General features: G+C 48.8%; 100 protein-coding genes and 1 tRNA gene (2 of these 101 only partly in view). 42 read left to right on the top strand and 59 right to left on the bottom strand.

The window, feature by feature from the left end; translation table 11 throughout:
- Nucleotides 1-540: the 3' portion of a bifunctional hydroxymethylpyrimidine kinase/phosphomethylpyrimidine kinase gene (gene thiD, locus HQN60_RS14230; protein WP_173534285.1), read on the top strand. It extends 258 nt beyond the left edge of the window; the window shows 540 of its 798 coding nt (coding positions 259-798); its start codon lies off the left edge, out of view; it ends in the stop codon at nucleotides 538-540.
- Between the two features lie 377 nt (nucleotides 541-917).
- Here thiD and HQN60_RS14225 read toward each other — a convergent pair whose 3' ends face one another.
- On the bottom strand, nucleotides 918-1106 hold the full coding sequence (locus HQN60_RS14225; protein ID WP_173534284.1) for a hypothetical protein: 189 nt from the start codon (nucleotides 1104-1106) through the stop codon (nucleotides 918-920).
- 302 nt (nucleotides 1107-1408) lie between these two features.
- Between HQN60_RS14225 and HQN60_RS14220 the strand changes: the two genes are divergently transcribed.
- Together HQN60_RS14220 and HQN60_RS14215 are read left to right on the top strand one after the other, a co-directional pair.
- Nucleotides 1409-2005: a PEP-CTERM sorting domain-containing protein gene (locus HQN60_RS14220; protein ID WP_173534283.1), complete on the top strand. Its 597-nt coding sequence runs from the start codon at nucleotides 1409-1411 to the stop codon at nucleotides 2003-2005.
- 122 nt (nucleotides 2006-2127) lie between these two features.
- Nucleotides 2128-2343, top strand: coding sequence for a bifunctional hydroxymethylpyrimidine kinase/phosphomethylpyrimidine kinase (locus HQN60_RS14215; RefSeq protein ID WP_173534282.1), 216 nt, complete (start codon nucleotides 2128-2130; stop codon nucleotides 2341-2343).
- A gap of 81 nt (nucleotides 2344-2424) precedes the next feature.
- Here the strand turns inward: HQN60_RS14215 and HQN60_RS14210 are convergent, their stop codons facing one another.
- The 6 genes from HQN60_RS14210 to radC form a co-directional block, all read right to left on the bottom strand.
- Nucleotides 2425-2763, bottom strand: a complete 339-nt coding sequence (locus HQN60_RS14210; RefSeq protein WP_173534281.1) for a hypothetical protein — start codon at nucleotides 2761-2763, stop codon at nucleotides 2425-2427.
- Between the two features lie 6 nt (nucleotides 2764-2769).
- On the bottom strand, nucleotides 2770-4272 hold the full coding sequence (locus HQN60_RS14205; protein ID WP_173534280.1) for a serine hydrolase domain-containing protein: 1503 nt from the start codon (nucleotides 4270-4272) through the stop codon (nucleotides 2770-2772).
- 46 nt (nucleotides 4273-4318) lie between these two features.
- Nucleotides 4319-5854: a serine hydrolase domain-containing protein gene (locus HQN60_RS14200; RefSeq protein WP_173534279.1), complete on the bottom strand. Its 1536-nt coding sequence runs from the start codon at nucleotides 5852-5854 to the stop codon at nucleotides 4319-4321.
- Between the two features lie 64 nt (nucleotides 5855-5918).
- A complete protein-coding gene (locus HQN60_RS14195) occupies nucleotides 5919-6923 on the bottom strand; it encodes an AraC family transcriptional regulator (protein WP_173534278.1) in 1005 nt (334 codons plus the stop codon).
- Between the two features lie 80 nt (nucleotides 6924-7003).
- Nucleotides 7004-8245: a branched-chain amino acid ABC transporter substrate-binding protein gene (locus HQN60_RS14190; protein WP_173534277.1), complete on the bottom strand. Its 1242-nt coding sequence runs from the start codon at nucleotides 8243-8245 to the stop codon at nucleotides 7004-7006.
- 385 nt (nucleotides 8246-8630) lie between these two features.
- Nucleotides 8631-9305 (bottom strand): RadC family protein, encoded by a 675-nt coding sequence (radC, locus tag HQN60_RS14185; protein WP_173534276.1) that lies wholly within the window; start codon nucleotides 9303-9305, stop codon nucleotides 8631-8633.
- Nucleotides 9306-9355: 50 nt separating this feature from the next.
- On the opposite strand from radC, the gene coaBC reads away from it, so the two are divergent.
- The gene (gene coaBC, locus HQN60_RS14180; protein WP_173534275.1) at nucleotides 9356-10549 is read left to right on the top strand and encodes a bifunctional phosphopantothenoylcysteine decarboxylase/phosphopantothenate--cysteine ligase CoaBC; all 1194 of its coding nucleotides are present in this window, start codon (nucleotides 9356-9358) and stop codon (nucleotides 10547-10549) included.
- 145 nt (nucleotides 10550-10694) lie between these two features.
- A complete protein-coding gene (gene dut, locus HQN60_RS14175; RefSeq protein ID WP_173534274.1) occupies nucleotides 10695-11144 on the top strand; it encodes a dUTP diphosphatase in 450 nt (149 codons plus the stop codon).
- Between the two features lie 68 nt (nucleotides 11145-11212).
- On the opposite strand, the gene HQN60_RS14170 is transcribed toward dut, so the two are convergent.
- A complete protein-coding gene (locus tag HQN60_RS14170) occupies nucleotides 11213-11965 on the bottom strand; it encodes a CHAD domain-containing protein (RefSeq protein WP_173534273.1) in 753 nt (250 codons plus the stop codon).
- Nucleotides 11958-12635, bottom strand: a complete 678-nt coding sequence (locus HQN60_RS14165; protein ID WP_173534272.1) for an HAD family hydrolase — start codon at nucleotides 12633-12635, stop codon at nucleotides 11958-11960. Before HQN60_RS14165 ends, HQN60_RS14170 begins: the two co-directional genes overlap by 8 nt.
- Before the next feature lie 57 nt (nucleotides 12636-12692).
- On the opposite strand from HQN60_RS14165, the gene HQN60_RS14160 reads away from it, so the two are divergent.
- The 10 genes from HQN60_RS14160 (at nucleotide 12693) to HQN60_RS14115 (ending at nucleotide 29823) form a co-directional block, all read left to right on the top strand.
- On the top strand, nucleotides 12693-13091 hold the full coding sequence (locus HQN60_RS14160; protein ID WP_254456637.1) for a YchJ family protein: 399 nt from the start codon (nucleotides 12693-12695) through the stop codon (nucleotides 13089-13091).
- Nucleotides 13091-14419: a leucine-rich repeat-containing protein kinase family protein gene (locus HQN60_RS14155; RefSeq protein ID WP_173534271.1), complete on the top strand. Its 1329-nt coding sequence runs from the start codon at nucleotides 13091-13093 to the stop codon at nucleotides 14417-14419. The genes HQN60_RS14160 and HQN60_RS14155 overlap by 1 nt, the downstream gene beginning before the upstream one ends.
- Nucleotides 14420-14528: 109 nt before the next feature.
- Nucleotides 14529-15173 carry a TetR/AcrR family transcriptional regulator gene (locus HQN60_RS14150; RefSeq protein WP_173534270.1) on the top strand — a complete coding sequence of 215 codons (645 nt, stop codon included), beginning with the start codon at nucleotides 14529-14531 and terminating at the stop codon, nucleotides 15171-15173.
- A gap of 19 nt (nucleotides 15174-15192) precedes the next feature.
- Nucleotides 15193-17649 carry an acyl-CoA dehydrogenase gene (locus HQN60_RS14145; RefSeq protein ID WP_173534269.1) on the top strand — a complete coding sequence of 819 codons (2457 nt, stop codon included), beginning with the start codon at nucleotides 15193-15195 and terminating at the stop codon, nucleotides 17647-17649.
- A 65-nt stretch (nucleotides 17650-17714) separates the two neighbouring features.
- Nucleotides 17715-19037, top strand: a complete 1323-nt coding sequence (locus tag HQN60_RS14140) for an OmpP1/FadL family transporter (protein ID WP_173534268.1) — start codon at nucleotides 17715-17717, stop codon at nucleotides 19035-19037.
- Between the two features lie 106 nt (nucleotides 19038-19143).
- A complete protein-coding gene (locus HQN60_RS14135) occupies nucleotides 19144-21516 on the top strand; it encodes a 3-hydroxyacyl-CoA dehydrogenase/enoyl-CoA hydratase family protein (RefSeq protein WP_254456636.1) in 2373 nt (790 codons plus the stop codon).
- 174 nt (nucleotides 21517-21690) lie between these two features.
- On the top strand, nucleotides 21691-22893 hold the full coding sequence (locus HQN60_RS14130) for an acetyl-CoA C-acyltransferase (RefSeq protein WP_173534266.1): 1203 nt from the start codon (nucleotides 21691-21693) through the stop codon (nucleotides 22891-22893).
- A 71-nt stretch (nucleotides 22894-22964) separates the two neighbouring features.
- Nucleotides 22965-23531 (top strand): chalcone isomerase family protein, encoded by a 567-nt coding sequence (locus HQN60_RS14125; RefSeq protein ID WP_173534265.1) that lies wholly within the window; start codon nucleotides 22965-22967, stop codon nucleotides 23529-23531.
- Nucleotides 23532-24151: 620 nt separating this feature from the next.
- Nucleotides 24152-25969, top strand: coding sequence for an autotransporter assembly complex protein TamA (locus HQN60_RS14120; RefSeq protein ID WP_173534264.1), 1818 nt, complete (start codon nucleotides 24152-24154; stop codon nucleotides 25967-25969).
- A complete protein-coding gene (locus HQN60_RS14115; RefSeq protein WP_173534263.1) occupies nucleotides 25966-29823 on the top strand; it encodes a translocation/assembly module TamB domain-containing protein in 3858 nt (1285 codons plus the stop codon). The genes HQN60_RS14120 and HQN60_RS14115 overlap by 4 nt, the downstream gene beginning before the upstream one ends.
- A gap of 59 nt (nucleotides 29824-29882) precedes the next feature.
- On the opposite strand, the gene HQN60_RS14110 is transcribed toward HQN60_RS14115, so the two are convergent.
- Both HQN60_RS14110 and HQN60_RS14105 read right to left on the bottom strand, forming a co-directional pair.
- Nucleotides 29883-30947: a type II asparaginase gene (locus HQN60_RS14110; RefSeq protein ID WP_173534262.1), complete on the bottom strand. Its 1065-nt coding sequence runs from the start codon at nucleotides 30945-30947 to the stop codon at nucleotides 29883-29885.
- Nucleotides 30948-31090: 143 nt separating this feature from the next.
- Entirely contained in the window at nucleotides 31091-31777 is a 687-nt protein-coding gene (locus HQN60_RS14105) for a ComF family protein (RefSeq protein WP_173534261.1), read from the bottom strand.
- A gap of 100 nt (nucleotides 31778-31877) precedes the next feature.
- Between HQN60_RS14105 and bioB the strand changes: the two genes are divergently transcribed.
- A complete protein-coding gene (bioB, locus tag HQN60_RS14100) occupies nucleotides 31878-32873 on the top strand; it encodes a biotin synthase BioB (RefSeq protein WP_173534260.1) in 996 nt (331 codons plus the stop codon).
- Nucleotides 32874-33295: 422 nt separating this feature from the next.
- On the opposite strand, the gene HQN60_RS14095 is transcribed toward bioB, so the two are convergent.
- The 5 genes from HQN60_RS14095 to HQN60_RS14075 all read right to left on the bottom strand — a co-directional run bounded on the left by HQN60_RS14095 (nucleotide 33296) and on the right by HQN60_RS14075 (nucleotide 37245).
- Nucleotides 33296-33601 (bottom strand): metal-sensitive transcriptional regulator, encoded by a 306-nt coding sequence (locus tag HQN60_RS14095; protein ID WP_173534259.1) that lies wholly within the window; start codon nucleotides 33599-33601, stop codon nucleotides 33296-33298.
- Nucleotides 33585-33794 (bottom strand): heavy-metal-associated domain-containing protein, encoded by a 210-nt coding sequence (locus HQN60_RS14090; RefSeq protein WP_173534258.1) that lies wholly within the window; start codon nucleotides 33792-33794, stop codon nucleotides 33585-33587. The genes HQN60_RS14095 and HQN60_RS14090 overlap by 17 nt, the downstream gene beginning before the upstream one ends.
- A 9-nt stretch (nucleotides 33795-33803) precedes the next feature.
- Entirely contained in the window at nucleotides 33804-36158 is a 2355-nt protein-coding gene (locus tag HQN60_RS14085; protein WP_173534257.1) for a heavy metal translocating P-type ATPase, read from the bottom strand.
- Nucleotides 36159-36431: 273 nt separating this feature from the next.
- Nucleotides 36432-36746, bottom strand: coding sequence for an RnfH family protein (locus HQN60_RS14080; RefSeq protein ID WP_173534256.1), 315 nt, complete (start codon nucleotides 36744-36746; stop codon nucleotides 36432-36434).
- Nucleotides 36747-36816: 70 nt separating this feature from the next.
- Complete coding sequence (locus tag HQN60_RS14075) at nucleotides 36817-37245, bottom strand: type II toxin-antitoxin system RatA family toxin (RefSeq protein ID WP_173534255.1); 429 nt, start codon at nucleotides 37243-37245, stop codon at nucleotides 36817-36819.
- Between the two features lie 48 nt (nucleotides 37246-37293).
- Between HQN60_RS14075 and dnaB the strand changes: the two genes are divergently transcribed.
- From dnaB to HQN60_RS14055, 4 genes are all read left to right on the top strand, one after another.
- On the top strand, nucleotides 37294-38742 hold the full coding sequence (gene dnaB, locus HQN60_RS14070) for a replicative DNA helicase (RefSeq protein WP_373281531.1): 1449 nt from the start codon (nucleotides 37294-37296) through the stop codon (nucleotides 38740-38742).
- Nucleotides 38743-38860: 118 nt separating this feature from the next.
- Entirely contained in the window at nucleotides 38861-39223 is a 363-nt protein-coding gene (locus HQN60_RS14065) for a cupin domain-containing protein (protein ID WP_173534254.1), read from the top strand.
- A 6-nt stretch (nucleotides 39224-39229) separates the two neighbouring features.
- On the top strand, nucleotides 39230-41926 hold the full coding sequence (locus HQN60_RS14060) for a DNA translocase FtsK (RefSeq protein ID WP_173534253.1): 2697 nt from the start codon (nucleotides 39230-39232) through the stop codon (nucleotides 41924-41926).
- 67 nt (nucleotides 41927-41993) lie between these two features.
- Nucleotides 41994-42311 (top strand): DUF805 domain-containing protein, encoded by a 318-nt coding sequence (locus HQN60_RS14055; protein WP_173534252.1) that lies wholly within the window; start codon nucleotides 41994-41996, stop codon nucleotides 42309-42311.
- 59 nt (nucleotides 42312-42370) lie between these two features.
- On the opposite strand, the gene HQN60_RS14050 is transcribed toward HQN60_RS14055, so the two are convergent.
- Complete coding sequence (locus tag HQN60_RS14050) at nucleotides 42371-43339, bottom strand: imelysin family protein (protein ID WP_173534251.1); 969 nt, start codon at nucleotides 43337-43339, stop codon at nucleotides 42371-42373.
- 184 nt (nucleotides 43340-43523) lie between these two features.
- Here HQN60_RS14050 and HQN60_RS14045 point away from each other — a divergent pair, with 184 nt between their 5' ends.
- The 3 genes from HQN60_RS14045 (at nucleotide 43524) to HQN60_RS14035 (ending at nucleotide 46481) form a co-directional block, all read left to right on the top strand.
- A complete protein-coding gene (locus HQN60_RS14045) occupies nucleotides 43524-43895 on the top strand; it encodes a hypothetical protein (RefSeq protein ID WP_173534250.1) in 372 nt (123 codons plus the stop codon).
- Between the two features lie 95 nt (nucleotides 43896-43990).
- Entirely contained in the window at nucleotides 43991-45709 is a 1719-nt protein-coding gene (locus HQN60_RS14040; protein ID WP_173534249.1) for a proline--tRNA ligase, read from the top strand.
- Between the two features lie 154 nt (nucleotides 45710-45863).
- On the top strand, nucleotides 45864-46481 hold the full coding sequence (locus HQN60_RS14035) for a lytic transglycosylase domain-containing protein (protein ID WP_254456635.1): 618 nt from the start codon (nucleotides 45864-45866) through the stop codon (nucleotides 46479-46481).
- Between the two features lie 128 nt (nucleotides 46482-46609).
- Here HQN60_RS14035 and HQN60_RS14030 read toward each other — a convergent pair whose 3' ends face one another.
- The 3 genes from HQN60_RS14030 to HQN60_RS14020 form a co-directional block, all read right to left on the bottom strand.
- The gene (locus HQN60_RS14030; protein WP_173534248.1) at nucleotides 46610-47281 is read right to left on the bottom strand and encodes a Crp/Fnr family transcriptional regulator; all 672 of its coding nucleotides are present in this window, start codon (nucleotides 47279-47281) and stop codon (nucleotides 46610-46612) included.
- Nucleotides 47282-47290: 9 nt separating this feature from the next.
- Entirely contained in the window at nucleotides 47291-48058 is a 768-nt protein-coding gene (gene xth / locus HQN60_RS14025) for an exodeoxyribonuclease III (protein WP_173534247.1), read from the bottom strand.
- 227 nt (nucleotides 48059-48285) lie between these two features.
- Nucleotides 48286-49059, bottom strand: a complete 774-nt coding sequence (locus tag HQN60_RS14020) for a carbonic anhydrase (RefSeq protein WP_173534246.1) — start codon at nucleotides 49057-49059, stop codon at nucleotides 48286-48288.
- 239 nt (nucleotides 49060-49298) lie between these two features.
- On the opposite strand from HQN60_RS14020, the gene HQN60_RS14015 reads away from it, so the two are divergent.
- The 8 genes from HQN60_RS14015 (at nucleotide 49299) to HQN60_RS13980 (ending at nucleotide 55085) form a co-directional block, all read left to right on the top strand.
- A complete protein-coding gene (locus HQN60_RS14015; RefSeq protein ID WP_173534245.1) occupies nucleotides 49299-49808 on the top strand; it encodes a hypothetical protein in 510 nt (169 codons plus the stop codon).
- A complete protein-coding gene (gene ung / locus HQN60_RS14010) occupies nucleotides 49805-50485 on the top strand; it encodes a uracil-DNA glycosylase (RefSeq protein WP_173534244.1) in 681 nt (226 codons plus the stop codon). The genes HQN60_RS14015 and ung overlap by 4 nt, the downstream gene beginning before the upstream one ends.
- Nucleotides 50482-51354, top strand: coding sequence for an ROK family protein (locus HQN60_RS14005; RefSeq protein ID WP_173534243.1), 873 nt, complete (start codon nucleotides 50482-50484; stop codon nucleotides 51352-51354). Before ung ends, HQN60_RS14005 begins: the two co-directional genes overlap by 4 nt.
- Before the next feature lie 19 nt (nucleotides 51355-51373).
- A complete protein-coding gene (locus HQN60_RS14000; RefSeq protein WP_173534242.1) occupies nucleotides 51374-53080 on the top strand; it encodes a glycoside hydrolase family 9 protein in 1707 nt (568 codons plus the stop codon).
- A 1-nt stretch (nucleotide 53081) separates the two neighbouring features.
- Nucleotides 53082-54083: an ADP-glyceromanno-heptose 6-epimerase gene (rfaD, locus tag HQN60_RS13995; RefSeq protein WP_173534241.1), complete on the top strand. Its 1002-nt coding sequence runs from the start codon at nucleotides 53082-53084 to the stop codon at nucleotides 54081-54083.
- 129 nt (nucleotides 54084-54212) lie between these two features.
- Nucleotides 54213-54641 carry a DUF4124 domain-containing protein gene (locus HQN60_RS13990; RefSeq protein WP_173534240.1) on the top strand — a complete coding sequence of 143 codons (429 nt, stop codon included), beginning with the start codon at nucleotides 54213-54215 and terminating at the stop codon, nucleotides 54639-54641.
- Nucleotides 54642-54689: 48 nt separating this feature from the next.
- A complete protein-coding gene (locus HQN60_RS13985; protein WP_173534239.1) occupies nucleotides 54690-54845 on the top strand; it encodes a hypothetical protein in 156 nt (51 codons plus the stop codon).
- 39 nt (nucleotides 54846-54884) lie between these two features.
- Complete coding sequence (locus HQN60_RS13980; protein WP_173534238.1) at nucleotides 54885-55085, top strand: hypothetical protein; 201 nt, start codon at nucleotides 54885-54887, stop codon at nucleotides 55083-55085.
- Here the strand turns inward: HQN60_RS13980 and HQN60_RS13975 are convergent.
- The 22 genes from HQN60_RS13975 to HQN60_RS13870 form a co-directional block, all read right to left on the bottom strand.
- Nucleotides 55067-55570 carry a YgjP-like metallopeptidase domain-containing protein gene (locus HQN60_RS13975; RefSeq protein WP_173534237.1) on the bottom strand — a complete coding sequence of 168 codons (504 nt, stop codon included), beginning with the start codon at nucleotides 55568-55570 and terminating at the stop codon, nucleotides 55067-55069. The genes HQN60_RS13980 and HQN60_RS13975 overlap by 19 nt on opposite strands.
- A gap of 274 nt (nucleotides 55571-55844) precedes the next feature.
- Complete coding sequence (locus HQN60_RS13970) at nucleotides 55845-56465, bottom strand: class I SAM-dependent methyltransferase (RefSeq protein WP_173534236.1); 621 nt, start codon at nucleotides 56463-56465, stop codon at nucleotides 55845-55847.
- Nucleotides 56466-56474: 9 nt separating this feature from the next.
- Nucleotides 56475-57203 (bottom strand): glycosyltransferase family 25 protein, encoded by a 729-nt coding sequence (locus tag HQN60_RS13965; RefSeq protein WP_173534235.1) that lies wholly within the window; start codon nucleotides 57201-57203, stop codon nucleotides 56475-56477.
- Complete coding sequence (locus tag HQN60_RS13960) at nucleotides 57190-59328, bottom strand: GumC family protein (RefSeq protein ID WP_173534234.1); 2139 nt, start codon at nucleotides 59326-59328, stop codon at nucleotides 57190-57192. Before HQN60_RS13960 ends, HQN60_RS13965 begins: the two co-directional genes overlap by 14 nt.
- Nucleotides 59329-59349: 21 nt before the next feature.
- Nucleotides 59350-60567, bottom strand: coding sequence for a nucleotidyltransferase family protein (locus tag HQN60_RS13955; protein WP_173534233.1), 1218 nt, complete (start codon nucleotides 60565-60567; stop codon nucleotides 59350-59352).
- A complete protein-coding gene (locus HQN60_RS13950; protein WP_173534232.1) occupies nucleotides 60564-60905 on the bottom strand; it encodes an STAS domain-containing protein in 342 nt (113 codons plus the stop codon). The genes HQN60_RS13955 and HQN60_RS13950 overlap by 4 nt, the downstream gene beginning before the upstream one ends.
- Nucleotides 60906-61016: 111 nt before the next feature.
- On the bottom strand, nucleotides 61017-61763 hold the full coding sequence (locus tag HQN60_RS13945; protein WP_173534231.1) for a PilZ domain-containing protein: 747 nt from the start codon (nucleotides 61761-61763) through the stop codon (nucleotides 61017-61019).
- A gap of 12 nt (nucleotides 61764-61775) precedes the next feature.
- The gene (locus HQN60_RS13940) at nucleotides 61776-62285 is read right to left on the bottom strand and encodes a serine O-acetyltransferase (protein WP_173534230.1); all 510 of its coding nucleotides are present in this window, start codon (nucleotides 62283-62285) and stop codon (nucleotides 61776-61778) included.
- Between the two features lie 12 nt (nucleotides 62286-62297).
- Nucleotides 62298-63296, bottom strand: a complete 999-nt coding sequence (locus HQN60_RS13935) for a glycosyltransferase family 2 protein (protein WP_173534229.1) — start codon at nucleotides 63294-63296, stop codon at nucleotides 62298-62300.
- The gene (locus tag HQN60_RS13930) at nucleotides 63293-64474 is read right to left on the bottom strand and encodes a glycosyltransferase family 2 protein (RefSeq protein ID WP_173534228.1); all 1182 of its coding nucleotides are present in this window, start codon (nucleotides 64472-64474) and stop codon (nucleotides 63293-63295) included. Before HQN60_RS13930 ends, HQN60_RS13935 begins: the two co-directional genes overlap by 4 nt.
- Nucleotides 64464-65096: an acyltransferase gene (locus HQN60_RS13925; protein WP_173534227.1), complete on the bottom strand. Its 633-nt coding sequence runs from the start codon at nucleotides 65094-65096 to the stop codon at nucleotides 64464-64466. The genes HQN60_RS13930 and HQN60_RS13925 overlap by 11 nt, the downstream gene beginning before the upstream one ends.
- On the bottom strand, nucleotides 65089-66324 hold the full coding sequence (locus tag HQN60_RS13920; protein ID WP_173534226.1) for a glycosyltransferase family 4 protein: 1236 nt from the start codon (nucleotides 66322-66324) through the stop codon (nucleotides 65089-65091). The genes HQN60_RS13925 and HQN60_RS13920 overlap by 8 nt, the downstream gene beginning before the upstream one ends.
- Nucleotides 66325-66465: 141 nt before the next feature.
- Nucleotides 66466-66984, bottom strand: a complete 519-nt coding sequence (locus HQN60_RS13915) for a hypothetical protein (protein WP_173534225.1) — start codon at nucleotides 66982-66984, stop codon at nucleotides 66466-66468.
- Nucleotides 66985-66995: 11 nt separating this feature from the next.
- On the bottom strand, nucleotides 66996-68723 hold the full coding sequence (locus HQN60_RS13910) for an LruC domain-containing protein (protein WP_173534224.1): 1728 nt from the start codon (nucleotides 68721-68723) through the stop codon (nucleotides 66996-66998).
- A gap of 89 nt (nucleotides 68724-68812) precedes the next feature.
- Complete coding sequence (locus tag HQN60_RS13905; RefSeq protein ID WP_173534223.1) at nucleotides 68813-70183, bottom strand: O-antigen ligase family protein; 1371 nt, start codon at nucleotides 70181-70183, stop codon at nucleotides 68813-68815.
- 2 nt (nucleotides 70184-70185) lie between these two features.
- Nucleotides 70186-72312 (bottom strand): hypothetical protein, encoded by a 2127-nt coding sequence (locus HQN60_RS13900; protein ID WP_173534222.1) that lies wholly within the window; start codon nucleotides 72310-72312, stop codon nucleotides 70186-70188.
- A 28-nt stretch (nucleotides 72313-72340) separates the two neighbouring features.
- Nucleotides 72341-73651, bottom strand: a complete 1311-nt coding sequence (locus HQN60_RS13895; protein ID WP_173534221.1) for a glycosyltransferase — start codon at nucleotides 73649-73651, stop codon at nucleotides 72341-72343.
- Entirely contained in the window at nucleotides 73621-74229 is a 609-nt protein-coding gene (locus HQN60_RS16390) for an acyltransferase (protein ID WP_173534220.1), read from the bottom strand. Before HQN60_RS16390 ends, HQN60_RS13895 begins: the two co-directional genes overlap by 31 nt.
- Nucleotides 74226-75215, bottom strand: coding sequence for a glycosyltransferase family 2 protein (locus HQN60_RS13885; RefSeq protein ID WP_173534219.1), 990 nt, complete (start codon nucleotides 75213-75215; stop codon nucleotides 74226-74228). Before HQN60_RS13885 ends, HQN60_RS16390 begins: the two co-directional genes overlap by 4 nt.
- Nucleotides 75190-76245 (bottom strand): glycosyltransferase family 4 protein, encoded by a 1056-nt coding sequence (locus HQN60_RS13880; RefSeq protein WP_173534218.1) that lies wholly within the window; start codon nucleotides 76243-76245, stop codon nucleotides 75190-75192. Before HQN60_RS13880 ends, HQN60_RS13885 begins: the two co-directional genes overlap by 26 nt.
- Nucleotides 76246-76272: 27 nt before the next feature.
- Entirely contained in the window at nucleotides 76273-78702 is a 2430-nt protein-coding gene (locus tag HQN60_RS13875) for a WecB/TagA/CpsF family glycosyltransferase (RefSeq protein WP_173534217.1), read from the bottom strand.
- A gap of 13 nt (nucleotides 78703-78715) precedes the next feature.
- A complete protein-coding gene (locus HQN60_RS13870; RefSeq protein ID WP_173534216.1) occupies nucleotides 78716-79429 on the bottom strand; it encodes a sugar transferase in 714 nt (237 codons plus the stop codon).
- Between the two features lie 94 nt (nucleotides 79430-79523).
- Between HQN60_RS13870 and HQN60_RS13865 the strand changes: the two genes are divergently transcribed.
- Genes HQN60_RS13865 through HQN60_RS13855 form a run of 3 tightly spaced genes read left to right on the top strand, consistent with a single transcriptional unit; the run spans nucleotide 79524 to nucleotide 81672 of the window.
- Complete coding sequence (locus HQN60_RS13865; protein WP_173534215.1) at nucleotides 79524-80972, top strand: ATP-binding response regulator; 1449 nt, start codon at nucleotides 79524-79526, stop codon at nucleotides 80970-80972.
- Nucleotides 80973-81368 (top strand): response regulator transcription factor, encoded by a 396-nt coding sequence (locus HQN60_RS13860; protein WP_173534214.1) that lies wholly within the window; start codon nucleotides 80973-80975, stop codon nucleotides 81366-81368. It begins immediately after the preceding gene.
- A complete protein-coding gene (locus tag HQN60_RS13855) occupies nucleotides 81355-81672 on the top strand; it encodes an Hpt domain-containing protein (RefSeq protein ID WP_173534213.1) in 318 nt (105 codons plus the stop codon). Before HQN60_RS13860 ends, HQN60_RS13855 begins: the two co-directional genes overlap by 14 nt.
- On the opposite strand, the gene HQN60_RS13850 is transcribed toward HQN60_RS13855, so the two are convergent.
- From HQN60_RS13850 to HQN60_RS13830, 5 genes are read right to left on the bottom strand one after another with little or no spacing between them, the layout of a single operon-like run.
- Nucleotides 81669-82361: a response regulator transcription factor gene (locus HQN60_RS13850; RefSeq protein ID WP_173534212.1), complete on the bottom strand. Its 693-nt coding sequence runs from the start codon at nucleotides 82359-82361 to the stop codon at nucleotides 81669-81671. The genes HQN60_RS13855 and HQN60_RS13850 overlap by 4 nt on opposite strands.
- 29 nt (nucleotides 82362-82390) lie before the next feature.
- The gene (locus HQN60_RS13845; RefSeq protein ID WP_173534211.1) at nucleotides 82391-84418 is read right to left on the bottom strand and encodes a SpoIIE family protein phosphatase; all 2028 of its coding nucleotides are present in this window, start codon (nucleotides 84416-84418) and stop codon (nucleotides 82391-82393) included.
- A gap of 2 nt (nucleotides 84419-84420) precedes the next feature.
- Nucleotides 84421-84966 carry a heme NO-binding domain-containing protein gene (locus tag HQN60_RS13840; RefSeq protein WP_173534210.1) on the bottom strand — a complete coding sequence of 182 codons (546 nt, stop codon included), beginning with the start codon at nucleotides 84964-84966 and terminating at the stop codon, nucleotides 84421-84423.
- A gap of 12 nt (nucleotides 84967-84978) precedes the next feature.
- A complete protein-coding gene (locus HQN60_RS13835) occupies nucleotides 84979-85965 on the bottom strand; it encodes an SLBB domain-containing protein (RefSeq protein ID WP_173534209.1) in 987 nt (328 codons plus the stop codon).
- Nucleotides 85958-87469 carry a lipopolysaccharide biosynthesis protein gene (locus tag HQN60_RS13830; RefSeq protein ID WP_173534208.1) on the bottom strand — a complete coding sequence of 504 codons (1512 nt, stop codon included), beginning with the start codon at nucleotides 87467-87469 and terminating at the stop codon, nucleotides 85958-85960. Before HQN60_RS13830 ends, HQN60_RS13835 begins: the two co-directional genes overlap by 8 nt.
- A gap of 283 nt (nucleotides 87470-87752) precedes the next feature.
- Between HQN60_RS13830 and HQN60_RS13825 the strand changes: the two genes are divergently transcribed.
- Both HQN60_RS13825 and HQN60_RS13820 read left to right on the top strand, forming a co-directional pair.
- On the top strand, nucleotides 87753-88565 hold the full coding sequence (locus HQN60_RS13825) for an alpha/beta fold hydrolase (RefSeq protein ID WP_173534207.1): 813 nt from the start codon (nucleotides 87753-87755) through the stop codon (nucleotides 88563-88565).
- Nucleotides 88546-89859 (top strand): sensor domain-containing diguanylate cyclase, encoded by a 1314-nt coding sequence (locus HQN60_RS13820; RefSeq protein ID WP_173534206.1) that lies wholly within the window; start codon nucleotides 88546-88548, stop codon nucleotides 89857-89859. Before HQN60_RS13825 ends, HQN60_RS13820 begins: the two co-directional genes overlap by 20 nt.
- Nucleotides 89860-90090: 231 nt before the next feature.
- On the opposite strand, the gene HQN60_RS13815 is transcribed toward HQN60_RS13820, so the two are convergent.
- The 5 genes from HQN60_RS13815 to phbB form a co-directional block, all read right to left on the bottom strand.
- Nucleotides 90091-90161: transfer RNA gene (locus tag HQN60_RS13815), tRNA-Gly, on the bottom strand.
- A 138-nt stretch (nucleotides 90162-90299) separates the two neighbouring features.
- Nucleotides 90300-91694, bottom strand: a complete 1395-nt coding sequence (locus HQN60_RS13810) for an efflux transporter outer membrane subunit (protein ID WP_173534205.1) — start codon at nucleotides 91692-91694, stop codon at nucleotides 90300-90302.
- Nucleotides 91687-94815: an efflux RND transporter permease subunit gene (locus HQN60_RS13805; RefSeq protein WP_173534204.1), complete on the bottom strand. Its 3129-nt coding sequence runs from the start codon at nucleotides 94813-94815 to the stop codon at nucleotides 91687-91689. Before HQN60_RS13805 ends, HQN60_RS13810 begins: the two co-directional genes overlap by 8 nt.
- An 11-nt stretch (nucleotides 94816-94826) precedes the next feature.
- A complete protein-coding gene (locus HQN60_RS13800; RefSeq protein ID WP_173534203.1) occupies nucleotides 94827-95984 on the bottom strand; it encodes an efflux RND transporter periplasmic adaptor subunit in 1158 nt (385 codons plus the stop codon).
- Nucleotides 95985-96262: 278 nt separating this feature from the next.
- On the bottom strand, nucleotides 96263-96997 hold the full coding sequence (gene phbB / locus HQN60_RS13795) for an acetoacetyl-CoA reductase (RefSeq protein WP_173534202.1): 735 nt from the start codon (nucleotides 96995-96997) through the stop codon (nucleotides 96263-96265).
- 581 nt (nucleotides 96998-97578) lie between these two features.
- Between phbB and pyrG the strand changes: the two genes are divergently transcribed.
- The 5 genes from pyrG to HQN60_RS13770 all read left to right on the top strand — a co-directional run bounded on the left by pyrG (nucleotide 97579) and on the right by HQN60_RS13770 (nucleotide 103624).
- Nucleotides 97579-99234 (top strand): CTP synthase, encoded by a 1656-nt coding sequence (gene pyrG / locus HQN60_RS13790; RefSeq protein WP_173534201.1) that lies wholly within the window; start codon nucleotides 97579-97581, stop codon nucleotides 99232-99234.
- Nucleotides 99235-99411: 177 nt separating this feature from the next.
- On the top strand, nucleotides 99412-100251 hold the full coding sequence (kdsA, locus tag HQN60_RS13785) for a 3-deoxy-8-phosphooctulonate synthase (protein ID WP_173534200.1): 840 nt from the start codon (nucleotides 99412-99414) through the stop codon (nucleotides 100249-100251).
- A 57-nt stretch (nucleotides 100252-100308) separates the two neighbouring features.
- Nucleotides 100309-101604, top strand: a complete 1296-nt coding sequence (gene eno / locus HQN60_RS13780; protein ID WP_173534199.1) for a phosphopyruvate hydratase — start codon at nucleotides 100309-100311, stop codon at nucleotides 101602-101604.
- Between the two features lie 97 nt (nucleotides 101605-101701).
- Entirely contained in the window at nucleotides 101702-102067 is a 366-nt protein-coding gene (ftsB, locus tag HQN60_RS13775; protein WP_173534198.1) for a cell division protein FtsB, read from the top strand.
- 93 nt (nucleotides 102068-102160) lie between these two features.
- Nucleotides 102161-103624, top strand: coding sequence for an aminotransferase-like domain-containing protein (locus HQN60_RS13770; RefSeq protein WP_173534197.1), 1464 nt, complete (start codon nucleotides 102161-102163; stop codon nucleotides 103622-103624).
- A gap of 22 nt (nucleotides 103625-103646) precedes the next feature.
- Here the strand turns inward: HQN60_RS13770 and HQN60_RS13765 are convergent, their stop codons facing one another.
- The 4 genes from HQN60_RS13765 to HQN60_RS13750 all read right to left on the bottom strand — a co-directional run bounded on the left by HQN60_RS13765 (nucleotide 103647) and on the right by HQN60_RS13750 (nucleotide 107570).
- A complete protein-coding gene (locus tag HQN60_RS13765; RefSeq protein WP_173534196.1) occupies nucleotides 103647-103898 on the bottom strand; it encodes a hypothetical protein in 252 nt (83 codons plus the stop codon).
- A 189-nt stretch (nucleotides 103899-104087) separates the two neighbouring features.
- Nucleotides 104088-104354: a DUF2917 domain-containing protein gene (locus tag HQN60_RS13760; protein WP_173534195.1), complete on the bottom strand. Its 267-nt coding sequence runs from the start codon at nucleotides 104352-104354 to the stop codon at nucleotides 104088-104090.
- Nucleotides 104355-104480: 126 nt separating this feature from the next.
- Nucleotides 104481-106331, bottom strand: coding sequence for an FAD-dependent 5-carboxymethylaminomethyl-2-thiouridine(34) oxidoreductase MnmC1 (gene mnmC1 / locus HQN60_RS13755; protein ID WP_173534194.1), 1851 nt, complete (start codon nucleotides 106329-106331; stop codon nucleotides 104481-104483).
- Between the two features lie 12 nt (nucleotides 106332-106343).
- The gene (locus tag HQN60_RS13750) at nucleotides 106344-107570 is read right to left on the bottom strand and encodes an MFS transporter (protein WP_173534193.1); all 1227 of its coding nucleotides are present in this window, start codon (nucleotides 107568-107570) and stop codon (nucleotides 106344-106346) included.
- Between the two features lie 170 nt (nucleotides 107571-107740).
- On the opposite strand from HQN60_RS13750, the gene HQN60_RS13745 reads away from it, so the two are divergent.
- Nucleotides 107741-108058 carry an HU family DNA-binding protein gene (locus HQN60_RS13745; RefSeq protein ID WP_173534192.1) on the top strand — a complete coding sequence of 106 codons (318 nt, stop codon included), beginning with the start codon at nucleotides 107741-107743 and terminating at the stop codon, nucleotides 108056-108058.
- Between the two features lie 106 nt (nucleotides 108059-108164).
- Here HQN60_RS13745 and lysS read toward each other — a convergent pair whose 3' ends face one another.
- The 3 genes from lysS to HQN60_RS13730 form a co-directional block, all read right to left on the bottom strand.
- Nucleotides 108165-109685: a lysine--tRNA ligase gene (gene lysS / locus HQN60_RS13740; RefSeq protein ID WP_173534191.1), complete on the bottom strand. Its 1521-nt coding sequence runs from the start codon at nucleotides 109683-109685 to the stop codon at nucleotides 108165-108167.
- Between the two features lie 69 nt (nucleotides 109686-109754).
- A complete protein-coding gene (gene prfB / locus HQN60_RS13735) occupies nucleotides 109755-110858 on the bottom strand; it encodes a peptide chain release factor 2 (protein ID WP_173534190.1) in 1104 nt (367 codons plus the stop codon).
- A 79-nt stretch (nucleotides 110859-110937) separates the two neighbouring features.
- A protein-coding gene (locus tag HQN60_RS13730) for an NAD-glutamate dehydrogenase (protein WP_173534189.1) crosses the window boundary here: on the bottom strand, nucleotides 110938-115343 show its 3' portion. 322 nt of this gene lie beyond the right edge of the window; the window shows 4406 of its 4728 coding nt (coding positions 323-4728); its start codon lies off the right edge, out of view — the gene reads right to left on this strand; it ends in the stop codon at nucleotides 110938-110940.

Below are 115343 nucleotides of genomic sequence, written 5' to 3'. Positions count from 1 at the left end.
GCGGTGGTGGCTGAGCGTTTGGCGCATTATCAACCGCCAATCATTGTGCTCGATACGGTGATGATTGCGAAGGGCGGTCATGCGCTGCTCGATCCGGCGGCGGTGAATGCGCTGCGCGAGCAATTATTGCCGATGGCCAGCATCATTACGCCGAATTTACCGGAAGCGGCGGCATTGCTTGCTTGTGCGGAAGCGCAATCAGAAGCGCAAATGCGGCAACAAGGTCGCGAATTAATCGCCGCAGGCGCGCAAGCCGTATTGATGAAGGGCGGACATTTAGGCGGCGAATCTTGCCCTGATTGGTTGATTACCCCTAATGATGAAGTCTGCTTCCCTGCCGCGCGCATTGCCACACGGCATACGCATGGCACCGGCTGCACCTTGTCAGCGGCGCTCACCGCGCTGCGCCCGCAATGTGCTGATTGGGTAGAAACCGTCGCCAAAGCTAAAGCATGGTTATTGCTAGCGATTAGCGAGGCCGAACGCCTCGAAGTGGGCCACGGCATTGGTCCGGTGCATCATTTTCATCAGTGGTGGTAAAAAGCGCATGCGTTGTTTTGCATCCTCGCTTGGATGCGAGCTTGAACGCCGGCGCATGATTAAAACCGCTGCTGATTGATCGCTGCCAGCTGGCTGCGAAAGCGCTGTTGGTCTGCAGTCCCTGCTGCGGTCAACAGGGATTTCGCCGGCCAGCCCTCGGGTGAATGTCGTTTGGATGTGGCTATGAAAAAGAATGGCCCTAAAGCAGGCCCAGAATGTTGATGTAAGTCGTCGATTGAAGTGGGCCAGAAAATAAACGCGGCACACAGTGCGCTGCAGCAAAAACCCACAAAATCACCCAGTGCATGGTTAAAGATGAAAATCTTCGCCATGTATTGCTCTCTATGCGTTCCCAGCCGCCATGCTTGGCCGTATACCTAACCGCATAAAGCCCCCATTGCTGCTTGATCGTGCATATATAGCTCAAGTCGAGTCGCTAGGGCGTCGCCGTAATTTTCTTTCAAATAGGTATGCAGCGCATGACTGCACAGCAGGTAAAGAAACCCGCCATCCAGCGTGCCAACGACTAGAAACGGCAAGCTGTAATGGAGGGAAAATTCACGCACTGCGTGAATCCTGCTGGTTAAGGTTGAGTTAGGCAGCCCGTGGCTTGGCCAGTTGTTGATTGAGCGCCGCCCAGCTTGGGAAGATCTCGACGGCGAGATCGACCTTATTACTTGTCGCGACCAAGTCCATAACAATGCCATCCAATTAAATTTAAACCCCGGCAATCTTTCATTAAAATAACAAATACTTTCCTTAAAAATACAAATAACAAACACAAGCATAAGTTAAAGTATGTGTGCAGCATTTTCCCGAGTAGACTTTACTTGCCGCAAGGCATTCAAAACAAAACATAGGGATAATTATGAAACTCAAGCACTTAGCACTTGCAATCACTGCAGCACTCGCCGTATCAAGCGCACAAGCTGCCATCGTTGATATTGATTTTACGAATTATGCTTATGGAACTGTATTTAGCACGCAGATTCCATATGTATCATTTAGCTTACAAGGTACAGGTTCAACGGCTGGCTCTCCCGTGATTAACGGCACATCTTGGTCAGGAAAAGGTCTAAGCAACAGCGCCTCTGGCGAATACCCTACGGCATCAATTTTGGATATCAAATTTGATGGCTTAGCGAATAACGTCAAGTTTAAATTTGACAACTATGGTTCGTCTTCTTCAGGTCGAGGCCATACGTTTTACACCGCATTCAATCAATTAGGCACAGCAATTGAAACTGGATTTGTGGGTGCCGGTGGTAGCTTTTCGCTCGCCGCGACTGGCATTGCTGGACTTCAATTCAACAATGGTACAACCGGCTCTAATAACTGGTTATTTGCCGTGAATACATTGCAAGCCAATGTCGCCCCAGTCCCAGAGCCAGAAACCTACGCTTTGATGGGGATGGGTTTGTTGGGTTTGATGGCGGCGCGGCGTCGTAAAGCTAAACAAGCTTAATTCGATTGATTTAAGCAGCATGAAAATGGCACCTTGGGTGCCATTTTTTATGATTTAAGCCAACGCAAAAAATCACGACAACTGAAACCTCGGCCAACACGGCGGCACTAGCGCCCAGATCCATGATGCTTTCCTGCGGCGCACATTGCCACACGGCTACGCATGGCACCGGCTGCACCTTGTCGGCAGCGCTCACTGCGCTACGCTCGCAATGCGCTGATTGGCCGGAGACGGTGGCTAAAGCCAAGTCATGGCTGTTGCTCGCGATTGCTGAGGCCGAACGCCTCGAAGTCGGCCATGGCATCGGCCCTGTGCATCACTTTCATCAGTGGTGGTAGTTGGTGAGTGAGTGCGAAGTAGACGGATTGCCGCACAAACGATGCTCGTGCGGTAATCAAATTATTGCTCATTCATGTTAATTAAGACTTAGGCCAGAATAAAAATGCCGCGCAGAGTGCAGCGCAGCAAAACACCACAAAATAGCCGAGTGCATGATTGCAAATAAATAGCCTGCGCCATGTATTGCTCTCTATGCGTTTCCAGTTGCCTGTTTTAGCTGCATACCGTATGCCATCCAGAAAACCACCCATTGCCTCTGCGTCGTGCATATACAGCTCTAGGCGAGGCGGCAGGGCATCGCTGTAGTTTTCTTTCAAATAAGTGTAGAGCGCATGCGAGCACGCCAGATACACCAAACCACCTAGCAGACCACTGAGTACTAAAAATGGCATGATGTAATCGAGAAAAAGTTCGCGCATTTGATTTTAATCCTTTGTGATTGTGACTAAATGGCCTGTGGCTTGGCCGCTCGATGATTCATTGTCGGCATAGCTCAATTCGAGATTGTTTTTATTGAACTTGAATGAGTAATGCCAAGAAGTTGCCCCTTCTGCGTATAGGGTTTTGATCTCTAGCGTATTGGTATTTTTCCATCGCGCCTTGGCATATAAATTTAGATTGAAAAAATGCGCATCGGCTTGGCGACGATATGCGCCATCCAGACCAACCGGCCAACTGGTTTTGCCGTTGATTGAATCCACCTCCCAAATTAAGCTACCTGCATCTTGTGGGTCAAGTTTGAGGCTAATGGCTTCGATTCCCCACGGCTTGCTCGCGAAACGCCATGTTTTACCGTACCAATGGTTACCGAATTCACGGGTGTTTTTTGCGTTGCTAGCAGGCAAGGCGATGGCTTGTATTGTTGCAGCCAATTGAGCTTGAGCGGCACTATTTTCAGATCGTGGTGCGCTATTTTTTATCACTTGGCTGATGAGGTTGAGTGCGAAATCATCCGTGTTTTGGTCAGCCATTTTACTAGTGATGACGATGACGGATTGTTGTTGCGGGTCAATGCGAATAAATTGCCCGTGTCGCCCCGACGCTTGAACGTGTTTTTGACTTAAATCCACCCAGAAACCACGGCGATAGCCTGCGCTTTGCGCTGATCTTGTATCTTCAAATAGATTTTTTATCCACCCGGCTGGCAATAGTCGCTGGCCTTGCCAAACGCCATCTTGCAGCCAAAATTGTCCTAGCTTGGCTAAATCATGCGGTGCAAGAGCCAAGCTAGCTTCGCCAATGGTGTGACCAGAAGGATCTTTTTGCCAATAAAAGTTTTGAATGCCAAGCGGCTTAAAGAGTTGCAGGGCGGCAACTTCTTGCATCGGCATATTCCACGCCTGTTCAATCACTGCGGACAGCAAATTCATATTGCCACCGTTGTAATTAAAGGTTCGGCCTGGTTCATCGTCCATGGCTTGCTGCAAAACGTATTGATTCCAATCGGCGCTGTTGACCATCTGATAAATACTGGACTGAGAATTGTAAGGTATTTCATACCAAGCAATCCCCGAGTGCATGTCGACCAGATTACCGAGCGTAATCGCGGCCTTGCGTGGGTCAATATCACCTTTCAGTTGCTCGGCAAAAAAAGGCCGCATCGGCTGATCCAGCTCTTTAAGTTTGCCTTGCTCAATTGAAATCCCCAGCATCGTTGAAGTCACACTTTTGGTGACTGAACGCAGGTCGTGCAGGGTATTGGGCTGATAAGGATAGAAATAGCTGTCTAGTACGATATACCCATTGCGCATGATTAAGATGCTATCAATGGGTGTGCCTGATTTTTGAATCTCTTTCAGTGCCATATTCAGCTGAGCCGAGTCGATCCCCTGCGCCTCGGGCGAGCTGGTGGGTAAATCATTGGTGCTGTTGGCAGAAGTCAAACCACTCGCCATTAGCAGTAGCAAACTACAAAATTTTAAGCGCATGCTGATACCCTTGTTGATTTGGCTGGTGATGAATTAGAGCAAATGCTTAGCGGAGAATGCCTTGGCTGGCGATTGAGTCGTTCATATTCAGTAGGGTGGCTTTATTGCCTTTGAATTTGATTTTGGAACTGAATTCCCACGTTTCATCTAAATCTATCGACTCTACTTGTAACGTCTGTTTGTCCAGCCATTGCGCTCGCGCGGCGCGCATTGATTCTGGCCCAGATTTTTGCCAACGATTGTCGATGGGTGTTACGGGGCTGTATCGCCAAGCATCATTCAAACTGGCTTGAATAATGAAGGGCTTGTTACTGGGGTTGCGTGGCGACACCGTGATGGTGGCAATATCATTATTGAATTCAAGTTGTAGCTGGCTTACCCAAAATTCAGGGTTAGCAAGATCAATTTTGCGTTGATGGAGCGTTTTTTCCAGTGGTGAGCGCAGTTTTGACGTGGCTGTTGGGGTGGCTAGCTGCTTGATTTTTTCTTGTAATGCGGTATGGGCGATGGGGTTTTCAGCGCGCTGATCTTTAAGCTTTAAATAGTATTCGCGCAGCGCACTGAGGCCAAAATCGGATTGTTCTTGGTTGCGTGAGGTCATCACCACAGTGATGTCATCTTGCGGAAAAACGGCAATAAATTGCCCTGCATAACCCGATGCGCTATACCATTCTCGGTTTTTTCCTACCCACCATTGTGCGCCATAGTAATGAGAGCCTGAGCTGATACTTAACATTGGCGCTGTGGCGTATTGCACCCAGCTAGCGGGCACGATTTGTTGATCTAGCCAAACGCCATTTTGCCGATACAGTTCCCCGAGTTTTAGCATGTCGAGCGGCATGATATAAAGCCCACGCCCACCAGCAAGATGGTCTTGTTGGTCGCTATTGATCCAGCGTGTATTGCTAATACCGAGTGGTTTAAACAAACGTTGTTCGGCGTAATCGACCAATGAACTACCCAATGCCGCTTCACCCAAAACACCAAGCAAATCCGAACCACCGCTGTTGTAGTTAAAATTATTGACCTGATCGGGTTCAATCGAGCGATTGAGTACAAACTTCACGATATCGATATCGGGTTGTCGTTTTAGCTCATCAAAATCACCAAAATCATCACCACGCCACTCTTGCCACAACAATCCTGTCTTCATCCCCAGCAATTGTTCAACAGTAATCAGTTTGGCATTGGGCAAGTCGGCGTATTGCGGCAAAATATCGGCGACGGTATCGGTTAGTTTGAGCTTGCCGTCGCTAATCAACATGCCAATCAAGGTCGCCATAAAGCTTTTGGTGACTGAGTTGACTTGATGCGGAATGCCTGCGTGAAATGGCGCAACATAGGCTTCGAGTACCACCTTGCCATGGCGGGCGATAATGATGCTTTCCATGGCAAAGCCGGGTGTTTGCAGGTAGTTGAGCATTTTGCTGAGCTGCGTGGAATCTAACCCCACTGATTCGGGTGTGGCGCGCTGGACTAATGCCGTGGCTTGTGTGGTGGGTGAGCTGGGTAAGTCGCTAGTTGCGGCTTGACTTAAGCTCAGGCTCAGCGCGATGGCGACGCTAATCAGACGATATTGCATACAGTATCCTTGGGTATTGGCTTGAGCCTGTTATTGATTAAGGTTTGTAGTTAAATACATCGTATTATTTCGCTCGCCGTTGCTTTACGGGTACACAAAGCTGATAAGTAAATTGGGTTGTCGCCAGCAGCGTCTCTTGTGGGTCTTTAATTGGCCCAAGCGTATGGCCGGGGCGTGTTTCGTCCAATTCCCATTTACTGTGTGGCAAGTAATAGCCAAATACGTACTCGGCCAGAATCATTGAGTCGGCGACGGTGCCGCAAAAGTCGACGACTAAATACTGCCCCGCGGCAATGTCGGCGACGAGGATATTGCGTTCGGTTTGAAACGTCGCATCAACCAGCAAGCCAACGGCGTAGGCGCAGCGCTGATGGTCGGTGACGTTGGGATTGTCCAGCATCCGCGATACGCAGCGACTATTGGTGTTCGTTAAGCCATGGGCTTGTCCCCAGCGGGCAACACGTTGCCAAAGGGTAAACATTTGTTCTAGCTCAACGCCATTTTGCCAAAAATACACCCAACGATAGCTCGGCATTTTTTCGAATTTAAGTGCTGAAATTTGCTTTGGTAATGCGCCGTTTCTGGCCGCTGCCAGTGCGACTGATCGTTGTGTGTCAGGTATTGATTCTATGGGTTTATCGGTATGGGATACTTTGCAATTCTTGCTATCTTGCAAGATCTTTTCATTATTTCTGTGAGATTGCTGACGCCAGTTATAACTTAAACCGTCTAAAGTCCATTGCTCGCCTTTACGCCAGTCACTGGCCGTCATACCAAAGTGCGTGCGAAATGCCCGAGAAAATAAGGCTTGTGATTTAAAGCCACAATCAAGTGCAATTTGCTGCATGGGGAAGGGGGGATTAATCAGCAGCAAATTGGCGGCGCGCTCTATGCGAATCCGGCGTAGATAGTTGTTGGGGGTCTCTTGCTGAATCGCGGTAAATACACGGTGAAAATGATAGGGTGAAAAATGCGCGGCTTGGGCTAAATCAGCGAGGACGATATGTTGATCGAAGTGGCGGTAAATGTACTCGATGGCTAAATGAATGCGCTTAACGTAGTCGTCCATATTTGGCGATGGCGGTTGTCTGTTTGGGGTGAACAATAAAAAAGGGAAGCGGATGCTTCCCTTTTTTTAAGTGCGGCTAATTATTTAGCCGGAGCTGGCGCCGATGCCGTAGCCGATGCGGCTGTCGCTGGGGCACCACCTACCACTTCAACGATTTCCCATTTGCCATTTTTAACCACATAAACCCCGATGGCACCATTTTTAACGTCGCCTTTTTCGTCAAAAGTGATGGTGCTCGTCAAACCTGGGTATTCCATGGTTTTTAGGACTGGCAAGTATTTTGCTGGGTTGGCAGAGCCCGCTTTTTGCATTGCAGCGACCATCATTTTGGTTGCGTCATAGCAATATGGTGCATAGAGCTGAACTTCTACGCCAAATTTATTTTTGAATTTTTCTTTAAATTCTTTACCGCCTGGCATGTCTTCCAAAGATTTGCCTGGGCTAGATGCGTAAGTGCCTTCGGCATCGGTACCGGCCAATTTGATAAATTCGCCAGTTTGGGTGCCGTCAGCACTCATTACGGTAGCTGGAATGCCGAGTTTTTTGGTTTGTTTTTTCAATGGTGCGGCTTGTGCATCCATACCACCGTAGAAAATCAAATCTGGTTTCGCGCCTTTGATATTGGTCAGAATGGCGTTGAAGTCAGTTTCTTGGTTGGTGGTGAATTCACGTTTTACGATTTCAGCACCAGCGGCTTTAGCGGCTTTTTCAAATTCATCAGCTAAGCCTTGGCCGTAGGCAGTACGATCGTCAATGATGGCGATTTTTTTGGCTTTGAGTTTTTTAACTGCAAACTCACCCAATACCACACCTTGCTGTGCATCATTGGCCATCACGCGAAATGCGGTTGGGAAACCTTGTGCGGTGTAGGCAACGGCTGTGGATGATGGCGAAATTTGTACGATGCCGGCGTCGTTATAAATTTTTGACGCTGGAATGGTCGTGCCTGAGTTCAAGTGGCCGATCACGCCGCTGACTTTTTGGTCAACAAAGCGCTGAGCGACGGTGGTGGCGGTTTTCGGGTCGGCTTGGTCGTCTTCTGACACCAATTCAATTTTCATTTTTTTGCCAGCAATATCCACACCGCCAGCGGCGTTGATTTCGTCGATGGCCATTTGCACGCCATGTTCGTTGTCTTTACCTAAGTGGGCGATATTGCCGGTCATTGGCGAGGCTTGACCAATTTTGATGATGTCGGTTTCCACTTCAACCGTAACGGGTGCAGATGCTGGGGCGCTGGCCGTGTCGGCCGGTTGTTGTTTGCCGCAGGCAGTAATCGACAAAATAGCGGCAGCGATGAGGCTGAGGCGAGCGATGGTCATCGTGAATCTCCGAGATTGGGTGTTGTTATTAATTACGGTTGTTTGGGTACTATTGCCATTTAAAGGCAATCAATCTTGCTTTCGCAATCAGCGACTAGAAATCAGTGTTTTCCTGTATCTCGACCGCAACAGTTCTTACATATTGTAGGGGTGACAGTTGCTAGGAGCGAGTCAATCATTGCTGGTTTGTTTGTTAATTGAAAGAAATACGCCAGATAGCTACGTTCTGCGGTGTTTTGAGGCGTGTTGCGGGTGATGGATTTTCGGGTTTGGGGACGTGCAGTTTAGGCTCGGGAGTGGTGTTTATTTTTAAAATGGTTGTTTGAATGCATGTTGCATTTTTGCTACGAAGCCCGTTACCGGTGGTTGGGGTTTAGCGTCGGCGCTATAAATGGCCCAGTTCGGCCAAAGACACTACGCGGTGGGCGGCGACGATAAAGTGATCGAGTAGTTTGATGTCCAGCAGCGCCAAAGCGTGTTGCAATTGGCTGGTGAGTAAAATGTCAGCCGGTGAGGGCTCAGCGTGGCCTGAAGGATGATTGTGCGCGACGATCAGCGCAGCGGCATTGAGCTCTAACGCGCGCCGCGCCAGCTCTCGGGGGTAAACGCGGGTTTCGGTGAGCGTGCCTTTAAATAAAATCTCGGCGGCAATCAGTTTGTGGCTGTTGTCTAAAAATAAGCCATGAAATTCTTCATGATTGAGGCCGCGCAGCCGCAGCTTTAAAAAATCCCGCACTGCACTGGGGCTACTCAGCGTATCGCGCGCTTTGAGTTCTTCACATAGCGCACGGCGGCTCATTTCGAGTACCGCTTGTAATTGGGCATATTTGGCATCGCCAATGCCGTTAATGTGCGCAAAATCATCGAGCTTGGCTTGAAATAAAGCTTGTAATGAGCCGAAATGCTGTAGCAAATCACGTGCTAAATCGACGGCGCTTTTACCGGCAATCCCCACGCGTAAAAAAATCGCCAGTAATTCAGCGTCATTAAGTGCCACTGCGCCATGGCGAAGTAATTTTTCCCGTGGACGAGAATCTGCAGGCCAATCGGTGATAGACATCGGCGTTTCTTGGTAAACTTCGGATATTCGCTATAGCAGAGGCTTACACTGTGAGTCATAAAAAAATTGTATTGGGCATTACCGGCGGCGTTGCCGCGTATAAATCGGCAGAATTAACGCGGCTGTTGGTCAAGGCCGGTTATCAAATCCATGTGGTTATGACCGAGGCGGCAACGCATTTTGTTGGCGCTGTGACGTTTCAAGCATTGTCAGGCCATCCAGTGTTTGTGGATCAGTGGGATGCGCGTATGCCCAATAATATGGCGCATATTGATTTAACCCGTGGCGCGGCTGCGGTATTGATTGCGCCGGCATCGGCCGATATGTTGGCCAAAATCGCGCAAGGGCATTGTGATGATTTATTGTCGACCTTGGTCGCGGCGCGGACTTGCCCATTGCTCGTTGCACCGGCAATGAATAAGCAAATGTGGGAAAACGCCCCCAATCAGCGCAATGTGGCGCAATTGCGTGCCGATGGCGTGGCCATCTTGGGGCCGGGCTCCGGTGAGCAAGCGTGTGGCGAGGTCGGTGATGGCCGGATGCTGGAAGCGGCGCAAATTTTTGAATTACTCGAAGCCAGTCTGCAGCCGAAACGTTTACTCGGTAAACGGGTGCTGCTCACTGCAGGGCCTACGTTTGAGCGAATTGATGCGGTGCGCGGTATTACCAATAGCAGCTCAGGCAAAATGGGCTACGCGATTGCGCGCGCAGCGGCGGAAGCGGGCGCTGAGGTGGTGTTGGTGTCGGGTGAAACGGCGTTGCCAACACCGATAGGGACGCGGCGTATTAATGTCTTGAGTGCGCAGCAAATGCTCACTGCGGTTGAGGCCGAAGTGGCTGCGGCGGATATCTTTATCGCGGTGGCCGCCGTGGCTGATTACTACGTGCTCAATCCATCTGAGCAAAAAATCAAAAAAGACGCGCATATTTTAACGCTAGAGCTCGCGCCCAATCCGGATATCTTGGCCAATATGACCGCCAAAGAAAATCCACCATTTTGCGTCGGTTTTGCCGCTGAATCTGAAAATCTATTGGAATACGCCGAAGCCAAACGTAAACGAAAAAAACTGCCGTTGTTGGCGGCCAATTTAGTGCAGACGGCGATGGGGCATGATGATAATGAAATTGTGTTGCTGGATGACAGCGGTGAAACGCGTTTAGCGCGCGCACCTAAAATCGACATTGCACGCAAACTTATCGCGCATATCACCCGTTTGTACGACGCAGCGCAATTAGAAAAATAAAAATGGGTTTACCCGCTTAAAATTGACTCAGCTAGGTGCTGGCGACTGATTGAGTTCAATCGACTAAGGGTTTGCTGGCTTTGGCAAGTCAGATGTCAACAGACTCTAGGTCATTGTTTAATTTAAATGTTTTTAGGAAATACTTATGACCACGATCGATGTAAAAATTTTAGACGAACGCTTAAAAGATAATTTGCCGGCCTATGCCACAGCAGGTGCCGCAGGATTGGATTTGCGCGCTTGTTTGACTGCGCCGATCGAATTAGCGCCCGGCGCAACCACCTTGGTGCCCACGGGTATGGCCTTGCACTTGGATAATCCCGGCTTGGCGGCGATGATTTTGCCGCGTTCAGGCTTGGGGCATAAGCATGGCATCGTGTTAGGCAATTTGGTCGGTCTGATTGATTCTGATTACCAAGGGCAAATCTTTGTTTCGGTATGGAATCGAGGCAATACCACGTTTACGATCCAACCTTTAGAGCGCATTGCGCAATTGGTGATCGTGCCGGTAGTGCAAGTAGGCTTTAATATCGTCGATGAATTTGCCGCGAGTGATCGCGGAGAAGGCGGTTTTGGTAGTACTGGTAAGCATTAAGCGAATGCAATGCGAAGAGTAAATCTCTTCGCCTTATGGGTATCTATTTGTAGCCGTGATATTTAATGCTATTGATGGATATACCCCAGTTGAACGTTGAGCTTTTTCCAATCGCGCTGTGCATTGAGCCAGTGCGATTTTTTTACGCGTTTTTTTCCTAGCCACAGCGCTAAAACGCTGGCGTCGTGCAATTCACCCAATGAAGTTTGTGCCGTTTTGAGTGCGGGTGATAGTGCATGAAAGCGAGTCGGCAACCACGTTGTCGCTAGCGTATTTAAGTAACGCAAATGTTTGATATGCGCGCGACGTTGATGCCATTGTGCCATTGATGCTGAGGAACTTGTTTTGCGGCTTAGCGCTTGGATTTGCTGGCGGGCTTGCCGTACCACCTGATGTTTTAACTGCGTTTTACTGGTTTTTTGGATGCGCCGCTGGCAATGCTGCAAGGTGCTCATGGCTAAAGTAGCGACGTCACTGGTACGGAGTGCGGCTTTTAAGATCGTAATGCCTTCGACGTAAGCTTTGCTGAGTGAATTAAATTGTGCGGCATTGATGTCTTTACCCAGTAAAGTCAGCATCACCTCCGCATCGCGTGTTGGGCTGCTGAGTTTGGCGAGCGCTTGCCATGCTTGTAAAATCGCCGCGTCGAGTTTTTTGTTGGATTTTAAAACAATCGGCAGCAAGCAGCGTAAACGGCGTAAGGCGACTCTAAATTGATGCAGTGCTTCGCTGTTCTTGTCTTTGATGATTTTATTTTTGGCGCGATCCAATACGATCAGTTGCTTAGCGATTGAGTGTAAAAAATCTTTCTTTTTAGGCATGACCTTGCTCCAAGATGGATCGCGCAGCGCTGAGTGAATCAACTATTTCAATCTCTAACGCTTGTGTTTGCTCGGTTGCAGGAAGTAAATCGGGCACCATAATGACTCGACATCCAGCAGCATGGCCAGCTTGTGCGCCGAAATTCGAGTCTTCAAAAACCACGCAATTGGCCGCATGCACGCCCAGTTGTGCGATCACTTTAAGGTAAATGTCGGGGGCCGGTTTGGGATGAATGATTTCATCGCCGCAAACGGCAAGTTGAAAATAAGGCCATAAACCGCTAATGGTGAGGTGGTGATTGGCCATGGCGCGTTTCGTTGAGGTGGCAACCGCGCAGGGAATGGCGCTGTGGGTTAAAAAGTCGAGTAATTCGATCACGCCGGGACGTAAATTGATCGTTTCATGGCTGCGGGCGAGGTAGATTTCGTGCGTTGTTGCGCGCAATTGAGCGACTGGAAAATGCGGCCCGAGTGCCGCGTGCAAATACGCTTCGGTTTTTGATGAGTGCATGCCAATCATGCCCAGTGGAATCTCGGCGGCAATGGCGTGGCCTAATTGTTCGGCGGCATCATGCCAGCAGCTTAAGGCCATTCGCTCACTATCAATCAATAAACCGTCCATATCAAAGATGGCCGCCGCAATTTTATTGGGGTTGGTGTTTATTTTCATTGCCTTATTTTCGATTTATTTCAACAATACGCCAGTTTACTCGCCTTGAATTGATTTATGACTCTGAAAATGACCGTTTCTGCCCAATCGATTTGCCCGTGTGGCTTACCTGCAACCTATGGCCGCTGCTGTGGTCGTTATCATGCCGGTCTTGCTGCGCCGACGCCTGAAAGCCTGATGCGCTCTCGCTATAGCGCGTACGTGCTTGAATTAACGGATTATCTAAACGCCACTTGGCACCCTTCGACCCGCCCTGATGATTTAGGCGTAAGTGAAGATGACGCCGTGAAGTGGCAAAGTTTGAAAGTGAGTTTTGCAGCCGAGCAAGGCGATGAGGGTGAAGTGAGCTTTGTTGCGCGCTATAAAGTCGGCACGGTGGCGTATCGCTTGAGCGAGCACAGCCGTTTTGTTCGCGAAGATGGGCGCTGGTTTTACCTTGATGGTGAAGTGATTTAATGCCCGCGGGTTTGAGTACTCTGGCGCAATTAAAAGCCGGTGCCTTGCAAGGCTGTACCCGCTTAGATCTTAGCTGTGGTTTGACTGAGTTTCCGCGCGAGATTTTTGCTCTGGCCGACACCCTTAAAATCCTTAATCTATCCGGAAATCAGCTATCGAGCTTGCCTGCCGATTTGCCACGCCTGCGGCATTTAGAAGTGATTTTTTGTTCTGAAAATCGCTTTGCTGAGCTCCCCGCGGTATTGGGGCAATGCCCGTCACTGACGATGATTGGTTTTAAATCCAATCAAATTGCGCATGTCGCTGCCGAAGCATTTCCGCCGCATTTGCGCTGGTTGATTCTCACGGACAATCAAATTACTGAACTGCCTAGCTCGATCGGGCGCTGTCATGAGTTAGAAAAACTGATGTTGGCAGGCAATCGCTTGGCAGCACTGCCCGCTGCGTTAGCGCACTGCCAGCAATTGGCCTTAATCCGGTTGGCGGCCAATCAATTAACGGCGTTTCCTGAGTGCTTATTGCAGTTGCCGCGGTTGGCGTGGTTGGCGATCGGTGGTAATCCATTTAATGCCGCGTTCGAACTGAATGAGAAGGATGACGTTGCGAGCGTGAATGCGTCGGAGGTGACATTCGGGCAAAAGCTCGGAGAAGGGGCGTCTGGCACCATTTATCAAGCGCAATGGCATCACGCAGAACCGCGCGAAGTCGCTATCAAGTTATTTAAAGGCGCAGTCACCAGCGACGGTTGGCCGCACACCGAAATGGCGGTGTGCCGCGCTGCAGGAGAGCATCCGCATTTAATCGGGGTGTATGCCCAATTGCTAGCGCATCCTGCGGGGGATGGCTTGGTATTGCCGTTGATTTCGCCTGAATTTACCGTATTGGCGGCACCTCCAAGTTTAAAAACATGTATTAGCGATGTGTACGCCAGCGATTTACGGTTTACTTGGCGTGCCGCCTTGCTCGTGGCGCATGGCATTGCCGATGCGGCGCGGCATTTGCATCAGCGTGGCATTTTGCATGGTGATTTATATGCACATAATATTTTGCATCACCCCGATGGCCGAGCTTATTTGGGTGATTTTGGCGCGGCGTCGTTTTATTCGCCAGATGCAGAGTGGGCAGCGGCGCTAGAGCGCATTGAAATACGTGCTTTTGGCCATTTATTGGCTGAGTTATTGGCGCGAATCGATTGGCCAGATCACCATGACGATTTGCGGCTTGCGGTGATGTGTTGGCAGAAGCAATGTGTCGATCTGGCGGCTGATGCTCGGACGACATTTGCTGATTTGCAACAAGGAGTGTGGCGAATTTTGCAAAACAACTAGGTATCTTCCCTAGATTGCTGTGACAGGCTTGACAGATGTAGTGGCTCGATTTAATTTTCAAACAGTCGTTTGAAGTTGATGCAAGTCAAGTTATTACATGGGGTCTGGCATGGAAACGGGGAAGGCACTAGAAACATCATTACGCATCTTAAATGCGGCAGAAATCTTGTTCGTTGAGCATGGTTTTTCCGGCACGTCGATGCGGCAAATCACTGGCGCGGCACAGGTCAATATTGCGGCAGTGAATTATTATTTCGGTTCCAAAGAAGGCTTGTTTCAAGCGGTATTTGAGCGCCGAGCCGAGCCTTTTGCTCGCCTTTCTCTCGACAAAATCAATCAACTCACCAGTAGTAAAAACAACTTTACCGCCACCGAAGTCGCCGAGGCATTTATGTCTGCCGCGATGGAAATGGGGAGTAATCCTGCGCACGGCGGGCTGATTTTCGTGAAGTTGCTGGCGCGTAGTTATGTTGAACCCAATCCCGTATTAAAAGAAAAATTGCCGCAACGCTATGGCGAGTTAACGCGTCGTTATCTTGAAGCGTTGGGGCAGGCTTTGCCGCATTTATCGAGTCAGGAAGTGAGTTGGCGCTTTCACTTTATGACCAGCGCCATGTTTAACGCATTCGCTGGTAATAATGTGATGCGCTTATTTATGACCCAGTCTTTGGTGAATGCCCGTGATCCGCAGTTAGTTGCACAGATGTTATTACCTTTCATTGCTGCAGGCTTAAATAGCCCTGCTGCCGTTTAGTTGCCACTTGGAGTTAATCATGTCAATTTTTATCTGCATTGTTGCAGTTGTGGCTTTACTCGGGGTACTTGCTTATTCCCGCGCGCCACTGTGGTGGAGTTCTTTACTGATTTTGATCGGGGCAGCTTATGCTTTTTATCAGCAAAGTTTAAATCCAATTGTATTGGGTATGTTGATCGCGCTGTTGATTATCCTGAACTTCAAGCCAATACGTCGTGCTTTGATTACTGGGCCTTTGTTTAGTATTTTCCGCAAAATCACGCCACCCATGTCACAAACCGAGCAAGAAGCCGTTGATGCCGGTACGGTATGGTGGGATCGCGATTTGTTCTCGGGCAAGCCTGATTTTGACAAACTGCATCAATATGCCAAGCCAACACTGACCGCAGAAGAAGAGGCGTTTTTAAACGGCCCGACCGAAACGTTATGCGCGATGCTCAATGATTGGCAAATCACGCAAAAAGACAAAGATCTACCGCCAGAAGCTTGGGATTTCATTAAGAAAAACGGCTTTTTGGGCATGATTATTAAAAAAGAATTCGGCGGTAAAGAATTTAGTAATTACGCGCATGCTCGCGTCGTCACTAAAATCGCCACCCGTTCGGGTTCTGCAGCGGTGACAGTGATGGTGCCTAATTCACTCGGACCGGGTGAGTTGCTGCAGCATTATGGGACTGAAGCCCAAAAGAATTATTACTTGCCACGCTTGGCGGTCGGTGAAGAGATTCCATGCTTTGCCTTGACTAGCCCAGAAGCCGGCTCTGATGCCGGTGGTATTCCTGACTTTGGTATCGTGACACGCGGCAGCTATACCGATCCGCGCACGGGTATCGCCCATGACAACGTACTCGGTATTCGCTTGACCTGGGAAAAACGCTATATCACCTTGGGTCCAGTCGCCACTATCTTGGGCTTGGCATTCAAGCTGTACGATCCAGATCACCTATTGGGTAGCAAAGAAGACATCGGCATTACTTGCGCTTTGATTCCAACTGAGCACAAAGGCGTTGAAATTGGTCGTCGCCACTACCCAGGTACTAGCGCGTTCCAAAATGGCCCGAACTGGGGTAAGGACGTGTTTATTCCGATGGATTGGGTTATCGGTGGTCAAGATTACGTCGGTAAAGGTTGGAAAATGTTGGTCGAGTGCTTGTCAGTGGGCCGCTGCATTTCATTGCCAGCGATGTCTGTGGCGACCGGCATGCTGTCGTCTTATACCACCGGTGCTTACGCCCGTATTCGTAGCCAGTTTGGTTTGTCGATTGGTCGCTTTGAAGGCGTGGATGAAGCATTGGGCCGTATTGGTGGCTTTACCTATCAGATGGATGCCGCGCAACGCTTGGCATTGACTGGCCTTGATTCAGGTGAAAAACCATCGGTGATTTCCGGTATTTTGAAATATCACAATACTGAGAAAATGCGTAAAACGCTGAATGACGCCATGGATGTACATGCGGGTAAAGCGGTATGTATTGGGCCACGCAACTACTTGGCGCTGGGTTACCACGCTATACCTGTTGCAATTACGGTAGAAGGCGCCAATATTCTGACTCGCAGCATGATTATCTTTGGTCAAGGCGCAATCCGTAGCCATCCGTTTGTGCTGCGTGAACTTAAAGCGGCAATGAATAAAGATTTACCTGCTTTTGATGATGCAGTAATTAGCCACATTGGTTTTGCAGTTTCTAATCTGGTGCGTAGCTGCTGGTTAGGTTTGACCGGTGCGCGTTTTGTTAGCGTGCCAGTGTCTGGCCCGACCGCACAGCACTATCGTGACATCGTTCGATTCTCGTCAGCATTTGCTTTCTTGGCCGATATGGGGATGGCAACGTTAGGTGGTAGCCTTAAATTTAAAGAGAAACTTTCGGCTCGTTTGGGCGATATGTTGTCAAATTTATACATCGCTACTGCCGCATTAAAGAAATTTAATGATGATGGCCAACCGACAGAAGATCGTCCATTGGTACGTTGGGCAGTGGAAACCGCGCTCTTCGATTGTCAGGAAGCGATGAATGGCTTTTTGGCGAATCACCCGAATCGGGCGTTGGCATGGTGTGTACGTAAGCTGGTATTCCCATGCGGCATGTCTATGCGCCAGCCGGCAGACACGGTGGGTACTGATATTGCCCGTAGCTTGATGGAGCCTTCTGCATCGCGTGATCGCTTGGTGCAATTCATGTACCGCTCAAGTGATGAAAACGATTCGATTGGTGTTTTGGAGCATGCCTTGAAGGCCGTGATTGCGACTGAAGCCATCGAGAACAAATTGCGCCGTGCGCAGCGCGAAGGCAAGTTGAAAGCGATTGTGGCTCAGGCTCGCTTACAAGAAGCCTTGAATCAGGGATTGATCACAGCAGAAGAACACGCCGCAGTGGTGCGTGCTCGTCGTCTCAAGCGGGAAGTGATTATGGTGGATGATTTTGATGCACAGTTAATGCATGCAGATTCTGAGGCCATTCACCGAGTGATTGTGTAATATAAGAGTAAGCTAATAAAAGCTTACATTGTATGTGGTACAACAAAACCCTTGGAGATATAAAAATGAAGATGCTTGTGCGTTCAATGAAAGTGATCGGTGCAACTAGTTTGTTTCTCAGCTCTGCCTCAGTTTTGGCTTCGGGCTACCACTTTGGTACCCAAAGTGCGAGTAATCAGGGTGTCGCCAACTCCGGCGCTGCCGAAGTCATGGACGCGACAACCATTTTTTATAATCCAGCCGGTATGAGCCGCCTTGAAGGAACGCAAGTCACTGGCGTACTCAATGTGGTGATCCCGAATGGCGAGTACACCAATATCAAAACCACTACCGCCACCGGTAAACCGGTGACGGGTGGTAATGGGGGTAGTTTTGGCCAAACTACAGCCGTGCCACATTTGTACGCTACCTATCAAGTGAATGATCAGGTGAACGTCGGTGTTGGGGTGTTTGTACCATTTGGCTCACACACCAATTACGAAGCAGGCTGGGTGGGTCGCTACCAAGCTTTAGAAAGCAAGATCGAAACGATTAATGTGAATCCATCGATCTCTTACAAAGTGAACGACACGGTGGCGCTCGGTGCCGGTGTTAGTGTGCAATATATTAATGGTCAAATTAGTAAAGCCTTGGACCTCGGTACGGCAACGAAAAACCCAGCGTTTTTTGGTAATCCCGCTTTTGACGGTGAGTCCGAAGTGAAGGGTAACGATATTGGCTACGGTTTTAACTTGGGTGCTTTGTTTAATCTAAGTGAGGACACCCGAGTGGGGGTGGCGTATCGCTCAAAAATTAAACATACCTTGGAAGGTGATTTGACCTTTAAGGTGCCAAGCGCACTGCAATCGACCGTGGGCAAATCCCCTGCTTTACAAAATCGAGCAGCAACATTGTCGGTTGAAACGCCAGAATCATTCTCGATTAATGGCTTTCACCAATTTAACCCTGAATGGGCGATGACTGCTGATTACACCTGGACAGGTCACTCGCGCTTTGACGAAATCCGGATTAAATCTCCGGGTAATGCCGATTCAGTGACAGTGACTCGCTGGCGCGATACCAGCCGTTATTCAGTGGGCGGCATTTATACGCCGAATCAAACTTGGACTTTCCGTGCCGGTTTAGCGTATGACCAATCGCCTGAAGCCAATGATGCTGAGCGCATTGCCAGCATTCCCGATAGCGACCGGATTTGGTATGCCTTGGGCGCTCGTTACAATATTGACAAAAACAATTCGATTGACCTTGCGGCCATTTATGTTCATCTAAAAAGCTCAAGCATTAATCGTAAACCTTTAGATCCAACTGAAGTCTCAGGTGGCTCAATTAACGGTAATTACAGCGTTAATTCAGTGACCTTGGGTATGCAATACAACTATCGTTTCTAACTCTAGATTGTGCCCAGAGCGAAGGCTTTGGGCACGAAAAGAAAATCTAACCGAATAGCTGCAGGGCTGGCCTGCGAAGAGAGTGATTATGAGTGTGAGTTTGACAATGCCAATTCGCAAAGTGGCAGTTTTAGGGGCAGGCGTGATGGGCGCGCAAATTGCAGCGCATCTCTCCAATGCTGGGATTGATACCGTATTATTTGATTTGCCCGCAGCAACTGGCAATCCCAATGCGATTTCACTCAAAGCTTTAGATAATCTTAAAAAATTAAAACCAGCCCCATTGATGTCTGCCAGCCGGATTGATGGCATCGTGCCTGCCAACTATGGTAGCGACTTGGCTTTATTGGCCGATTGCGATTTGGTGATTGAAGCCATTGCTGAGCGCTTGGATTGGAAGGCCGATTTATATGCCAAAATCGCGCCACATTTGGCTGAGCATGCGATTTTAGCCAGTAATACCTCAGGTTTATCGATTGAAGCTTTGGCTGCGAATGTACCGGCTGCGCTGCAATCGCGTTTTTGCGGCATTCATTTCTTTAATCCGCCGCGCTATATGTATCTGGTTGAGCTCATTGCCACTAAAGGTTGCCAGGCCGATACCCTTGATGCACTAGAAACATTCCTCACGCTACGTTTAGGTAAAGGCGTGGTTCGCGCCAAAGATAGCCCTAACTTTATCGCCAATCGGATTGGTGTGTTCTCGATGTTGGCGACGATTGAGCACGCTAAAAACTTCGGCATCCGTTTTGATGTGGTCGATGATTTAACTGGCCCACGTTTGGGTCGGCCAAAATCAGCGACATTCCGTACTGCCGATGTGGTGGGCTTAGATACCTTTGCCCATGTGGTTAAAACCATGACCGATACATTGCAAGCCGATCCATGGCATGCCTTGTTCAAATCACCCGAATGGCTAGAGCAACTGATTGCTGCTGGTGCATTAGGGCAAAAAACCCGCCAAGGTATTTTTAAGAAAGTCGGCAAAGACGTATTGATGCTGGACCCGAGCACCGGTGAGTACATCGCCGGTGGTCAAAAAGCGTCTGATGAAGTGAAAGCTTTACTAAAAAATACTGATTTTGCCGCCAAGGTAGCGTCGCTGCGCGCTTCCAACTTGCCAGAAGCACAATTTTTGTGGGCTTGCTTGCGTGATGTTTGGCATTACATCGCTGTGCAACTGGAACACATCGCTGACAATGCACGCGATGTTGATTTTGCCATTCGTTGGGGCTTTGGCTGGGAGCAAGGCCCGTTTGAAATGTGGCAAGCGGCCGGCTGGCAAACTATTGCTGCTGCGATTAATGAAGACATCGCTGCGGGCAAAACTTTGTCGAGCACCCCATTGCCAGCTTGGGTTATGGCGCGCGATGGCGTACATACCCCAGCCGGTTCACTCAATGCGGTGACGCAAGAGTTGGTTGGTCGTTCAACATTGCCAGTATACGAGCGTCAATTGTATCCACCGAAAGTACTGGGCGAAGCTGAGCCTGACTTTGGTGAAACCATTTACGAAAACGACAGCGTTCGGATGTGGATGCCGCCGAGCAATTTAACCACGGCTGGCGTGCCGGTACTGAGCTTTAAAACCAAGGCGCATTGTGTCGGTGCCAACGTATTGGCCGGTATCCAAGAGTCAATCAAGATTGCCGAGCAATACCACCCAGGTTTGGTGATTTGGCACTCTACGGCGCCGTTTTCAGTTGGTGCGGATTTGATGAGTATGGGTCCAGCGTTTATGAGTGGCGATTTTGCTGCGCTTGAGCGGATGGTGTTTGAATTTCAAAAAACCTCGCAAGCCATTAAATACGCCAAAGTACCGGTGGTGGGCGCAGCGCAAGGTTATGCCTTTGGTGGCGGTTGTGAATTCTTAATGCATTGCGCTCGTGTTGTCGCGCATGTTGAAACCTATATCGGCTTGGTTGAAGTTGGCGTCGGTCTATTGCCAGCGGGTGGTGGTTGTAAAGAATTTGCCCTGCGCGCTTCGCGTTTAGCCCGTAACGGCAATATTTTAGAAGTGCTCAAAGATTATTACCTCGCGATGGCCATGGCCAAAGTGGGTACCAGCGCGGAAGAAGGTCAGCAAATCGGTTATCTGAAAGAATCCGACGTGATTGTGATGAACGCCAATGAGTTGCTGTATGTGGCGCAGGCGCAAGTGACCGCGATGGCGGCCACCGGCTACCGTCCGCCAGTACGTCCGAAAGCATTCGCTGTTGCCGGTCGCTCAGGCGCAGCAACGATTCGTGCGCAATTGGTCAATATGCTCGAAGGCGGCTTTATTAGTAAGTACGACTTCCATATTGGCGTACAAATTGCCGAAATCGTCTGCGGTGGCGATGTCGATGCCGGTACCTTGGTCGACGAAGATTGGATCTTGAAATTAGAGCGTGAACGCTTTATGGGCTTGCTGCAAAAAGGTAAAACCCAAGAGCGGATCATGCACATGATTGAATTTAATAAACCACTGAGAAATTGATCATTGTCGTACCGAGCGCAGCGCAGGTACGACAAGGCGATAACGGCCCGTTAACGGCGCATTAAAAAGCGTTGGTAGGTTGATCGCAAATTAAAAATCAAACGTGAACCCACGGCCAAATTCCCTATTGTGCCGGTCGTGGATTCAGGTTTTGCCAAATTTTAGGAATTCAAAATGAGCAAACAGATTCAAGAAGCTTATATTGTTGCCGCAGTGCGCACGCCAGTGGGCAAAGCGCCGCGCGGCATGCTAAAGGGTGTTCGCCCGGATGATTTATTGGCGCATGTATTGAAAGCCGCGATGGCGCAAGTGCCATCGCTCGATCCAGCTTTGGTGTCGGATGTGGTGGCTGGCTGCGCCATGCCAGAAGGCGAGCAAGGGATGAATGTGGCGCGGATTGGTGCGCTGCTGGCCGGTCTGCCCAATACCGTGGGCGGCATTACGATTAATCGTTTTTGCTCGTCGGGCATTAATGCCGTGGCGCTGGCTGCCGACAAAATTCGTTTAGGCGAAGCCGATGTGATGATTGCGGCAGGTACAGAGTCGATGTCGATGGTGCCAATGGGTGGCAATAAATTGTCATTGGGCGCGAGTATTTTTGACACCGATGAAAACGTAGCGATTGCTTACGGCATGGGTTTGACTGCGGAAAAAGTGGCGCAGCAATGGCAGGTAAGTCGTGAAGATCAAGACGCTTTTGCTGTTGAATCGCACCGCCGTGCTTTGGCGGCGATTGCTGAAGGTAAATTTAACGCGGAAATCGCACCGATTGATGTGACGTATCGCGTACCCAATTTGGCCACCGGCGAAGTGGAGTTGATTAACAAAACCTTGCTCAATGATGAAGGCCCACGCGCTGACACGAGCTTGGAAGGTCTGGCTAAACTGAAAACCGTATTTGCCGCCAAAGGCAGTGTGACTGCCGGTAATAGCTCGCAAATGTCTGACGGTGCTGCGGCATTGATTTTGGTTTCAGAAAAAATCCTCAAAGAATTTAATCTCACGCCATTGGCTAAATACGTTTCTTTTGCGGTGAAAGGCGTGCCACCGGCGATTATGGGGATTGGTCCGAAAGAAGCGATTCCTGCAGCTTTAAAACAAGCCGGTTTGAATTTGTCTGATTTGGCTTGGATTGAACTCAATGAAGCATTTGCCGCGCAAGCGCTGGCGGTGAGTCGTGATTTGAATTTGGATATGTCGATTGTCAATCCACATGGTGGCGCCATTGCCTTGGGTCATCCTTTGGGGGCGACGGGTGCAATTCGCGCTGCAACGGCGATTCATGGCTTGCGCGGTCAAGGCAAATCAGGCTATGCCATGGTGACGATGTGTATCGGCACCGGTATGGGTGCTGCTGGTATTTTGCAAGTTTTATAAGCGATTCATTTTGAATTCAATTTATCTAAAGCCCGCTGAGTTGAAAGCGGGCTTTTTTTTTGGAGAACGCAATGAAAAAACAAATCACGGCAATGGCTTTGGCAGGGTTATTGGCCAATTCGGCATTTGCGCTTGAAGTGGCGGGCGTTAACTTGCCAGAGAAGGTGAGCGTGGCCGAAACACCTTTGGTGTTAAATGGCGCCGGTATTCGCAAGAAAATGGTTTTTGAAGTGTATGTGGCGGCTTTATACACCACGGCCAAAAGCAATGACGCGAACGCGATTATTAATGCGACTACGCCAAGACGGATTCAATTGGATATGCTGCGCAATGTGGAGTCGGCGAGTTTGTATCAGGCTTTATTAGAAGGGCTGCAAGACAATCTTAATGCCGCCCAATTGAAGGCGCTTGCCCCCAAGGTGGCTGAGCTAGAGAAAATCTTTACGGATATTAAGGTTGCCAATAAGGGCGATGTGATTGTGTTGGACTTTTTGCCGGGCAAGGGGGTGAAAGTACAGGTTCGTGGTCAGGTGGCTGGCCTGATTACAGGCGATGCAATTGCTAGCGCAATGCTATCGATCTGGCTGGGTAAATCGCCGGTCAGCGATAGTTTAAAGGCCGCTTTATTAAAAGCATAAAAATAGTCCGTGGCGTCGTTAAATCCGCCGGCTAAACGACTGAGTACGATCAAATCGTAGATAGTACGCCCCATGACGATGCGGCCCCGACCTGATTTAGGTTGGGGCTTTTCTTTTTGCTTACTCTTCAAGATATTCTTTGTAATGTATTTTTTGAGTTAAATGTAGTATTGCTACATTTGTATTTTTCATTATTTGGTGTTTGTTACATGTTAAGTGATTGATATATATGGTTTATGATCATATTTATGTACTTGTAGTTGTTTGTAATGGTTATTAAATACGTAATTTAAGTACAAAAAGACTTGCATAGTCTGGGTAGTTTTGTTAAAGTACGTACATCGAAAGAAACACAGCAAGGCCGGTTGGTTCAGCCGGATAACTTAAGGAGAAACACCATGCGTGGCTTACTCAAAATGATCAAAAACATTGAATTTCAGCAACAATTGCTGGTTAAGTCTTATGGCTGGAAATTGACTCAGCGCTAAGCACCGATTTCATGTAGTAACCGTAGTACCCGCAGCGAAAGTTGCGTTATCGACTCCATCCTCCTGTGCCCGACTTTGACTTGTGTTTTATTACGCAAGACAAGTCGGGATTTTTTTGTTTATCGCACGATAATGCAGCTAAATTGCTTGAGTTTGGGTAAAGTAGCATTTTGCGTGAATCATGGTTTTGTCTTGTTTAATTCATCTCTTTTCTATCCGCTTGGCGCCGGTTTGTTGGTCTTTTCTACGACGGTTGCGGCGGCTGAAGCGCCGTTTACTTATCGCGTCGTGCTGCGCGCCGATTCAAGTGTGTCATCGTTACTTGAGCAGTATCTTGAGATCTTTAAGCTCAAGGACAGTCCACGTAATTCGCCAGAGCAATTAAGCCGTTCACTTGAGTTTTTGCCGCAAGCGGTAGCCGATTTACTCGCCACGCAAGGGTATTTCAATACCAAAACGGTATCGGAAATGAAAACCGAACAAGGGCAAACCGTGGTGTATATCCAAGTCGAGCTGGGTGAGCCGGTGGTGATTCATGGCGCCAAACTCAATGTAAGCGGTGCGGTGCAGGACAATCCGGAACGTTTGGCGGTACTAGAATCTCGCTTTCAAGAGCGTAGCGACGCGATCATTGGCACGTCTTTTACGCAAAGCGAATGGGATGATTTAAAAAAACGCACTTTAGCGTCGTTTATGGCGCGAGATTACCCCGCATCGGTGATGAGTTCGAGTGAGGCCATCATTGATCCTGAATTAAAGACGGCACAATTGAATATCACGATGGACAGTGGCCCAGCGTATGTGTATGGCCCAGTACAAATCCATGGTTTACAGCGCTACCCAGAAAAACTGGTTCGTGATCTGGTTGACTTGCCAGAAGGGGCGCCGTATCGGCGCAGTCAATTACTCAATTTACAAACTGAATTACAAAATTTACCGCATTTTGCTTCGGCCTTGGTCGATGTGAGTTTGCCTGCCGATGCGCCGTTTATTGCGCCAGTACAAATTGATGTGCAAGAGTCGCCCTTAAATAAAGTCAGTACGAATTTGGGTTACAGCACCAATACTGGCGCGCAAGCTGGGGTGGATTATCGTTATTTAAATTTGTTTGATCGTGGCTGGATATTTAATTCCAAGCTTGAAATTAAACAAAAAGAACAGCTGTTTGATATCGCCGTGGCCATTCCTAAAGTGTCGAGCGGTTGGGAGCATAACGGTTATATCAATTATGCCAGCTCAGATATTGAAGGCTTGCAGTCGGACAATTATCGAATTGGGGTGTCGCGCAATTGGATTGAACGCCGGCAAGAGCATTATATTTCGCTACAGTATCTGGCTGAACGTCGCCAAATTAGCAATGGCAGTAGTGATCGTCCGCATTCTTTGACTTTAAATTACAAGACGATTGTTCGCGATTTAGATAGCTTAAAAGACCCACGGCATGGCTATATGCTGCAAGCTGAAATTGGTGGCGCTTCTGAGCAAGTCATGAGTGATGTGAGTTTTGTCCGCGCTTATGGCAATGCCATTCACTACAACAAGATTGGGCAAGAAGGCATTTTGGCTTTACGGTTGGAGCTGGGACAAACTTTTACCAGCAGCGCGATTGGCGTGCCGACAGAATGGTTGTTTCGTGCCGGTGGTATGGGCTCCGTGCGTGGCTATGATTATCAATCTTTAGGGGTTGATATCGATGGTTCGGTTGTGCCAGGGCGCGTTTTGGCAACGTCATCGATTGAATATCAACATCTGGTTTACAAAGATTGGCGTGCGGCCATTTTTTATGATTATGGTGGCGCTGGCGCCGATTGGCGCACATTAAATCCAGTTCGTGGCGCTGGGATTGGCGCGCGTTGGTTAAGTCCGGTGGGGCAAATCGGCGCGGATATTGCCTACGGCATCGATAAATCTCAATTTCGCTTTCAATTTGCGATGGGTCTTGCGTTTTGAATCCCGAGTTAACGCCTGAAACCACCCCAGTCGCGGTGGTGACTCCGCCTACTTATAGCCGAGCGCGGCAGATTGCACGTGGCGTATTTTGGAGCGTTGTGGCGAGCGTAACGCTGTGTATTGCTTTGCTGGCGGGGCTGCTGTTTGCGCTCGATTCCAATTATGGCCGTGCCCGTTTGGTGGAAATGATTAATCGCAGCGGCATGGTGTCAATCCAATCTTTGCAGGGCTCGTTTTGGTCGCGATTGGAAGTTCGCAATTTAAAAGTGGATACACCGAGTGCCTTAGTGCAATTGGATCACGGGGTATTGGATTGGAGCCCTTATTCATTATTGCTTAGAAAGCTATACATCAATGAATTGCGCTTAGGTATCTTGCAGATAGAAACGAAACCGACGCCGCCGATGGCCAAGCCCAGCCCGGTACCGCAAAACTTAACCCTGCCTTTAAGTTTGCAAGTGCTGGAGTTGCGAATCGCGCAATTGCAAATCAGTGGTGCGCCAACGATTAAGCAAATTCAAGCAGGTTTTGATAGTAATGGTAAAGAACACCGCATTACGATTAGCCAATTACATGCCCCACAAGGCACGCTCAGTGCGGCGCTGAATGTGTCGGGTAAAGCGCCATTTCGCACCGCGGGCTCGTTTGTCTTAGCTGGGCAGCTCGAAGGGCAGGAGTTGACTGCGGTCGGTCAAGTGCTCGGTGATTTGCGGGCGTTGGCGGTGAAGGCCGATTTAAATGCCGCCAAAGTGCGCGCCAATGTCGATGTTAAATTGGATGTGTTTGCGGCGCATGCCTATCAAATGTTGCAGCATGGTCAAATTAAGCTGGAGCAGTTTAATCCTGCCGCATGGAACTCGGCGGCACCACAAGCCAAAATTGACGCCAACTTACAAGTTGAGCCTAGCTCAACTGGGGTGGTGATGCGTTTGCAACTTAAAAATCATCAACTCGGGTCTTTAGATCGACAGGGTTTGCCGCTGGCGGCGTTGAATGCTCGGCTTAATTTAGCCGGTAATGATTTGCAGATTAAGCAGTTGGAGATGGGGTTTGCCGGGGATGGGCAGCTCAAGGCCACTGGCGGTATTCGTGATGAAGTGCTTGATCTTAATTTGGCCTTGCAAGGCATCGATCCTGCGCAATTTTGGTCGCCACAAGCGGCCAGTCAAATGAGCGGGGTGATGACGGTGAAAGGGCCGTGGCTGGCGCCCAATGTGCAAGGTGAGATTAAAGATCAGCGCTTAAAAACCGCACTTAAGTTGGATTTGGGCTGGATAAAACCGACTGAGCAGCGCCGAATTGCCGTGCGCCAATTGGATTTGCAGCGTGGTAGTAGTCAATTGGCCGCCAAAGGCGAGTTAAATTTACAAGCACCGTATGACTTTACGTTAACCGCGCAATTGCAGCAGTTTAATCCTGCCGAATTGATTGCGGCATCGCCAGTAGGGCGAATTAATAGCCAAATCAAAGCCAGCGGCCAGATTGAGCCAACGCTGCGTTTGGATGTTGAGTATCAACTTTTAAATAGTATTTACAATCAACAGGCTTTGTCTGGTGCCGGCCAGTTAAAGCTAGATAATGATCGATTAAATGTGCAGCAATTGTGGTTGGCCTTAGGTAAAAATCGACTCGAACTACAGGGTGTGCTGGGCAAGAGCAACGACAAACTAAATTACCAAATTGATTTTCCTGAGTTACAGGTGTTGGGGCGTGGCTTTGCAGGGGTAATTACCGGCAAGGGACAGGTTTCAGGTGCCATGCAGCAAGCCAATGTGCAGGGTACGCTCAATGTAAAACAATTGAGTACGCCATGGGGGGTTGAGGTTGGTGGTGCTGATTTATTTGCCAATATTCAGGCTGATTTGGCTGGGCCGATTGAACTGCGTTTAGCGATCAATCAATTAAAAATGGAAGGTCTGCAATTAACCAACGCCAATGTCTTAATGAGCGGGCGTAAAGATCAACACATGATTACGCTAACGGCCAAAGGGAGTAAAGATCAGCATGAGCTGGCTTTAGATGCTTTGCTCAAAGGCGGATTGAATGCCGGATTTGTCTGGCAAGGTCAGATTGAGCGTTTAAATGGCTTGGCCTTTTTGCCGTTTCATTTGCAAAATGGCGCCGCACTGGTCGTAGGCGGTGATCAGCTGCGCTTGTCGACGGCTAGCCTCAAAGTGGGGCAGAGTGTCATTGACATTGGCCAGTTTGATTGGCGCAGTGGGGCGATGAATACGCAAGGGGTGATTAAGCAGCTGGTTTTAAGTGATGCACTGGCATTGATCGACAATAAAACCATGCAAAGTGATTTAGTTTTGGCGGGGCGCTGGGACTTGACTCAATTGGCGCCTAACGTACCCATCAATGGCAGTTTTAATTTAGAACGTCAGCGTGGTGATCTCACGTGGCGAGCGCAAGATGGGCAGCGATCTTTGTCATTAAGTGCTTTGGCATTGAAAGGGCAAATCAATCAAAACCAATTTAATGTCAGCAGTCAGTTGGCGAGTCCACTGTATGGGCAGCTGGGTATGACGGCCAGTGGTTTACTGGATGCCGCGAACTGGCGTGTTTCAGCGTTGCAAGCAATGAAAATTGCATTAGTGGGCGATTTGCCTGATTTGAAAGTCTTTTCACCATTTGTTGGTGATGGGGTGGTATTGGGTGGTCGTGCGCATTTGGATGTGAGTCGTGTTGCGCTGGGTGATCAGGTGACTTTGGCCGGGCAAATTAAAGGTACGGGTCTGCTGTATAAAGATGCCGCTTTAGGTGTGCATTTGCGAGACGGTGTGCTGGATGTCGGCTTGGATGGTCAGCAAATTACGCTAAAAACCATGAAGTTTAATGGCAGTGGTAACGGTACGGTGGAAGGCTCCGGTCGGATTGATTTAACCGACAAAGCGCAGCCGGACTTAACCATTAAATTGGCGGCTAAGAAATTTACCTTAATTAGCAAGGCCGATATGCTGTTGGTGATTTCAGGCCAAGGTACATTGGCAATGCACGACGGCGCTTTGGCGGTGAACGGGCAGTTTATTGCTGATGAGGGCGATATTCAGTTTGTTTCTAACGATGTACCGCATTTGTCGTCCGATGTGGTGGTGTTAGGTGCGGCACCGAAAAAAACACAGAAAGCCATGTCAGCCAGTGTTGAGATTGGCGTTGATTTGGGCAAGAATTTCCGCTTTAGAGGTTATGGGCTCGACGCGGATTTGATTGGGCAATTGCGGCTTAAAGCCAGTGGTAATCAAGCGCTCAGCGCCCATGGCACGGTGAGTGTTGAAGAGGGTGAGTATAAAGCCTACGGACAAAAGCTCGATATTGAGCGCGGCGTGTTGTCATTTATTGGTCCGCTGGATAATCCAGGCTTGGATATTTTGGCGGTGCGAACCAATTTAGCGGTTGAGGCGGGGGTGAAAGTGCAAGGTTCAGCTTATTCGCCACGAGTGACTTTGTATTCTGATCCGAATGTGCCCGATTCAGAAAAGCTGTCATGGCTGCTGTTTGGGCATGGTTCTGAAAATATGGAAAAAGCCGATGGCGCTTTGATCTTGCAGGTTTTAAATGCCATGGCCAGCAATAATAATGGCCAAGGCTTAACCGATCAGTTGTTTGGTGCCGTGGGGATTGATGAGGTGGGTTATAACACCATTCGCGAAAAAGACGGCAGTACGACACAGGTGGTTTCGGTCAGTAAACAATTGGCGAAAAATTTACGTGTGTCGCTGGATAAAAGCTTTAATGGCTTGCGTGACGCGGTAAGGTTTACGTTGCAGCTCTCTAGAAACTGGTCCGTGGTCTCGCGCATTGGGGTTGATGAGAGCTCGCTGAATGTCGATTACACATGGCAATTTGATTGAACAAATAATCTGATGTCGTTGAGTTAAAAAAGGCACGGCTTTTAGCCGTGCCTTTTTGATTAGTAGGTGTAGAACATGCGTTGAATTTCTTGGCTGTCTTTGGTTTTGGTAAGTGCCAGCATTAACAAAATCCGCGCTTTTTGTGGTGAAAGCGTATCGGCAACGGTGAAATCAGTTTTATCGTCATTGTTTTCGCCATTGCGAATGGTTGGCCCATTGCTAATGCGGGACGAGCGATTGATGTGTATGCCTTTTTGACGCAGTTCAGTTAAACGCGCTCGAACTGGGGCGGCTAAGCTGCCATTGCCGGTTCCGGCGTAAACAATGCCTACATCGCCCGCAGCGGCAAAGGCATCAATCGCCAAAGTATTGGCGTTGGCTGAGCCATACGCGATATTTACCGCTGGCAGGCTATCGAGTTTTGATACATCAAACTCAGTATTGCTCGTGTGTTTACGGGTGCTGGCACGGTAAAAATTAGGCTTGCCGGAAACGATATAACCCAAACTACCTAGCTCAGGCGAGCGGAAAGTATTGGTCGTCATGGTATTGGTTTTGACGACGTCGCGTGCGCCTTGAATTTCATCGTTGAGCGCGACCAATACGCCTTGGCCAATGGCTTCTTTGCTGCCCGCGAGTGCGACGGCATTGTATAGGTTGATCGGGCCGTCAGCGCTGATTGCAGTGGCTGGGCGCATGGCTCCGACGATCACCACCGGTTTATTGCTTTTAACCACCAGATTCAAGAAGTACGCGGTTTCTTCAATGGTGTCAGTGCCGTGGGTAATCACCACGCCATCAACGTCTTTGCGTTTGAGCGTTTCATTGACCTTTTTGGCTAGTTTGAGCCAATGATCATTAGTCATGCTTTCGCTCGCAATTTGAAATACCTGCTCGCCACTCACATCGGCGACTTTGCTCAGTTCAGGTACGGCAGCAATCAACGCGTCAACGCCAATTTTGGCTGCGGTATAGCCGACGGTGGTGGTGCTCGTATTGCCCGTGCCAGCAATGGTGCCGCCAGTGGCAAGAATAACGACTTTGGGTTTTTCAGCCGCGATGGCTGTGCCGGCAATGAAACTGCTAAGCACAAGCAATGTGGTGGTTTTTATCGCTAGATTCATGGTATCTCCGTTTTTATTTTGAGCTTGATGATGCTTTTAGCTCGTCAGCGAGGTGCGTCGAGTGCTGATCATCTCGGATAAACCGCTGATGACGGTATTGTGACAAATGCTAATGGGATAAGCTCTAGTGGTGAAATGGCTTATTAGGGTGTCCGGGCCACCACCCAAGCGAACACCTCAATCGCGCCAGCAGATTTGAGTGCTTTGGCTGCCGCATTCAAGCTCGCGCCGCTGGTCATCACATCGTCAATGAGTGCAATGCGTAAGCCATGCATGGGCGTGCGGCAGACAAAAGCATTACGCATATTGTGCCAGCGCGCATTGGCGCTCAGACGTGCTTGATGTTCGGTGTTTTTATTGCGGGATAACAGCCCGATTTCCATTGGTAGTTGTAAGCGTTTGGCGATGGGTTGAGCGATTTCTAACGCTTGATTAAACCCACGCTCTTTGAGTCGTGCTGGATGCAAGGGCAGTGGAATGATTAAGTCGGGCCGTTCTGCATTTGAGACTTGCTCGGCGAGTTGCTCGCCCAGTGGCGGTAGTAAAGACCAGCGCCCGGCAAATTTTGCGGCTTGAATCAAGCTGGCTATTGGCTCGGCGTATAAAAAAGCGGCGATGGTTGAATTAAATTCGGGTGGATTTTTGCTGCAAGCGCCGCAGATGAGCCCTTGTGTGCCGGGGCGCGCGCAACATGGACAGCTGTGTTCGGCGCAGGAGCGGGCTAAAGTGACAAGACAGGGCGCGCACAGGCTATTTTTGCTGCTGGCGGCGCAAAGTAGGCATTGTTGCGGGCTGATGTAGTTCAAAATTCTGTCGAATAAATTTGACAACTCAGTGCCTCGTTTGGACAATGCATTTTATGTCGTTGGCCGGCGGTGGCTTTTGGCCGTGGGTACTACTCAGTATTAAAATTATTTGGATAAATAGCGAATGAATTGTTCCAGCTCAGCAACACAAACCATCGAATTTAAGCGCGCATCGCCGCATCCAGAGCAAGCGCTATGGTCAGAGGCCGCCGTCGCTGAATTGTTTGCGTTGCCGTTTAATGATTTACTGTTTCAAGCACAAACGGTACATCGACAAAATTTTGACGCCAATCGGGTGCAGTTATCGACGTTGTTGTCGGTTAAAACTGGCGGTTGCTCAGAAGATTGTGGCTATTGCTCACAATCGGCGCGCCATGATACTGGATTGGAAACCGAAAAACTGATGGACGCCGATGAAGTGATCGCCAAAGCGGCGATTGCCAAAGAAAATGGATCGTCGCGGTTTTGCATGGGCGCAGCATGGCGCGGCCCGAAAAACAAAGATTTAGCTGAAGTTAAAAAAATGATTGCCGGCGTGAAAGCCCTAGGTTTAGAAACCTGTGCCACGTTTGGTATGCTCAAAGACGGCCAAGCGGAACAATTGCGCGATGCCGGTTTGGACTATTACAACCACAATCTGGATACTTCAGAAGCCAAATATGGCGAAATCGTTACGACGCACAGCTATGCCGATCGTTTAGATACCTTGGGCAAGGCACGTAAAGCCGGTTTAAATGTGTGCTCAGGCGGGATTGTTGGCTTGGGTGAAACGCGTTTGGATCGTGCTGGCTTAGTGGCGCAATTGGCCAATCTTGATCCACAACCGGATTCAGTGCCAATTAATAATTTAGTACAAATTGACGGCACGCCGCTCGATGGTTCAGCGCCCGTGGATTGGACTGAGTTTGTTCGCACCATTGCCGTAGCGCGCATTACCATGCCAAAGGCTTATGTTCGCTTGTCAGCAGGTCGCCAGCAAATGCCTGAAGCCATGCAAGCGCTGTGCTTTTTGGCCGGGGCGAATTCGATTTTTTACGGCGATAAACTATTAACTACCGGCAACCCCGATGTTGAAGGTGATCGTGCTTTGTTCCGCAAGTTAAATCTGCAGCCACTGTAAGTGGTCGCTAGCTTGCGGCGCTCAGTTGCGCCGCAAAAAAATAGGCAATGTTCAGATTTGGTGTTGATGCTGTGCCGCGCTCGTCGAGCTGGGGCTTAAAATCCCGTTTAAGCGTACCGAGTGAGGAGAGAGCCAAACGGTTTTATCGTTTGGCTCACGACGATCGAGGGCACAGCGGAGCTGGGCGAGATCAAAATCGCCTTTCTTTTCCCCCAACTCTTTGGCGGACAAAGAGTTGGGGTGCCGCCACTGACTGCGACTGTAAAACAATGTGCCGCAGGCACTTAAAACCATCAACACGTAATTTGAACATTGCCAAAAAATAAAGGGTATTGCTCGGTAGGCATGATCATTCATGCACTACAAAGCAATACCCTTAATACTGCGCGCCACCATGATCGCGGCGAAATTGACTCTAGTGTTTAGCCGCGCACTTTTTTGACCACTTGCATCAATTGCGCCGCCGCTTCATCACCTTGACCACTTTTAAGCGCTTGGGCGATGCAATCTTGGGTTTGTTGTTCAAGCAAGATGAGACCTAAAGCATCCAGTGCCGAACGTGCTGCCGCCACTTGGTTGAGGATGTCACCGCTATATTTCTCTTCTTCGACCATGCGGGTAATGCCCGAAACTTGGCCGACGATGCGGTTAAGTCGCTTAATCAATAAATCGCGATTTGGGCGCGGTAATTGCGTTTTGTCTTGTGTCTTTTTAGTGCTTGATGTCATATCCGGCTTCCTCAATGGCTGTTTCCAGTGCGGCGCGACTGGTTTGTTGGGCGTCGAACACAATATGTGCCGCGCCTGGGTTAAGTGTGACATTGGCCGACTGCACCCCTGTCACGGCTTGCAGAACACGCGTTACGCCAGCTGTGCAGCCGCCGCACGTCATGCCGTCAATTTGAATGTCGATGGTTTCCATCGCAACTCCTTAGCTTTTCCAGCGTTTTAATAACAATGCATTGCTCACCACCGAAATAGACGACATCGCCATTGCGGCACCAGCAACAATGGGGTTGAGTAAGCCTAAAGCGGCAACGGGAATGCCTAAAGCGTTATAAATAAAGGCGAAAAATAAATTTTGTCTGATTTTACGAATGGTTGCTTTCGATAGGCTAATGGCGGCAGCAATATGCGCAATATCGTTGTGCATCAAGGTGATGTCGGCGGTTTCAATCGCCACGCTGGCGCCGCTTTGCATTGCAAAGCTCACATTGGCTGCCGCCAATGCCGGTGCATCATTAATCCCGTCGCCTGCCATGGCCACATGCCGGCCTTGGGCTTGCAATTGGGTGATCAGTGCCGCTTTGTCTTTGGGGCTCATCTGCGCTTGAAACGTCGTAATACCGAGCTCGTTGGCAATCGCTGCTGCCGTGGCGGGGTTGTCACCCGTTAACATAATAATGTTGATGCCGGCCTGTTGTAAGGCTTTGACGGCGGCTTTTGCATCGGTGCGTGGCGTGTCTTTTAGGCCAATAAAGCCTTCCAGTTGATCATTTTTAGCCAGCGCGATGACGGTTTGTCCGGCTTGCGTCATGGCGTCTAGTTGCGTCGTTTGCGCTGCAGTGAGCGGCGTAACCCAGTCTGGACGGCCGACTTTAAATTGATCTGTGCCGATCTGTGCCGACATGCCAAGGCCTACTTCAGTGTGAATCTCGCTGGCGGTCAGTAAAGTCAGTTGCCGAGTTTGTGCCTCGCTGATTAAGGCGTGCGCCAAAGGGTGTTGCGAATGCGCTTCAATGCTGGCTGCTTGCAAAATAAGCTCAGATTCTGTGCCGTTAATTAGCTGAACCGCACTGACTTTGGGTTGGCCCTCAGTCAAAGTGCCGGTTTTATCGACGATTAAGGTGTCGATATGGCTCGCCAACTCCAAGGCGCTGGCATTGCGAAACAATAAACCGTTTTTGGCGCCGAGCCCAACGCCGACCATAATCGCGGTCGGCGTGGCTAAGCCTAGCGCACATGGGCAGGCAATGACTAAGACGGCAATGGCGTGGATTAAAGCGGTGCTTGGGTCGTGTAGCACCAGCCAAGTGGCAATAAAGGTCAGGAGGGCAATACCCAGTACCGCAGGCACAAAAATGGCGGCGATTTGATCGGCCAGTCGTTGAATCGGTGCTTTACTGCCTTGCGCTTGGCGCACCATGCGAATAATCGCCGCCAATTGCGTGGCGCTGCCAATGCTGGTAGCGCGGATGGTAATGCTGCCTTGGCTGCTGCGCGTGCCCGCAAACACGGTGTCGCCAATGGTTTTGCTGGCGGGGATGGATTCTCCGGTCAGCATGGCTTCATCAACCGCAATGCTGCCACTGAGAATCACCCCGTCGACGGCAATGCTTTCACCATCGCGCACCATTAAAATATCGCCTTGCTGGATCTTGGCAATCGCCAGTTCTAGCCATTGTCCATTGCGCTCCACCCTGGCAGTTTGCGGCTGCAGCGCCAGCAGTTCGCTAATGGCGCTGGCGGTTTTGTGTTTGGCGCGGCTTTCTAGCCATTTGCCCAGCATGACTAAGGTAATAATCGCTGCGCTGGCTTCAAAATACAGATCATGGCGCCCAGCATACCAAGCCCAGCAGCTATAGAGCCACGCCATCGACGTGCCCAGCGCGACCAGCACATCCATATTGGCGGCGCCACCGCGTAGGGCAAAATAAGCGCCGCGATAAAAACGCAGGCCAGGAATAAATTGCACTATGCTCGCGAGCGCAAATTGCACCGCGAAAGGCAAAGTGCCGTGTCGGCCAAACAGCATGCCGCCCATTTCAATTAAAAAGGGCAGCGTGCAAACGATGGCAGTCATAAACAGCCACGGCGTTTCAGCGGCCGGAGCGGTATTGATGGGGGCGCTTGCTGGGCTGGAAAACCCCGCTTTTTCAATACTGGCTTTGACTGTATCTAAATCAATCAGCCCACGTGGCGCGCTGATTTGGGCGGTTTCATTGGCAAAATTAACTTGGGCGCTTAAATTGGGCAGTCGATTGAGGACTTTCTCGAGCCGCAGCGCGCAAGCGCTGCACGTCATCCCCTCGATAGGGAGTTCAAGCTGCTGGCGCGGCACTTGGTAGCCTGCGTGTTCAATCGCTTGGATAATGGGGGCGATTTCAATACTGGGCTGGCTGCTATTAATTTGCGCTGTTTCGCTGGCAAAATTGACGCTCGCTTGAATGCCTTCTAATCGATTGAGTACTTTTTCAACACGCTGAGCGCAAGCAGAGCAAGTCATGCCCTCGATGGGTATATCGATGGAAGTGTTGCTGGCTAATGGGTTCAGGGTTTGACTCATGGGGGTATAGTAGGCTGGATATGACATACCCGCAAGGGGTATATCGCCACCGTTCAGCCCTTAGCTGGCAAGGGTAGTCAGCTTGATATGGCTGGTTTTTTGGCGAGAACTCGACTGCCAATGCGCTGCTTTATTAGGTTTTTAGCATATTGCATTGAGGTCGGTTTGATTTGGCACTCGCCCCGATTTGCCGCCCTTGATCAAGGAAAACTGCAGCGCAGTTGAGACACCTTGATCAAGCAAAATGCGTGGGTTTTGGATTTACCCAGTGAGTTACTCCGCGTCGCCGCCGCCTTTTTTCATGACCTTGCCTGCTTGCGCGCGTTGGCGGCGGACTTCTTTCGGGTCGGCAATGAGTGGGCGATAAATTTCAACACGATCTTTATGCCGCAGCACGGTATCGAGTTTGACCGCCTTGGCGAAAATGCCAATTTTTTGCTGGCTTAAGTCAATCTCAGGGAATTCTTGCAATAGCCCCGATTGCTCAATGGCTTGTTGTGCCGTTGTGCCGTTTGGGACTTTTAGACTTAATAGTTTTTGCTTTGCCGCTGTGGCGTAAACCACTTCAACGGTGATTAATTCACTCATACACTTCTTCTATCAGGTGAGTATCTGCTTCTAGCCCTTGCACTTTAAGAGCTAGAGATTGATACGGGTGTTAACCATATTTTCGGTCGGCCTCTTTAACAAAAGCATCAACAAAGGTTGAGGTGATTTTGCCAAAAACTGGGCCGATGATGGCGTCCAAAGCGCGATTGGAAAACTCGTAATCCAGCGAAAACTCGATTTTGCAGGCGTCTTCCATCAGTGGAATAAAGCGCCAAACGCCGGTGAGTGCCTTGAATGGACCATCGACAAAGTGCATCACGATTTCGTTTTCGGTTTTGGTGTCACGGGTACGAAAAAAAGTACTGACTTTTAAAAATTCGATTTTGATGGTGACATCTAAGATCTCAGCGGAGCGCTCGTGCACTTCCACGCCGCCGCACCACGGCAAAAATCGTGGGTAATCTTCCACACGATCGACTAAATCGAACATTTCTTGGGCTGAATGGGAGACAAGAACTGATTTGCGTAAACACTGCATGGCTTTGAAGGGGTAAAATAGCGAACTAATCTACCCTGTGATTGAGAAATGATTGATTATCCTGACCAAGTGAACGAGATGCAAGCGAGCTATCGCGCTAATTCGCATGCCGATGATGAAACTGCGGTATATCGGATTCCACCGCACTCGGTTGAAGCGGAGCAATCGGTACTCGGTGGTTTGATGCTCGACAATCAGGCTTTTGACAAGATTGCCGATATTATTGGTGATCAAGACTTCTACCGTGAAGACCATCGCCGCATCTATCAAGCCATTATTAAATTGGTTGAGCACAATCGCCCAGCCGATGTGATCACGGTGAAAGAGTCGCTCGATACCACCAATGATTTGACGTATGTCGGTGGACTCGCCTATCTAGGCTCCTTGGTACAAAATACCCCCTCGGCCGCCAATATTCGTCGCTACGCCGAAATCGTGCGCGAAAAATCAGTGATGCGCCAGCTCGCCAGCGTGGCGACAGAAATCGCTGATGCCACGTTTTTCCCTAATGGGCGAGACGCTAAGCAATTACTCGACGAGGCCGAATCGCGCGTCTTTATGATTGCCGAGCAATCACAAAAAGGCAGCCAAGGCTTTTTTGCGATGCCACCAATTTTGAAAGAAATCGTCGAGCGCATCGATTATTTGTACCAACAAGACAATCCATCTGAAATCACCGGCACGGCGACCGGCTTTATCGATCTGGATAAAATGACCTCCGGCCTGCAAGGCGGCGATTTGATTATTGTTGCCGGTCGTCCGTCGATGGGGAAAACGGCGTTTTCGATCAATATTGCGGAGAACGTCGCCATTGATAGCAAATTGCCGGTGGCGATTTTCTCAATGGAAATGGGCGCCGCGCAGCTCGGGATGCGGATGGTCGGCTCGGTCGGCAAGATCGATATGCATAAGCTCAAAACCGGTAAATTTGAAGACGACGATTGGCTGCGTCTGACGCATGCCGTTGGTAAGCTCTCTGAAGCACCGATTTTTATTGAAGAAACCGGCGCGTTGACAGCCTTGGATATTCGCACCAAATCACGCCGTTTAGCGCGGCAATGTGGCGGCCAGCTAGGCTTGATCGTGATCGACTATTTGCAATTGATGGCCGGGCGCTCGGGGGCAAAAGATCAAAACCGCGCAACTGAATTGGGTGAGATTTCGCGTTCGCTCAAAGGTTTGGCTCGAGAGCTCAAATGCCCAATTATTGCGCTGTCGCAGTTAAGCCGATCGGTTGAGCAACGTACCGACAAACGTCCAATGATGTCCGATTTGCGTGAATCGGGCGCGATTGAGCAAGATGCTGACTTGATTATGTTTTTGTATCGCGACGAATATTACAACCCAGATAGCCAATTTAAAGGTATTGCTGAATGTATCTTAGGTAAACACCGGAATGGCCCAACAGGCAAAATTCCACTGGTATTCCAAGGGATGCATTCACGCTTTGATAATGCACTGATGCGCCCAGATGGTTGGTCGAGTGATTTGGAATAACCATTACGGTTAGCGGCGGCATGGGTTTGATGCCGCTATGGCCGATTTGTGACATATCGCAGTGTTTGGTACTGCCGTTTTGCTGTGATATCTGTGTTTTACTGAGTTTGGGGAGCGGGTGTTGATTACTCATTTTAATGTGCCGGTACTGCCGACGTTTGATCAGCCAAGAGCCGATCGCTTGTTAAGCGGTAATCCGCAGCGCACTACTTGGTCGCACTATACGAGCGCTGATCATCAATTGTCTTGTGGTATTTGGGCGTGTGATGTTGGCTCGTGGCGCATTGCTTTTGCCGCAGACAAAGAAGAATTCTTTTGCGTGATTGAAGGCGAAGTCTGCTTATGGGATCAGAACGATCAGGGTGTGGTCGTTAAAGCGGGTGAGGCGGCGGTCATTCCAGCTGGCTTTGTGGGTCGTTTTGAGGTCATTCAAGCGGTACGTAAATATTTTGTTGTTTTAGATCGTTCTGCTGCTGTTTAGAAAAAAATGAAAAAAATTAAAAATCTGTTTACCCGTTTAAATAATCAACTTGATGGTGATATGGATGACGCGGCGCGGCAAGCTGCCATCGAGCGCGCCCGTATTGAGTCAGAACAGGGTGAGTCTGATAAGCCGGGCATTGATCGACTATTTGAATTGCCGCTGTCGCCGGTGGTTAATGTGGCCAGTAAAGGCATGGCGGGGCTGCGAAGTGCGGTGAGTAAAATCAAAGGGCTGACGCATCGCGATGCGGATGAAGTGGATGCTGAGGCCTTAGCGGAAAGAACAGAGCCCGCGTTGGATCCTTTGTTAAGTTCAGTTCATCCAGCAGCAACGAGGACTCATCGGGCGGAATCTAGTGCCGCGCCACGTCCGGCTGCCGATTTGCATCAACGATCATTGCACGAAGAGACTGTTGCTGCTGCCAGTGTTCGCGCTGCGCCAATGACAAAACCGGCCGCTGCGCCAGCATTGCCAGCGACTCAGGCAACAGCTTCGCAAACAGCTCAGCCATCGCCGATGCCACGTCGCCGAGAATTGCCCACCATCGACTTGGAACAAATTCAACATAATTTAGCGTTAAGCCAGCGTAAATTAGCTGCCGAAGGGGCGAAAATGCCCAGTAAGGCTGCGCCTGAAGTGTTGCCGATTATCGATGTGGCTGAAATTCGCAGTCGCTTGCAAGAAATTCATGCCAAACCCGAAGTGGTGGCACCCACCAGGCGCATGGGCGTTAGCCGCGTGGCGAAGCTAGATAAAGATGGCGGCGGTTTTGTCACTCAAACGCCAGCCAAAAGCAAAGCCCCATTGGCACCACCGACTTTATTACGAAAAACTGAACGTATTGAGCCACAGCCTATAACTAATGCCGCGAAGCTGGATATACCTGCTGCATCTGCTGCGAGAGAGAATGTGGGGGCTGTGGCGGATCATGTAGTGAGATCGACTGAGGTATTGCTGGAGCCGTTGTTGTCTGATGCGCCCATCTTGCCGCCAGTGGATCACCGTTTTACCCGCGCGCAAGTGCCGGTTGTGGCGCACGATGAGCCAGAGCCGCCGCAGGTCGCTCCAGCATGGGTGCCGCCCACGCTGGATGTCGCTGCACCGCCAAGTCCATTGGCCGTGCCGCCCATCGTGCGTCCTACTCACTTTTTGCGCCCGGATGAGTTTGGTGCTGCTCAAGCTGCCCCTAAGCCCAATGCCGCGTGGGGGGCGTGTGAAAATGGTTTGTGCTTGCCGCTGGATTTATTGCGCCCACCGTTGGTGAGTGCTCAAACCGTAACGCAAGACGATTTGCTTGAGCGCAGTATTTTAATTGAAGAAAAACTCACCGAATTTAAAGTTAAAGTCAGCGTGCTTGATGCTTATGCTGGCCCAGTAATTACCCGCTTTGAAGTCGAGCCCGCAATGGGCGTGCGCGGTGCGCAAGTGGTGAATTTGGCTAAAGATCTTGCCCGTTCGCTGGGTGTTGCCGCCGTGCGGGTGGTCGAGACGATTCCGGGTAAAACCTGTATGGGTTTGGAACTGCCCAATCCAACGCGGCAAATGATTCGCTTGTCCGAGATTTTGTCGGCACCAGAATACCAGCAGCAAGTGTCGCCCATTACCATTGCGTTGGGTAAAGATATTGCCGGTTTACCCGTTGCGACCGATCTAGCCAAAACGCCGCATATGCTGGTGGCGGGAACGACCGGCTCGGGGAAGTCGGTCGGTGTGAATGCGATGATTTTGTCGATTTTATTTAAAGCCACGCCCGATGAAGTGCGCTTTATTATGATCGACCCCAAAATGCTGGAATTGTCGATTTATGAAGGCATTCCGCATTTGCTGGCGCCGGTGGTGACCGATATGAAACTGGCCGCCAATGCACTCAATTGGTGTGTCGGCGAAATGGAAAAACGCTATCGCTTGTTGAGTGCGCTTGGCGTGCGTAATTTGGCGGGATTTAACCAAAAAGTCGCTGATGCCGCCGCCAAGGGTCGCAAACTGACCAATCCATTTTCTTTAACGCCAGATGATCCCGAGCCGCTAGAACACCTCCCCTTGATTGTGGTGGTGGTGGATGAATTTGCTGATTTGATGATGGTGGCGGGTAAAAAAATCGAGGAATTAATCGCCCGCTTGGCGCAAAAAGCCCGCGCAGCGGGGATTCATTTGATTTTGGCGACGCAACGCCCGTCGGTCGATGTGATTACCGGTTTAATTAAAGCCAATATTCCAACGCGCTTGGCATTTCAGGTGTCGAGCAAAATCGATAGTCGAACCATTCTTGATCAAATGGGGGCTGAGGCTTTGCTAGGGCAGGGGGATATGCTGTTCTTGCCGCCCGGTAGCGGTTATCCAACGCGGATTCATGGTGCGTTTGTAGATGATGCCGAGGTGCATTGTGTCGTTGAATACTTAAAGCAACTTGGCGAACCCAATTATGTTGAGGGTGTGTTGCATCCAGTGGCGGGTGAGGATAATGGCATCAGTGGCTGGACGAGTGGCGCAGAGGGCGAAGAGGCTGATCCTTTGTACGACGAGGCGGTTGCCTTGGTGCTAAAAAGTCGCCGCGCTTCGATTTCTGGCGTGCAAAGACAAATGCGAATTGGCTACAACCGTGCTGCACGCTTAATCGAGCAAATGGAAGCAGCGGGTTTAGTCAGTGCCATGGAAACCAGCGGCAACCGTACTGTTTTGGCGCCACCCTTGGCGGAATAGCGGATACGTCCGGCCTTCAAACTCGATTGTGGCTGTTGTTTTGGTGTTGTACATAAAGGGGAAAATCATGAAGTTTGAAGAGTCAATCCGCACTTGTTTTAGTAAGTACGCTGATTTTAAAGGGCGCGCGGTCCGTTCTGAATATTGGTGGTGGGTGTTGTTTACGTTCTTGGCGGGAGTGGCGCTGAGCTTGGCTGGGGAGACTATTTCTGGTGTTTTTTCTTTATTGACGCTATTGCCGTCGTTGGCCGTTGGTGCTCGTCGATTGCATGACACCAATCGCAGTGGCTGGTGGCAGCTGATTTGGTTCTTACCGATTATTGGCTGGATTTTATTGTTGTATTGGTTTGCCAGTGAAGGGGTTGAGCCGAATCGTTTTGATTGATTCAAGTTCGATACGGTTTTGTCTAGTAATTGGGCCAGCATAATTGCTGGCCCAATTGTTTAGTTGCGGCGTAGTGCCGTGGCTACGTCGGTGCGTAAGGTGTCATTTAGTAATTGAGCGGCAACGCTAACTTGCTTGGCATTGCGCTCGCTATTGTGCTGCGCCAATTGTTGGCCTGCCTGCTGTAATTTGCTGAGCTGCTGTTGCGTTTTCTTCCATTGCTTTTGGTGTTGGCGCGATAGTAGGTAATCATCCAGCCCGATGCCTTTTGCGCCGGTGATGAGTGTGCTAAGCCCTGCGATATTGGCGTTAATCTCTTGGGTGATATGCGGTTTGGCACTGTCTTGCGGTTTGAAGCTCGCTAAACGCTGGCTGCCAGCTTCGAGCGCTTTCAAGTATTCGGTCATTAATTGCCCGGGGTAAGAAATATCATATGCCGCGCCTCGAATTAAACCTTGCCATTCATACTTTAAAATAGTGACTTGTCGCGATATGGTTTTTGCTTGCCAATTGACATAGGCGCACAGTGAATCTTGCTGCAGCAAAGTCAGCGGCGGCGTGTCGTTAAATAACACGGCAGCAATGACAGGTAGCCCAAGATAGCCATCGGCAAGCTGCTGGCCATAATAATGTGCTTCACCGTCGCTCATTGGCTGGGTGGGCATGGTTAAACTTTGCCGAGCGAGCTCGGTGGTGCTTTGGGCGGGGATTTCAAATAGCCGGGAAGTGGGTTGCTGCTTGCTCGGTCCGATGGGTGCAATGCCGATCTGCTGCCAAGCGCTGAATGTCCTGAGGTAGGCTTGTTGCGCTTGCTGTAAATTGGCCTCGCTTGGCTGCTGGCAAAGCGCCGCCGTGTTTTGATTTAATTCATTGGCCGCGGTCTGTAATGCTTGAACTTGCGGCGCAATGACTTGATTCATGATCGAGAGCGTTAATTCTGGGGTGCTTACTTTGTTGGGCGTTGGGGTATTGGTTGCCAGCGCGCTACCAATCCAAGCACTCATTACGAGTAAAGCGTATTTTTTCATGGCACTCCTCCTTTTTTTATGGCGTATTGATATCACATGGTTTGTCTCATTGTCAGTAGGTTTGATGGGCTGCCGCGTTTTAGTTCATTGAACTTCTCTCGGATGTTGCATTTTTTGCTGACGAATTGGTGATGGCTTGTATAATCGGCGACTTGTTTAATGAATTTATTGATGGATGCAAAGCATGAGCTTTTATTTTCGCCCTGATGACGTACCTGAGTTGCAAGGCCTAACGCGCTGGGATCAGCGAGTATTGCTGCGGGGTACTTTTATTAAAGAGCGTGCGATGTCGACTGTCGTTTTGTTGATGGCGGTGCTGGGTAGTGTGCAATTTGTGATTAATCCATTGCTGGTGCAATACGCACCCACGATTCGTGCCGATAATATGTTTTATGCCGCGATTTTAGTGGGCTGGCTGTTATTTTTGATGTGGGCGCGTGATGCCATCATGATGAATATATTGCGGCCCAAGCTAGCGCTCAAGCGTGCCGAAATGAAGGCGGCTGAGATTGCGCAATTAGAAGCCGCACGAGCCAGTGAGCAAGGCCAAGACTAATGGATATTGCTGCGGCTAGGCTGCCGCGCTATGGATTAGGCGCGCGGACGATCGCGGCCAATTTTATTTGATTTATTTTTCGGAATTATTTTCTTATGCGCACTTCGCAACTGTTTATTTCTACTAAAAAAGAAGCGCCCGCTGAAGCAGAATTGCTTTCACATAAATTGATGTTGCGTGCGGGTTTAATTAAGCGTTTGGGTTCGGGTCTGTATACGTGGATGCCGCTGGGTTTGCGTGTGTTGCGTAAAGTGGAGGCGGTCGTTCGCTCAGAAATGAATACCGCTGGCGCACAAGAGTTATTGATGCCTGCGGTGCAGCCGGCTGAGCTGTGGCAAGAAACCGGTCGTTGGGATGTTTTTGGCCCACAAATGCTGAAAATCACCGACCGTCATGAGCGTCAATTCTGTTTTGGCCCAACGCACGAAGAAGTGATTACCGATATTGCGCGCAGCGAATTGCGCTCTTACAAGCAATTGCCGGCTAACTTTTATCAAGTTCAAACCAAATTCCGCGATGAGATCCGCCCACGCTTTGGGGTGATGCGTGCGCGTGAATTTATGATGAAAGATGCCTATTCATTCCATGCGTCTTTTGAATCATTGCAACAAACTTATGATGTGATGTACGGCGCGTATTCTAAGGTGTTTACCCGTCTAGGCCTGCAGTTCCGTGCGGTTGCGGCCGATACCGGTGCAATAGGTGGCTCGGGCTCGCACGAGTTTCACGTGCTTGCCGATGCCGGTGAAGATTTGCTCGCGTACTGCCCAACGACAGATTACGCGGCTAACGTTGAATTGGCTGAGGCCTTCGCGCCGAGCGCGCCACGCGCTGCTGCGGCAGCGGCGATGACTGAGGTGGATACACCGAAACAAACTGCCTGCGCAGATGTGGCTGCCTTGCTCGGTGTTGGCGTTGAGCGCACCGTAAAAGCCATTGCTTTGGTGACGGTTGCGGGTGAATTTGTATTGGCGTTACTGCGTGGCGATCATAATCTGAACGAAGTGAAAATCGCTAAGCTCGAAGGCATGGCTGATTTCCGATTTGCATCTGATGATGAAATCCGTGCCGCGCTATTGTGCCCACCAGGATTTATCGGTCCAGTCGGCATCAATGCCGATATCCGTGTGATCGCCGATTTAACGGTTGCGGCGATGAGCGACTTTATTTGCGGCGCGAATAAGCCAAAATTGCACTTGTCGGGCGTGAACTTTGGCCGTGATTTACCAGAACCACACATCGTTGCTGATATTCGCAATGTAATGAATGGCGATGTGTGTCCAGATGGCAAGGGTGGCGTATTGGAATTGTGCCGTGGTATTGAAGTCGGCCATATTTTCCAATTGCGCACTAAGTATTCAGAAGCCATGAATTGCGTTTTTGTGACTGAGCAAAACACCCAGCAAGCCATGGAAATGGGTTGCTACGGTATTGGCGTATCGCGCATTGTTGCTGCGGCGATTGAACAAAATCACGATGCCAAAGGCATTATTTGGCCAGCAGCGATGGCGCCATTTAGCGTGGCTGTTGTGGCAGTGGGTTACCACAAGTCCGAAGCCGTGAAAGCCGCTGCGGATCAATTGTATGCCCAGCTGCTTGCGGCCGGTGTCGATGTCTTGCTGGATGATCGTAATGAGCGTCCGGGCTCGATGTTTGCCGATATGGAATTGATTGGTATTCCACATCGCGTCACCATTGGCGATAAAGCATTGGCTGAAGGTATGGTGGAATATGTGGCGCGCCGCGAAGGTGAAATGAAAAAAATCGCACTGAGCGAAGCGCTGGAATGGATTCAAACGCAAACGAAGGCATAAGTAAGCGCTTAAATTAAGCTTGCCTTGGTGAGCTTAATTTACTTTTGCCTTGCAAAGAATTTATTTTTGTTAGGTATATTCATGCGGTGTATTTATTTACTGATTTGCATGAATATACCCCTCGCTTAAGATCTTGTGACAAAAGGGGTTTGACGTGAAGTGCAGCGTATTGCTGGTTACGAGTTTGTTGTGTTGGCCATTGTTGACTTGGGCTGGTGCGCAAAGAGAGGAAACTTTATCTTCATCGGTGCAAACGACGTTGCAGCGCTCGATTAGTGATCGAATGGAGCCGCGCTTAATTTTTGCGAACCCAGCTGATGCCGAAGTTTGGCTGTCGGCGATGTCTGAGCGACTCAAAAAACGAATTCCAGATGAGTTTGTTCGTCGTAAATTGCTGACGGCGATTCATTACGAAGCCACGCGGGCGGGGCTTGATCCGCAGTTAGTCATGGGCTTGATCCATGTTGAGAGCGGCTTTAATCGTTATGCAGTGAGTGTGGTGGGCGCGCGTGGCTTAATGCAGGTGATGCCATTTTGGCAGCGCAGTATTGGCAGTGCTGAGCACAATCTCTTTGATATGAATACCAATCTGCGTTACGGTTGTACCATTTTGCGGCATTATTTGGATCGCGAAAACGGCGATTATTTTCGCGCCTTGGGCCGTTATAACGGTAGTTTAGGCAAGGCGGAGTATCCTAATTTAGTGCATGGCGCTTGGAAGAATGGGTATGACTGGCAAAGTCCAAGTAATGGGCTAGTAGCGCAAAAATAAATGGGTTTGCATTAAAAAAGCGGCGTCACTGGTGACGTCGCTTTTTTTTGTTGGCTCGTAACGTGTTTTGAGTTTAGCCGCTGGCGAAGTGGCCATCTGAGCCGAGTTCCAGTAACCGTTAATAGCGGCTAGCTGGGTAATTGATTGATTTGAATGATTTGGATAAAGCCACTTTTCATTTTAAGAAAGCCGGCTTCTTCCCAGTGACTGAGTTGCTTGTTGACGCTTTCTCGCGATGCACCGACAAAATTAGCTAAATCTTGTTGGGTCATTTTTAAATCAATACGTACGCCATCGGCATTGGCTTGGCCGTAGTTATGCGCCAACTGGCGTAATATTTTCGCTAGTCGCAGTGGCAAAGGCAGAAAGAGTGTGTCTTGCACTAAGTCATTGGCGCTTCTGAGTCGTTCGCACAGTGTGGTGATTAATGAGCGCATCACATGCGGGTGATGATCAAGGTATTGATCGACTGCGCTACGTTGCAAGACTAAAAGTTCACCGTCTTCAAGCGCTTCGACGCTGGCGTTGCGCGGTGCGCCATCGAGCATGGCGAGCTCGCCAAAGACTTCGCCGCCTTCTAAAATCGCCAGCGTAATTTCACGGCCTTCTTCATTGCTGCGAGTGACTTTTAAGCGACCATGAATGACGGCAAACATCTCATCACCGCAAACCCCTTGGGCGACGATAATTTGTTTGGCTTTAACGTGTCGGGTTTGCGCTTGCTGCGCTAAATTTTCCAGCTCGCTTGGCGTGAGCTCACAAAACAAGCTGCTGCCTGAAAGTAATTTGGCTTTGTTCATCGTGATCTCTTAGCTTAATGTGGCAATAACCGGTGTATGGTCAGATGGACGCTCATTTTTGCGCGGTTCGATGTCGATTTCACAGGCGGTGCATTGTGCTGCGAGTGCTGGCGAGAGCAAAATGTGATCGATACGCAGTCCGGCATTTTTTTTGAAAGAAAACCCACGGTAATCCCACCAGCTAAAGGATTTTTCTGGCTGATCAAACAATCGAAAACTATCAACCAAACCCAATTGGAGCCATTGCGCAAACATGTCCCGCTCTTGAGGTGAGACTAGATTGCCGCCTTGCCATTTGGTGATGTCATGTACATCACGGTCTTCGGGCGCAATATTGTAGTCGCCCAGTAGCGCCAGCTTGGGATGTAGCGCCATTTGCTCAATTAAAAACGCTTTCATCGCGGCGAGCCAGGCCATTTTGTAAGGGAATTTCTCTGAGTCTAAAGCTTGTCCATTAGGAATATAGGCGCCAATCAGGCGAATGCCTGCCACCGTGGCGGTAATGACGCGCTTTTGCGCGTCGGGGTATTCGGGTAGGTTGATGATGACGTCGGAAATTGCTTCGCGCGCGATAATCGCCACGCCGTTATAAGTTTTCTGCCCGGCAAATTCGACAAAAAAACCGGCGCTTTCGATTTCTTCTTTAGGGAAAACTGGGTCGTCCATTTTTGTTTCTTGCAAGCAAAGTGCAGTAACGTCAGGATTTGCATTGAGCCAATCTAAAACCTGCGGCAAGCGAACCTTGAGTGAATTGACGTTCCAGGTTGCAATTTTCATTGTAAGGCGATTCCTAAATAATCTGTTTGGCGTAAAAGGTGCCGTATTTTCACATAGTTTCATCACTAAGTGATGAAGCAAAAGCTTTCTTGCTTCGAGGTTGTTTCTTGTCGTGCTCGGGGTGCTGCCTACGGCTTTGGCGCCTCGCCAGCAAACTTTTGCATGCGCACTGTATGGTCATCAGTATGTTGATGTGACCTATGCGCTCAATCATTTTGCTGGCAATACTAATTGCTTTCTAAAATTGCGCGTTGCTGCAGCGATTGAATTGGCCGTGCATTCATGGGGAACTCGCGTTCAAAGCGGGCGATTTGTGCCGCAGAGAGTGTTTGCGGTGTTTTTAGTACTAACCAACGAACCCCTTCACTGCATGGCGGCGTGGTGAGTGAGCCCATAAAGGTCCAGTACTGACGGTTGCTGGGTAGTAAGTCGTTGATGTTGTAACGAATGTCATCGTAGTTGCGTGTTTCATTATGGTTTTTGGGGAATTTATCCCAAAACTGCGCCAGCATAGCTTGGGCGTTGCTGCCTTGATTGAGTAGTACGGCAATAACAGCGAGTTGCCCAGCTTCATTTTTATGAACTAAATGCGCCACCATCGGGTAGCGTTGACCGCCAACGGCTTCTTCGCTTGGGGTGTGAAAATGAAATTGCAGTAATTGGTAGCGGTCATTGCCAATGACTAAAAAACTACCGGGATCATAATTGAGTTGAATCGTGTGACCATTATTTTGAATATTGGTTTTTGAGTCGCGATATTGAAATTGTAATGGCTCTAAATCATGGCTGTATGCTTCGGTAATGTTGATGGGCGACTGCTGTTTTCCATCACGGCATAAACTAAATTCAGATTTCATGTCGCCCCAATGGCTGGGTCCCGATTCTCCTTCGTAACTCCAGTGTGTCGGATCGTGTTTGGCTTTATGGGGTTTTTCATTGGCCAAGCTACTCGCAAATACACCAGACAAAGCAATTGCAAGAATTGTGGTTTTTATCAGCATTGCAGTACTCCAGAAATTTAGATATTTGTGCATCGTCTTCGGCCAAAGTCGATCACCATCGGTGGCGAATTAAGTACGCCAACATTGTATGGTGAAGCAAGGCGGTTTTGTATTGTCGACTTAAATGCATTACTACTTTTTATTAGCATAGAAAGCGTGCGCTTGTTTTGCGCTGTTTTGCATTAATACACAAACTTCACGTTATAATCGTCTCATTATTGATTGTATCAAAGTGGCGCATGCGATTATCTCCATTTGATGGCCCTTGTTTGTTGCGCGAAGCACTACCATTGGCTTGGTCTTTAGAGGATGAAGCGGGTAACGATTGGGAAATGTGTCGTTATTTGCAGGTGTTGGCTGATTTTGAATTGCCCCATGATGGCAGTGATGATTCGCAATCGTTACAAGCAATAAAAACCGATTTGACTTTGCTTTGGTTGGCTAAAACATTAAAAGTTACGCTGCCTAATGAGGTTGAAGCCGTGATGGGGCTAGAATCGGTGGCTTGGCATGCTCAAGTCGCTTTGCCGATCGGGCAGCAAGGTGTGGTGGTTTTTTGTTTGTCGAAAGAATTTCCAATGTTATTAAAATTAAACGCACAAATCGAGCAATGCATTTCGCAGGCGTCGGGTTATGTGATTTATGCTAAATGGTTGCCTATGCGCAATATGTTGTTGGATAGTTTTGAGAAAATGATATTTCGTTATCATCGCCGTTATATTCAACAATTGCGCGAGCTGGGTGTATGAATTTATATTCTGTAATTCCATCGGCTTGGCAGTCTGCTTTATCCGCTACTTGCCAACGCCCCGAAATTGAACAATTAACACAATTTTTAACTGGGCAATTAGCGCAAAAAAAAGTCATTTATCCAGCGCAAGCCGATTGGTTTAATGCCCTAAAACTGGTTTCACCAGAAGAGGTTAAAGTCGTTATCTTGGGGCAAGACCCTTATCATGGCGCGGGTGAGGCGCATGGTTTGGCATTTTCTGTACCATTTGGCGTAAAAACGCCACCCTCTTTACGCAATATTTGGCAAGAACTTGCGCGAGATTTGGGCGTAACCCCGGCGCAGCATGGCAATCTAACTGGGTGGGCGAAACAAGGCGTGTTATTACTCAATACCTCGCTCACTGTTGAGGCGAATCAGGCGGGCTCTCATGCAAAAAAAGGCTGGGAAGTCTTAACCGATGCGGTGATTACGCATCTGGCTAAAACGCAAACAGGATTGGTCTTTGTGTTGTGGGGCGCTCATGCACAAAAGAAGATCCCTTTAATTGGTCCTTCGCATTGTATTTTACGTTCGGCGCATCCTTCGCCTTTATCGGCTTACCGTGGTTTTCTGGGGTGCGGGCATTTTTCGAGCGTGAATGCTTATTTATCTAGCCAAGGGCGGCGCGAAATTGATTGGAGTCAGGCAGAGTGAATGTATTGGCATTTGATATTGGTGGCACCCAGATTAAGTATGGTGTTGTAACGAGGGATGGCGAGGTATTGTCGGCGCAGGTGGTTGATACGCCTAAGCAATCGGCGGCCTTGGTGCAATGCTTGCGCGAATTAGTTGGGCAGATACAGCAACAGTTTACGTTTGGCGGTATTGCAATCAGTACCTTTGGCTTGGTCGACGTCAATAGCGGCATGATTTTAGGTGCCGCTGAAGCCATTCCTGACTACGCAGGCACGTCACCTAAAGCGATTCTGGCTCAAGAATTTGGCTTGCCGGTAAGCATTGATAATGATGTGAACTGCGTGGCTTTAGCAGAAGGTTGGCGTGGTGCGGCGCAAGGTGTGGCGCACTATCTGGCCATTGCCATCGGCACCGGCATTGGTGGCGGTATTGTGCTAAATCAGCAAATTTATCGGGGCCATCGCGCAGCTGCAGGTGAGTGGGGCTATATGAAGATTGATGGCCTAGTTTGGGAAGATCATGCCTCTATGCGTGGCTTGCTGTCGGCGGCAAATCAGCGCTGTTCCAATCAGTTTGTTGATGGCCGCGCGGTTTTTGCCGCGTATGATCAGCAAGACCTTGCGGTTGTACCGGTGGTGCAAGACTGGTTTAAATTGCTGGCAACGGGGGTTGCAAACTTAATTTATGCGTTTAATCCCGAGCGAGTGGTAATCGGTGGCGGAGTAAGTGCACGTGGCACTGTGTTTCTCAAAGAATTAAATGCGGCAATCGACGCACAATTATTGCCTGATTTTCAGGGGATGACCGAAGTGGTATTGGCTTGCGCCGGCAATCATGCGGGCATGATCGGCGCTACCCGAAACTGGTTGCAAACCAATAAATATTAAAAAGCCAAAGGATTGTATTGTGAATTTTTTATTTAATCATCTTGGGTTTGCCCCAAATGCCGAGAAGGTTGCTTTGATTGAAGCGCCTGTTGATCAGTTGGCTGGTAAAACATTTACCGTGTTTGATGCCAATACGCGCCAAGCGGTGTTGCGCGGTGCAATTACGCCACAAGGTGGCGTTGCCAAGTGGAAAAACTGGCATTTTTGGGGGGCTGATTTTTCAGCCTTAACCACCGTAGGTGAATATTTTGTGGTGGTTGATGATTTGCATCCACCTTTGGTTTCGCATCGCTTTGCCATTGCCGAGGGCTTGTTTGCTGGGCAAATGCTTTCTGATCTGGTGCATTACATCAAAGGGCAGCGCTGCACTGGGATTTACAATCAAGCGGATTTGTCTCGCCCTAAGTGGGGCTCAGAAGAGCGCCGTGATGTGAGCGGTGGTTGGTATGATGCTTCTGGCGATTGCTCGAAATATTTGTCGCATTTGGCTTTTTCGCAATATATGAATCCGCAGCAAACGCCACAAGTGGTGTGGAATTTAATTGATGGACACTCACGTTTGCCCGCGCAGTTGAAGTGGTTTGACGAACGCATGGTTGATGAAGCGTTGCATGGCGCCGACTTTTTAGTTCGTATGCAAGATCCAGCCGGTTACTTCTATATGACGGTGTTTGATCAGTGGAGTAAAGACGAAAATCGGCGTGATATTTGTGAGTACAAAACCCAGAAAGGGGATAAATACGCCAGTTATCAAGCCGCTTTCCGACAAGGTGGCGGCATGGCTATTGCGGCATTGGCTCGTGCGTCGCAATTGTCTCGCGATGGCGAGTGTTTTGGTCGGGCGGATTATTTGCTGGCCGCTAGCCGTGGATTTGCGCACTTAGAAGCGCATAACCTCGCGTATTTAGAAGATCAAACTGAAAATATTATTGATGATTATTGCGCATTATTGGCCGCATCCGAATTGTGGGATGTGACTGCCGATGGGGTGTATTTGGCTGCGGCCGAGCGCCGTGTGCAGCAAATTTTGGCGCGTCAGCAGCCTGAGGGTTGGTTCCGAGCTGATGAGCTCGGTGCGCGAAGCTATTTCCATGCGGCCGAAGCCGGTTTGCTGTATATCGCTTTGTTGCGCTTTATTGAAGTGGCGCCAGAGTCAACATGGCTTGCTTCAATCCGAGATGCGCTGCGCTTGGCTTATACGTTTGAGATTAAAATTACTTATGCGGACGTGAATAATCCATTTGGGTATCCGCGTCAATATGTTAAACATAATGGCTTAGCGGGCAATACCCAGTTCTTTATTCCGCATCAAAATGAATCAGGGTATTGGTGGCAGGGTGAAAACGCACGTTTGGCATCGATTGTTGCCGCAGCGGCGCAGGTGCAGTGCTTGTTTGCCGATGATGCCGAGTTTGCGGCGCAAATCGCCAAATATGGTCAGTCGGCACTGGATTGGATCTTAGGTGCTAATCCTTATGATGCTTGTATGTTGCAAGGCTGGGGTCGCAATAATCCACGTTATGAACCGGGGTTTTATAATGCACCGGGCGGGGTGTGTAATGGGATTACCAGCGGCTTTGATGATGAAGCCGATATCGACTTTAAAACGGCGGAAGTGGCCACTATGGCCAATAGTTGGCGCTGGACCGAGCAATGGATGCCGCATGGTGCCTGGCTATTTTTGGCGCTGTGTTGCCGAGTAAAAAACGAATCAAAAGAGGTGTGAAATGAGTATTGTTGTGACGGGTGCTGCAGGCTTTATTGGTTCGAATATTATTAAAGCGCTCAATGAGCGTGGTGAATTTGATATTATTGCCGTGGATAATTTAACGCGTGGCGATAAATTTAAAAATTTAGTGGATCTGAAAATTGCGCATTACTTAGATAAAAATGATTTTATCGAAGAATTAGCTGCAGGTGCTTTTGATGGCGCCATTAGTGCCATTATTCATCAAGGTGCATGTTCGGATACAATGGAACATAACGGAAAGTATATGATGGATAATAACTATCAATATACTTTGGCATTGTTTGATTGGTGTCAGTCAGAGCAAGTGCAATTTCTTTATGCTTCATCTGCGGCAACTTATGGCAATGGTGATAATGGCTTTATTGAAACACCAGACTGCGAAAGTCCACTTAATGTTTATGGCTATTCAAAATTACTTTTTGATCAAGTATTACGTGAACGAATTGCCAACGGTGAAATAACCGCGCAAGTTGCGGGCTTCCGTTATTTTAATGTATATGGTTCACGAGAGTGGCATAAAGAAAGAATGGCTTCAGTGGCTTTTCATCACTTTAATCAGTATCAAGCAACCGGAAAGGTGAAGTTATTTGGAGAGTACGGCGGTTATCCGGCTGGCGGACATACTCGTGACTTTATTTCTGTTGAAGACGTAGTGAAAGTAAATCTGTGGTTTTTAGATAATCCAGAAGTGTGCGGCATTTACAATGTCGGCACAGGGCATTCACAGCCATTTAATGATATTGCGATTACTGCGGTCAATACTTGCCGTGAATTGGCCGGTTTGCCAGTGTTAACGTTGGAAGAGATGTTGGCGCAAGGTATCTTAGAGTACACCGAGTTTCCTGAGGCTTTGAAAGGGAAATATCAATGTTTTACTGAGGCGGATTTAACTTTGTTGCGAGAAGCTGGCTATGCTGAGAAGTTTTTGACGGTGCAAGAAGGTGTGCGTCGTTATATACAAGCATTGCTGCGTAATTAACTGACTCAACGATAAAAAACCTAGCGATGATGTGTCGCTAGGTTTTATTTTGTTGGTTTGGCCCAATGTAATGAGCAGGCTTGAGTACTTTGTCGCTTTGATCGAGTCATAATGAATTGAGGTGGAATAATGCGTGGTTTGATTCTGTTTTTATGCGTTTTAAGTGTTGGGGCTCAGGCTGAAGTGTATAAGTGGAAAGATGATTCAGGTCGGGTGGTGTATTCTGATCAGCCGCCGCCTGCCGCTAAAGCCAAGGCGCAGCCACTTGGGTTTAAAGAAACAATTATTATTACTGAAGTGCCTAAGGCCGCCGTTGCATCATCCACCGTGGCAGTTAAAGCTTCGGTGCCGACTGCGGTATCATCACCGGCTCCTGCTAAACCAGCGAAAGATGAGCAAGCTTGCGCTGCAGCGGAAAAACGATTGGCCTTTTTGAAAGGGGCGAAGCTATTTAAGCAGGTGAGTAACCAAAACGGGGATATGGAGTACTTGCCATACAAGCAAAAAGAGCAAGAAATCGCTGAAAAAACAGTTTTTATTGAAAAAAACTGTCGTTAACGCTGTCTCGCTGGTTTTTATGATTGTTGTTTTATTTTTGAGTTTAAAATGAATTTAATTAAAAGTATTACCCATCTTTTTTCAAAAAAGTCTAAATTAAAAGACAGCGAAGCTCAGGCCCTTGCGGACAGCTTACCAAAGTCGGTTGAGCTGAGCGTTCCAAACAGCAAGGCTAAGCGCCGCAAACAGAAGCGTGGTTATTAATATAATCACCATTATTAAACACAGGAGTGGATTTAAAAATTGAATTCAGCAGCAGATTTATTCAATACCGAAACTTGGCATATCCTGAAGCAGGAGCAAGAGCGCGCCAATAGTCAGCGCATTGCCCGTCAAAGAAAAAAGCGTGAGCTGATGGAGTCTTTACAGGCGCAATTGGCCGACGCGGGTATATCAATGGATGAGTTTATTCAGGCATCTATGGGTCATGCTAGCGATGCTTGATGCTCTAGGTGAGTGAGATATAGGCGCAAATCAAATTCAAGTTGCATATATTGCGGTTCAATATGTTGGCATAGCTGATAAAAGGCTTTGTTATGCTCTTTGATTTTAAGATGTGCCAACTCGTGTGTTGTAATCATTTTTAAAAATTCAGGCGGCGTATTTTTAAATAAACTGGCAATGCGAATTTCATGCTTTGCTTTTAGTTTGTTGCCTTGAATGCGTGAAATTTGCGTATGGGTGCCCAAGGCATGTTGAATGTCTTTGATTTTACTGTCAAAGATGACTTTCGAGATGGCGGGCGCGTTTTTTAAGAATTCATTTTTAATTGAAAGCGTATAGTCATACAGCATTTTGTCGGTTTGAATGCCATGCTGATTTGGATAGCGCTGAGCAAGTAGCGGCCCGAGTTGTTGAGCGGAAATCATCGCAATGACACGTTGTTGAATATGCTCAGGATATGCGCTTAGATATTTCAAGGTTTTCATGGTCGATATTGCACGATAGCATCGTGATGCTGAAATATAATAAAAAAGCCAAAGTGCATTTGCACTTTGGCTTTTTTATTATATTTGGAGCGGGCGATGTGCTCCAGCGTAGTGTACTATAAAATTCGTTATCGTTTATTAATTCATTGATAAATAAAGGTTTGCTTGCCTTTTTTGTATTAGATCATCCAAGGATGTTTTTTACAATCTAAGGGTCGGTGTGGGACTAACTGTGGGACTAACTGTGGGACTGGCTGAGGTAGGTACAACTTGTCTAAGTTTTGCCATTCAGAATAAATTGAACGCTGCAAATTGGTTTGGCTAAATTGAGTTTGCCTAACCATCGCCAAAAGCGGCTTGTGGCCCATTGTTGGCCATGACCTGCGCATTGATTGACGACAAATCCGGCTTGCTCGAGTAAATCTTGTGCTGTTTCTTGGGTAAAAAATCGTAAGTGAGTTTGGTCGAGAATGCCTGCCGTTTGGTACTGCCATTGGCCGCGAAATAGTAGGGGTAGTACGATGCTGTGGTGGCGAATATTTGGTACGCTGATGATGATTTGGCCTTGTGGGTTGAGTTGTTGTTTTAGTTTTCTGAGCATTTGCCATGGATCACGTAGGTGTTCCAGGACATCGAGGCAAAGGATCAGGTCAAATTTGCCAAGGGTTTGCAGTTCAAATTGTTCTGCATCGCCTTCGATGACTTGATCGAGTTGTGTTCTGGCTATCTCGCTTGCGTCATGGCTATATTCAAGTCCGACGGTTTCTTGGCAGCGGCCGGTGGCTTTCAGCCAAGCAAGTGTTGCACCATTGCCGCAACCAACTTCGAGGACACGTGGCGCGTGATCAGGAAGCATGGGGGCGATTTCTTGTCGCACAAAGCCGTAGTATTTCATGATGTTCTCCTAGAGTTTGATTGTCATGTGACGTTGATGCTGTTTGAATTGCCTAGCCCATGCGGCGAATTGGCGAATAATCGGCCACTGGTCGTACCACCAATGTGGCTGGATATCGCTACGGGAAAAACGCTGTTCAATCAAATTGTGTTGCGCCAGCCAAGTGCGGCAGTTTGGGTTAAATTGCCGAAATAAACTTAATGCGCCATCAAAATGCAAGCGCCCGCCTAATGGATGCCCCGCTGGGCGAATCAGACAAGCTTGTAAATAAGGGATGAGTTCGCTTAAAAAAGCCCGAGAAACCATATACGCATGAGCGCCGACAATGGGGTGTTGGCTCGGCGCAAATAGGGAAACATGTGGCAATTGGTCTTGTTGCTGACAACTACCAAGGTAAATTAAATCGGCTTGTTCATTCGTGATGAGTGCGGCTAGTTCGGGCAGTGCGGCCTGTAATTGAGGTAAAAGTACCGCATCGTCTTCCAAGATGAGAATCCAGCCTTGTGTAAGGCTGAGAGCATCCTCGAGTGCGGCCAGATGGCTAAGAAAACAGCCGTGTGCGCCTAAGGTCGGAAAGTCGGCAGCCGAGTCCGGACGTATTGCTGGCCAGCAAATGACTTGATTGGCCTCCCAGTCAATACCCTGTACTTTTAATTCGCTGCTGATTTGCGCTTTTCGATCAAGGCGCTCTGGTAAATTAATCACGTAGATTCGATCAATCAGGTCAGTGAGTTTCATTTGAAGCTTTCCTTTTTAAACGCAAAAGCTGGCCAAGGTCTTTGATGAGACTCGTACTGGCTTGCCCAATGATTTTTGCGGTCAGCCACAGTTGTCTGAGTAGGTTCGTTTTGCTTGTTTTGCGCCCCTCGGTAAATTCGGTCATTAAGTCGCGTACATAGCCGCCACCGTCGAGTGGGCGAACTTGATTCACGACGACGCCGATGGAGGCAGGATCTAATCCTTGGAGTAAGCGAGCCGCGCGCGCGACCTCTCCGCGGCTTTGTGCTTCGGCTTCGACAATGGCCAAGATAGCGGGGGTGGCGCGTAGTGTGAGTTCTGCGTCTCCGCTCACCAATAAGGGGGGTACATCCACCAAAACAAAGCGGAATGTCTCGGCGATTTTTTCTAATGTTTCGCCCAGTTTGTCGACCGACTGCAAGTGTCGGCCATTGGCTTTGAGGCGTAAGCTTTGTAATTGGGATAGTTGATCGGGTAGGGTATCGCCAATTGTGTATTGCTCGCTGTGATCGAAATAGGCGTCGCGACTGAATGCGTTCGCATCGACTGCCAAGGCAGAGATGCCCATGCTGTGGAAGGTTTGCGTTAGTCGTTGAGTGAGCATGCTGCCACCGCCTCCAGGTTGCAGTGAGGTAATGCCGAAGATGCGAATGCGGGTGCGGTCTTGATCGCGAATCAAGGCACTGGCTAAGCGTCGCAACTGATCTTCTAAAAATTCGGCGCTTTGCTGATCTTTGCTGCGAATTAACCAACCCACTGGTGCAAAACCAAAACTACCGATGACGTCATTGGGGGCGTGGATCGTTCGGTCGAGCAAATCACGCAAGATAGGCACCAAAAGACCAGACGCCAACGCCGCAGCAAGCGCGATGAGTAGCAGCTTTTTACGCCCTGGCCCTTGTGGGATTTCGGGTGGAAGGGCTGCGCTGACAAGACGGACAAAACCCAAGGAGCTGGTTTCACCAGCAAAAAAGTTGAGCCGATCTTGGATCGATTCTACTTCCTTGCGCGTTTGCTCGATCTGGCCTGAAATATCGTTCGCTTCTTTAAATTGGGTAGCGTAATGACCGCGTGATTTTTCTTGTTCAGCCAGTTCGCCCTGCAGTTGGGATTCAAGTTGTTTGGCTTGCGTGCTCGCGGTCGAAAAGCGACTTTCAATATTACGGCGTACCGAGCTGGTGAGTTTATCTGTTTGCCGATTGAGCTCGTTGTCGATATCACTTAATTCGATTTGGCTTTGCTCATAACCTGGATGCTTGGCGGTTAATCCCGCCATGCCGGAAACCAATATCGCACGGCGATTATTGAGGCTGGCTTTGAGGCTGTTGAGTCCCGGGTCTACAGCGACGCTCTCCATAATGGAGCGAACATTGGGGTCGGTATCGCCGTGTTGATGGAACGCTTTTTCATTCGCTTCGGCTGTAAAGCGTTTGACTTTGGCTTCGGCGAGCGCTTCGCGGAGTCGCTCAATGGCTTTGTCGTAAGGGTTGCCCGCTTCCGCTGAAAAAGTCGCTACGCCCAATTCACCAGCAATTTGGTTGCGACGTTCTGATTTGGTGTCAATAAGTTGAAGTAATTCGTTTTGACGCTCTTGCAATTTTTGGATTCGGTCATCGCGGCCAAATACTTGTTCTGTGCGTGCGCGGTCTAAATAAACAGTGACAACACTATTGATCAGTTGCGCCATATTTGATTTATCAGTGCCATACATTGCCACTCGCACCATATAGGTATCGGGGACTGCAGATACCGTCAACATATTTTTAAAGCGATCAACCGCGTATTGTTCGGATTCATTGGGGCGGCGAAAAGGCACATTGGCGCGCTTGATGCCCTCGGACAAAATGTCAAACCGCAGTATGGTGCTCATTTGTTGTTGCACAAACTGGCGATATTGCGAGTTGGATTGAAAATCGAGCTCATTGTCGTCTTTGAGGGTTTTCATATAGCGCGGTGCGACTTGAATGACGGCCTCGCTACTAAAATTGGGTTTGCCCTTCAACCAAACCATCGGCAGGCTGGCAATCAACACCAAGAGGCAGCTTAGCACTGCCAGTTTTGGGTGTTGGCGCAGGCTCACCAGCGGTTTGATGCCGATGCCAGCTGCGGTTAGATTGGTGGGCATGAGCATTGACCTTGAATCGCTTTACCACGGCCGCGAGCAAGCATGTTCGCGGTTAATTTGCTCGATCAACTCAACTATCGGTGGGAAATCATTGATTTGCTCCAGAAATAATTGTTCTTGTTGATAGATGTTTTTCCGTGGCGTACGGCTGTCGGCCAGGATCCAGCAAATTCCTGTCTGTTGTGGATCAATCGTGAAGCCATCGGGTTGTGCACACCAACGACCACTAGCTAGCATTTTGCTGAGTGTGGCTTGCGCTCCCACTCGCGTGTATTCAAAGACCAAACTACGATCAATGCACGCGCCACGCTCAATCACCGAGCCGCGGCCAATGAAAAGTGGGCCGATTAAGGTTGCACCATCTTCGATGGTGACGCTGTCGGCGATTACCATTGGGCCTTCGATGTGGCAGCGGCGAGGATCAAATCGCGTATTTGCACCAACAAAAACGCCAGGCATAATTTCTTTGCCTGAGCGAGCAATGCAAGGTATTTTGCCAGCAATTGCGCTCATTTGGACGGCGTAATAATCAGCAACTCGGCCAATATCAATCCAATTGAAATCCATTTCAACGCCGTAAATCGCACGGCCATCGCGAGCTAAAGCGGGGAAGATTTCACTACCTAGATCACTAGGGGTATATTCTGGTATGTATTTTGTAATTTCTGGTTCAAAGACATACACCCCTGTATTGACCAGATTGCTAAGGGCTTCCGCTGGTTTTGGTTTTTCTTGAAACGACATGATTCGCCCCAAGTCATCAAGGACGGCAACGCCATATTGAGCGACTTTTTCAGACTCGACACGGCTCAGTGCCAAGGTCGCCAGAGCGCCTGTTTCATGGTGTGCCGCCACCAGTGCGCGCAAATCTAAATCTAAAAGCGCGTCGCCACATAGCACAATAAATGTATCGTCAAAAAAACCGGAATGTTGTTGAATACTACGGATTGTGCCTGCTGAGCCCAATGGCTCATTATGCAGTTGACCCTCTTCTTCGTAACCCTCATAGCTAAACGCGAGTTCAACGCCCCAGCGACGTCCGCTGGAAAAGTAATTCTCGATTTCAGGTGCCAGATAGCTGGTGTTGATGATGATTTGATCAACGCCTTGGCTGGCCAGATGCTCGATCAAGCATTCAAGAACGGGTTTGTCCAAAATGGGAAGCATGGGTTTCGGGCAATCTCGGCTCAGTGGCATCAGCCGAGTTCCTTGGCCTGCAGCCAGAATCAGCGCTTTCATGATGTGGCTCCTACAATTTCATCAATCGAATCGAAAAGATTAAAAACGCGGTGCATGCGCATTAATTCAAACAGCGCGGTGACGGTGCGCTGAAGGCCAAATAGCACGAGATTGCCGTCTTGCTCATTACAAAAACGCAAGCAAGACAGTAGCGCGCCGAGCCCCGAGCTATCGACAAATTGCAGCGACGACATATCGATTGCAATTTTTTTTGATTTTTCTAGGGTGGGGCGGACTTGCTTGCGAAATGCATCGGCATTGCTCGCATCCAAGTTGTTGATATTGAATGAAATAACGGTTAGGTCATCTTGTTCATGGCTATTAATGAGGTTCATCATGCTCTCCTTGGCAAAAAGACCGACTGAGGTCGTATTGCTATTAAAGGCGAAGCAAGGGATGGGATTGTGGCGGGAGTGTAAAACTTGAGTGTCTACAGCAAGTAACCGAGCTTAGTGACGGGATTGAAGTTGCATGATCAGTTTTCTTAGCTTTGCTTGCTCTTCAATTGCGATATGGGTGAAGGCTAATCCAATCCGTGCGCTGCTACTGCTTGTCGTGGTCGCACTAGCGTGATAACGGCACATGCGCAGCTGTGTGATTAGACGCTGGCCCGCTAGCTCGATGAGCGCTTCATAGCCTGATAGCGCTTGGAAAAACGCCTGATCACTGGCGGCGATATTTAGCCCAATACCGCCTTCGCTTAGATCGTAGAGGGAACAGGCAAGCTGCCCTGCTGGTGTGTTGATCAATACCGGTACTTTATGTGCGGGGTGGAGCCGAAAATATTCGCGTCCTGTGGTGTGAATGATTTCTGTCGGCCACGCCAACGTCAGCCGATGCCGAGATAATTGCGCCAACACCTCGCTGGAGAACGCAATTCGATATTCATGCCAATTGCCAATTAGCGTCAGGTATTTGTGAACAAGCTGGGATTGCAGCTCACTGACTTCAATTTCAATTTTTTGAGTTTCAAAATCGAGATCAAAATGTTTGAGACTGACCGCTTGAGACTCGCTTTCTATCAGCGCCAATAGTAAACCTTGGCGCGCTTGTTGGACTTGGTCTTTGAGTTGCTTGGCGATTTGTGCTGGATCACGTATTACATCAGGGCAGGGCAATAGGCTTACAGTCGGATTGATTTTGTTTTCATTAGCTGGGATTTGTTCTGAGCTAAAAAAATAAGCAAGATTGAACATGGCTCGTTTCCTTTACTGTAAATGGTTTTTTTGAATGATTTTTGCAGGTATCCCAACCGCAATAGCGCCGGCAGGCACATCGATTAAAACCACCGCATTGGCACCAATTTTGGCATCGTCACCAATTTGAATATTGCCTAAAATTTTTGCACCCGCACCCACTTCCACCCGATGGCCTAAGCGCGGTGCGCCGCGTTCGCCTTCGTGTTTTAACCCCAAAGTGACGCCGTGGCGCAAAATCACATCGTCACCAATAATGGCGTCACCACTGATAATAATGCCGCCAAAATGATCAATCCGAAAGCGTCGGCCAACCGTTGTTTCGCAAGGCAAATCGATGCCAGTGAGGATTTGGCTAAGTATCTTGAACCATTTATAAATAATTGAGGCCATTTTGCGCAGCAATGGATTGTGAATCCCATAGCGCCAGCGACCAAAGCGATACACCATCATTACCCACAGTCCTTGCCGCCAAGGATCGCGTTGATAGGTTTGCCAGTCTTCTCGAATTAACTCAAACATGACTCACCTCGATTACCATGGCGTTGGTGGTGAACGACGCCCGCCGGCTGTATCGCACCAAGCTTGTTGCAATAGTTGGCGTAAAGCCCCCGATTCTTGCGCTTTCTCGATGGCCTGTTGGCGTTCGCAAAACAACTGATTGCGGTGCTGTCTTAGTGCATGCCAACTTTGCTCTAATAAACTATCTAATTTGGCAGTTAGCCAGCCATGATGTTTACGGTAATACAGCAATGTACTGCGCATGCGCCATAAGGAAAGTTGACTGCCATGACGGTTAAAATGGGCGCCAGTAACCCGCGCTGAAGAGACGCCGCCAATGTGCACCGCACGCCATTCGGGTTGATACCACACCTCAAATCCGCGCTGTTTCATGCGTTGGCATAAATCGACTTCTTCGTAGTACAAGAAAAATCGCTCATCAAAAAAACCAACTTGTTCAAGCGCATGGTGGGCAATGAGTGTAAATGCCCCTGGAACCCAGTCCACTTGAGCAGCTTGAGCAGGGTTGGCCCAAGTGCGGTCACAGCGGCCAAAAAAACGATTACTAGCAAAGCGTGCAGAAAGACCACTGAGCGCAAGAAAATCATTGAGTAAAGATGGGAAACGCCGTGCCGATGGTTGATCGCGCCCATCTTCACTGAATAAACGGCCCCCAGCTAAACCAACATCGGGATGGATACTCATCCAGCTTACGGCTTGATTGAGTGAGCCCGCTTCGGGACGGGCATCAGGATTAACCAGCGCAATATAGCGGCCTTGTGCCTGCGCCATCGCTAGATTATTGCCTGCGGCAAAGCCCAGATTGACTTCACTTTGTAGCAGGCTGACCTGTGGGCAATGTGCGGCAACCATCGCCGCGCAATGATCTTGGCTGGCGTTGTCGACGACAAAAATTTCATAACGTAAGCCTGCGCAGGCCGCTTCAATACTGGCAATACACGATAAAATTTCTGGGGCGTTATTGTAGCTAACCACAATGACGCTGAGATCGATCGCAAGGCTTGGTTTCATAAGGTATTGCTCCTTTCGGCTTGGCGCTGAGAGCGCAACCATGGGCTGTTTTTTGCGCGGCCCCGCAAGATGGCCGGTAGTTGAGTTAGTTTCCATAGCAAGTAACGAGGCAGGCCAAGTAAAGCGCCACGTCTTTGGCGAGTAGGGAGAGCGAATAAAGCTTGTGTCACATGTGCCAATAAAATCACTACACCGAGCAAACCTAGTCCAGTGCTGATTACGCCACCGAGGCAAGCCAAAGCCAATAACAAGGCATGCCAACTCAAAGGCAAGAGCAGTAATTCTTGTAGCGCTGGCCAAGCGCTGCGGTTGCCACGCAGTAGTTGCCGGCTAAAGTAGCCAAAAAATTGGCGCAGCATGGCAATGCGGCCGCCTTCCCAGCGTGCTCTTTGGGTACTTTCACTTTGGCCATACGGCATCTCACCATGCACGGCGACGTCTTCGAGCCAACTGATTTTTAAATTGGCGGCTTGCAAGCGCAGTTGGTATTCAAAATCTTCAACGTTGCTGCCGGCTTGGTAAGGCACTTTGGCTAAGGTCGCACTGGAGACGGCAAAACCATTGCCGAGCAAACTCACGCTTTCGCCTAAATTGGCACGACCGCGTTGTCGATCAACATTAAATGCATGTAAGGCCCATTGTTTTAAATCGGCGAGTGGATCTTCTGCGGCGCAATCTGGCTCGTAGCGGGTTTGCACGGCAGCGGGATTGCTGCTGATCTTTTGCCGTAAAACCGATAAAAACGGTGGGTCAAGTCGGCTGTCGGCGTCGACAATTAAATACCACGGCCGATCAGGCAAAGTTTGAAACGCATACGCCAGAGCATGCCCTTTGCCGCGAGCTGTTTCGTTATGGCGCACCAAAGCGTTGGCGCCTAATTGGCGGGCAATATCAGCACTTGCATCGCTGCAGTTATCGCAAATAACCACCACGGTGCAGCGACCATCTTGCTCAGCGAGTGCCAGAATCGGGGGCAGGGTGCGTGGCAACGTTGCCGCTTCGTTATGCGCAGGGATAAGTATTATAATATTGGCATTCGATTCAGCCGCAGATTGGCTGATCGCTGCGCGGCGCGCGGCCCAGCTCCAGCGGGCTAAAGCCCAGCTACCCGGTAGGGTGTAGATCGCTGCCAAAGCGCTGGCAATACTTAGCGTGGTTTGTAGTGGTTCAATGAGCATGATGTACTCCCTCGCCAAAAAAGGCGTGGATACGAGCAACGCGCAATGCGGGGCTTTCTGGTTCTAGCCCGTGTTGACGTTGAGCAAATTCATTGGCCCAAGGCAAATTGGCATTGGCTGCTTGGGTACGCTGTATCCACTCAGTTAGGCTGCAAAGCACTTTAGCGGGAACACCACCAACGACTGAGTTTGGGGGGACGTCGCGTGTCACGACTGAATTGGCAGCAACAATCGCATTCGGCCCGATGGTGACACCGGGTAATACGATGGCTTGATGGCCAATAAATACATTGTCACGAATGTCGATTTTGCCGACATGATCCAAATTCAAACCCAACGCTTGGTTCACCATATTGACCGAACCGTCGTGGCCAAATAGTGTGCAGCCGGAGAGGTGGATGTTTTGGCCCAGCTTGAGGTAGCTCGGATCGGTAATGACCACATTCATATTGATCACACACTGCTCACCCATGGCATAAAAGCCGCCCCAGCGTTTGAGGTATCGGGCCCATTCGCAACCCATTGGCTGGCACAAGCGGCGGTATAGGCCGACAAAGCAGTTGTGTTCTATTGCTTGGCGAGATACATAGCGACGAAGCAAGTTGAGCATCCCCTTAAACATGATCTGGCTCCTGGTGAAAGACACCAAAAGATCGCGCGAGCTGGTCTAAGTTGCGATCTAAGTTATACGCTTTGGCGACTTGGTTTTTACCGGCATTGGCAAGCTGTTGTGCGTATTCGGGATGGTCGATTAAGGCTTTGATTGCCAAACAAAGGCCACTGGCGTCACCGGGGCTCATTAATAATCCGTTTTGGCCGTGCTCGATAAGCTCAGGGATGCCGGTGATTTGGCTGCTAATACACGGCAGGCCACTGGCCATGGCTTCCATCAGCACCACAGGGATCCCTTCGGCGAAACTTGGCAAGACAAAAATATCGGCTTCGAGATACAGCGATCGAACTGCTTCGCTATTGAGTGCACCTAAAAACTGCACTTGTTGGCTCAGCCCCATCACTTGCACCATTTTGCGTAATTGCGCTTCGTCTTCTCCGGCGCCGGCAAGTAATAAACGTGGGCATGGGCCAAGTTCGCTCAATTGCTGCATGGCTTGCAGTAACACTCTTTGTCCTTTGGCTGGCGTTAGGCGGCCAACGCACAACAAGGTAGGCTGAGCATGCTGGCTACGGGTATTTGCTAGGGCGTAGCTGGTATTGATGCCTAAACGGATGACTTGGATTTTTGCCCATTCTGACACTCGAGAAATCAGCATCAGCTGGCTACGGGCAAATTGGCTGATGCAAATAATTAAGTCGGCCGCGGCCACTTTGGCGGAAAGTTGCTGCGTGCGAACTTCGTAAAACTCATCCGGCCCGTGGATGGTGTAGCTCAGTTGGCATTGGCAAATGGCTTTGCACAAAACGCCGACCATTGCCGCTTCATTGCCAAAATGTACATGTAGATGGTTGATTTTTTTGCTGTGTAAATGTTGAGCGACTAACACGGCTTCGAGCCAATACGCCAGCGCCAAAGCGTGGCCGCGCAAGCCTGGTTTGGCCAGCGCAAAGCTTTGCCATAACGCCGCCCAGCACGCGAAGCGAAACGAGTAACAAACCATCAAAACAGCGCTGATGATTTGCCAGCGTGGCCAGTTTTTAATCACCAGCGTTTGGTATTGCTCATCGCGTTCTAGCTTCGATAAGCTCGCGGCTTGTCGAGTATCGGCGTTAATGCTGATGGTGTGCACCTCAAAGCCTCTGGCTCGAAGACCCAACACTTCACGCAAAATAAACACATGCGACGTTGCTGGATAAGCACTGACTAAATACGCGATGCGGTTTGAATTAGACATTTTTCGCTCCTCGTTAAGCTTCTGTATTGATTAAAGCGCGGCGCAGTACTTAAGTTGTGTCGAGATTGCAAATTCAATCGAAGGTGATGCTTGGCAAAAAAAGGCGACCCATTCGGTCGCCTGTGCTGAGGTTTTGCTGATTTATAAGGTGAGGTTAATTGGGCCTGTTTGATCCAGTTGAATAATCTGAGTTTGTGTTTGTGTACCGTCACTGATGATGGCCAAAACACTGGTTTGCGAGTTAGCCAGTTCGACCTCCCAAGTGGCTTGTCCGTTGCTGTCGGTTAACACCGTATCGATCAACGCCAGTGCCACCGCCTCGCTTGGGCTTGAGGTGACTGAAGCGGGTGCTTGGCTGGCATGAGGATCAGTGGTGGTATAGGTAAACAATTTGATGACAACCCCAGTCGCCAAGCTGTTATTGCTGTATTTGACACTCAATGAGAGGTTTTTACGGCTACTGAGCTGCCAGCGCATATTGCTGCCCACTTTGACATCCGATAGTGACTGGTAAGCGCTTTGCGATGGGATAGGGGTAGCCGTTGGGCTGGCTGGTGCAACGGGGGTAGGACTAGCCGTGCCGCCGCCACCGCCGCCACCACCACAAGCAGCAAGCGTGAGTAGTAGACTAATCGAGCAGATGAATGATGATTTTTGCATGATGAGTTCCTTTATTGGCCACGATATAACAAGCTGTTTACCAAGCTGGTGAAGTACCAGTCAGTGCTTCTGGTTCCCGCAGAAATAGCCCAGTCGGCGATTTTCGGGTGGCTTAGCACAATATCGGTGCGCTCTTTGGGGTATTCCCACTCATACGGAATGTCCAGTGCCCAAGGTAATTTGTTGGCATCGAGGTAGGTGTTGCTGGTGCCCGTTACCGAGCGATCATCTTGGCTACCAAAGAGTGTGGTATCGGCTTTATTGGTGGCGGGTTTTCCGGGTAAATGCGTCTCTTGGCCGCGGCGATCGGTGCGGAAAATAAACGGGTTATACGGAGAGCTAAACAGCGTTGATGCTTGTGGTGTTGTAAAGTTGAGCGCTACTTTAAAGTTGGTGCCTGTTTGGCGAGTGCAGCCCACTTCCGTATTAAAAAATTGGCAGCCCGCTTGGGTGGGTATGGCATAGGGTTGGATATTGTCGTACAACACAATGACCGCTTCGCTTTGGCCACCTTCTGGCGTTATCGCTTGGGGTGTTGCACTATTGATTTGCCGGCTGGCGCTACCGATTTTATTGGCGGCAATATTGGGTAAGTGCACCCCAAAACCGGTTGGCAATATCCCGCCATGGGCATCGAGCCGGTATTCCATATTGATCGAAACAATCTGACGCGATGCATTCATGATTTCTTGAGTGCGATAGCGCATGATTAAATCATTTAAATCAAAGTCACCCTTGGCAGGCCATTTATCTTCATACGCCAATGTGCCCCAACCATTTTGGCTGGGATACCAGCGGCTAAATGCTTTGTTGGCATCATTTGGATACTCATCCAGCGCATCTTTTACCCCGTCGCCATCGGAATCTGGATCGGTCGTGGTCACGAGGGTACCCAGCGTATCAATATTGCTAATTGCCGCTTTTGGCGTTACATGAATCGCTAACACCACATCATTAAAATCATGGTCACCACCCACTACGCGGTTAATGTCTTCAAAACCAATCACCAGACGTTGATAGGTCGGCGAGCTATCGCTGAGATCTTTAAGCATCAGCGTATGGGTATTTAAATTGCGTGAGTCTGATACTTCGGGATTGAGGCTTCTTAGCGTATAGAAAATGGCGTTTGGATCGGCGTAATCTTTGACGCCTGGCACGCGTGTGCCATTCACGCTACGCCCAGTACTCGACCAACCATTGGCGACAATCATAAAGCCCAGTGATTGCCCAGGCTGAAACGTACCGAGATAGACCGTATTGCCCGTGGTGGTCGCCGCCGTGAGTGGTGAGGGCATTGAGGCATTGGCAAAAATCATTTTTTCGTTAACTTGGCTGCGAAGTTGCGGAGGATTGGCCGTGTCGTAACTGAAATAACCGACCGAATTTAAATACCCCGCGCCTTCAGAGAGGAAAGTTACCCACACTTCGGCGGTTTGCGTGAAGTGAACATTGGTTTTGTTATCGGTATCGGGCATTAAGCCTTGTGGATTGAGGCGTATGTCTTTGCCCTCAGGCAGGGTGTATTTGACTTTGTTGAGTAAATCACTGGGAAGGGCTGGCAAGGTGTTGGGGATGGTGGTGGTAAATTCACTGATTGTGGGTTTGCCACTGGTATTAAAGTATTGCCCTGAGATAGGGGTACCATAGTATGGCCATTGAATAGTGCTGTTTACAATCGTATACCCTGCTAATAATTGTGTACCGACCAATAAAGCTAATTGATAAGAGCGTTTCATCATCCACCTCCTGAGCGAGTTAAAAACATTATTGCGAACAGCTCAGGGGTAAATGTGTACGGATTGTAAAGTTGTACAAAGCAGCGCGAAAATTAATGCATCACATGGCGAAAAGCCGCTGATTCGCTGGTTTTTACGCTGTGTGGCGCCGCTGCGAGTTGGCTGCTGACTTGGCTTGTTCGCTGTAAATACGCTTCGGCCCAACCCAGAATAAAAAAGAAGGCAGGCATCGGTTGTTCACCTAAATACACAGTGCCCAAAGAGATAAACATCATGGTAATGATGCCGGCAAATGTAAACGGCAGCGACGCTCGGCTGGCTGGCTCGCTAAGCCCACGCGCGCTAAGTCGGATGGTCATCCAGAGCATTAAGGCCAGCAAAAATCCCAGCGCAATCACTCCGTGCATCAGTGCCAATAGCAAGTAATAATTGTCGATGGATTCCATACCGCCAACTTTAGGCCACGTGTTTCTCCCCCAGCCAAATGCCGCATGCTCTAGCGCAATGGCCTCATATTTTTCCATGAGTTCTTTGCGATAAAATGCCGACTCTTGTGATTGCGTCATCACCGTACCCGGTTTGATGTCGAGATAGGCATCGAGTGCCATTTGCCCGATGAGACCACCAATCACAAAAATACCCAGCACCCATTTCAGGCGTTTTGCTCGATCATTGGCGTGCGAAACCCAAATTAAGACGCCACCGACCAAAGCGCCTAGCCAAGGGCCGCGAGCGATCGTCATGATGATACCTAGCAGTAATAAGCCGTTGATCCACTGTGTTTTGGTGCCGGGTAGACGAAAGTGTCTGATTTTCTCTTCCCAGCAGTTGGCCCATTGCAGCCAGCGGGCGAGGCGCCACGCCATCGCCAACATAATGCCAGCCAAAATAGCATGCGAATATGGACCGGCAATCCGCGCAAACCCATGCCGGAAAGTCGTAACCCAGCCATTACCTTGGCCAGGAAAAAATGGACCAAGTATTAAGTGCCATAAATTGACGCCAAAGCGAAATTGATAAATTGAGATGGCCGAAACCACAACACAGCAAATAACAAAGACGCGGGCGGCAGCGATATCGCTATCCATTGAGCGCAAGCACCAGCGGGCGCAAAAATAAGGGGCAACAACAGAGGCCAGCATCGCAAACATTAGATTTTGCGCTTCGGCGTAACCCGCGTTGCTAAATTCGGAATAAGCCACGCAGGAGGCAAATCCGATGACGAGTAAATCGGTGACCGAAAGTTGCCAGTCGCGCCGCTGCGTAAAAAATGCGGCCAAGAATAGCGGCAAGATTGCCGCTTGATTAAAACTCGGGTCTGGCAAACCGGGCGTCATTGCCCGATAGCAATCGGGCAAAAGTAACAAAATGGGTAAATAGCCACGAATGACGCTTTCAGCTACACCGCGCTGCAAGAGGATATACAGCGTAATCAGCGGGGCTAAGTAGATGATGAATTGCATCTTTAGCGCTCAGGCGTGGCGATGAGTAAGCTTTGCGCGGGCAGTGTGATAGAGGTAACACCATTGAGGCAATTGGCCTTGCTGTTTTGAATTAGCTTGCTACCCGCTAGTTCGTGATCGCTTATTTTATGTCCGTTGAGAATGGCCCACTTAATTGGGCTACGACATGGCATTCTGAGCGAGTGTGAAGATTCACTGGCATTGACGATAGCAAACTGCTGCTTTTGTTCCTTGTTAAACATGACTGCGGACAATGCGTTGCAAGCATCGGTTTCACTGGTGCAGCCCACTGCGTGAATATGCCCACCAGCTACTTCGTTGAGCATGGCCAGTGCTAATCCTGTTGGGCGCAAACGGTTTGCTTCGCTGAGATCGCGGCTAATTCCAAAAAGGGGTACGTCACCTAAGCTATTTTCCAGTTTTAAGCTGTATCCCGCCAAGGTATAAACCGCCTGTTCACGTATACCCACTAGCGATGAATCAATGAGTTGCCGTGCTAATGCCACTCCTGCAATGCCATTGTTTAACACTAAATTGCGTAGTGCGGCGGGTGCATTTCCCATGGAACTGTGAAAGTTGATTTCATACACGGCGAGCGGTTTATTCTTGGCTTTACTTAACTGTTGTTGCTTGACAAGCAGTGGGAGTTGGCTGGCCAGTGCACGCTGACGCAATTGTTTTTCTGTTTCATTGTTGTCGATTTTATAAAGGAAGTAGGGGGCAACGGCGACGCGATCAGCGACTTTGCTATGAATGATCGCTCCCGGGCTATCGCCCCATAAAAATGGCGCATTCACCACGGTAATGAGTTTGCTGCCATCACCAAAGCCCTTTTTTGCGGCAGCTAACGCTTCATCGGCAATTTGCTGGTGCTGGCGAACATCGGTAAAACCTGCCGGGCGAAATAGAGCATTCCAGTTTTCATTACCAAATTCGAGTACGACTTCACGTAATTGGGCTTGATCGGCGTGGATTCTAAGTTGCTTACCAAAATTAAACCATTCTGCGCGTGATAACGTGGTTGGGCCAACAACCCAGGGGTGGGCTTGGATTTGGGCGCACAAAGAGAAAAAATCAGGGATGCTATAGGCAAAAAAGCTTTCATTTTCGCCGGGTCGATAGCGGATAGGGTGGCGCGCCATTTCGCCGATAAATCGGTTGGGCACATTGTCGCCCAGTTGTCCCTGCCAGTCGCGCAGATAGCCTGGTCGCAATGTTTTGAGTGTATCAACGACGACACGTCGAAATCCGCTCGGTAACGGTGATTTTTCGCCAAGGTAGACGTCATCAACCCAAATCTCGCCGTCGCCCTCGGCTTGAAATGTGAGCGAGAGGGGGGCTGAGGTGTTCGATACGCCTTCGCTACCCCGCCAGTCTAGCTCGATGGTTTGCCATTGAGCGGTGGGCTCGATGGTTTGGTGCACAAAAGCGGTTTGCTTATCTCGTGCAAAGCGAACTTGCAGTTTGGCGCCAGCGCGCTCGCTGCGTACTTTAAATTTTAACTGCCAGTCGCCCGCAACAGGAAGCAGGCGTCCCGCTGTTCCGCCTAAGGAATCAAAATAGCTTGCTAATGCGGCTGCAGTTTGCTGGCTCGGCTGTAATCTCGCGGCGAATCCACCTTCTTTTTTCGCCACTAAACTGGTCCGGCCCGAGCTCCACCACTGAGGAATCGCTTGTGATTGGCTGGTTTTTTCTACGCTGATGGCGTCGCCAATGCGCAGTTCATTGAGGTTTTGATCGAGCCAAAACAAGCCATTACTTTGTGCTTTGCGGCGATAGTCAAAGATGCGTCCTTGCATGTTGGCATGAGCACCACTCAATATCTGATAACGTCCGCCAGTCCAAAATCCGTCGGGGCGAGCGACCCAAGCATCTTTGTCTTTAATTTGCCGACCCTCGACTTGCTCGACCAGCACGATACTGCGATCCAGTAGCGGCATAAATCCAGGATTACGCACAATATTGGCGCGTAATTGCTCGGCACCCCAGTAGGATGGTCCACCGAGATTGAGTCCGTAACGTGGAAAGGTTTGTGGATCGATTTGGCGATCAATATTAAGTGTGATTGTTGCTGCGATGCAGTGTAGGGGTATATTGATCAAGGCCATTATAAGTAGTGTTTTTGGCATGATTCCCCCTGGGTGTATTTAGCTCAGTTTAATTAACTCGCGCCGCTAAATTGTGACAAGAAGGTAAATCCTCGTGGTTTTGCATTTGTTCGTACAACTGCTCAACGAGATCAATTTTGTGTTCCCAGTCAAAACCCATGGGGTGTGGCTGATGCAATAAGCGGGCGGCAGTTGCGCCCATCGCCGCCCATTGCTTTGGTTGTTGGTGGCATTGACGCAAAGTCTCTTTCAATTGCTCGACTAACTCGGATGCGCAATGCGCATCAAGAAGTACGCCCGTTTCGGTGGTTACCAACTCTGCTGGGCCGCCAAAGCGATAAGCAATCACCGGCCGACCACAAGCCATGGCTTCGAGAATCACTGCGCCGCCAGACTCGCGAATCGAAGGCAGGCAAAATACATGGCATTGCTGCATCAGCAAGGGCACTTCAGCTAAAGGTAAATTTCCAGTGAAATGGCAGTGCTGGCCAATACCCAATTCGACAGACTCTGTTTCCCATGCTTGGCGTTTGATACCATCGCCAACGAGGGTGATTTCAATCGGATAGCCCTGAGCGATTAACTGCGCGCATGCTTGAAGGAGAAAGTTAACGCCTTTTACAGGTAACATTCGACCGACAAATAAGACTTTGAGCGTGTCGCGGGCACTGCGCTCAAGCACGGGGCTGGCGGTGAAATGGCGGAGATCAATGCCATTCTCAAGTAATGGCTGAGTGCGCTGGTTCGGTGGGAGCACGGCTCGTGTTGCAGTGGTGGCTGTTAGAGTGATTTGCCGATCACTCGATTTTTCTAACAGCGCAGAAAACCATTGCCCAAGTTGTCGACCACGATTGAGCCATTGGGATTCTTGCTGCAAGACTTCATCAAATCCCGCTGGATTACCTAAGCCACAATTGAGTGGGCCGCGTATCAGTGGCAAACCCAGTTGATGAAGTCGGGTGCCTGCTGCCGAGCTAACAGGTGTAGGGACGTGCACTGCCGCCCACTTATTGCCTTGTGCACGTTTTTGACGTGCACGACGTAAAGCTAGAAAATCAAAAAGATAGTAATCGAGTGAGCTGAGTAGAAAAATGGCATGTTCTTTGCCGGGAAAAAGACGTGATGCGGTTCGATAGAGTGGCCCTGCCAGCCATTCAGTATCAATGTATTCAATGGTGCTGCCGTTGAATGGTGCACCTGCTTTTTCAAGTGCCGCACGATTTCGACTGTGGGTGATCAGCGTGACGGGGCGACGTTTGGTCAGGCGCTGATACCATTCCCAACCAATTTGCGATACTGAACCCATATTCGGGGCACATTGGTAGGCAACTAATAAAATTGGGCGTTTACTCGGGTCCATTTTTGAATGTCCTTTGCGCTACGAAGTGGTTTAGCGGGTACGCCACCCACGGTGGTTCCTGCGAGTACATCATGGGTAACAACCGCATTTGCCGCGATGGTCGCGCCATCACCGATACAAACACCAGGCAAAATAATGGCTCCGCGGCCAATCCAGACTTCTTTGCCAATGATGATCGCGGCAGCAGTAAAGCCCGCCTCGCGCAGCGGAGTTGACGATTGCCTGCGATGGTTGGCATCGCGCACGCTGCTGTATTCACCCAACATCGACCCAGAACCAATGCTGATGTGGCTGTGAGATACTAAGTGCACGCCACGAGAGATGACGATGCCATCTCCCAACGTGATGCGCCCCAAATCTTGGGTTTCAAGATAAAGCCCAGGATAGATCAAAGCGCGCAGACCGAATTGGATTTGGCGGGAACCATGTAATTCGACCTTGCCTAAAATAACATTGCTTGGGTCTAGCGGAATCCGGCAAGCCAAGCGTAACCATGCAGTGCCACGTTGAATCTGGGCAAAGACATCAAGTAAAGCGCCTAGCCATAAGGAACAACACAGATAGAGGAGCCGTTTCATTTTTTGACCTCTTTATAGTTACCAAAAGAGGCTCGCCTTTTTGCCGCTCGGTCACGTTTGCAGCGCCAAATCCCCATTGTGATTGGAATTTGTGCAAACCAGCTATGCACACCATAGAGTAATAAGTTGTGCCAATGTGGGCTGCGCCAACGTGCACGCCAGCTGCTGCGGAGCATTAATAGGGTTAAGGTGAGTAATGCGGCGGCGCTAAGGAGTGGTTGCCATATTGCACCCAGCATAAAGATCAGCATTAGGCTGAGCAAAATACTCGATTGTCGATAGTTGTGACGCACCTCTTGAATCCAAAAATCCTGTGTCATTGCGCTGACTGCGGCATAGGCATAACCGGCGCGACAGGTGCGTTGCCAATATTGCTTAAATTGTGTGATGGCCAAATCATGCTGCGTCATCGCCAGATCGAGGTGCATTATTTTCCAGCCTTTTTTGCGTAGCCAGAAGCATATTTCTGGCTCTTCTCCGGCTAATAAGCGTGCATTAAAACCTTCGACTTGAAGCAGCGCTTCGCGTCGAAACAAGGCATCTCCGCCACAAAATGCGGTTTCACCCGGTGGGTAACGCCAATCTAGATCAAGTACTCGTACATAAATTGATTGCTGTGGATCTTTCTCAACACGATGCCCCCAGGCACAAGCGAGTTGCGTGTCAGCCTGTAAATCGGCTAAGGCTTGTGACAAAAACAAAGGTGCCAATATCGTGTCACCATCTAAAAACATAATCCAGTCGCCTTGAGCGTGCGCTAGGCCGACATTGCGAGCCGCCGCCGCCCCTTTTTGACTGGCCAGATAGACGCTGTCGCTCAAGTTTGCCGCTTGGGCTACGCTATCGTCGCTAGAGTGGGAGTCAATATAGAGCAGCTCAATATTGGGATAGCTACACTCGCGCACTGAAGTAAGGCATCGGATTAAACGCTGCCCTTCGTTATGGCCGATAACAACGACGCTAATTAAGGGTGGCTGATTCATCATGTATCCCCTTGATGCCACACAATCTGGCGTAGTCCGCGATGCGCTGGGTTGCTGAAAACCGATTAGCCAATTGAGCGCTTGCATTGGCAACAATAGCGTTCAGCGTGCTTGTGGGTAATTGATTAATCCATTGAATTTGCAGCGCCAAATCGTGGCTGTCGCCAGCGCGGAAGTAAAATCCAGTGACCCCATTGTTGACCAAGTCAGCAGCGCCACCCTGATCGGGTACAAGAACAGGTACACCAGCCGCCATGGCCTCAAGAATCGCCAAGCCGAATGGCTCGCTATCGCAGGTATGTATATACAGATCAGATTGAATGAGTACTCTGGACGTATACTCAACGAATCCGTGCCATTTCACTTGCGTAAGGTGTGCGCTTTGCGTCTGTAGTTCATCGCTTTGCCAGCCTGTACCGCAGATGTGTAGCTCCGGTAGATTGGGGTATTTACGCCATGCGGCGATGGCCACGCCGACCTGTTTGATGGGGTCGATGCGCGTGATCATGGCAATTTTTGCGATGCCACTCAGGGTAAAGGCTGGGCGATGGCTTTGCCGTGTAGTCAGAAAGTTTTCAATGACCGTGATGTGCTTGCTCTTGCAGCCATGAGCCAATAGTCGGGTTTTGACAAATTCAGAAACCGCAACCAGCTTCACCCCTAAATATTGCAGCCAATGTTTGCGACCATAACTCAATCTTTCATTGGTGCCGCCGTGGACGATATGGATCTGATCGGGCCATTTGCCGCGCATTAGTGTGAGTAAAATCACCAGCAAGGCTTGGCTCACCCCTGTGCTACAAATACAGAGCTCAGGCTGGGCCAGATAGCGCCATAATTGGCGAGCTAATTCAAGTCTGTTGCGAAAGCCAAGGCATAAAACGCCTTGCTCTTGGGCGAGTTGTTGAACTGGCCCAAGCGGGGCGAATAACACGGCTTGGGTGCAGGTTTTTAGTTGTGCCAGCGTGGCCAGCGCCATTCTTTCTGTTCCGTAGCGCTGGCCGCTGTGCAAGATGTAAATGAGGGTTTTCATTGTTGTACCCCTTGCGGTAGGTTTCTATTACAGCGGACTGGGCGGCGAAATGATGTCCGATTTGTAAAATGTGCTTTTTGTACCGCGTTTTAAGGTGTGAACTAAGTGCTGCAGTTTTTCCCAGTTCAAATGGTGCGGTACCGCTGCGCCATACAAATCGGTAAGGCAATCTTGCTCAGCTCGGCTAAGACCTTTTGCAGGTAAGGTTTCTGCTTGTAATTCAGATAGGCGAATTGCCCCGAGTCGCAGACTTTTTCTTGCTAATGTACCGTCCATTTTGCTGGGTAATACCGGCAGACCAATCAAATGACATTCGCCATGTATGACTTTTTTCAATCGATTGGCTACGTTTTGCCAACGTGCGAGATCGAATTGTTGCTGGTGCCCACGCAGCCAAATGAAAGCCACTACGGCTTGCACTCGCTCAGCCATACTCGGATGGCTCAGTGGTTTGCCCATTTCATCAATTAAACATTCCTCGGCTTTGAAGTGCAGAATGGTGTTGTCGCGCACCAAGTGCAGTTTTCGATTGCCCACGAGACTGTGGCCAATGCTCATTTGTGCCGCGATATAGCTAAAAGGTTTGAGTAGGCTGTTGTGGATATCAACTTGTCGATCTAGCACGCAGCCTTCTCCGATCACCACATTGGGCCCAATGTGGCTTCCTTGCCGGATTAAGCAGTTGCGGCCAATTAATACCGGCCCATCCAGCGTGACGTTTTTCTCACAAACCACACCTGCGGCCAGCCAGACTTGATGTTTGATTTCTTGGTAGTCTGGAATATAGGGCGGTGCTTTTTTCAATAGTTCAGGCAGAGCTCGATTGAGCTCTTGCTCGTTGCGCAAGCTAAGCCCATTAAAAAGTGCTGTATTGGGTGGTAAGGGAAGTTGGCTTTGATTCAGTGTTAATTTGAGCCGTTTTGAATTGAGATACGCCCAACCAGACCAGATGCCCTTGGCCAACTCCCACTGGCATTGGGTCGAACTGGTTAGATTGCTACTCGGTAAGCAGCCAGGTGCCACTAGCCAGACATGCTCTGGTAAGGGAAGGGCAGCAAGACGGCGGCGAGTTTGTAGCTGCTGACCAGAAAGGTAGTATCGAATCTCAATACCCCAGCGCTCACCTTTTCCTAGTTGTGTAGCTATCGCAGAGTAGCCCTCATCGGCAAATAAGTGGACTAATTTCACGCCCTGTTCGACCAGCCGAATGAGGCTCAGTTCAAGCAGGCTATGTCCCACGATGGGCGTCAATAGCGTGCCAATTGGATCGTCTCCCTGCCAAAGTGCATAATCAGTTAGCACCACGGCTTGAGGGCGGTGATCCAGTTCGTGATGTTGCTCGCGCGTATTTGGTAGAAGTGCTTTGGGGGCGAGTTGAAATTTTTGCCGCATTACGCGAGCGAGAAAGGTGAAATTGCCCACCAAATAACGCTGCCACATTCTGGATGGCTCTTGTAATAAGCGCCAACACCATTCCAAGCCCAATTCGCGCAACCAAACGGGCGCGCGGGGAATTCGGCCAGATAGAAAATCGAATAAACCACCCACACCGATTGCTAAAGGGACTCCTGTGTCTTCTTGGTAGCAGGCAATCCAATTGTCTTGTAAGGGTACGCCCATCGCGACGACCAAAACATCGGCTTTACTTTGCTGGATGTCTTCAATTAATGCTGGGGTATCTTTACTGGCGCTATATCCATGGTGGGTTCCCGCGATATGCAGGCCGGGGTATTTTCTTAGCAAGTGCCGTGCAACTTCTTCCGCGACGCCGTGGCGACCACCTAATAAATACAAGTTTGCGCCATCTTTTTGCCATTGCTGGCACAAAATAGGAAATAAATCCGTGCCATTGGTATTTTCTTGCAAAGGGGTTTTCAAAATACGGCTCGCCAGTAACACGCCGCTGCCATCGGGTAAAAGTAAATCGGCTGAATTGAGCACCCCACGATACAGCGGGTCTTTACTGGCCAGATTGGCGCAATGTGGATTAACAAAAGCAATCCGGCGTTGATGACTTTGCTGGCGCCAAATTTGAAGTTGCGATTCAATTTGTGCGTGTTGCAAATTATCCAGCCACAAACCAAGTAGAGGCCAGCGGTCTTCGGTTTGGCTCACGGTGTGTCCAATCAATAAGCTCCAACCGTAGCGCAACAGCAGGGCTAGATCAAAGCGCCAACCACGTGAATTCTGGTCATGGCTATCCCACTCGGCTTCATCGTTGAGCGCCAGTGCCATGCGTAAATGTAACCGGTAGCTTGAAATGAGTCCGATCGTGCCGGCCGAATTTGCACCAATCCATTGTAAGTGCCCTTTCGCGATCTTTTGTAGCTGCTGCTGGTGCTGTATTCCTATACCCAGTCGTGTGAATGGCCAAATGATCATGGATACGATGGTTGCTACGACTCGGCCAAGGGGTTTGGCATATCGCTGATAGCTGTATTGGGAAAATGAAGTCATGATCCTGATCCTTTTAATAGGCGCCATGCCCAACGAAAACCGCAGGCAAAGTCAGTAACAAAATACGGATGTCGAGTTTGATACTGCGCTGGCGTATGTACTGCAGATCCATCGCGAGTTGGCCGTCAAAAGCAATCGTTGAACGGCCACTGATTTGCCAAATGCAAGTGAGACCCGGTGTGATTTCAAGCCGTTGGCGGGCATGTAAACCATAAAGTTGGACTTCTTTGGGGAGGGGGGGGCGAGGGCCGACTAAAGTCATGTCGCCGATGAGTACGCACCACAATTGTGGTATTTCATCCAAACTAAAACGGCGCATCCAACGACCAATAGGGGTAATTCGAGGATCGTTTTTGAGTTTGAAAGTGCGTTGATCAGCATGTTGGTTTTCAAGTATTCCTTGGCATTGATCCGCATTGATTCGCATGCTACGAAACTTGGGAAATGCAAAAAGTCGCCCCCGATAGCCCACGCGAGATTGCCAATACAGTACTGGGCCACCATCAGTGAGCTTGATAATGAGTGCCAAAAACAACCAGAGAGGCCAGCCGAGCACAAGGGCAAAGAGCGCCGCTCCGATATCCCATGTGCGCCTTAGGACGTGACCGAACCTTTGTTTGAATATCAAAGTACGGCGTAGCGCTGCAACGGCTTTGCGTCTCTGTTCGGGCTGACTAAATCGTTGTTCGAGTTCCCGCAAATTGGGTTGAATCACTTTGGAGAGCATTTTGCACCCCCTTCTGAAGGCGTGGTCTATGCTGTGATTGAAGCATCTCTCGCCCATGCAATTGTGATCAACTTGTAAAACTTGAGTTCTGCTTATGCCTTTTCATGATTTTGCTGCGACTGCATTAACCGTGTTGGTGGTTGATGATATTGCGAGTACACGCCGGGTTTTGAGTAGTCTGGTTCAAAAGATGGGTCATCGCGTCATCTTGGCTGAGGACGGTGAGACTGCGCTGCTCGCATATGAGCAGGCTAAGCCTGATATGGTTTTGCTGGATTTGCTGATGCCTGGCATCGATGGTTTTGAAGTGACTCGTCGTATTAAAAATCTGGCTGGGAACAAATGGGTGCCTGTTGTTGTTTTATCTGGTTTGGAGGGTGAGCAACATTTGCTGGCGGCCTTAGAGGCGGGGGCTGATGACTTTTTGCAAAAGCCGGCAGAGCCCGCCATTTTAGCCAGCAAGTTCAAAAATCTGGCTCGAGTTTTGGTCTTGCAGCAGCAACACGCTGTGCTGTTGAGTAAATCGATGGCCGTCAGTGAAAATAGTTTTGATGGCATTCTGATCGTAGATAGCGATGAAATGATACAAGGGCTTAATTTAGCGGCGGAGCGATTGTTGAAAACAGAGCGCGATATGATGCTTGGGCTGCAGGTGAAGGCATTTTTGCCAGGTCTAGATTTTGGCAAAGCCAAACATGGCGCGCATCATGGTCAGCTGCAGCAGCTGGAGATGCAACCTCTAATCGGAGATGCGATTGCAGTGGAGCTGGGTTTGACGCTTGTTGAGCAAGGTAATGAGCAGTTTTGGCTGCTGATTTTGCGTGATGTGAGTGAGCGCCAGCGTGTTGATCGACTTAAGCAGCAATTTATCGCCACGCTCAGTCATGAACTGCGCACACCTCTAACTTCGATTATTGGCTCTTTGAAAATGCTACAGAGCTCTCAATTTGCTGCGGTGGATGAGCGTGCGTTCCCCTTACTGGAGATTGCTGATCGTAATGCCTCGCGATTACTGCATATGGTCAATGAGTTATTGGATTTAAATAAAGCGGCGGCCGGCGCATTGCAACTAGAGCTAGGTGTTTATCCATTACTGACTTTGCTCGCTGAGTTTGTTGAAGAAAATCAGGGCTATGCGGCGAAATATGATGTGGATTTACAATTATATGTTGAGATTGATGCCACTTGCGAGATACGTACGGACAAAATGCGCTTTGGGCAAATTATGTCGAATTTAATCTCCAATGCTTGTAAATACTCACCTGCGCGCAGCGAGGTTAAAGTCATTGCCAGTACTGCAGACTCTGTTTGGCAGATTATTGTGCAAGATCGTGGGCCAGGGATTGCCGGAAGTTTTTTGCCACATTTGTTTGACCCCTTTACGCAGGCCGATGCCAGTGACTCCAGACTGTACGGTGGAACAGGTTTGGGTTTGGCGATCTCTCGGCAGCTCTGCTCCGCTTTGGGAGGCACTATTTCGTATCAAGCCGCTCAAGGCGGTGGGAGTGAATTCATCGTCTTATTACCTTTGAAGGGCGCATAAATGAGTCAATTACGTCAGATTATTGTCGTTGAGGATGATGATGATATTCGGCATTTGATTCATCTGTGTCTCAGCACGTTGGGTGCTTTTGATGTCCAGCAGTATGTGCTTGCAAGTATTGCAATCAAATCAATACATGAAGATACTCTTCCGCAAATGATTTTGCTTGATGTGATGATGCCTGAAATGAGCGGCAAAGAATTTATACCGCTGTTGCGAAAAATAAAAGGCGGCGACTCGGTTTGTGTGGTGATGCTGACCGCAAAAGTATCACAAACAGAATTGTCTGGTTTACTGGATGCTGGCGCAGATTTTGTCGCTCAGAAGCCATTTGATCCCATGCTTTTGCCACAATTGTTGCAGGAATATTGGGAGTTATATTGTGCCCGCATTTAACGAAGCGCTGTTTGCAGCTGGGATGATTGAGTTAAAAGCTAAGTTTGTGGCCGGCTTGCCAGCTCGGCTCAAGCAAATCGTTCCGACGTCACCAATACCGACACTAATTTGGCAGGCAGATGAGGATGTACTGAATGAGCTGCATCGCTTGGCTGGTGCTGCAGGTTCACTGGGCTTTGATTCATTGGCCAACACAGCAAGGCAACTTGAGAAAGAGCTGCAAGCGTTGCCGCGTGACGCGAAATTATCGTTGCGTGATTTTGAAAAGCTTGAACAAGCAGCCGCAGCCGTGTTGCTTGCTTAAGGGGTGACGAGCGAAGTCGATTCTAGTCGATAACCATAGCCGTAGACAGAGGTGAGTTGCCATTGCAGCTGTCCATCGAGCGATAATTTTTTGCGTAAACGGCTGATATGGGTGTCGACGGTGCGAGTATCAATCTCTACATTCAAACCCCAAATCTTTTCGAGTAAATTCATTCGAGAAAATAACTTACCTGGATGCTGAAATAAATACAGCGCTAAATCATATTCTTTTTGTGTAAGTTCAACTTCGCTGCCCGATTTGCGAATCAGGCGCTGGCTGGTATCGATTTCATACAAACCAAGATGCACGAGTTGAGGGGCAATCGATTTGAAGCGACGGGCCAGCACGTCAATCCGCGCAAGAATTTCCAAGGGTTTAATCGGCTTGACCAAATAATCATCTGCCCCTGCTTTTAGCCCTGCTACTACATTACTTTCATCATCTATTGCAGTAGCGACCATAATGGGTATTTGCCAACCGATGTTCTCACGCACCCATTTGATGATCATACCTCCAGAGTAATCAGGTAAATTCCAATCTAATAGCAATAAATCAAAGTGCGTGTCTTTGAGTGTTGCAAAGAAGGCGAGGCTGGTATGAAATACGTTGGTTTCATGCCCGCCGCTTTTGAGTGTTAAGGCAAGCATGTCAGCTTGAATTGGGTCGTCTTCGACAATGGCAATGAACATGGTGAGAGTAGAACTCAGGCTAAAGATGGCTAATTTATAGCTGTTTCTGCTTGAGTCTGCCGTCGTATTTGCAAACGAATTCGATTTACATCGCTCGCGGGGGTGCTGTATTGCACATCATCGACACAGTGCCGAATGATATACATACCAAAGCCGCCTTCACGCCCGCCACTAAAATCAGGCATCGGGACCTGAGTGGAATCAAAAGCATCTCCCACATAATAAAAATCAATCCAAAGTAACTCATTTAGTTCGCTGAGGTGAACTACAAACGGGGTGTCGGCCAAGGTGATCGCCACATGCCGAATAATATTGGTAGCAACTTCAACTGCTGCCAGTTCAATGGCGGCCAGTTGGGTTTCATCGAGTGAGATTTGATTTCGCAGCCATTGACGCAGCGGTGTTAATACACTCATGGTGCGCATAAACTCTCGACTGGTCGGGGCGTTATCGTTGTGTCTAAAAATTCCGATGGCGGTAAAGTCATCAGAGCGCCGATGCGATGATTCATGCAAATCCACGAGTTGCCGCAACTTTTGCAAAATAATGGCGGGCGGAATAGCCGCGCTGATCAGTCGGCGCACGAGATCTATCACGGGTTCGATTCCGAGTAATTCAAGGTGTTCGTTACGTGCTTCGCTAACTCCATCGGAAAATAATAATAAAAAGTCGCCAGATAAAAAGGGTGTATCAATCGATTTATATTGCTCGCGGTGATCGACGCCCATGGGTAAAAAATCACCGCTTAAGGAAATGATAGCGCCATTGGCGGTAAAGATTAATCCCTCAGGGTGACCTGCGTTGATGTAACTGATGCGATTGTTGAGCAAATCAATACGCGCAAAAATCAAGGTGACAAAGGATTCAAGCCGCTGCAATTTAGGCGTTACTCGGGTGTGGACACTATTGATGATCTGATCAGTATCCGGGGCTTGGCCGTGATTGGCGCCGAGTAGCTCGGCCATGCTGCGGTTGTATTGACTTTTTAAAGCGGCACCAATCATGGCTGCGACAACGCCTTTGCCCATCACATCACCCGTGAACACATCAAGGCATTGTTCGCCCAAAGTGAAAAAATCAAAGAAGTCCCCATCAATCCCTTGCGAGGGCTGTGTAAATGCCGAGATCTCCAGTCCGCGTAAACTCCGTGGTGTACCAAAAAGCAAAGACTGTTGAATATCATGGCCGAGTTGCAATTCACGCTCTCGCGATTCGGTAAGCGCCATTTGTTGCGCTTTACGCTCACTAATGTCACGAACAATCGCGGTGAAGTGAATTTCATCCCCGATTTGCAGGCTGCTCAGTGAAATTTCTGCGGGAAACTCCTCGTTGTCACGACGACGCGCGATGACCTCTCGGCGGCGATTAAAATGAGGGCTGAAAGCTCGCGCCGAGGCAGTGGCTAAGTATTCGTGGTGGCTTGAGGTATATTCTGATGCAGTCAAAATGGCGACATCTTTACCCAGCATTTCAGGCTCACTCCAGCCAAACATAGCCTGAGCCGCTGGGTTAAAACTTTCAACACACCCTTTGGCATCGCTCGTGATAATTGCATCGGGGGCGGTGTTCAAAATGTTGTGTAAGAGTGCGCGTTGCTTTTGAAAAAGGTTCGCGATTTCTCGACTTTCTTGTAATGAATTTTTTAAATCTTGGATTACTTGCAATAAATCAGTGCTTGCATCGTGAACCGCAAAATCGTTTAGTGACAAACCGTAAGCAGGCAGTTGTGCCGGATCATTGAGCCACGGTGAGCCCAAAAAAAGCAGGGAGTCGCTTGTTTCGTCACATAGCACTTGGCCACGAAGAAGTAGCTGATTACTGAGGACACGAAACACATACAAGGTACGAGCCTGCATCACTGGCGTGCTAGACCAAATGTTTTCAATCGCGGTGCTTGGCCTTACTTGGCTAATTAATGTTTGCCATTGCAGCCCAATAGCGAGATTTGGAATCACGCGTGTCAGCGCAGGTCCAAACGCCACGAATTTGAGTGTTCTATCTAGTCGAAAATGAAAGGGAAAAACACTCGCGGGAAGACGTAGATGTTCGGCTTGCATGCTTATTGCCAGGCGACGAGAAATTCATCAAAGTCATTCGCTGTCGCACGACTTTTGCTTTGGTTTACCGTGACGGCGGTTTCAAACAACTCGCCTAAACCAAAGAGTAATCCGACCACAAAAGGCGCTAATCCTGCGCGATGTGAAAAATACTTGAGCCGAACGCCTTGCAATCCATTTGGCTCACATAAAAATTCAGGGGGTTGTAGATTGGGGTAAATCAAAAAAATACGGGCATGGAAATTGGGTAGGTTGATTAGGAAATCTTGTAGATTTTCCCCGCCTGCTTTGAGTAAATGACCATAGCTGCGTTGCCCTGTTTCGAGCACCCAGTAGCGCCCAAATTGTTGCAGTAATTGCTCTGCAGGTAGTCCGGTGATGGCCGATGCAGCTCCGACTAAGGAGTAGGTTGTTGAGTCTGGGTATGCCTCGCTTGATAGAAAGAACTCATCCGAAATGTCAGCTTTGAGCAAAATTTGTTGCCAAGTCTCGCCACCGTAATCCGCGCATACCATTTCTTGTAATGCTTTATTCACAATGCCGTACATATTGACCGTCTCCTAAAAAGCGCCCAAACCCATGGTTAGTATGGACAATCCGGGAATAAGTTGCCGAATTACATAACCCGCCTCGGCAACGCTACTTTTTGGAACAAAAATGACATCACCTTCTTCAAGAGAAAAGTTGACCATCTTGTCACGATTTAGCAAAGTTTTGAGTGGGGTGGTTTCGTTCGCTTGTTTGCTAGGGCGGTAAATGGCGATTTGCTCGGGCGCGGCGTCATCGTTAGGTCCGCCCGCTTGGGATAGCGCATCCATGAGTGACATGTCAGGCGTTAATCGATACGCGCCGGGTTTGTGAACCGCACCCAAGACATACACCAAGGTATCGAAAGAATCGGGTATGTACACTAGATCATTGGGTTTTAGGCTGATGTTGTAAGCCAGTTCGCCGCGATTGAGTAGTTTCTTTAGATCAACCCAGATAATGCGATCCCGACCGCGAAAAACAGCAACGCGAGTTAAAGTAGCTTGTTTGTCGATAACAGGCAAAGACCCCGCGCGAGCCAAGGCTTCTAATAAAGTGGGAGGTCGATCAAATTGCTGTACACCTGGATTTTGAACTCGGCCTAAGATTGTTACTCTATTGCCAGTATATTGATCAACGCCAACAAATACAGCAGGTTTACGTATATACGGTGATAGTGAGTCGCTTATTTGTTTAGCAGCAGTTTCTCTGGTTTCTCCGTTGAGTTTCATTGTGCCCGCCAGTGGAATGGTGAGGCGTCCATCAGGCCCGAGTAATTGCTTGCCGGATAGTTCTGGACGATTCCAAACGGTAATTTGCAATGAATCCCCTTCGGCGAGGCGATAAATATTCTCACCGCCGCGTTCTAATTCCATCAAAACCTCGGGGCTGGCGTAGTCTATTTGCTCTGATTTTTGCGCTGGTTGAAATGACTGTGTATTGCTGGGGATATTCGTTGGCATCGAGCTGCAGGCCATCAAAACCGTACTCATCAATATGTATGGGATTAGCTTAAGCATGATAAACCTCACGTTTGAAAAACTTTGTGCATTGATTAGTTAGCCACTGTTTTTCGCTTTGAGTTAAAACCAATTTCCAAATCGCCCAAAACAAAATGAGCATAAATAGACTGCTCGCTTGAACTAATTCCAGTGCGGCCATGTTGCGGCTGATCAGTTGCCATGGCCAAAACCACGAAAAGCTGTAGCCCAAGGTATAAACAATCAGAAGTGGCCATAGCGTTTGGCGGAAAACTAGCGCAGGCGGCATAGAGAGACGCTGGCTTGCGATGAGCAAATAAATCACAGCAGCAAGCCCATTGCCTATCGTAAAGTAAGCAATAAATTGCAGCAGACTAGTTGCGCTGAGATAGGCGATGCCGGCAGAAATAAGGCGCAGAATATGGTATACAAACTCCAATCTTAGCTCGGCTTGCCCGCGCAAAGCGCTGGATGCACACCCCGTTAAAGTGTGTAGGTGCCAAGCGGGCGTCAGCCAAAGCAGCATTTGCAGGATGAGCGCTGATTCGGGCCTGAGTCCTAGCCATGTAAGATGAATCGCTGGCGCGCAGGAAACAATGAGCGGCATAATCCATAACAATGAAAATAGAGCCAGTCGCAGAGCCTTAGGATAGAACTCGGCTAACTGAGCTTTATCCATGCAGGCAGAGCGCGGCAAGACGACTGCGCTAATCCCCGACGAAATCGACGTGGCTGTCGCTGGTAATTTGCTACCCAAGTCGACAAGGGCCGTTGCCGCACTACCAAAATGCACGCCCGCCAAAACACGATCTGCTGAATGCAAAATCATGGCGAACGTATCGCTCAATTGGCTTTTCATGCCTAATTTAAGAAACGGCTGAAGATAGACTTTGCTCACAAATTTGGGTCTGAGCTGCAAGTCGGGCCAGATTAGATGTACTCGCCACCATGCACAGCTGATTGAAAATACATAACGGAGCACAAAGCCGCCCAATAGCGCAGTCATACCCCAATTCCGGTAGAGCAAGCTTGCAATTATCAACCATTCGAGCATAAAGCTCGCAACCCAAATACGCTGTTGCTCATGGACACGATTTAAGCCATGTAATACATAACCCCATGCACCCAAGGTTAAATCAGCGAGAAAGACAAAAGCAGTTGTGAGCATTAGTAAAGTCGCGAGTGGGTGTAGCGCAGGGCTCACTTCAAATTTACCTAAAAGCCAAGGCATCAATAACGTTAAACCCAAACAAAAGCCACTACCAAGCAGCAAAGCCAGCGCCACGCCAGTACTGAGCATGCCGCTGGCGCGATGCGCGTCTTGTTGCTCAAAAGCTTTAGCTATTTCCCGCACATAAACGGTCGCTAGTCCAGAAACCGAAAGCCCTAAATACCCCACTAGAACAAAAGAAATTGACCAAAGTCCATATTCTGGCAACCCCACTTGCGTTAAAACCATTGGGGGTATGGCCAGCCTAGTAAATAAATACAATACTTTTGCGAAGATACTCTCAAGAACCGCACGCTGAAAGCTAGTAGACATGATGCACCTCGATGAGCAATAGCTCATTTAAATACGAGAGTGCAATACAATGATGGCGAGAATGTAAAAGAGGGTTAAAAGCTGATTATCTTTAGTAAATCAGGTGGGCTTGAAGTGTGATTTTGACTTTGGGTCAGTCAAACATCGGCAGGTGGGTCAATAACGCGTTGGTCACAACAACAAAACCAACAATAACACCGGTATTGTTCAAGCAGACTAGCTCCTCTGCCACTTTGGGGTTAATCTCACGCGCTGTATCAAATCCTTAAGGTTGGAGTGTCAAATGCTTCAGAACGAAAAAATCCTTGCACGAAATAACGTCAAAATTATTGATGGTGATGGTCCTGTTCTTCTTTACGCTCATGGATTTGGTTGTAATCAAAATATGTGGGATCGTGTAACACCCGCGTTCAAGTCAACCCACAAACAAGTTCTATTTGACTATGTCGGCAGCGGAAAATCCAATATTGCCGCTTTTGATGCCGCCAAATATAGCAATCTCAGTGGCTATGCCCAAGACGTATTAGACATTTGCGACGCTTTGGATTTGAAAAGCGGGGTAACGTTCGTAGGACATTCAGTGAGTTGCAGTATTGGCGTGTTGGCGTCCATCGCCCGGCCAGAGCTATTTAGTAAGTTGGTATTGCTAGGCCCCAACCCATGCTTTGTAAACCATGCACCGGATTATATCGGAGGCTTTGAAAAAGAAGACCTTGAGGGCTTGCTAGACTTGATGGAACAGAACTACATCGGATGGGCAAATTATTTGGCTCCCGTCGTGTCAGCGAAGGGGGAGAACAGCGTGGTTACGGCAGAACTGTCAGATAGTTTTTGCTCTACTGACCCGACTGTAGCCAAAGTTTTTGCTAGAACTACTTTTTTCTCTGACAACAGGGCTGATCTCCCCAAGGTAAAAGTGCCTTGCCTGATTTTGCAGCACCGCACTGACACGCTGGCCCCCCTTAGCGTTGGGGAGTACGTTCACACTGAAATAGCTGGAAGCACCTTAAAAATCTTAGAAGTTCAAGGCCATTGTGCGCACATGGCAGAGCCTCTGCTCTTTGTCGAAGCGATGCGTGATTTTGTCGGTGCCTAGTAAAAGCGCAGATGCGCTAATTCCTTCATTTGATCAAATTCCCTGCGCCGTATTGGTTACCGATCGTGCTGGAGTTATTCAATCGTTGAATCAGAATCTACTGCTACTTATTGGGGCTGACAAGGAGCGCTGGCTAACAAAATCGATGGAGCTTATGTTTCCGATGGCCAGCAGGATATTCTTGCATACGCACATCTGGCCGATGATTTTGCGAGATGGGCATGTCCGAGAAATCCGGTTGCAGCTACTTGACTCGGGTGGCAATAGCTTACCCGTCTTTGTGAATTGCCAGAAAACGAACCAAGAAGGCGTCGATCTGTTTACTTGGGTTCTATTTGTAACAATTGAACGAAGTCGATTCGAACAGGAGTTACTGGAGTCAAGACAGAGAACGGATAATGTGTCTGCTGCGCTGGCAAAAAGCGAATCTTTTATACGAGGTGTATTCGAAGCCACAAGCGAAGGCATCATGGTGACTGATTCGGATGCGACGATCATTTCCGTTAACCCTGCCTTTGCTAAGCTCACTGGCTATTCGCAGGAGGAAATGATTGGGCAGAACGCACGCTTTCTCAAGTCCGATCGGCATGAAGCGGATTTTTTTCTCGCTACGTTTCAAAGCTTACAAGAAAATAAAATTTGGAATGGCGAAGTTTGGAGCCAGCGAAAAGACGGCTCCATTTTTCTAGGGCAGTTATCCATATCTGCAATATGCGACCAAAATGATGTAATTTTGCAATATGTTGGTCTTTGTTCGGACATCACAGAAAGATGGGATAGGGAACAACTGATTCATCAAATGGCACTACATGATGGACTGACGGGACTTCCAAATCGTACGCTTCTCATGGAAAGACTGGGCCAAATGATCGCCAAGTCGCATCGTGATTCGCGTCAGATTGCGTTAATGTTTCTGGATTTGGATGGCTTCAAGAAGGTTAACGACACCTTAGGCCACTCAATAGGCGATGAGGTTCTGAAAACAGTTGCAACGCGGTTATCTAGTTTGCTCCGCAACACAGACACAGTGGCACGACTTGGTGGCGATGAGTTTGTTATTCTTCTGGATAACCCAGAGAACGGTGACGCTATTGCACAGATTGGTGCACGCGTTATTTCTGTCGTTAATGAGCCAATGCACTTTGATAATGCAGAAGCTCATATTGGTACATCCATCGGTATTGCGGTACTCAAAGACCGCGCATGCACCCCGGAAGCCTTACTTAAAAGGGCTGATGAGGCGATGTACTCAGCCAAGGCGGCAGGGAAAAATGTGTATCGCTTTGCCGAATAAATAATCGATTGGTCTTTGGTGCGTAGGCTAATTAGTTTCTCTGAGCCGCTCTTAATGAATGACTGGAGGTCTTTGGGGATGTGAAGACGAGAGGTAGGTGCTTGCCGCGAAGGCTTACGCCTGTGTGTTTTGCCATGACTTTAATGCTCTAACCGTATCACCCGACCGTATCAGTGTGCAATTAAAAGCCATTTAAAACAGTATCTTATTGAATAACAAAGGAGATTGATGAGCGGGCGATGAGAATCGAACTCACGGCTCTAGCTTGGGAAGCTAGGGTATTACCATTATACGACGCCCGCGTAAGTGTTAAATTATATCAGAATCTACATTTTCAATGTGAATGAATTTCAGCGTTTTATGTTGTAAATCGGCGTGCGGATCATGTTTATTTGCAGTAAAGGCCAATGTTTTGTATTGGCCTTTACTGTTTTTCTTTATTACTGCGGTGTAGGTGTTTTTGACCAACCACCACCAAGCGCTTTATAAAGCTCAACTCGGGCATTAATTTGGTTGCGTTGTGCTTTAACCAAATTTAATTGAGAGTTAAATAAACTACGTTGTGCATCAAGCACTTCAAGATAACTTGAGTACCCATTGTCATAACGAAGTGTAGCTAATTTTAGCTGCTGCTTTAATGCGCTCACTTGTGTTTGTTCAAAACCAGTTTTAGCTTGTACTGTTTGATTCACAATTAAGCTTGAACGGGTTTCGGCAAATGCGGTTTGAATTGCCAGTTGATATTGCGCAACGGCTTGCTTTTCTTGTGCTTTTGCTTGGTCAATTTGCGCTGCTGTCAGGCCGCCATTAAAGAGTGGCATCGCTAAGTCGCCAGCAAAAGACCAGCCTCGAGTGCCTTGATTAAATAAGGTGTCTAGGCTGTTACTTTGCACACCAAGTAAACCCGTGAGTGAGATACGTGGAAAGTAAGCTGCACGAGCCACTTGCACTCGGGCGCGTGTGGCTAACAAATTGGCTTCTGCTTGGGCGATATCTGGACGTTGTAACAATAATTCTGAACTCAGTTGGTCTGGAATTTCATTGTTAATTTGTAGCTCAGAGATTGATTTGCCACGTCCAATACCTTGCTCCATCATCGCGCGCGGAGATTGTCCGACCAAGACGCTGAGTGCGCTTTCAAGTCGAGCAATTGCCTCTTTAAAATCAGGCAAGTTACTTCGCGCATTGGCGAGCTCAACTTCTGCTTGTTTCACATCTAACTCTGATGTGACGCCACCACGATAGCGTTTTTGTTGCAAATCATACGCTTCAAAACGTGATTGAACCGTGTGCTTGGTGATTTCTAGCTGCGCATCCAAAGCCCGCAAATTGAAGTAGTTTTGCGTCACTTCGGTGGTGAGCGCCAAGATGGCGGCATCACGATTGTACTCAACCGCCATCAGGTCTTGTTGTGCTGCAGTGGCGGTGTTTCGTACACGTCCCCAGAAGTCGATTTCCCAAGATGCTTGGCCTGCAAGTTGGAAGTTATTGCTAGGCGGCAAATCAAGACCTGTGCTGTTTTGCGATGCTTGTGCTCGCGCGCCACGACCACTAAGGTCGATCCGTGGCAGTTTGGCAGAGTCTGCAATCCCTAAACGAGCGCGAGCTTCATCAACTTTAGCGGTGACTAAAGCCAAGTTTTGGCTGTTTTGTAGTGCAGTCGCGACCAATTGATTTAAAACTGGATCATTAAATTGAGTCCACCAGTTTTTTTCTACCGACACCTTGGCTTCCATTGCGGTAGGAAGCTCAGTTTTTGGCAATACATTGTCTGGCGTGAACGCGCAGCCGGTAAAGGCGAGGGCGACGCTGAGGGAAAGAATGGTTTTAAGCATGATTCTCTCCTTCTGGTTTTGATTTTTTCTCGGTCATTTGCATGATCAGACGGAAAAAGAGTGGGATAAAGAAAATAGCAATAAATGTAGCCGCCAACATACCGCCAATAACGGGTACACCCAGTGCAAAACGACTACCTGAACCTGCACCGCTGGATGTAACTAGCGGTACGCAACCCAAGATAAAGGCCAGTGAAGTCATAACGATAGGGCGGAAGCGTAAACGAGCTGCTTCGAGTGCCGCATTGAGTAGCGTTTCACCTTCTTCATATTTCATGATGGCAAATTCAACGATTAGAATCGCATTTTTAGCTGCCAAGCCCACCAAGGTAATGAGACCCACTTGGAAATACACGTTATTAGTTTGACCGGTGAGGTACACCGCCAATAAGGCACCAAACAACGCAAATGGTACGGCGGTGATGACCGCAAATGGCAAACTCCAGCGTTCATACTGCGCAGCCAAGATCAAGAATACCATCAAAATACCCATCAAGAATGCAGTCGCGGCAGTACCACTTGAGGCTTGCTCTTGATACGCTGAGCCAGTCCATTCAAGTTTGTAGTCCGAAGATCCCATTTCGGCTTCGACTTCTTCCAGCGCTTTAATCGCTTGCCCTGAGCTCACGCCTTGAGCGGGGGTTGCCATGATTTTTGCGGCTTGGAATACATTAAAACGCTCAACTAATTCTGGACCCATTGATGTCTTAACATGAACCAAGCTCGTCAATGGAATCATGGTGCCTTTATCAGAGCGAACATAGACGTTACGAATGTCGTCTGGGCGAGCGCGGTAATCGGCTTCAGATTGCAATTGAACGCGGTAAGTACGGCCAAACTGGTTAAAGTCATTGACATAAACTTGACCAAAGGTGGCAGACATCGCATCAAAAACTTGGTTGACGTTCACGCCAAGTGCTTTGGCTTTTTCTCGATCGAGATCAAGATAAATTTGCGGTACATTGGCGCGGAATGTGGTTGAAACACTAGCGAATTCGGGGCGTTTTTTAGCTTGTGCCACAAATTCATTCACTGCCGCCGAGAAGGTGGCGATGTCGCCCGTACCACGATTTTGATAGTAACCTTCAATACCACCAGTCGTTGACATGCCGCTAATTGGAGGGGGATTAAAGGTGGCTGCAAAGCCGTCTTTAATGCCCATATACGCCATGCCTTGGAAGGTGTTGGCTAGGTCAAATGAACTGTCGCCTTTACCTTGTCGCTCAGACCAGTCTTTGAGTGTGACAAAAGAAACACCGCCGCTACTAATCACTGCGCCAGAAAGTAGGTCAAAACCAGCAAATGACACCACATTCTCAACGTTTTTATTCGCCATGAGCATTTTGTCAAAACTAGCGCTGGTGGCTTCAGTACGATTGAGTGAGGCCGCGTCAGGCAGCATTACCGCGCTGAGCAAGTAACCTTGATCTTCGTCGGGAACCAAAGAGCTAGGCACTTGTTTTAGCAAGACGAACATCGAGACAATAATGCCGGCAAAAATCATAAACGCAATGGCAACTCGGCGATTTAAAAATGATACGCCGCTGACATAGCCGTTGGTGATTTTGTCGAAATTACGGTTAAACGCTTTAAAGAAGCGATTTGGCTCATGGTGTGCGTTTTTAAGCATAATCGCGCACAGTGCTGGTGTGAGCGTTAATGCCACAATGCCGGAAATCACAACTGAAATCGCAATGGTAACGGCAAACTGTTGGTACATCACACCGGTCATGCCGCCCATAAAGGCGACGGGTAAAAATACTGCGCAAAGCACTAAAACAATCGCCACAACGGGGCCAGACACTTCTTCCATCGCTTTAATTGAGGCTTCTTTGGCTGAGCACTTGGTTTCACTCATGATCCGTTCGACGTTCTCAAGTACCACGATCGCATCATCGACCACGATACCAATCGCCAGCACTAAACCAAACAGAGTCAATAAGTTGATAGAGAAGCCAAACGCGAGCATACCGGCAAAGGTACCAATTAATGAAATTGGCACGGCAATACACGGAATGAGCGTTGCTCTAAAGTTTTGTAGAAACAGATAAACCACCAAAAACACCAGTACGATGGCTTCGGCTAGCGTATGGACCACTTCTTCAATCGAGATTTTTACGAACGTTGTGGTGTCGTATGGGATTGAGTATTCAATTCCTTCAGGGAAACGTTTTTTAAGCTCGTCCATTTTTTTGGTAATTGCTGCTGCAACACCAATGGCATTAGCGCCTGGTTGTAAATAAATCCCCATGGCGACGGCTGATTTGCCATTAATACTGGCTTTAAGGTCGTAATCCTTGCCGCCAATTTCAACGCGAGCGACGTCTTTAAGTCGAATTGTTGCGCCATCTGCGGTTGAGCGCACAATGATGTTATTGAATTCATCCACTGATTTAAGACGGCCTTGTGCATTCACGGTATACGTGAAATCAATGGCTTCAGTGGTTGGCTGTGCACCAATTTTACCGGCAGAGAACTGCGCATTTTGCTCACGAATTGCATTGATCACATCGCTCGGGGTCAGGCTTAACTGAGCTAAGCGATCAGGGCGCAACCATACGCGCATCGCGTAATCAGTGCCCCCGAACATCGTCAAATCACCCACGCCAGGAATACGTTTGATTTCATCAACAATATTCAGCAATGCATAGTTTGATAGGTAAGTTGTATCGTAGCGGCCATTTGGTGAGTTGATTGCAATCACGTTCAGGATCGATGTCGATTTCTTTTTCACCGTCACACCTTGACGCTTCACCTCTTCAGGTAATTGCGCCATCGCCGCAGAAACGCGATTGTTCACGTTAATGGTGGCTTGGTCGGGATCGGTGCCAATGGCGAAATAAACGTTCATATTCATCTGGCCGTTTGAGGCTGAGCCAGATTGCACATAAAGCATTTTTTCTACGCCATTAATCTGCTGCTCAAGTGGTGCGGCAACAGTTTGTGCGATGACTTCAGGGGTGGCGCCAGGGAAAAACGCCGTCACCGAAACCACTGGCGGGGTAATCCCCGGGTATTGCTCAATCGGCAAAGACTTCATCCCTGCTAAGCCGAGAATCACGATAATGATCGAGATTACGCTAGCAAAGATGGGCCGTTCAATAAAAAATTTAGAAAACATACCGACTCCGATTATTTGCTGGCCGTAGCAGGTGAGCTAGCAGGAATAGGTTTAACAATTGAGCCTGGGGGCGCTTTCATTTGGCCTTCGACAATCACTTTGTCGCCAGATTTTAAACCGCTATTGATGACGACTTGACCTTGGTAGACCGAGCCGAGTGTTACAGGTTTTGGCACTACTTTATTGTCTTTGTCGACGGTCATGACGATGTGATCGGCTTGCGATTGCATTACGGCGCGTTCAGGTACCAAGATGGCATTTCTACGTGTGCCAAGATCGAGCGTGACACGTACGAATTGGCCTGGTAGTAATTCGCCTTTTGGATTGTTAAAAATTGCGCGGGCACGAATGGTGCCGGTTTTAGGATCGACTCGATTGTCCGAGAAATTGATTTTACCCACTTCGTTATATTGGCTGCCGTCGGCAAGCTTGAGTTTGGCAAAAACTTCTTTCGATGGTTTTAGCTCGACTGAACCGCTATGTTGCGCTGCGTTAAGTTCTTGTTTGTCTTGTTCTGAATATGAAAAATTGACATAAAGCGGATCAAGTTGCGAGATCGTGGTTAATTTGCCAGAGTCGCCAGTGGCGGTAATTAAGCTACCTTCAGATTGTACGAGTTTACTGGTTGTGCCTGAAATCGGCGCAGTGACTTTGGTGTAGCCTAGATTTAGTTCTGCTTGTCTAACACGAGCTTGTGCGGCGCTATTGCTCGCTACGGCAGCGTTATAGGCAGCGTTGGCATCGTCATAATCTTTGCGGCTAACTGCGTTTTCTTTAAAAAGAGGCACAATGCGATCACGATCGGCGCGTGCTTTTTCAAGCTTGGCCACTTCTTGAGACAAAATACCTTGGGCTTGGTCGAGCTCTGCTTTATAGGGTTCTGGATCAATTTCAAATAGAACTTGCCCAGCTTGAACGGGCTGTCCTTCGACATAGGTGCGTTTGAGTAAAATGCCACTGACACGTGCACGGACATCAACGTCGCGATAACCTGCGGTTTCACCGACCATTTCTTTGGTGAGTGGTACATCGGATGGCTTGGCTTCAATGACGCTGACGGGCGCAGGTGGACGTTCTTTTTTTTCTGGCGCTTTGTCGCACGCAGCTAATGCCGAAACGATGAGTAGGCTGATCGATATTCTTCGAAATGTCGTCGTGGTGTTTTGCATGCAAAGCACTCCAAATAAATTTAAATTGTATTGGGGTTTAAAAAGAAACAAATGTATCTAATTGCTTATATGCCTATTGATAGGCAAAAAAATGGGCGTAGTTTAACAGCTTAAGTGAAACTGATGAGCCCTTAAGATTTTGTAATTGTACACACTTGCTATGTGCGCTACCTACTATACAGGGGCTTTTGTCTCTGGAATTGAGGGCAATCTATAAATAAAAAACCGGCCATAAAATGACCGGTTTGAAATCGTTAGAATTAATAATTTATGTTTATTTAGCAGGTGTGTTGGCCGCCATTGATTGCAAGATTGGCGCCGGTCATAAATCCAGCCAGATCAGATGCAAGGTAGCTAATTAAGCCGGCAATTTCTTCAGGAAGACCAAGGCGAGCAACCGGGATGTTGGCGATAATTTTATTACGAACATCTTCAGGAACAGCCATGACCATTTCGGTAGCAATGTAGCCAGGCGATACGGTATTGACTGTGACACCTTTTTTGGCAACTTCTTGCGCCAAGGCCATGCTAAATCCATGCATGCCAGCCTTCGCTGCCGAGTAATTGGTTTGTCCAAACTGACCTTTCTGGCCGTTAATTGACGAGATGTTAATGACACGGCCCCAGCCACGATCTGCCATGCCGTCAACAAAATGTTTGGAAATATTAAATACAGAATTTAGATTGGTGCCAATCACCATATCCCAGTCTGTTTTACTCAGCTTTTTAAATGAAGCGTCGCGTGTAATGCCCGCGTTATTGACTAGGACGTCAACTTGCCCCAATTCGCTGTTGATTTTTTCTGCCAAGGCAGCACAAGCTGAGTAATCAGTTACATCGCACTCATAGGCGTGGAAATGATAGCCTGCAGCTTGATTGTCCGACAGCCAGCTGGTTTCTTTGCCTGGTTTGGAGTATGTCGTGACCACTTTAAAGCCATCATCGGCCAGTTTGCGACAGATTGCCGTACCAATGCCACCCATGCCGCCAGTAACTAGTGCAACTTTTGCCATACGCGAATATTTCCTAGAAGAGATGTGATTAGATTCTGTGTTTGAGGTTGTGGGGTTCTGTATTGCCCAGTCACCTTTCAAATCCTATCATGTAATATTAATTAAGTGTAAGCATAAGGAGCTTGTAATATGCAATGGTGACAATTTTGAGACAGACTCTTATTGGGCAAAGTAAGCGTAGTTGCTTTTAGGTGCTGCTTGAATTTTTTGAATGCTTGGTGCTTGGCTGCTTGGGTTGAGCGCTTGAATTGTTGATCTTTACATTGCAGATTGTTGGTGTTGCGCTACTCGATGCCGGTGATATTGAAAGCATCGGTTTTGGCTTGAGTCGAGGTAAGTGCCCCCGGGCATCGTGCTTTTAGTGTTGCTGGTGGGCGTTCACTTTTTTTATTGGTGCTCTGGCACGGCCGGAGGTTTGCATTAAAACCAGCGTTTTCCTTGGTTTACTGTGAGGTTGGATGCCTTTTATGGCGTATTTATCCCCCAAAAATAGTACCGCTCAGGTTTTTTTGTGCTTGTCCAGAATTGAGGGGGCGCTGTTGTTCAGGTAGAATAGGGGATTCAAACTTGTGCGCACCAACATGACCAAGTACATATTCGTAACCGGTGGCGTTGTTTCTTCCTTAGGTAAGGGCATCGCCGCCGCATCTCTCGCGTCGATTTTAGAGTCACGCGGTCTTAATGTAACCATGATGAAGCTTGATCCATATATCAATGTGGATCCAGGTACGATGAGCCCAATGCAGCATGGTGAAGTCTTTGTTACCGAAGACGGCGCTGAAACTGACTTAGATTTGGGTCATTACGAGCGCTTTATCTCCGCGAAAATGAAAAAACGCAATAATTTTACCACCGGTCAAATTTATGATTCGGTGATTAAAAAAGAGCGTCGCGGTGAATACCTAGGTAAAACCGTTCAGGTTATTCCGCATATTACTGACGAAATCCGTCATTTCATTAGCCTCGGCGCAGAAGGTTCTGAAGTCGCGGTGATTGAAGTGGGTGGAACGGTTGGTGATATCGAATCTTTACCGTTTCTTGAGGCAATTCGTCAAATGGGCGTTTTGCTGGGTAAAGACAATACCTGTTTTGTGCATTTGTCTTACGTACCGTATATTGCTGCGGCCGGTGAAATCAAAACCAAGCCGACTCAACACAGCGTTAAAGAATTGCGCGAAATCGGCATTATGCCTGACGTGTTGATTTGCCGTGCTGATCGCATGGTGCCGGATGAAGAGCGCCGTAAGATCGCTTTGTTTACTAACGTTCAAGAAAAGGCGGTAATTTCTTGTCCTGACGTAGATTCTATTTACAAAATACCTCGTGTTTTATCTGAGCAAGGTATTGATGAAATCATCTGTAAACAATTCAACCTGCAATTACCAGCTGCTGATTTGTCGGTTTGGGACAAAATTGTCACTGCGGTGCAAAGCCCGCAGCAGACCGTTAATATTGCCATGGTTGGGAAGTATGTTGATTTAACCGAGTCGTATAAGTCGCTGATCGAGGCGCTACGGCATGCTGGTTTACATACCCACTCAGAAGTCAAAATCCACTTTGTAGATTCTGAATCGCTAGAAACAGAAGGCGCTGAGTGCTTGCGCAATATGGATGCCATTTTGGTGCCAGGTGGTTTTGGTAAACGTGGTGTTGAAGGTAAGATTGTTGCGGTTCGTTTTGCTCGCGAAAACAATATCCCGTACATGGGGATTTGTTTGGGGATGCAAATTGCGCTGATTGAATACGCTCGCGATGTGGCTGGCATGGCTGGCGCCAATTCCACTGAATTTGATTTGGAAACGCAATATCCTGTCGTGGCTTTGATTGATGAATGGGTTAATCATGATGGTCAAGTAGAAAAACGCGATGAAAACTCGGATATGGGTGGCACGATGCGACTGGGTTCGCAAGAATGTCGTCTTGAAGAGGGTACTTTGGCGGCTAAAATCTATGGCGGCACATCTGCAATTGAACGTCACCGTCATCGCTACGAAGTAAATAATTACTATTTGGCGCGTTTAGAAGCGGCTGGTTTGAAAATCAGTGGTAAGTCAATGGGGGCGGAAGCCTTGGTTGAAACCATCGAATTGCCAAATCATCGTTGGTTCTTTGCTTGTCAGTTCCACCCAGAATTTACTTCGACACCACGTGATGGTCATCCATTGTTTATTTCTTATGTGCAAGCTGCAATTGCTTACGCCAAAGAGAATGGGCGTGAAGGCTTGAGCTGCAAATAAGTAGCATTTAATGCTGCTTTAATTTGGGGTCGTGCTGTCGTTTGGAGGCCTCGATGCAATGTCAATTGCTCGAGGTGAATCCAAATATTTGATGTGTATTTGTGTATTGCTCTATTGGGTATTGGCTGCTAGCCTATATTAGATCAAATTTAGAGCGGTATACCCGAGGAGGTTGGCGTGAAGTTATGTGGCTTTGATGTGGGTATTGAGCATCCTTTTTTTCTCATTGCCGGTCCTTGTGTGATTGAAAGTGAGCAACTTGCAATCGATACTGCAGGTTATTTAAAAGAACTCACTACCGAGTTAAACATCCCATTTATCTATAAATCTAGCTTCGACAAAGCCAATCGTTCATCTGGTAAATCGTTTCGGGGTTTGGGAATTGATGAAGGTCTGCGAATTCTTTCAGAAGTGAAGCGTCAGCTTGGAGTGCCTGTTCTTACTGATATTCATACCGAGGCCGAGGCGGCGATTGCAGCGCAAGTAGTGGATGTATTGCAAACGCCCGCTTTTTTGGCGCGCCAAACTGACTTTATTCATGCGGTTTGTGCCACTGGTAAGCCAGTGAATATCAAAAAGGGCCAGTTTATGGCACCTTGGGATATGAAGAATGTTGTTGAAAAAGCCAAAGAGGCCAATGGCGGTATCGACAATATTATGGTTTGTGACCGCGGCACTTCTTTTGGCTATAACACCTTGGTCAGTGATATGCGCGGCTTGGCCATTATGCGTGATACGCAGTGCCCAGTGGTGTTTGATGCGACCCATTCGGTGCAGCAACCTGGTGGCTTGGGTGATAAATCCGGTGGCCAGCGTGAGTTTGTGCCGGTATTGGCGCGTGCGGCGATTGCCTCAGGTGTTGCTGGGGTCTTTATGGAAACCCATCCTGATCCATGTAAAGCGATGTCTGATGGTCCGAATGTCATGCCAATCGCGAGAATGAAGGAATTGCTGACCGTCCTCAAAGACATTGACCGTGTAGTTAAGGCACACTCCTTTATTGAGCATACATTGTAAAGTGTTGTGTAATTTTGTCGCAGTATTAATTCAACCGTTTTAAGGGGTATAGAACCGATGAGCGCAATCGTTGAAGTGATCGCACGTGAAATCTTAGATTCACGTGGCAATCCAACAGTAGAAGCCGATGTACTTCTAGAATCAGGTGTAATGGGCCGTGCAGCAGTACCGTCTGGTGCATCAACTGGTGAGCGTGAAGCGCTTGAGTTGCGTGATGGCGATAAAGCACGTTACTTAGGTAAGGGCGTATTGAAGGCTGTTGAAAACATCAACACTGAAATCTGTGAAGCCATCATTGGTCTAGATGCTGCAGATCAAGCTTTCATCGACAAAACGATGATTGACTTGGATGGTACTGAAGATAAACGTAATTTAGGTGCAAATGCAATCTTGGCTGTTTCTATGGCCGTTGCTAAAGCAGCTGCTGAAGAAGCTGGCTTGCCGCTTTACCGTTACATTGGTGGTTCAGGCCCTATGGCTTTGCCAGTGCCAATGATGAACGTAATTAACGGTGGCGAGCACGCATCAAACAGCTTGGATTTCCAAGAGTTGATGATTGTTCCTGTTGGCGCGCCAACATTCCGCGAAGCTATGCGTTACGGTGCAGAAGTTTTCCATAACTTGAAAAAAATCTTGCACGACAAAGGCATGCCAACTCAAGTCGGTGACGAAGGTGGTTTTGCACCTGATGTTGCTGGTCCTGAAGAAGCGCTGGACATGTTGATGGCTGCGATTGAAAAAGCAGGTTACAAAGCAGGTACTGATTTCCGTATCGCTTTGGATTGCGCTGCTTCTGAATACTATGACAAAGCCACTGGCAATTATGTGTTCAAAAAATCAGGCAATCGCACTTTCACTTCAGTTGAAATGGTTGATTACCTTGAAAGCCTCGTTAACAAATATCCAATCGTTTCGATTGAAGATGGTATGGGCGAGCGCGATTGGGACGGTTGGAAAGTATTGACTGATCGTTTAGGTCAACGCGTTCAATTGGTTGGCGATGATCTTTTTGTTACCAATACCAAAATTTTGGCAGAAGGTATCAAACGCGGCATCTGCAATTCAATCTTGATTAAAGTGAATCAAATCGGTTCTTTGACTGAGACATTGGCTGCGGTAGATTTGGCTAAGCGTCATGGCTACACATCAGTAATGAGCCATCGTTCAGGTGAAACTGAAGATGCAACAATTGCTGATTTGGCTGTTGCAACTAACTGCATGCAAATCAAAACTGGTTCATTGAGCCGTTCTGATCGTATTGCAAAATACAACCAAATCTTGCGCATTGAAGAAGAGTTGGGTGATGCAGCTGTGTACCCAGGTATCGGTGCATTTTATCAGTTGAAAGGTTAACCCTTTTTATTGGTAATTATTTCGACGTAAATTAGCGTCTGTAGTAAGATGTAAAACCGGAGCCTAGCTCCGGTTTTATTTTGTCACGAAGGTTTGTATGCGCATACTGGCAATTTTTTTTGCGATTATTATTGTTGCTTTGCAGTGGCCGCTCTGGGTTGGCAAAGGAAGCTGGTTACGAGTTTGGCAGTTGGATTCGCAATTAAGCCAACATCGTGAAAGCAATGCCAAATTAAAAGAGCGTAATGAGGCACTCGAGGCTGAAGTGCAGGATTTAAAGAATGGCACTGATGCCATTGAAGAGCGTGCCCGTAATGAACTGGGTATGATTCGGCAGGGTGAAGTGTTTTTTCAGGTGCTCGATCAGTCGCCAGAAAGTATCGCTACAATCAAGCCAAATACAGCCAATACAGCCAATACAGCCAATACAGCTACCTCTAGCTCGCCACCCCAAGCGCATTGATCCGGTACACTATTTTTGTTACAGCAAAAAATGTAAAACTGTTTTTTTTCTAAACCCTCAGTTATAGTGTATTGACTATCGGGGGAGGGCGAAATGAATGACCTTACATTGCTGGATCAATCACAGCGAAAAAAATCAGAAACACTGTACTTTCAATTGGCTGAAGAGCTAGCACAAGCGATTCATGCCGGCATTTTGCGTGCTGGTGAGAAATTACCTTCCATTCGCAAGCTATCTTCAGAGCGTCATTTAAGTCTTTCCACCATCATGGAAGCCTACCGAGAGCTGGAAGATCGTGGATTGGTTGAGGCGCGCCCGCAATCTGGTTTTTATGTTCGCGCCATTCGCCACTTGGCCTCACCTGAGTTGACTAAGCCGCCACAACGCCCCTCGCATGTGGTGATAGATCCATTGTTAACCCCTAGTGTATTGGCGCGAATTAATGCGTTGAAAGTCGACTTTGGCTTGGCTATTTTGTCACCCAAACTATTTCCAAATCAGCAAATTCAAAGAATTTTGTCACAAGTAACCCGAAATGATCCCGATATGATCGCCGATTATGGTGAATCGCTTGGCGATATTCAGTTACGGCGGCAAATCGCGCGCCGCTCTTTAACTTGGGGTGGTCAAATTGAAGCTGATGATGTCTTAATTACGCATGGTGCAATTGAAGGGTTAAATCTGTGTCTGCGCGCAGTGACCAAACCTGGTGACGTGGTTGCGATTGAGTCGCCCGCATATTTTGGTTTGTTGCAAATTCTGGAAAGTTTTAAATTAAAAGCCTTAGAAATCCCGACGCATCCCAAAACGGGGATTTCTATTGAGGCGCTGGAATTGGCTTCAAGAAATGGGGCTGTGACAGCCTGCGTATTATTACCTAATTACTCTAATCCTTGTGGCAGTTTAATGCCCGATGAAAATAAAAAAAGATTAGTTGAATTATTAGAACAAAGAAATATCCCTTTAATTGAAGATGATATTTATGGTGAATTTTGTTACCAAGGTGATCGCCCGCGTCCAGCCAAAGCCTATGATCAAACTGGCAATGTTATGCTGATTGCGTCGTTTACCAAATTATTGGCGCCTGCATTTCGAATTGGCTGGGTATTTGGTGGTCGTTGGCAAAAAGAAATTGAGCAGCTGAAGTTTATTAATACCTATTCAACGTCATTGGTGTTGCAAAGAACGATCGCTCATTTTTTAGAAAGTGGTGGATACGATCATCATTTAAGGCGCTTACGTAAGCATTGTGCCGAGCAGATTAATGATGCAGTCGATGCGATTCAGCGCTTTTTCCCTGCCGACACTCGCTTACATGTGCCGCAGGGTGGTTATGTACTTTGGTTGGAGCTCAATGAAAAAGTAGATACATTGCAGCTATTGCAGCAAGCTTTAACTGAAGGAATTAGCTTTACGCCTGGGGTGATGTTTTCGCCTAGCAGTAGTTATCGCAATTGCTTACGTATTTGTTGTGGCGAGCCTTGGACTGTAACGCATGAAAAGGCCATCGAACGCTTAGGTCAGATGGCTCAAGGTTATATTAATCAATTCGAGTAAGAGTGATGGCGTGACGGTGTATTTAATACGCCGTCATTTGCACTGAGGCGTCATCAATTTTATTTTCTGCGGCTTCATGCTTTTGCATTACATTCAGGCAGCTTTTGGCTTCGTTGGATTGAACTTCAACGCAACGCGCAGAATAGGCCATTAAGCAGGGCTCTATTTGCGCACTCTCATCGACCCACAGCACAATGGTGCGCTCGCCACAGGCGGCGGCCAAAATGTCGTTAACATTGATAATGTCGTCAATAATTTGTGCGTTGCTGCTCAAGGATACAAATCCTGACAGCAGTGATATCAGAAGCAATTTTCCGCGCATAGCCCACCTCCAATGGCGGACGGCGCTTCGAATGAAGTGCAACTGCCAGCCTGCCTTTACTATCGGCAGGCGGATCTTTGATTCGCAATCTGAGGTTTCTTATTCGTTCAGAATGGCAGATTAACGGTAAGTCCGACTTCTTTACTGGGCCAGTGCTGCTGTAGGTATCGCTGTTTTTGGTGTTGATTGGGCGTTAATTGCGGTTTGGGCTTGTACCCGATAACGGCTATTTTGCAACGCTTCGATCACAACTAAATCCTCTTGATGCACAAAGTATTTTTGACCTCGTTCCAGCACAATATCTTCGCCATCGTGGCTAAGCCAAAGTTGACCCGCTTCGCAATGTATCCAGCAATGTTTCGCTTGCAAGGCGCTCACTTGGGCGTGATTAAGTTGAGTGGTTTGCATGATGAAGCCCTCATAACGGTTTGGGATGAGATCTACTATACGTCGATTCAGCCCAGCTGCTTAGTGGCAAACTGTATGCAAGTTGAGCATTCAATTGTGATGATTTCACGACTGTTATGCTCAAATTTAGGGCTTTCTGCATTCTTTCGTTGAGTCGTGGGCCATTTTGCGCAGCTCACGCAAAGCAAATCGTGCTGGATCGATCGCGCCGACAAGGCTGCGCTCAATCGCCAGGGGCTCTTGGTTGAGTTGACACGCCAATATTTCAGCAATCAAAACATGCCAGCTCATGCCGCGTGCGCCAAGTCCCAATAGACCATATAGACCGGATTGGCGAGGAATTTGAAAGAGCTGATCGACTGAGCGAGAGATAGAGTTGCGCTCTGGGATTTGACCTGCCAAAGGTAGTCGATCTGATGAATTGGGGCGAAAACATAACCGAGTTTCAATTGGTTTGCTGGTGACTACGGTTGTGCCGATGAGCTGACTCAAATCGTCGAGGTTTTGTTGTTCTGCATATTGTGGATATTGCGTGTCAACGAGACTTGCTCCTGCGCAGCGCCAGCCAGCGAGAGCAGGGGTTAAATAACTCAGACCTGAAAGGCTGAAAGTGCTTGCGGGTAGATCGCCGCCCCACACTTTGGAAACGCTGCGTAAGCTCGCCGAGAGCGGTAGTTCGGCCTCGGGGATCAAGCGAGTCGCATCATTGGCACTGGCTAAAATCAGTGTTTTGCTTTTGGCAATCAGTTGTTGTTCGGTATCGTAAAGATGCCAGTGCTGATCGATTAGTTTAATTTGATCTACATGGGTATTGAGTTGCAGATCAATTAAATTAATGTATTGAGTAACATACCCCTTGCAAATGCTGTACGGATTGGCCCACATTCCTTCTGGAAACCACCAGCCGCCAAATTCGCAGTCTATCGCAAGTTGGGTCAGGCATTGTTGTCGATCTAGCCAGTGAACCATCTGTGCAAGATGCGGTTGTTCGGCGCAGATCGTTTGCATCAACGACGCCGCAGCGCTGTCTTTGGCTAATTGCAAATGACCATCTGCACCAAAATGAACCTGTACACCTTGCTGGCTCAGTTGCTTGAGTTTTTGTTGTGTGGCGGCAAAGCCTGCGCGTGACAGGCGGGCTTGAAAATTATCATCACGGCTTAGCGTCGGGTGGCAAAGACCCACATGATTGCCTGAGGCTTGACTGGCAATGTCGGCTTGGGCGTCGATCAGTTTGACTTGCCAGCCGCGTTCGGCGAGCTGGTTGGCCATGGCGCAGCCCGCCATGCCGGCGCCAATGATGATGGCTTCTGGCTCGATGGGTGTTGCTTTGCTTTCATGGCGATGTTGACGCGTTGTTGCTACCCAAAAATCGTTTGTGGATGTCGCTGCTGGCAATATAAAGCCAACTTGAGCTAAATACTGGCGAAGTAGCGAATCATGGCATTGCCCAATGACCAAACTATTTTGCGTGGCAAGGCGACGCAATTGCTTGCATTGAATGAGCGTTAGTGACGATGGCGTCGCTAAATCTAGGTAAATAAGATCGATTGGGCCGCTGATTTCACTGAGTTGTGCAGCGTCACCAAACACAAGGGTAAGGCTGATTTGCCCTTGTGCTAAATGCAGTCGATGAAACCCCGTTTGCCAGCGTGGCCACATTGCTTGTAATTGATGGATCAAGCTGGCAAATTCGGGGTATTGCTGGGCAATGCTATGCAAACGGCTGACTGGAAATGTACTCGGAATGAGACTGACAAAATGGAGCCGTGCCGTGGCAGGGCGAGTCGTGAGCCAATGCTGGCACGTTGCCAAGAATGCCGCGCCTTGCGCCCAATCGAGACTGAGAATCGACTGTTTCGATTGGGGGTGATTGGTGGCAAGGTGGCTAAGTAAAGCAGTCTGCGTGTGGTGTAGAGCAGACTGAAATGTTGCTGGCCATTCAGCGCTGGCTTTGATTAATGCTGTGTCTTGCATCGATGTACTCAATTAATCGGCTTGTTCGCCAAGCGGCCCACGTAAAAAGTAGCGTCTGGCGCTAATGGCGCAGCAGCCCATAATTAAGCAGATCACAATAAAGCCACGATTGCCCCAAAGCTCATGGCCGAGTTTGGCGGATTCAATCGCGATCGAAAAAATCACCATAATAATAATGCCCAGCATGGCGGAAACCGTGCCTTTGCTTTGGTCGCTGGCAAATAATGCCAATCTAAATTGTGCCGCATTGATAATGCCAATCCCAACGGCGGCCACCGAGAGTGACGCAATCAGCCATTGCCAGTCCATTGGTGCTTTAAATAGCAACAGCGTCATCGCAAGGCCCACCATTAACGGAATGGAGCCTAGCTTGATGATGCGATAAATCGGTACGCTGGTCACGACTTTGGCCAAGATCAGATTGCCTAAAATTAAGCCGACAAAGACCGGCGTTTGCCAATAGCCATAGGCAATCGTGGATAGTTGCGCGTCTTGCATCAAAATCACTGGCGCTAAAGCGATCCACGCCAATAAAGGCGCTGAAGTGCAACCAATGGAAATGGCACCCGCTAAGAAGCGACGGTTGCTCAGTACCGCGGTGTAGTCTTGGCGTAAGCGACCAATGCGCAACGGTGTATCAATCTTGGGTGAAGTTTCTGGCATAAAGCGCCAGAGGCCAAACGCTGAGCAGCTAGCGACAATCGCCACAAAAATAAAGATCCAATACCAACTGGCTACTTGCAACACCATGGCGCCTGCCAAAGGACCAATGAGTGGTGCAATCAACGCCACATTGGCCATTAAGGCGGTAACACGAATGGCGGTGGCTTCAGCAAAGCTTTCTTGAATGGCGGCGTAGCCAACTGCGCCGATAAAGCACATGCCAGTGCCTTGCAAAAAGCGGCAAAATAAAAACCAACTGTAAGATTCAGAAAATACGATGGCAATGCAAGACAGAATAAACAGCATTACGCCAGCCAGCATGACTGGGCGGCGGCCGATTCGATCTGAGAGTGGCCCTAGTAACCATTGCAGGCTGGCACCACCCAATAAACAAATCGACATGGCTGATGGAATATGAATTGGATCAATTGCAAATGAATTAACAATGGTCGGCATTGCCGGCAGAATCATGTCGTTTGAAATGTATGTTGCAAATTCAAACAAAACTAAGGCCAGAGGAAATAAAAGCGCTAAGAATGTGATATTGGGAATTGGCGATTGGCTACGGGTGTTCATGTCATCTCTCTGTGTGACATTCGCATTTTCCTCGGTTTGCTATTTAAAAGCGAGGTGAATAGTGCATTTTGCATAAATGAAAAACTATGCGCAAAGCTAAAGCTTATTTTGATGGGCTGCGGCATAATAGCTTATCTAATCTATGCGCTGCGCCCATTAAAAGGTCTTTTATGAATAAAACTGAATTAATTGCGATTGTCCATAACCTAGTGGCGATTGATCATCCGGAAGTTTCCAAGAAAGCGGTTGCAGCAACGATTGAAACTTTATCCGAAGTGATTTTGGCGACGGTGAGTGGCGGTGGTGAGGTGGTTTTGCCTAATGTGGCTAAAGTGGCATTAAAGTCACGCGATGCGCGAGTTGGGCGCAATCCGCGTACCGGTGAAGCAGTGCAAGTCCCAGCCAAGCGTGTACTTAAGTTTACCGCGGCAAAAGCACTCAAAGATGCGGTTGCTCAGCATGATGCTGCGCAAGAAAAATCAGTGTAAGCATTGATTAGAAAACAACAAAAAAACCGGCGTATAGCCGGTTTTTTTATGGGTATTGCTATCTAGCCTATATTTTCAATAGTCTGGACAGCAATACGGGTGGTGCTTAGTCTTCGCGGCGCATTTGTGGGAACAAAATAACATCACGAATGCTTGGGGCGTTGGTGAGCAGCATGACCAGTCGGTCAATACCAATACCACAACCACCTGTTGGCGCTAAGCCATGCTCCAGCGCGCGAACATAGTCGGCGTCGTAATGCATCGCTTCGTCGTCACCCTTGTCTTTAAGGTCGACCTGAGCTTGGAAGCGCGCTGCTTGGTCTTCAGGGTCGTTCAACTCTGAGTAGCCGTTAGCATGTTCGCGACCAACGATGAATAATTCAAAACGTTCAGTCAGCCCGGCTTGCGTGTCTGATGCGCGCGCCAGTGGCGAAACTTCAGCAGGGTAGTCAACGATGAAGGTAGGTTCCCATAGTTTGCTTTCCGTGTTTTCTTCAAACAAACTCAATTGCAAGCCGCCAATCCCCGCAGTCAGTACCGGTTTTCCGCCAAGGCGAGCGATCTCGGCTTTGAGGAAGTCTGCGTCATTCAATTGCGCGTCGGTGTATTCAGGGTTGTAGTGCTGAATGGCTTGGGCAATGGTGAAACGGGTAAATGGTTTTGATAGATCAACCATTTTGCCTTGATATTCAATCACAGTGTCGCCGGTTGCTTCTTTGGCGCAGGCACGAATAATACCTTCGGCCATTTCCATCATGCGTTGGTAGTCAGCATACGCTTCGTAGAATTCGATCATGGTGAATTCTGGGTTGTGGCGTGTGCTCATGCCTTCGTTGCGGAATGAACGGTTGATTTCAAATACCCGCTCTAAGCCGCCGACAACCAAGCGTTTGAGGTAGAGCTCAGGTGCAATACGCAAATACAGCGGCATGTCGAGTGCATTGTGATGCGTCACAAATGGCTTGGCGGTTGCACCACCAGGAATCGAATGCATCATTGGCGTTTCGACTTCGAGGTAGTCTTCGTGCACCATGAATTCACGTAAACGCTGGATGATTTTTGAGCGTTTGATGAATGTGCTGCGGCTATGATCGTTGGTAATCAGATCAAGATGGCGTTGACGATAGATCTGCTCTTGATCAGCCATGCCGTGGTGTTTGTCCGGCAATGGGCGCAATGATTTAGTCAATAGGCGCAACTCAGTCACGTGAACGGAGAGCTCGCCGGTTTTGGTTTTCATCAGTGTGCCGCGTGCGGCAACGATGTCACCCAAATCCCATGTTTTAAAGTCGTCATAAACGGCTTCGCCAACGCTTTCTTTGCTGATGTAAAACTGAATACGGCCAGTGCCGTCTTGGATGGTGGCAAAGCTGGCTTTACCCATCAAGCGTTTAAGCATCATACGGCCAGCAACCGACACTTCAACGGCTTGTGCTTCTAGATCGGCTTTTTCGAGTGCATTGTATTGATCGTGCAGCGGGCCTGAGAGGTGTTCACGCTTAAAATCGTTTGGAAAAGCAATGCCCTTGGCGCGAATGGCCGCTAGCTTGGCGCGGCGCTCTAAGATAATTTGATTTTCATCGACCGCCACTTCGACGGCTTGGCTTGCAACTTGATTTTCACTCATCGTTTTTCCACTCAATACACTTAATGACATCAGGGAGCGAATGATCGCTCCCTGCTTGGATGCTATAAATTAAACGCCTTGTTTGAGGCTGGCCGCAATAAAGTTGTCAAGATCACCGTCCATGACGCCTTTGATATTGCCCACTTCGTAGCTGGTGCGTAAATCTTTAATGCGGCTTTGATCGAATACGTAAGAACGAATTTGATGTCCCCAGCCGATGTCCGACTTGGTCGCCTCGAGCGATTGCTGTGCTTCCATGCGTTTGCGTAGCTCAAGTTCAAACAACTTAGCCCGTAACATCTTCCACGCTTCATCACGGTTTTTATGCTGTGATCGATCGTTTTGGCATTGCACGACGGTATTGGTCGGAATGTGCGTTAAACGAACGGCAGAATCGGTTTTGTTGATGTGTTGACCACCCGCGCCTGAAGCGCGATACGTATCGGTACGCACGTCAGAAGGGTTGATATCAATTTCAAAACTGTCATCCACTTCTGGGTATACAAATACCGAGGCAAATGAGGTGTGACGACGATTGTTAGAATCGTATGGCGAGCAGCGAACTAGGCGGTGAACGCCGGTTTCGGTGCGTAAAAAGCCATAAGCATAATCGCCAGTCAGTTTGATGGTGGCTTGGCTGATGCCGACGATGTCGCCATCCGATTGCTCCATCACTTCAACGGTAAAGCCTTTGCGCTCGCCGTAGCGAACATACATCCGCAATAGCATGCCGGCCCAGTCTTGCGCCTCAGTGCCGCCAGCGCCAGATTGAATATCAATAAAGCAAGGATTTGGATCCATTGGGTTATTGAACATCCGGCGAAACTCGAGCTTGGCCACTTCGGCTTCAAGTAGGGCGTATTCTTGCGCGATCACTTCGGCAGTGCCAAAGTCACCTTCTTCTTTGGCCATTTCAAATAGCTCAAGCGAATCGGTGACGCCATCGGCGACACGATCTAAAACCAGAACGATATCCTCTAAGGCTTTTCGTTCTCGGCCTACTTCTTGGGCTTTTTTGGGGTCGTTCCAGGTTTCTGGCGCCTCAGAAAGTCGAACGACTTCTTCGAGTCGATCGACTTTTCCGGGGTAGTCAAGATAGCGCTTAAGTTCGTCTGCGCGTATGCCTAGCTCTTTGAGCTGGTTTTCAATCTGATTAAGCTGTTCCGCTTCCATGCGATAGAATCCGCGTTTGCTATTGCAAAACCGTGAATTATATCAGTCTGTGCGCCTTCGCAGTAGCGGAAATGCATAACTAAACCTCGCTAAGTGCAGTTTTAACGATTAATCGGTGGCGTAGCTCGCGCAGTGCCGCTGAAATCATCGCCAAATCTGGGTTGGCTGCACGTAGCTCAGTAAACATGGCGCTGACTCGCTCGCGAGCGCTACTGTTTTGCGCCAGCCATTCGCTCAAGTTGTCAGGGCTTTGTTGCCATGCTTGCATAAATAGCTCTTTGTGTAGGCGTTGCAAGTCATCGCGCACCGCCAAACGAGCGAGCGTCTGCCAGCGGCTTTCACGCGGCAATTGCTCGATGGCGAGTGCTAACCATTTCAGCTCTAAAGCCTCACCCAGTGCCAAATACATTCGCATGTGCTCTGCCAGCTGCCCAGAGTCATTGCTGCACTGGCTTAGCTCAAGCAAGGATTGTGCTTCTTGGACTGCCAGCACTTTCATGGCCAATCCGCCACTCACACCTGCGGCTTGCCATTGCAGCGCCTGTGTTTGATGGCTTGGGCTGCTAGTTAGCCACAGTGGTAGTTGCGGTAGGGCTAGCGCCGCACAAGTGCGCATATGATCGAGCGCCGGCTTGCTTAAGGTTTGCTGCAACAGCCAACGTGCGACACGCTCAGTTTGGCGGCGAACTTGAAGTAGTAGCGTATTTTGACCTTCGCTACTGCATTGATCGGCGTTTTGCTCAATTTCAAGCGCCAGCGTTTCACTATCAAGCAAGCTTTCGGCGGCGATTAAAGCGTCGACAATGTCGCTGCAGCTGCGCTCGGTTTCTTCTTGTAAGCGATAAACTGAATTGGTACCAAAGCGATTAACAATGTGATTAGTCAGCACGGTGGCAATGATTTCACGTCGCAAAGGATGCAAAGGGAGTTGCGCGGCAAAAGATTCACGCAAGCGGCTCGGGAAGTATTGAGTCAGTCGCTGATTCCATTTGCTGTCGTCAATTAACGACTCATCGAGTAAGTTTTGCTTGATTACAATCTTGGCGTAAGCCATCAAAACCGCTATTTCCGGGCGAGAAAGACCCAGTCCTAGCGCTTGACGTTCGATGAGCTGATTATTGCTTGGCAGGTATTCAATACGACGCGATAGCTTGCCAGCCGCTTCCATCGATTGCATGAGGCGCAAATGAACTGAGGCCAAGGATAATGATTGCGAGAACTCTAACGAAATGGCCAAAGTTTGTAATTCATTGTCACGTAGGACTAAATGGCCGACTTCGTCGGTCATGCTAGCGAGCACTTCATTGCGTTGCTTGAGCGTTAAATCGCCATCGGCGACGATGCGGCCCAGTAAAATTTTGATATTTACTTCATGGTCTGAGCAATCCACCCCGGCAGAGTTATCAATGGCGTCGGTATGAATTCTGCCGCCGTTGAGCGCGTATTCAATGCGGCCGAGTTGCGTAAAGCCTAAGTTCCCACCCTCGGCAATGACTTTGCAGCGTAAGTCGCGACCATCAACGCGCACGGCGTCGTTATTGCGATCATTTACTTCGGCATGGGTTTGTGCGCTGGACTTAACATAAGTACCAATGCCACCGTTGTAGAGCAAATCAACCGGCGCCTTGAGTAGCGCCTGAATCAGCTGGTCAGGCTCAAGCTCGGCATCTTCGATTTGCAATCGCTGACGTATTTGCTCAGAGATTTTGATTTTCTTCAGGGTGCGAGCATATACCCCGCCGCCTTCTGAGATGAGCTCTGGATTGTAATCGGCCCATGAAGAACGCGGCAGCGCGTACATGCGAGCACGCTCAGCAAAAGCCACGGCGCTATCGGGCTGTGGGTCTAAGAAAATGTGGCGATGATCAAATGCAGCCAACAGTTGAATGGTTGGTGTGCGCAATAAACCATTGCCAAACACGTCGCCCGACATGTCACCAATGCCGACGGCGGTGAATGCGTCAGTATTGGTGTCGATGCCCATTTCACGGAAGCTGCGCTCGACAGAAATCCAAGCACCTCGGGCGGTAATGCCCATCTTTTTATGGTCGTAACCGACTGAGCCACCCGATGCAAACGCATCGTCCAACCAGAAGTTATATTCTTGCGAGATGGCGTTGGCGATGTCGGAGAAAGTTGCAGTGCCTTTATCGGCGGCAACCACCAAGTAAGGATCGTCGCCGTCGCGGCGCAAAACATTGGCCGGTGGAATGATTTGCCCATTGATAAAGTTGTCGGTTAAATCCAGTAAACCGCGAATAAAGGTTTGGTAGCAGGCTACGCCGCTAGCGAGCAAGGCCTCGCGCTCCAGCGGAGGATTTTTAACAATAAAACCACCTTTGGAGCCTACCGGCACAATCACGGTGTTTTTAACCATTTGCGCTTTCACCAGGCCCAGCACTTCGGTGCGGAAATCTTCGCGCCGATCGGACCAGCGTAAGCCACCACGCGCCACTTTGCCGCCGCGTAAATGCACGCCTTCCATTTGCGGTGAATACACGAAAATTTCAAACATCGGTACCGGTTGCGGCATCATCGGCATTTGGCCGGAGGCGATTTTGAGCGATAAGTAAGTTTTGTTGCCGTTGTCTTGATAAAAATTGGTCCGCAGCGTGGCTTGTATTGCCGACAGTAAGCCGCTAATGATTTTTTCATCATCAATATTGGGCATGGCGCGCGCTGCTTGCGCGATTTCTTCCAGCGTGATTTCAGCGACCGCAGGCTCGGCCTGTTGTGGATGGTGCAGTAGTTCAAAGGCATGCACCAATTGCTGAGCTTGTGTGCCGTAGCGCAATAAGCAATCGGCGATGGTGTCCATATCGTATTTGAGCGCGACTTGCTTTAAAAAGCGCGAATACGCACGCAAAATCAGTACATCACGCCAAGCCAAACCGTTATGCAAAATCAGTTGATTGAGCTTGTCGTTTTCTGCCGCGCCTTTTGAAAGCGCGATAAAAGCCGCTAAAAACCGTAGCCGTTGTTCTGCCGATTCAAGCGAAGCTTGTGCCGGTAGGCGAATGCCGATGTCGACAATCCACGCAGTTTGCTGTTCAAAATGAATGGTGTAAGGGCGCTCGTCAAGAATGCGCACGCCTAGGCTCTCAAGCAGCGGCAAAAAGTCAGAGAGTTCAATGGCCTGGTGTTGGTAGAGCTTTAAGCGCCATACCATTTCGTCAAGTGCACTGCCTGGCGTGAGGGTGGCGACCAATTGCTGCGATTGCAATGCTCGCTCTAGCGCCTCGACATCATGAATGGCCACGCGGGCGGAAAAATCTGCGCAGTAGGCGGCAGGGAAGGCATTTAAGTATTTTTGTTGTAGCGTGCCGCCTTTTTCTTCACCAAAACTTTGAATTAATTGCTGATGCAGACCGTCTTGCCAGCGCTGCGCCAAGTGTTCAATTTCGATTTCAATGGCTTTTGCATCGTATTGCGTGTCGCTAACGGCCGAGCGGCGAACAATGTAATGAATTCGCGCTAGAGGGTTGTCGCTCAGTAATACATTAAATTCAGTGGCGTTGCCATTGAGGTGCTGCATTAAGAGATTGCCAATCTTGATGCGCACATCGGTGCTGTAGTTGTCGCGCGGCACAAAGACCATCACCGATACATAGCGACGGTAAATATCATCTCTAAAAAACGCGCGAACCCGATTTCGCTCATGCAAATTGACCACGCCATTGGCAATGCGTGCCAATTCAGCGACCTCGATTTCAATGAGCTCATCGCGCGGATAAGTGTCCAATACATTGAGCAAGGCTTTGCCACGATAACCGGTTAATTCTGCGCCACACAACGCCATGGCATGATCAATTTTTTGCCGCAGAATAGGGATTTGCCGCGGTGGTGCGGTATACGCGCTGGCAGAATACAGCCCAACAATGCGTAATTCGCCCATCAATTGGCCGTCGGCATTCAGATGCCGAAGCAGAACGGTATCTAAGTAAACGGGGCGATGCACCATGGAGCGATGATCTGACTTGGTGAGCATGAGTAAGCGATCGGGCGTGTAGGCGATTTGCCGTAAATCCGGCGATAAGCTAGCCCAGATATGAGAGGGCTGAGCTAAGCCGTTGTCGCGCAGCAGGCCTTTGCCTGAGTGCGCCACAACATTAAGTGACTCGCCGCTAAATTGGTAGTCGCGCAGACCGAGAAAAACAAAGTGACCTGACAGTAGCCATTCAAGATAGGCAATGGTTTCAGTGACCACTGAGCGCGGTAGTGGTGGCGGGTCGCTGCGTAATTGCTCAAGTGCCGCCATGACGCGATCGGTCATCGCTGGCCAATCCGCAACTGAGATGGCGATGCTGTCGAGCGCTTGATTAATCTCCTGCTCGATGTGGGCCATGCTAGCGGCATCACTGATGCGATTGATTTCAAAGTGCATCCATGATTCGGCACAACCTTTTGGGTCGAGTTGAGTGATTCGCCCCTCAGCGTCGCGTAAAACCTTAAATACCGGATGTATAACGCTATGCGCCGTGTATT

This window comes from Deefgea piscis, from assembly GCF_013284055.1.
Lineage (GTDB): Bacteria > Pseudomonadota > Gammaproteobacteria > Burkholderiales > Chitinibacteraceae > Deefgea > Deefgea piscis.
This window is presented reverse-complemented; position numbering and strand designations above follow the sequence as displayed.

What these genes read in the sequence shown, in the direction of transcription:
- HQN60_RS14220 (WP_173534283.1), top strand. Translation starts at nt 1,409, where the DNA reads ATGAAACTCAAGCACTTAGCACTTGCAATCACTGCAGCACTCGCCGTA.
- HQN60_RS14215 (WP_173534282.1), top strand. Translation starts at nt 2,128, where the DNA reads ATGATGCTTTCCTGCGGCGCACATTGCCACACGGCTACGCATGGCACC.
- HQN60_RS14210 (WP_173534281.1), bottom strand. Translation starts at nt 2,763, where the DNA reads ATGCGCGAACTTTTTCTCGATTACATCATGCCATTTTTAGTACTCAGT.
- HQN60_RS14205 (WP_173534280.1), bottom strand. Translation starts at nt 4,272, where the DNA reads ATGCGCTTAAAATTTTGTAGTTTGCTACTGCTAATGGCGAGTGGTTTG.
- HQN60_RS14200 (WP_173534279.1), bottom strand. Translation starts at nt 5,854, where the DNA reads ATGCAATATCGTCTGATTAGCGTCGCCATCGCGCTGAGCCTGAGCTTA.
- HQN60_RS14195 (WP_173534278.1), bottom strand. Translation starts at nt 6,923, where the DNA reads ATGGACGACTACGTTAAGCGCATTCATTTAGCCATCGAGTACATTTAC.
- HQN60_RS14190 (WP_173534277.1), bottom strand. Translation starts at nt 8,245, where the DNA reads ATGACCATCGCTCGCCTCAGCCTCATCGCTGCCGCTATTTTGTCGATT.
- radC (WP_173534276.1), bottom strand. Translation starts at nt 9,305, where the DNA reads ATGTCTATCACCGATTGGCCTGCAGATTCTCGTCCACGGGAAAAATTA.
- dut (WP_173534274.1), top strand. Translation starts at nt 10,695, where the DNA reads ATGACCACGATCGATGTAAAAATTTTAGACGAACGCTTAAAAGATAAT.
- HQN60_RS14170 (WP_173534273.1), bottom strand. Translation starts at nt 11,965, where the DNA reads ATGCCTAAAAAGAAAGATTTTTTACACTCAATCGCTAAGCAACTGATC.
- HQN60_RS14165 (WP_173534272.1), bottom strand. Translation starts at nt 12,635, where the DNA reads ATGAAAATAAACACCAACCCCAATAAAATTGCGGCGGCCATCTTTGAT.
- HQN60_RS14160 (WP_254456637.1), top strand. Translation starts at nt 12,693, where the DNA reads ATGACTCTGAAAATGACCGTTTCTGCCCAATCGATTTGCCCGTGTGGC.
- HQN60_RS14155 (WP_173534271.1), top strand. Translation starts at nt 13,091, where the DNA reads ATGCCCGCGGGTTTGAGTACTCTGGCGCAATTAAAAGCCGGTGCCTTG.
- HQN60_RS14150 (WP_173534270.1), top strand. Translation starts at nt 14,529, where the DNA reads ATGGAAACGGGGAAGGCACTAGAAACATCATTACGCATCTTAAATGCG.
- HQN60_RS14145 (WP_173534269.1), top strand. Translation starts at nt 15,193, where the DNA reads ATGTCAATTTTTATCTGCATTGTTGCAGTTGTGGCTTTACTCGGGGTA.
- HQN60_RS14140 (WP_173534268.1), top strand. Translation starts at nt 17,715, where the DNA reads ATGAAGATGCTTGTGCGTTCAATGAAAGTGATCGGTGCAACTAGTTTG.
- HQN60_RS14135 (WP_254456636.1), top strand. Translation starts at nt 19,144, where the DNA reads ATGCCAATTCGCAAAGTGGCAGTTTTAGGGGCAGGCGTGATGGGCGCG.
- HQN60_RS14130 (WP_173534266.1), top strand. Translation starts at nt 21,691, where the DNA reads ATGAGCAAACAGATTCAAGAAGCTTATATTGTTGCCGCAGTGCGCACG.
- HQN60_RS14125 (WP_173534265.1), top strand. Translation starts at nt 22,965, where the DNA reads ATGAAAAAACAAATCACGGCAATGGCTTTGGCAGGGTTATTGGCCAAT.
- HQN60_RS14120 (WP_173534264.1), top strand. Translation starts at nt 24,152, where the DNA reads ATGCAGCTAAATTGCTTGAGTTTGGGTAAAGTAGCATTTTGCGTGAAT.
- HQN60_RS14110 (WP_173534262.1), bottom strand. Translation starts at nt 30,947, where the DNA reads ATGAATCTAGCGATAAAAACCACCACATTGCTTGTGCTTAGCAGTTTC.
- bioB (WP_173534260.1), top strand. Translation starts at nt 31,878, where the DNA reads ATGAATTGTTCCAGCTCAGCAACACAAACCATCGAATTTAAGCGCGCA.
- HQN60_RS14095 (WP_173534259.1), bottom strand. Translation starts at nt 33,601, where the DNA reads ATGACATCAAGCACTAAAAAGACACAAGACAAAACGCAATTACCGCGC.
- HQN60_RS14090 (WP_173534258.1), bottom strand. Translation starts at nt 33,794, where the DNA reads ATGGAAACCATCGACATTCAAATTGACGGCATGACGTGCGGCGGCTGC.
- HQN60_RS14085 (WP_173534257.1), bottom strand. Translation starts at nt 36,158, where the DNA reads ATGAGTCAAACCCTGAACCCATTAGCCAGCAACACTTCCATCGATATA.
- HQN60_RS14080 (WP_173534256.1), bottom strand. Translation starts at nt 36,746, where the DNA reads ATGAGTGAATTAATCACCGTTGAAGTGGTTTACGCCACAGCGGCAAAG.
- HQN60_RS14075 (WP_173534255.1), bottom strand. Translation starts at nt 37,245, where the DNA reads ATGCAGTGTTTACGCAAATCAGTTCTTGTCTCCCATTCAGCCCAAGAA.
- dnaB (WP_373281531.1), top strand. Translation starts at nt 37,294, where the DNA reads ATGATTGATTATCCTGACCAAGTGAACGAGATGCAAGCGAGCTATCGC.
- HQN60_RS14060 (WP_173534253.1), top strand. Translation starts at nt 39,230, where the DNA reads ATGAAAAAAATTAAAAATCTGTTTACCCGTTTAAATAATCAACTTGAT.
- HQN60_RS14055 (WP_173534252.1), top strand. Translation starts at nt 41,994, where the DNA reads ATGAAGTTTGAAGAGTCAATCCGCACTTGTTTTAGTAAGTACGCTGAT.
- HQN60_RS14050 (WP_173534251.1), bottom strand. Translation starts at nt 43,339, where the DNA reads ATGAAAAAATACGCTTTACTCGTAATGAGTGCTTGGATTGGTAGCGCG.
- HQN60_RS14045 (WP_173534250.1), top strand. Translation starts at nt 43,524, where the DNA reads ATGAGCTTTTATTTTCGCCCTGATGACGTACCTGAGTTGCAAGGCCTA.
- HQN60_RS14040 (WP_173534249.1), top strand. Translation starts at nt 43,991, where the DNA reads ATGCGCACTTCGCAACTGTTTATTTCTACTAAAAAAGAAGCGCCCGCT.
- HQN60_RS14030 (WP_173534248.1), bottom strand. Translation starts at nt 47,281, where the DNA reads ATGAACAAAGCCAAATTACTTTCAGGCAGCAGCTTGTTTTGTGAGCTC.
- xth (WP_173534247.1), bottom strand. Translation starts at nt 48,058, where the DNA reads ATGAAAATTGCAACCTGGAACGTCAATTCACTCAAGGTTCGCTTGCCG.
- HQN60_RS14020 (WP_173534246.1), bottom strand. Translation starts at nt 49,059, where the DNA reads ATGCTGATAAAAACCACAATTCTTGCAATTGCTTTGTCTGGTGTATTT.
- HQN60_RS14015 (WP_173534245.1), top strand. Translation starts at nt 49,299, where the DNA reads ATGCGATTATCTCCATTTGATGGCCCTTGTTTGTTGCGCGAAGCACTA.
- ung (WP_173534244.1), top strand. Translation starts at nt 49,805, where the DNA reads ATGAATTTATATTCTGTAATTCCATCGGCTTGGCAGTCTGCTTTATCC.
- rfaD (WP_173534241.1), top strand. Translation starts at nt 53,082, where the DNA reads ATGAGTATTGTTGTGACGGGTGCTGCAGGCTTTATTGGTTCGAATATT.
- HQN60_RS13990 (WP_173534240.1), top strand. Translation starts at nt 54,213, where the DNA reads ATGCGTGGTTTGATTCTGTTTTTATGCGTTTTAAGTGTTGGGGCTCAG.
- HQN60_RS13985 (WP_173534239.1), top strand. Translation starts at nt 54,690, where the DNA reads ATGAATTTAATTAAAAGTATTACCCATCTTTTTTCAAAAAAGTCTAAA.
- HQN60_RS13975 (WP_173534237.1), bottom strand. Translation starts at nt 55,570, where the DNA reads ATGAAAACCTTGAAATATCTAAGCGCATATCCTGAGCATATTCAACAA.
- HQN60_RS13970 (WP_173534236.1), bottom strand. Translation starts at nt 56,465, where the DNA reads ATGAAATACTACGGCTTTGTGCGACAAGAAATCGCCCCCATGCTTCCT.
- HQN60_RS13965 (WP_173534235.1), bottom strand. Translation starts at nt 57,203, where the DNA reads ATGAAACTCACTGACCTGATTGATCGAATCTACGTGATTAATTTACCA.
- HQN60_RS13960 (WP_173534234.1), bottom strand. Translation starts at nt 59,328, where the DNA reads ATGCCCACCAATCTAACCGCAGCTGGCATCGGCATCAAACCGCTGGTG.
- HQN60_RS13955 (WP_173534233.1), bottom strand. Translation starts at nt 60,567, where the DNA reads ATGAAAGCGCTGATTCTGGCTGCAGGCCAAGGAACTCGGCTGATGCCA.
- HQN60_RS13950 (WP_173534232.1), bottom strand. Translation starts at nt 60,905, where the DNA reads ATGATGAACCTCATTAATAGCCATGAACAAGATGACCTAACCGTTATT.
- HQN60_RS13945 (WP_173534231.1), bottom strand. Translation starts at nt 61,763, where the DNA reads ATGTTCAATCTTGCTTATTTTTTTAGCTCAGAACAAATCCCAGCTAAT.
- HQN60_RS13940 (WP_173534230.1), bottom strand. Translation starts at nt 62,285, where the DNA reads ATGTTTGAGTTAATTCGAGAAGACTGGCAAACCTATCAACGCGATCCT.
- HQN60_RS13935 (WP_173534229.1), bottom strand. Translation starts at nt 63,296, where the DNA reads ATGAAACCAAGCCTTGCGATCGATCTCAGCGTCATTGTGGTTAGCTAC.
- HQN60_RS13930 (WP_173534228.1), bottom strand. Translation starts at nt 64,474, where the DNA reads ATGCTCATTGAACCACTACAAACCACGCTAAGTATTGCCAGCGCTTTG.
- HQN60_RS13925 (WP_173534227.1), bottom strand. Translation starts at nt 65,096, where the DNA reads ATGTTTAAGGGGATGCTCAACTTGCTTCGTCGCTATGTATCTCGCCAA.
- HQN60_RS13920 (WP_173534226.1), bottom strand. Translation starts at nt 66,324, where the DNA reads ATGTCTAATTCAAACCGCATCGCGTATTTAGTCAGTGCTTATCCAGCA.
- HQN60_RS13915 (WP_173534225.1), bottom strand. Translation starts at nt 66,984, where the DNA reads ATGCAAAAATCATCATTCATCTGCTCGATTAGTCTACTACTCACGCTT.
- HQN60_RS13910 (WP_173534224.1), bottom strand. Translation starts at nt 68,723, where the DNA reads ATGATGAAACGCTCTTATCAATTAGCTTTATTGGTCGGTACACAATTA.
- HQN60_RS13905 (WP_173534223.1), bottom strand. Translation starts at nt 70,183, where the DNA reads ATGCAATTCATCATCTACTTAGCCCCGCTGATTACGCTGTATATCCTC.
- HQN60_RS13900 (WP_173534222.1), bottom strand. Translation starts at nt 72,312, where the DNA reads ATGCCAAAAACACTACTTATAATGGCCTTGATCAATATACCCCTACAC.
- HQN60_RS13895 (WP_173534221.1), bottom strand. Translation starts at nt 73,651, where the DNA reads ATGGACCCGAGTAAACGCCCAATTTTATTAGTTGCCTACCAATGTGCC.
- HQN60_RS16390 (WP_173534220.1), bottom strand. Translation starts at nt 74,229, where the DNA reads ATGAAACGGCTCCTCTATCTGTGTTGTTCCTTATGGCTAGGCGCTTTA.
- HQN60_RS13885 (WP_173534219.1), bottom strand. Translation starts at nt 75,215, where the DNA reads ATGATGAATCAGCCACCCTTAATTAGCGTCGTTGTTATCGGCCATAAC.
- HQN60_RS13880 (WP_173534218.1), bottom strand. Translation starts at nt 76,245, where the DNA reads ATGAAAACCCTCATTTACATCTTGCACAGCGGCCAGCGCTACGGAACA.
- HQN60_RS13875 (WP_173534217.1), bottom strand. Translation starts at nt 78,702, where the DNA reads ATGACTTCATTTTCCCAATACAGCTATCAGCGATATGCCAAACCCCTT.
- HQN60_RS13870 (WP_173534216.1), bottom strand. Translation starts at nt 79,429, where the DNA reads ATGCTCTCCAAAGTGATTCAACCCAATTTGCGGGAACTCGAACAACGA.
- HQN60_RS13865 (WP_173534215.1), top strand. Translation starts at nt 79,524, where the DNA reads ATGCCTTTTCATGATTTTGCTGCGACTGCATTAACCGTGTTGGTGGTT.
- HQN60_RS13860 (WP_173534214.1), top strand. Translation starts at nt 80,973, where the DNA reads ATGAGTCAATTACGTCAGATTATTGTCGTTGAGGATGATGATGATATT.
- HQN60_RS13850 (WP_173534212.1), bottom strand. Translation starts at nt 82,361, where the DNA reads ATGTTCATTGCCATTGTCGAAGACGACCCAATTCAAGCTGACATGCTT.
- HQN60_RS13845 (WP_173534211.1), bottom strand. Translation starts at nt 84,418, where the DNA reads ATGCAAGCCGAACATCTACGTCTTCCCGCGAGTGTTTTTCCCTTTCAT.
- HQN60_RS13840 (WP_173534210.1), bottom strand. Translation starts at nt 84,966, where the DNA reads ATGTACGGCATTGTGAATAAAGCATTACAAGAAATGGTATGCGCGGAT.
- HQN60_RS13835 (WP_173534209.1), bottom strand. Translation starts at nt 85,965, where the DNA reads ATGCTTAAGCTAATCCCATACATATTGATGAGTACGGTTTTGATGGCC.
- HQN60_RS13830 (WP_173534208.1), bottom strand. Translation starts at nt 87,469, where the DNA reads ATGTCTACTAGCTTTCAGCGTGCGGTTCTTGAGAGTATCTTCGCAAAA.
- HQN60_RS13825 (WP_173534207.1), top strand. Translation starts at nt 87,753, where the DNA reads ATGCTTCAGAACGAAAAAATCCTTGCACGAAATAACGTCAAAATTATT.
- HQN60_RS13810 (WP_173534205.1), bottom strand. Translation starts at nt 91,694, where the DNA reads ATGCTTAAAACCATTCTTTCCCTCAGCGTCGCCCTCGCCTTTACCGGC.
- HQN60_RS13805 (WP_173534204.1), bottom strand. Translation starts at nt 94,815, where the DNA reads ATGTTTTCTAAATTTTTTATTGAACGGCCCATCTTTGCTAGCGTAATC.
- HQN60_RS13800 (WP_173534203.1), bottom strand. Translation starts at nt 95,984, where the DNA reads ATGCAAAACACCACGACGACATTTCGAAGAATATCGATCAGCCTACTC.
- phbB (WP_173534202.1), bottom strand. Translation starts at nt 96,997, where the DNA reads ATGGCAAAAGTTGCACTAGTTACTGGCGGCATGGGTGGCATTGGTACG.
- pyrG (WP_173534201.1), top strand. Translation starts at nt 97,579, where the DNA reads ATGACCAAGTACATATTCGTAACCGGTGGCGTTGTTTCTTCCTTAGGT.
- eno (WP_173534199.1), top strand. Translation starts at nt 100,309, where the DNA reads ATGAGCGCAATCGTTGAAGTGATCGCACGTGAAATCTTAGATTCACGT.
- ftsB (WP_173534198.1), top strand. Translation starts at nt 101,702, where the DNA reads ATGCGCATACTGGCAATTTTTTTTGCGATTATTATTGTTGCTTTGCAG.
- HQN60_RS13770 (WP_173534197.1), top strand. Translation starts at nt 102,161, where the DNA reads ATGAATGACCTTACATTGCTGGATCAATCACAGCGAAAAAAATCAGAA.
- HQN60_RS13760 (WP_173534195.1), bottom strand. Translation starts at nt 104,354, where the DNA reads ATGCAAACCACTCAACTTAATCACGCCCAAGTGAGCGCCTTGCAAGCG.
- mnmC1 (WP_173534194.1), bottom strand. Translation starts at nt 106,331, where the DNA reads ATGCAAGACACAGCATTAATCAAAGCCAGCGCTGAATGGCCAGCAACA.
- HQN60_RS13750 (WP_173534193.1), bottom strand. Translation starts at nt 107,570, where the DNA reads ATGAACACCCGTAGCCAATCGCCAATTCCCAATATCACATTCTTAGCG.
- HQN60_RS13745 (WP_173534192.1), top strand. Translation starts at nt 107,741, where the DNA reads ATGAATAAAACTGAATTAATTGCGATTGTCCATAACCTAGTGGCGATT.
- lysS (WP_173534191.1), bottom strand. Translation starts at nt 109,685, where the DNA reads ATGAGTGAAAATCAAGTTGCAAGCCAAGCCGTCGAAGTGGCGGTCGAT.
- prfB (WP_173534190.1), bottom strand. Translation starts at nt 110,858, where the DNA reads ATGGAAGCGGAACAGCTTAATCAGATTGAAAACCAGCTCAAAGAGCTA.